The organism is Curtobacterium sp. GD1 (genome assembly GCF_020882855.1).
Lineage (GTDB): Bacteria > Actinomycetota > Actinomycetes > Actinomycetales > Microbacteriaceae > Curtobacterium.
The window spans coordinates 57,672-141,804 of sequence record NZ_JAFEVQ010000006.1; the positions used below are offsets into that span (position 1 = coordinate 57,672).

Below are 84,133 nucleotides of genomic sequence, written 5' to 3' on the forward strand. Positions count from 1 at the left end.
TGCACGACTTCGAGGACGCCGTCGTCGCGGGCTTCATCGACGTCGCTGCCCTGGGCGACCGCGTCGGCGAGAACGACATCGTGTCGGCGATGCACGCCTGGGTCGGCTCGGACCTCAGCCGCGACGAGCTGCTCGAGGCGTTCGACCGGCTCCGTTCGCTGCCGCTGTGGATGACCTCCTACGACGGGTCGCGACGAGACCTGGCGCGGCTGAAGAACCTCACCTCGCAGCTGATCGGTCGGTTCGCGCGGACGGCGACCGCGGCGACGCGGGAGTCCTACGCCTCGGGCTCCCTCGTGCGCTTCGCGGCGTCGGTCGTGACCCCGCCCGAGATCATCGGCGAGATCGCCGTGCTGAAGGGCATCGTCGCGGCGTTCGTCATGACGCAGGGCGATCGGCAGCCCGTGTACGAGGACCAGCGGCGGATCCTGACCGAGCTCCTCGACGCCCTCGCGGCGAGCGGCAGCGCCGACCTCGAGCCGGGCTTCGCGGCGGACTGGCGTGCTGCGTCCGACGACGCCGGGCGGTTGCGGGCCGTGGTCGACCAGGTGGCGAGCCTGACCGACCAGGGTGCGCTGGCGTGGCACAAACGGCTCGTGGTCGGGGACCGCGAGACGGTGCACATCCCGGTCTGACGGTCGCGCGCACGGCCACGTGCGCCGCGCCCTGGATGCGACCCGCGGCGGGGCGGCGTCGGCGGGGCGGGGCCGAGCCGCGCCTCCTGGCCGTTGTCCACAGGTCTCGTGACGGTCGGCCGACGTCGGTCGCACGAACTAGGATCGAGGGGTGGCTGGGAGGATCGCGCGGAACGACATCGACGAGGTCCGCTCGCGTGTCAACATCGCCGACGTCGTCGGCGACTACGTGACCCTGAAGTCCGCCGGGGTGGGGTCGTTGAAGGGCCTCTGCCCCTTCCACGACGAACGCTCCCCGTCGTTCCACGTCCGTCCCCAGGTCGGGCGGTACCACTGCTTCGGCTGCGGCGAGGACGGCGACGTCTTCGACTTCGTCATCAAGCAGGACCACACGACCTTCCAGGAAGCCGTCGAGCGGATGGCCGCGAAGATCGGCTTCACGCTCCACTACGAAGAGGGCGACGGCCCCCGCACCGACTACAACGCCCGCGCGCGGCTCATCGCCGCGAACGAGGCGGCGCAGCAGTTCTACACCGCGCAGCTCACGACGGCGGCGGCCGAGCCGGCCCGGCAGTTCCTCGGTGAGCGCGGGTTCGACCCCGCGGCGGCGCAGCACTTCGGCGTCGGCTTCGCCCCGAAGTCGTACGACGCACTGCGGGACCACCTGCGCGGTCGTGGGTTCTCGCTCGAGGAGATCGTCTCCGCCGGACTCGTCAGCCAGGGCGACCGGTCGCCGTACGACCGGTTCCGCGGGCGCCTCATGTGGCCGATCCGCGACGTCACCGGGGCGACGATCGGCTTCGGTGCGCGGCGGCTGCTCGAGGACGACAAGGGCCCCAAGTACCTCAACACGCCCGAGACCCCGATCTACCACAAGAGCCAGGTGCTCTACGGGCTCGACCTCGCCCGGCGGGACATCTCGAAGCAGAAGCAGGTCGTGATCGTCGAGGGGTACACCGACGTCATGGCGTGCCACCTCGCCGGCATCACCACCGCGGTCGCCACCTGTGGCACGTCGTTCGGCGTCGACCACATCAAGGTGCTCCGGCCGATGCTCGGCGACTCGGCCAGCCGCGACCTCTCGCAGCTCGGCAACATCGTCTTCACGTTCGACCCGGACGAGGCCGGGCAGCGCGCTGCCTCGCGGGCGTTCGCGGAAGAGAGCCGCTTCGCCTCGCAGACCTACGTCGCGGTCGCGCCGGGCGGCCTCGACCCGTGCGACCTCCGGCTGGCGCGGGGTGACGCCGCGGTCACGCGCCTCATCGAGACGAAGCGCCCGATGTTCGAGTTCATCATCCGTCGCCGGCTCGCCGCGCACGACATCGAGACGGCCGAGGGGCGCGTCGCCGGCCTCCGCGACGCCGCACCGGTCGTCGCGGGCATCCGCGACCGGACGCTCGCGACGGCGTACACGCGCGAGACCGCCAAGTGGCTCGGCCTCGACATCCCCGAGGTGCGTCGCGCGGTCGAGAACGCCCGGCAGCGCGCGGGCGCGTCGACGACCGACCACCGCTCAGGAGGCGCGGCTCCAGCCACGCACGCCGGCTCCGGTGGCGAGGCGGTCGCCGTCCCGGACGAGCCCGTGGCCGGGCTCCGACTCCTGCCGAGCGATCCGATCACCCGCATGGAGCGCGACGCCGTGATGGCGATGGTGCAGCAGCCCGGGCACGTCGGAGCGCCGCTCCTCGGGTTGGCGGCGGCCGCGACCTTCTCGGCGCCGATGCTGTCCGTCGTGCGGGACGCCGTCGTGGCGAACGTCGACGCGATCGGCGCGGGGGACTGGCTCGAACGGTTGCTGCAGGACGTGCCGGGGCCGTTCCGTGGCCTCGTTCAGGAGCTCGCGCTCGCACCGATCCCGGCCCGCACCGACGAGGACCTGGCCATCTACGCGCGGAGCATCGTCGTCGCGCTGGTGGAGCGGGACCTGCTCGCGCGGAAGGCATCGCTGCTCGGGCAGTTGCAGCGGGCGGACCCGAACGAGCAGGCCGATCGGCGGGCGGAGATCCAGCGGCAGCTCGTGGACATCGACGCGCAGCGGATGCGGTTGCGCGCGGACGCCGAGGCGGCGGCGAACTCGTAGGCGGGTCGCGGCGCCCACCTGGCTGCCGTGCGGTCGGGCGCCCGTGTTCGCCCGTGGCCGCCCGCGCGGGGTCGCTCGCGCGGGGTTGTTCGCCCGGGGTCGCTCGCCGAGGTCGCACGACGCGCCGCGTGCGTGTCGCCGAGGTCGCACGAGCGGTCGGTCGGTAGCGCCTGGTGCGGCACTTCGTGCGACCTCGGCCCAGGGGCCGGCCACGCGCACGAGGTGGGCCCGCGTGCGGTGGACGTGACCGGAGCGTCACCGGGGGATGCGGTGCGGACTGGTGCCGCGCCTCCAGGGTGCCGAGGTCGCACGACGCGCCGCCGGGCCGTCGCCGAGGTCCCACGAACGGCCGGCCGGCATGCTCGGGGGCGGCACTTCGCGCGACCTCGGCGCTGCCTGCCGGGCGCCCTGGCGGCCCGCCGGAATGCCGAGCGGGCGGGACGCGCCGCGTGCGGCTCGGCGAGCGGGCGGAACATGCCGCGTGCCGGGCGTGAGGGGTCCGTCTTTCGCCCGCTCGCGACCCGGCGAACCCGGCGAACCCGCCGAGCCGGCGAGCCGCCGAGCCGCCGACCCGGCGAACCCGCCGAACCGCCGCCGGCGACCGCGAGCGGGCGGAATGCGCCGGATGCCGGGCGCGAGCGGTGCTGACATCGCCCGCTCGCGCGCCGGGGCGCCGGGGCGCCGGGGCGCCGAGTCGCCGGAGCGCCTGCCGGGGCCGGCAGAGCCCCGCGTTGCAGCGCGCAACAATCCTGCGCGACGCGCTGGCCGGACACGCACGGATGATGCATCACGCGACGCGACCGTGCATTACAGCGGTGTAAACAAATCTCCCTCGGTTCGTGCAGTTCCGTGACAGGGTGATAGCAATGAGCGTTCCTGGCCGGGCACACAGTCGATCCACCTCCGGCCCAGGACCCTTGCATTCATCACCAAGAGAGGCATCGGACATGGCATCCGTGACCAAGTGGGGCAAGCGCGGCATCGCGCTCGGCGCCGGAGTGGCAGCGACGGCGCTGGTGCTCAGCGGCTGCGCGAGCAGCAGCGTGAGCGACACCGCCCTGAACGGCATCAGCATCGGGACGACCGACAAGATCACGTCGCTCGACCCGGCGGGCTCGTACGACAACGGCTCGTTCGCCGTGCAGAACCAGGTCTTCCCGTTCCTGATGAACACGCCGGTGGGCAGCCCCGACGTCGAGCCGGACATCGCGACCAAGGGCGAGTTCACGAACGACACCACGTACACGGTGACGCTCAAGAAGGGCCTGAAGTTCGCGAACGGGAACGACCTCACGTCGAGCGACGTGAAGTTCTCGTTCGAGCGCGAGCTGAAGATCAACAACGAGAACGGGCCACAGTCCCTGCTCGCCAACCTCAAGAGCATCGACACGCCGGACGACACGACGGTCGTGTTCAACCTCGACCACGCCGACCAGACCTGGCCGCAGGTGCTCTCCAGCCCCGCCGGCCCGATCGTCGACGAGCAGGTCTTCTCGGCCGACAAGCTCACGCCGGCTGCGGACATCGTCAAGGGCAAGGCGTTCGCCGGGCAGTACTCGATCAGCTCCTACAAGGAGAACGACACGATCCAGTACAAGGCGAACAAGAACTACGACGGCCTCCTGGGCAAGCCGAAGACCGACGAGGTCACGGCGAGCTACTACACCAAGGAGACCGACCTCAAGCTCGCCGTCCAGAAGGGTGACGTCGACGTCGCCTACCGCTCGCTGACGCCGACCGACATCGCCGACCTCCGCAAGGACGACAAGGTGAAGGTCACCGACGGCCCCGGCGGCGAGATCCGCTACCTGGTCTTCAACTTCAACACGCAGCCGTTCGGCGCGAAGCAGTCGGACGCCGACGAGACGAAGGCCCTGGCCGTGCGCCAGGCCGTGGCGGACGTCGTCGACCGCGAGAAGCTCGCCAAGGACGTCTACAACGACACCTACTCGCCGCTCTACTCGATGGTGCCGGACGGCCTCACGGGTGCCGCGAAGCCCTTCGAGGAGCTCTACGGCGACGGCGACGGCGGCGCGGACGTCGACAAGGCGAAGGAGACCCTGTCGAAGGCGGGCGTCACCGGCAAGGTGCAGCTCGACATCCAGTACGCACCGGACCACTACGGTTCGACGTCGGACGACGAGTACGCCGAGCTCAAAACCCAGCTCGAGAACTCCGGCCTGTTCACCGTGAACATCCAGTCGACGGTCTACACGACCTACGCACAGGAGCGCACGAAGGACGCCTACCCGGTGTACCAGCTCGGCTGGTTCCCGGACTTCTCGGACGCCGACAACTACCTGTCGCCGTTCTTCACGAAGGACAACTTCGTGCAGAACCACTACGACGACCCGACGATCCAGCAGCTCATCTCCGAGGAGCAGCAGGAGTCCGACAAGGACAAGCGCGCCGACCTCATCGAGCAGGCGCAGGAGCGTGAGGCGACGCAGATCTCGACGCTGCCGCTGCTGCAGGGCAAGTCGGTCGCCGTCGCGGCCAAGGACGTCAAGGGCCTGACCCTCGACTCCTCGTACAAGTTCCGGTACGCGACCCTCTCCAAGTAAGCCCGGTTCCGGTCCACGGGGGCGCTCTCACGAGGAGCGCCCCCGTGACCGCGTCCCCCACGGCACCGAAAGGCACCCGTCCCCGTGACCCTCAGCACCCCAGAGGCGAGCTCGGAACTGGCCACCGACCCCACCAAGCCCGAGGCACAGCGCAGTGCCAAGAGCAGCGGCGGCGGACTCGGCCGGTACGTCCTCGTCCGGTTCCTCCTCATCTTCCCGACCGTCTTCATCCTGGTGACGCTCGTGTTCTTCCTGATGCGCGTCATCGGGAACCCGATCACCGCATCGGTCGGCGGCCGACTCACGCCGTCCCAGCTGCAGGAACGCCTGCACGCCGCGGGCTACGACCGCCCGGTCTTCGTCCAGTACATCGAGTACCTCGGCAACATCGTCCGCGGCGACTTCGGCACGACGGCCACCGACAACCGGCCGATCACCGAGATCATCGTCACGTACGGCGGCGCGACCGCCGAGCTCGTCTTCTACGCGCTCATCGTCGCGCTGCTGCTCGGCATCCCGCTCGGCATGCTCGCCGCGTACATGCGCGACAAGTGGCCGGACGTCCTGTTCCGCGCGCTCGCGATCCTCACCTACGCGACGCCGGTGTTCTTCGGCGGCCTGCTGCTCAAGCTCGTCTTCTCGGTGTGGCTCGGCTGGCTCCCGCTCGGCGACCGCGCGTCCACGCGGGTGTCGCTCGTCCTCGACAACATCCAGGGCGCGACGGGCATCTACCTCATCGACGCCCTGCGCACCGGCAACGCCCAGATCATCGGGGACGTGCTGGCGCACGCCGTCCTGCCGGCACTGACCCTGGGGCTCCTCACCGCCGGCATCTTCCTGCGCCTGGTGCGCGCGAACATGATCGGGACGCTCGGTTCCGAGTACGTCGACGCGGCCCGCTCGCGCGGCGTTCGGGAGGCGCGGCTCGTCCGCACGCACGCGTTCCGTCCCGCCCTCGTGCCGATCATCACGGTGATGGGACTCCAGATCGCCATGCTCCTGGGCGGTTCCGTCCTCACCGAGACCACCTTCGGGTGGCGCGGGCTCGGTTTCGAGCTCAACCAGTACCTGTCGGCCCGCGACTTCGTCGCGGTCCAGGGCATCGTCGCGATGCTCGCGGTGATCGTCGCGGTGACGAACTTCATCGTGGACGTCGTCGCGGCCCTCATCGACCCGAGAGTGAGGTTCTAGAGATGGCTGACACCTCCCTCGTCGACCGCCACGAGCCGCTCTGGAAGCGGCTGCCCGTCGTGCTGCAGCTCCGTCGGAGCACGGGCTGGCAGCGCGCCATGCTCATCACCGGCGTGGTCATCTGCGCGCTGTACCTCCTCGTCGCGATCGCCGCGCCGCTCATCGCCCCGTACGGCTTCGGCCAGCTGCAGGGCGCCGACGGGCAGAGCTTCCCGCGCACCGGTGCACCGAGCGCCACGCACATCTGGGGCACGACCGTCGGCGGCTTCGACGTCTTCAGCCGCGTCGTCTACGGCGCCCGGACCGCGGTGCTCGTGGTCATCGTGGCCGTCGTCGTGTCGATCATCATCGGCGTCCTGCTCGGCATGGTCTCCGGTTACATCGGCGGCTGGCTCGACCGGATCCTCGTCGTCGTGGCGGACGCGATCTACGCGTTCCCGTCCCTGCTCCTCGCGATCGTGGTGTCGATCGTCATCTCCGGCGGCAACTCGAGCTACTCGGGCGGCATCATCGCCGCGGCGATCTCGATCACGGTCGTGTACGTCCCGCAGTACTTCCGGGTCGTCCGCGCCGAGGCCGTGCGGCTCAAGAACGAGGCGTTCGTCGAGTCCGCGCGGGTGATGGGCACGAACCCGTGGCGGATCATGACCCGGCACGTGCTGCGGAACTCGACGCGATCCCTCCCACTGATCCTCACGCTGAACGCGAGCGACGCGATCCTGACACTCGCGGGCCTCGGCTTCCTGGGCTTCGGCATCGGCCCGACCAGCGGCGCGGAGTGGGGCTACGACCTCAGCCGTGCGCTGTCCGACGTCGCGAGCGGCGTCTGGTGGACCGGCGTCTTCCCGGGTGTCGCGATCGTGGTGCTCGTCCTCGGCGTGACGTTCATCGGCGAGAGCCTCAACGACATCTCCGACCCGCGTCTGCGTGCGCGACGCCGGCTCAAGCAGCTGGTGTCCCGCAAGCAGACGGCCAGCACGGAAGGGGCGACCGCATGACGGACGCGACCAACCAGTCCCGCGCCTCCACGCGCCTCCAGGCCGGCGACACCACGACGGAACCGGTCGTCGTCGTCGACGACCTGACCGTCACCTTCGCGACCGACGGCGGTGCCGTCGACGCGGTCAAGGGCGTCAGCATCGACGTCCGCCCCGGCGAGGTCCTCGCCCTCGTCGGCGAGTCCGGCTCGGGCAAGTCCGTCACGGCGCGGAGCATCCTGCGCCTCATGCCGGAGACGGCGACGCTCGGCGGTGCGGTGTTCCTCGACGGCACGGACGTCGTGACGGTCGGCGCGCAGAAGCTCCGGAGCCTGCGCGGCACCGCGGGCGCGATGGTGTTCCAGGAGCCCTCCACGGCGCTGAACCCGGTCTTCACGGTCGGGTGGCAGATCGCCGAGGGGCTCCGGGCCCACGGCGGCGTCTCCGCGAAGGAGGCCCGCGCGAAGGCGATCGACTACCTCCGCCGCGTCGGCATCCCCGATCCCGAGACCCGGGTCGACCACTACCCGCACCAGTTCTCCGGCGGTCAGAAGCAGCGCGTCGTCATCGCGAGCGCGCTCGCCCTCGAACCGTCGGTGATCATCGCCGACGAGCCGACCACCGCCCTCGACGTGACGGTCCAGGCGGAGATCCTCGACCTGCTCCGCCGGTGCCGCGACGAGTTCGGCGCGGCGATCGTCATCATCACGCACAACATGGGCGTCGTCGCCGACCTGGCCGACCGCGTCGCCGTGATGTACCAGGGCGAGGTCGTCGAAGAGGCCCCGGTCGCCGAGCTGTTCGCGGCGCCGCAGGCCGACTACACGAAGCGCCTGCTCGCCGCCGTGCCCCGGCTCGAGGCGTCCACCGGGGTCGCCCGCCGTGCCGCGATCAGTGACGACGTCGAGCCGCTCGTCCGCGCACGCGGGCTCGAGATCGAGTACCCGGGCCGGCTCGGGTCGCACGCGTTCAAGGCGGTCAAGGGCGTCGACCTCGACATCCGTCCCGGCGAGGTCCTCGGCCTCGTGGGGGAGTCCGGCTCCGGCAAGACGACCATCGGCCGCGCGATCGCCGGTCTGACGAAGATCACCGGCGGCTCGCTCGAGGTGCTCGGAACCGAGATGCTCGGGTACCGCGAACGCGACTTCAAGCGGCACCGCAAGGACATCGGGTTCGTCTTCCAGGACCCGGCGACCTCGTTCAACCCGCTGCTCACGATCTCGGAGTGCGTCGCCGAGCCGCTCGTCGTGCACGGCGAGGTGTCGAGCCCGCGTGCCGCCCGGAAGCGTGTCGGCGAACTGCTCGAGGCCGTGCAGCTCCCGGCGGCCTACGGCGACCGGTACCCGCACGAGCTGTCCGGCGGCCAGCGGCAGCGTGCGTCGCTCGCACGGTCGCTCGCGCTCCGGCCGAAGCTCCTCATCGCCGACGAGCCGACGAGTGCGCTCGACGTGTCCGTCCAGGCGCGCGTGCTCGAGCTGTTCCTCGAGCTGCAGCAGGACCTCGGGTTCGCGTCGCTGTTCATCAGCCACGACCTCGCCGTGGTCGGCGCGCTCTCCGACCGGATCGCCGTGCTCTACCGCGGCGACCTGGTCGAGACGGGCACCACGGCCGAGGTCCTCGGCTCCCCGCAGCACCCGTACACGCAGCGTCTCCTGGCGTCACTCCCGGTGCCGGATCCGGCGGAACAGGCGGAGCGACGGCGTACGCTGGTGGAACTGGAGAACGCCGGGTCCTGACCCGACGCGACCACTCCCGGAGGCGCGGCTGACGTCGACGACGCACGCCGCGCCTCCTGGGCGGTCACCTCCACCGCAACACGCACGACGGTCGGTGCAGCCCGGTCCGTCGCGAACCGCCGCCAGGGGGCGGCGTGGAAGGGGACCCATGATCGCGGTCAACGGACCGGCGGTCGTCGCGGACGACGTGTCGATCGAGTACCGGAGCGGACGGGGGACGGATGCGATCCGGGCCGTCGACGGCGTGAGCCTCACGGTCCGTCAGGGGGAGATCCTGGCCGTGCTCGGCGAGTCCGGGTCCGGCAAGTCGACGTTCGCCGCGGCGATCGCCGGCCAGCTCGGCACCACCGGCGAGGGCGACGGCGCCCACCGTCGGCACATCGTCGGGGGCGAACTCACGGTGCTCGGGCAGAAGACGCGTGGGCTCCGACCGACGTCCCGCAAGCTCGAGCGGCTCAGCGGCCGCATCGGCTACCTGCCGCAGGACGGCGCGGACCGGCTCAGCCCGGACCTCACCGTCGGCGAGGCCATCGCGGAACCGATCTACGCCCGAGACCGCCGGTTCGACCGGAAAGAGGCCGGCCTCATCGTCGCCCGCCTGGTCGACGCCGTGCACCTGCCGCTCGGGGTGATGCGGCTCAACACGTGGGAGCTCTCGAGCGGGCAGCGGCAGCGCGTCGCCCTCGCGAAGGCGCTCGTGCTCGAGCCCCAGCTGCTCGTCGCCGACGAACCCGCCCGCGGCGTCGACGTGCTCGTGCGGCAGTCGGTGCTCGAGGCGCTGGCGACCCTGCAGCGGAACCGGCAGTTCTCGGCGGTCGTGGTGTCGAGCGACCTGCGCGAGGCCCGGGCACTCGCCGACCGGGTGGCGATCATGGCCGAGAGCCGGCTCGTCGGTCTCGGCACCTTCGACGAGGTCCTCGACAACCCCGTCGACCCCTACGTCAAGACGCTCGCGTCGACGGCGGCCCGTCCGGTGAAGCGTCGGCAGCCGGCGTCTGCCGCACCCCGTCGGTCCTCGGCGCCGCGTCGGCCGGTCGCCGCCGGCACCGGTCCGCGCGCGGAGCGGCAGGAGAACGCATGAGCGCGGGTACGTCGCCGTCGTCGGGGGTGCGCGGGCACCGGGCCGTGGTGACCGACGCGGGTGCCGAACTGCCGGTCGCCCCGCCGTCCGCGGGCCCGATCGCGATCCTGCCCGCCGGGGACGGCACCGCCCTCCACGAGGACGCCGTCGCCGCAGCCGGTGGGACCGTCGCTCCGCTCGGGGCGGACACCGCCGGACTCGTGTGGCTCGACCCTCGCGATCCCGCGGGACTCGCCGACGCGCTCGACGGCGCACCGTCCATCGGCTGGGTCCAGTTGCCGTTCGCCGGCGTCGACGCCTTCGCCTCGCTGATCGCCGAGCACGGCGACCGGGTGCTGTTCACCTCGGCCAAGGGCGCGTACGCCGAACCCGTCGCCGAGCACGCCCTCGCGCTGACGCTCGGGACGCTGCGGGTGCTGCAGAAGCGCGCCCGTGCGCGGTCGTGGGCGACCGAGCCCGAGGGTGTCTCGCTCTACGGCCGGAACGTGGTCGTCATCGGCGCCGGTGGCATCGCGCTGGAGTACATCCGCCTGCTCGCGCCGTTCGAGGTCTCGGTCACCGTGGTGCGCCGGTCGTCCTCGCCGGTTCCCGGGGCGGACCGGACCGTCACGACCGACCAGCTCGACGACGTCCTGCCCGATGCCGACGTGGTCATGATCGCCGCGGCGATGACCTCGGGGACCGCGAAGCTGTTCGGGCCCGCGCAGTTCGCGATCATGAAGCCGTCGGCACGGCTCGTGAACATCGCCCGCGGGGGACTGGTCGACACCGCCGCGCTCGTGGACGCCCTGCGCAGCGGTGCGATCGCGGCGGCCGGACTCGACGTCACCGACCCGGAGCCGTTGCCGGACGGACACCCGCTCTGGGACGAGCCGGGCGCGATCATCACGCCGCACCAGGCCGACACGCCGGAGATGGTGGCGCCGCTGCTGGCCGAGCGCGTGCGGGTGAACACCGTGGCGTTCCTCGGCGGGGCGGGCGAGGGCTTCGTCGGCGTGGTGGACCCGGTCGCGGGGTACTGAGCGCGGCACGCCCGGGATGCGTGGCGGATGCGCGGGGTCGCTCCCGGGTGCTGCTATGCTGTTACCCGTTGTTCGCACGACATTCGCCAGCGGACAGTGATCCTCGATAGCTCAATTGGCAGAGCAGCCGGCTGTTAACCGGCAGGTTGTTGGTTCGAGTCCAACTCGGGGAGCAGCACGGCCCTCACCTTCGGGTGGGGGCCTTTTGCGTGGCGTCGGAGCTCGCAGCGGACGCATGGCCGGAAGCTGTTAGCGTTCACAGGTGATCACCGTGCGCCGAGCCCTCGCCGCGGGCGTCGTCGCGGCCGCGGCGATCGGCCTCGTGGGGTGCACGACCGGCGCGGAGTCCGAGCCGGGCGACTCGCTCGACACCACCGCCACCTCGGGCGTCGCGGTGTCCGGCACGGCACCGATCGTCTTCGCGTTCGTCTGCGACGTGGGGACGTCGGACCGCTCCGAGACGTACACGACCTACTCCGCCGTGTGGGACGACGAGCGCACCGACTGCCGGGCGCAGCGGATCACCGGCACCGAGATGTCGACGCAGCAGCGCTCCGCGGTCGACGCCGCCGAGGGGGACGCCACGCTCGAGGAACTCGCGACCACCTGCGCGGTGCGGGGGACCGGGCCGTGGGCGGCCTCCGTCGACTCGTCGGCCGAGGCGCACGTCGCGGCCGGTCTGCTCGAGTACTGCCCGGGGCATCCGGAGACCGAGCACCTGCGGGACGCGATCGCTGCCTGGCGGGGGTGAGCCGCGCCTCCTGGGCACTCGCCTTGCATCCCCGCTGACCGGGCCGGGGCCGACGCGGTCCGCCGCCGTCAGCCCTCGGGGTGGTCGCGCCCGGGCAGCCAGGACTTGCCCGGGCCGCCCCAGCTGTTCTTCCTGATGGCCTTCGCGACCTGCTTGCCGTACGGGTGCACGAGCCGGTCCGCGTAGAGGTACCCGTCGAGGTGGTCGTACTCGTGCTGGAAGATGCGGGCGAGCCAGCCGTGGGCCTCGACCTCGAACGGCGTGCCGTGGTCGTCGACGGCACGGAGCAGCACGCCCTCGGAGCGGCGGAGCGGGAACCGTTCGCCCGGGACCGAGAGGCAGCCCTCGGACTCCTCGTCCTCGTCGAGTTCCTCCACAGCCTCGGGAACGGCGGGGGTCGTCCACAGGACGGGGTTCACCGCGACGCCGCGGTGCAGGACCTCGTCATCATCGGTCCATGAGTACACGAACAGCCGCTTGCCGACGCCGACCTGCGGGCCGGCCAGTCCGACCCCGGGTGCGAGGTCCATCGTCTCGAACATGTCGGCGACCAGCGATCGCAGGTCGTCGTCGAAGTCGGTGACCTCGGCTGCACGCTCGTGCAGGACGGGTTCGCCGGTGATGCGGATCGGGAGAACGGCCATTCACCCAGGTTATCCGGCGGGGAACGGTAGCCTCGACGCGTGACGACGGACCTCCAGCTGCCCGACGCGGTGAACCTCACGCCGTTCCAGGCGCTCATGATCCCCGTCGCGCTCATCGGGGCCGTGTTCCTCTCACTGGGGGCGCAGTTCCAGAGCCGCGGGGTGCAGCGGGTGGAAGCGCGGCTCGGTCGGCAGTCGAAGGGCCTCAGCGTCCGACACGTCGTCGGGCTGGTCTCGAGCGGCTACTGGGTGCTCGGCACGCTCATGCTCGGCATCGCCGTGGTCCTGCAGCTGGTGAGCATCACGTACGCGCCGCTCATCGTCGTGCAACCGCTCGGCGCCGTGGCCCTCGTGATCACGACCTGGTTCTCGTCGCGGTCCTCCGGGGTGCCGCTCGGCCGTCGGGCACGGCGAGCCGTCTGGACGTGCATCGTCGGCGTCGGCATCTTCGTCGGCATCGCGGCCTTCGTCGGGCACGAGAGCGCGATCACGAGCCGACAGCTCGTCACCGTGCTCGTGATCCTGGCCGTGGTGCTGGTGCTCGTGCTGGTGTCGTTCCGCCTCGTCGCGAAGCACAAGAACGCGCTGTACTACATCGTCGGCGCCGGCGTCCTCTACGGGTTCGTCGCGACGCTGGCCAAGGTCGTGCTCAACCGGTTCGTGAACGGCACGTTCGACTGGCTGACCGTGCTCGCGATCGTCGGGGTGGTCGTCGCCGCCTCGCTGGGTGGGTACTTCGTGCAGAACGCGTACTCGAGCGGCTCGGCCGACCTCGTGATCGCCGGGCTGACGGTCATCGACCCGATCGTCGCCGTCGGCATCGGGGTGATCGTCCTCGGCGAGGCCGCCGGCGCCCCGGTCTTCGCCGTCTTCGGCTTCGTCGTCGCCGCCGCGATCGCGATCACCGGGGTGTTCCTCCTCGCCAAGCACCACCCGCAAACCCGCTCCTGAGCCATCGTCCCGTGGGGGGACGGAGTCCACCGCGAGGCGGACGCGCTGCCCGAGCGGCGTGCGGTAGCGTCGTCGAACGACCAGCAATCGCCCACGAGAGGACGACGCCAGCCGTGTCAGACGACGCCACCACCGCCACCGCCGGACCGACGGGTGCGACGGGCGGTCGACGACCGCTGCGCGTCCTCATCGCAGCGGACACCTTCGCACCCGACGTCAACGGAGCCGCGACCTTCGCCGAGCAGCTCGCCGTCGGCCTCGCCGAACGCGGGCACGAGGTCCAGATCGTCGCCCCGGCGGCGAGCCGCCACTACGGCACCTTCGACGAGGAGCTCCACGGCGTGACCCTCGTCGTGCACCGCCTGAAGTCCTACAAGTGGCCGCTGCACGCGTGGCTGCGCTTCGTGTGGCCGTGGAGCGTGAAGAAGTGGACCGCCCCGATCCTCGACGCGTTCCAGCCCGACGTCCTGCACATCCAGTCGCACGTCGTCGTCGGCCGGGGCATGGTGCCCGAGGCGCACGCGCGCGGCATCCGGGTGATCGCCACGAACCACTTCATGCCCGAGAACCTCCTCGAGTACACGCCGTTCGGCAAGCGCACGGTGCCGATCGCGGTGAAGATCGCCTGGAACGACGCCGCCAAGACCTACCGGCTCGCCGACGCGATCACGACCCCGACGAACCTCGCCGCCGACTACCTGCGCCGGGCCATCGCCGGGCAGCGGGTCCTGGCGATCTCGTGCGGGATCGACGCCACCCGGTACGTCGCACGCGAGGGGCGGCCTGCGGGCAACGACATCGTCTTCGTCGGTCGGGTCGCACCCGAGAAGAACCTCGACGTCCTCGTGAAGGCCCTCGCGCTGCTGCCGTCCGAGCTCGGAGCCACGCTGACGATCGTCGGCGACGGCGAGATGATCCCGAAGCTCCGACAGCAGGCGAAGGAGCTCGGGCTCGAGGACCGCGTCCGGTTCCTCGGCTTCGTCTCGGACGAGGTCAAGCAGCAGGCGCTCACCAACTCGACCGTGTTCGCGATGCCCTCCACCGCCGAGCTGCAGAGCATCGCCTCGCTCGAGGGCATGGCCTCCGGTCTCCCCGTCGTCGCGGCGGACTCGATGGCGCTCCCGCACCTCATCGACGGCAACGGGTACCTGTTCACTCCCGGTGACGAGCACGACCTCGCGGCGAAGCTCACGGCGGTGCTGACCGCGTCGGACGAGGACTACGTCACGATGCGCGACCGCAGCCTGGCGATGATCGAGGCACACGACATCAACCGCACGCTCTCGACGTTCGAGTCGCTGTATCGTGGGGAACCGGTGGCCTGACGGTCCCCGGCACGGGGCGGTAGCCAAGCTGGTCAAGGCAGTCGGCTCATAACCGAACGATTCGCGGGTTCAAGTCCCGCCCGCCCTACATGTCAAAAGCCGACGCGGGTTCGAGCAACAGCAAGCGACCGCACCCGCCACGCGTGCACCTCCCGAGGAAGCGCGACACGCAGCAGCAACAGGACGACCACAGCCCGACGCCCAACGTGACGTTCGAGGTGACTCGTGGTGGCACCGGCGTGCGCGTGAACGCCTTCCGGATCGGCTTCATGGGTGCGCTCGGCGTGCTCGTCGCCGTCGTCGCGGGGGCGATCGTCAACGAGCTCTCCACCGTGCTCGTCTACGTCGGCGTCGCGCTGTTCCTGGCGCTCGGCATCGACCCGCTGGTGTCCTTCCTCGAACGGTTCGTGCCGCGCTGGGTGGCCATCACCGTCGTGGTCGTCGGGGTCCTCGCCGCGTTCGCCGGGGTGGTGTTCGCGGTCGTGCCGATCCTCGTGCAGCAGGCGACGAACCTCATCCAGAACTTCCCCGACATCGTGCAGGACATCTCGAGGCAGGAGTGGGTGCAGAACCTCTCCGACCAGCTGTCCGGGTCGTTCGACATCGACCACGCGTTGCAGTCCGTGCAGTCCTTCGTCGAGAACCCCGGCAACCTGCTGAGCCTCGGCGGCGGGATCCTCGCGGTCGGCAGCGGGATCCTGACCGGTCTCACGGGCGCCGTCATCGTCATCATCCTGATGCTCTACTTCCTCGCGTCGATGCGCGGCATGAAGTCGATGACCTACCGATTCGTCCCGGCGTCCCGCCGCGAGAACTTCATCGACGTCAGCGAGCAGATCACCCAGGCGGTCGGTCGCTACGTCGTCGGGCAGATCTCCCAGGCGCTCATCAACGGCATCCTCAGCCTGGTGTTCCTGCTCATCATCGGTGCTCCGCTGCCCGTGCTGCTGGCCTCGTTCGCGTTCCTCGGGTCGCTCATCCCGCTCGTGGGCACGCTCGCGTCGGCCATCGTCATCTCGCTGCTGTGCCTGTTCGCCTCGCCCGCGACGGCCCTCGCCGCCGCGATCTACTACCTCGTGTACATGCAGGTCGAGGCGTACGTGATCTCGCCGCGGATCATGTCGCGTGCCGTGCAGGTCCCCGGCGCCCTCGTCGTCATCGCAGCGGTCGCGGGCGGGACCATCGGCGGGGTGCTCGGCGCACTCGTGGCCCTGCCGGTCGCCGCGTCGGTGATCATCATCGTCCAGAAGGTCATCTACCCCCGCCAAGAGCAGTCGTGACCGCCTTCGACGAGCACGTCGCCGACCGTGATCGCTGGGCGACCAGCCCTCGGGGTCCGCTCGCGCTCGTGAACGCCCAGCGTGTCGACCACGCCCAGCCCGTGTGGCCGGTCCCGGGGCAGTGGGCACCGGCACCCGGCGGCCTGACGGTCACCGCCGACGCGGGTGACGGGGTGGTCGTCGACGGCGACCCGGTGGACGGCACCGTGCTCGTCGCCGGCGACGAGGCGGTCGTCCCGTCGGTCGTCACCTTCCCGGACGGCCTCGCCGGGTCCGTCTCCCGTGGCACGCTGCGCGTGTGGGACCCGGCGTCCGACGCGATCGCCCGCTTCGCACGCATCGCCCGGTTCGACCACTCCGCCGCGTGGGTCACGTCCGGCAGGTACGCGCCGGGTGTCCCAGGAGGCGGGGCGAGCGTCGTCGACGCAGCCGGCGATCCGCTCGAGGTCGCCGGACACGTCGAGACCACCCTGGGCGGATCGGCCGTCCGGTTGGTGGCGGTCCGCTCCGCGGCCTTCCGAGGCGCCGCGCGGCTGCAGCTCATCGTGCAGGACGCCACGAGCGCCCTGCCCGAGGACGATCCCGGCAGCACCTACTCGATGGGCCGGTTCCTGTACCTCGACGACCCCGGTGTCGCTGCCGACGTCGAGCTGGACTGGAACTTCCTCGTCCTGCCGCCGTGCGCGTTCTCGTACCAGTTCGCCTGCCCGATCCCGCCCGCCGAGAACCGGATCCCGGTGCCGGTCACCGCGGGGGAGCGGCACCCGCTCGACGCGTCGGGGCACGTCTTCCACTGACTCTGTCGCGGTGCCTGGTGTTCCCAGCGCGCAGCCTGCATAATGGGCGTGTCCGCAAGGACATCACAATCGGATATCGATGGTTCCGAAACGAGAACCTCCAGTTCAGGTCGATGGGGAAGTCGCACCTGACGAATCGGAGGAATCGTGAACGGAACGACCACCGGGGTGCTCTACGTGCACTCCTCACCACGCGCGCTCTGCCCGCACGTCGAATGGGCGGCAGGTCGCGCCATGAGCCGTGCCGTGAACTTCTCGTGGCTCGACCAGCCCGCCCAGGACGGCGCCCGTCGGACCGAGTTCACCTGGACCGGTTCCGTCGGCACGGGTGCGGCGATCGCCTCGGCCCTGCGCGGCTGGGAGCACCTCCGGTACGAGGTCACCGAGGAACCCACCTCCGAGTCGGACGGCGGCCGCTGGATGCACACGCCCGACCTCGGGGTGTTCTACGCGCAGACCGACGTCACCGGCAACATGGTCGTCCCCGAGGACCGCGTCCGCTACGCGATGGAGGTGGCGGGGAGCAACGCCCTCGAACTCCACCGCGAGCTCCGACTCGCCCTGGGTCAGGCGTGGGACGACGAACTCGAACCGTTCCGCCACGCCGCCGAGGGCAACCCGGTCGTCTGGCTGCACCGCGTCGGCTGAGTCGCGCCCGATCCTCCGTCACGAACGCCGCCCCTCGGGGCGGCGTTCGTGCGTCCGGCCGCCCGCCCGCCCGCGCCGAGTCTCGCCTCGGCGGACAGTTTCGCGCTTCCGGAGCCGCGAAACCGTCCGCGGGGCCGAGTCTCGGCGCACCGACGCGGCCACACGCCACGGGCCGCGGGCCGCGGCCGCGGGGAGCGCGCCGCGCCAGGGCCGGCCACGGGAACGACGGAGGCCCGCCCCGACGACGCGGGACGGGCCTCCAGGACCGACGGACGGACCCGACGGACCCGACGGGCCCGACGGACCGGACTCAGACGCTCCGGAACGCGACCACGGCGTTGTGCCCACCGAACCCGAACGAGTTGCTCACCGCGAGCAGATCGCCCTGCGGGAGCTCGCGCGGCGCCGTGGCGACGTCCATCACGATCTCCGGGTCCTGCTGGGTGAGGTTGATCGTCGGCGGCGCGACGCGGTTGTGCAGCGCGAGGGCCGTGAACGCGGCTTCGATCGCACCGGCACCACCGAGGAGGTGCCCCGTCGACGCCTTCGTGGCGGACACCACGACGTTGTCGAGGTGGTCGCCGAACACACGGCGCATGGCGTGGTACTCGGCGACGTCGCCCACCGGGGTCGAGGTGGCGTGCGCGTTGACGTGGACGACGTCCTCGCGCGCGGCACCGGCGTGCTCGAGCGCCTGCAGGACGGCACGGGCGGCAGCACTGCCCTCGGGGTCCGGCGCGGTGATGTGGAACGCGTCCGAGGTGATGCCGGCGCCGGCGACCTCGGCGTAGATCGTCGCGCCGCGGGCCTCGGCGTGCTCCTTGGTCTCGAGGATGAGCGCCGCGGCGCCGTCCGCGAGCACGAAGCCGTCGCGCGTGACGTCGTACGGACGCGAGGCGGTCTGGGGGGAGTCGTTGCGGCGGGAGAGCGCCTGCATCGACGCGAACGCCGCGAGGGGCAGCGGGTGCAGGGCGGCCTCGGCGCCGCCGGTGATGACGATGTCGGCCTCGCCGGTGGCGACGTGGCGGTAGGCCTCGGCGAGGGACTCGGTCGAGGACGCGCACGCCGAGAGGTAGGTGCGGGCGCCGCCGCGGGCGCCGAACTCCATCTCGATGGCGGCGGCCGGGCCGTTCGCCATGAGCATCGGGACCGTCATCGGCAGGACGCGACGGGGGCCCTTCTCGCGCAGGGTGTCCCACGCGTCGAGCAGGGTGTTGACGCCGCCGATGCCGGTGGCCCAGTCGACGATGAGGCGCTCGGGGACGACGGTCTCGGCGTCGATGCCGGCGTCGGCCCAGGCCTCGCGCGCGGCGACGAGCGACAGCTGCGACGAGGGGTCGAGGCGCTTCGACTCGGGGCGGGTGAGCTGATCGGTGAGGAACCGGCGCGCCTGGCCGGCGAACTCGACGGGGAGCTCGAGCTCGGCGTAGCGCGGGTCCTCGATGCGGGTGATGCCGGACGTGCCGGCGAGCAGCGCGTCCCACGTGTCCGGGGCGGTCGCGGCGAGGGGCGTGATCGCACCGATCCCGGTGACGACGACGGTCTTGTTGGTCATGGAACGACGTGTTCTTTCGTGAGGACGTCCGACCGCTCGTGGCGGTGCCGGACGGAGCCGGGGCGGCCCGACGAACGCCGGACCGGTGCGGCCCGACGAACGCCGGACCTGTGTGGACCGACGAGCGTCGGTCCGGTGGACGAGATGAGCGCCGCGGCCCGCGGTCGGTCCGCCGGGGCCGCGGCGCTCAGGAAGCTCGCGTCAGGCCTGGGCCTTGACGATGTAGTCGACGGCGTCGCCGACGGTCTTGAGGTTCTTGACCTCTTCGTCGGGGATCTTGACGTCGAACTTCTCTTCGGCGTTGACGACGATGGTCATCATCGAGATCGAGTCGATGTCGAGGTCGTCGGTGAACGACTTGTCGGCCGCGACGGTGTCGGTCGCGATGCCGGTCTCGTCGTTGATCAGCTCGGCCAGGCCGGCGAGGACTTCTTCGTTGGACAGGGCCATGGGGATTCTCCTTGAGGGGGTGTCGTTTGACCGTGGACCAGCCTAGGGCACGCAGCGGTCGCGCGCCCGGAGGCTCGTCGGAGGGTGGCCGCGCGGGTGCGTGGCCGGGATGGGCTAGGGGAGGACGACGACCTGGGCGCCGAAGACGAGACCGGCGCCGAAGCCGATCTGCAGGGCGAGGCCGCCGGAGAGCTCGGGGTTCTCCTCGAGCAGGCGGTGCGTGGCGAGCGGGATGCTCGCGGCGGAGGTGTTGCCGGTGGTGGTGATGTCGCGGGCGATCACGACGGACTCGGGCAGGCCGAGCTGCTTCGCGAACTCGTCGATGATGCGGATGTTCGCCTGGTGCGGCACGAACGCGGCGAGGTCGGACGGCTGGATGCCGGCGGACTCGAGCGCCTCACGGGCGACCTTGACCATCTCCCAGACGGCCCAGCGGAACACGGTCTGACCGGCCTGCCGTATCGTCGGCCGCGCGGCCCCCGCTTCCCACTCGTTGTAGGTCGAGGTCATGCCGATCGCGTCCCACTTCGACCCGTCGGAGCCCCAGATCGTCGGGGCGATCCCGGGGAAGTCGCTCGGGCCGACGATCGCCGCTCCGGCACCGTCGCCGAGCAGGAACGAGATCGAGCGGTCGGTCGGGTCGACGATGTCGCTGAGCTTCTCGGCACCGACGACCAGCACGTGGTCGGCGATGCCGGACTTCACGAACGAGTCCGCCTGGGCGATGCCGTACGCGTACCCGGCGCACGCGGCGCTGATGTCGTAGGCCGCGGCGGGCGCGGCACCGATGCGCTCGGCGAGCAGCGAGGCCATCGACGGCGTGGCGACGGTGTGGGTCACGGTGCTCACGAGCACGACGCCGATCTGGTCCGGCGTCAGGCCGGCCTTGGCGATCGCGTCGAGCGCGGCGGCTTCGGCGAGGTCGACCGCTTCGACGTCCTTGCCGGCGCGCATGCGGGTGATGATGCCGGTGCGCTGGCGGATCCACTCGTCGGAGGAGTCGATCGGCCCGACGAGGTCGTCGTTCGGCACGGCGTTCTCACCGCGGGCGGCGCCGAAGGCCAGGATGCGGGTGAACTCGTGGCCGCGACGCTGCTGCAGCAGCGGACGGGAGGCGCGGGTCGGCTCCGTCCCCTCGGTCGCGGTGGTCGGGATGGGGGCGTCGGTCATGCGGTTGCGTCTGCTTCCTGGCCCGCGCTCTGCAGCAGGTCGATCGCTGCGGGCAGGTCGTCGGGGGTCTTGATCGCGACGGTCGGCGTCCCGCGCAGACCGCGCTTCGCCAGGCCGACGAGGGCACCGGCGGGTGCGAGTTCGATGATGCCCGTGACACCGGCGGCCGCGAAGGACTCCATCACGGCGTCCCAGTGCACGGGGCTCTGGATCTGCTGGACCATGAGGTCGACGAAGCGACGACCGTCGTCGACACGGGAACCGTCGGCGTTCGTCCAGATCGGCAGCGACGGGTCCTGCACGGTCGCGGCGGCGGCGACCGGGGCGACACGCTCGACGGCGGACGCCATGTACCGGGTGTGGAACGCACCGGCCACGGCGAGGGGGATCACGCGGGCCTTCGCGGGCGGGTCGGCGGCGAGGGCGGCGATCGCGTCGGCGGGTCCGGCGACGACGGTCTGACCGCCGCCGTTGTGGTTCGCGGGGACGAGGCCGTTCGCCTCGAGCGCGGCGGCGACGGCATCGGCGTCCCCACCGAGGACGGCGGCCATCGACGTGGGCTCGAGCGCGGCGGCGTCCGCCATCGCCCGGCCGCGTTCGGCGACGAGGGCGACGGCGTCGGTCGGCTCGAGGATCCCGGCGACCCCGGCGGCGGTGAACTCGCCGACCGAGTGGCCGGCGACCCCGCCCACGAGGGCACGGCGGCCGTCGGCGAGCAGGGCGTCGGCCGTGATGAGACCGGCGGCGACGATGAGCGGCTGCGCGAGCGCCGTGTCCTTGATGGTCTCGGCGTCGGACTCCGTGCCGTGGGCGGCGAGGTCGACGCCGATGGCCTCGGACCACGCCCCCACGCGGTCACGGACGGTGGCGTCCTCGAGCCAGGGGGCGAGGAAGCCGGGGGTCTGGGAGCCCTGTCCGGGCGCGACGACGACGATCACCGGACAATCCTGCCCGTCGGCCTGCGCCGCACCCGTGTGGGCTTCCCACAGCGATGACCGCTCGACATTGTGCATTTCCTAGCGACGATGCGGCATACGACGTCGCTCACCGGCGGTGCGGGATGCGACGTCGCCCGGCGGTCGACTCGGACATGGCGCCGAGGATGAGCGCCGACTGCACGATGAGGGCGTCCCGCGCGTGCGTGGCGTCCCACCCGATGATGTCCGCCACGCGGCGGAGCCGGTAGCGCACCGTGTTCGGGTGCACGAACAGCTCGCGCGCCGTGGCCTCGAGCGACCGGCCGGTGTCGAGGTAGCACCAGAGCGTCTGCAGGAGCTCCGTCGACTGGTCCTTGAGCGGCACGTAGATGCGCTGCACGAGGGCGGACCGGGCGAGCGGGTCGCCGGCGAGGGCCCGCTCCGGGAGCAGGTCGTCGGCCAGGGCCGGACGAGGAGCACCGCGCCATGCCCGCGCGACCGCGAAGCCGGCGAGGGCACCCTTGGCACTGGTGGACGCGTCGACCACGCCGGGCACTTCGTTGCCGAGGACGAGGTGTCCCTCGCCGAACGAGGGCTCGAGCGCCTGGGCGATGGCGGTGAAGGACACCGGCTCCTCGCCTTCGGGGACGTCGTCGCGCGGCGTGGCACGGCCGATCACCACGACGAGGCGGGAGCCCTGCACGCCGATGAGCACGTCGGCGTCCATGTGCCGCGCGGTGCGACGGATCTGGTCGACCTCGAGCTGCTTCGGCGCGTTGCCGACCAGGACCGCGACCTCGCCGTGACCGTGCCAGCCGAGGGCCGCGATGCGCGACGGGAGTTCGTCGTCGTACTCGCCCGACAGGATGGAGTCGACCACGAGGGCCTCGAGCCGGGCGTCCCACAGCCCACGGGCCTCGGCCGCGCGGGCGTAGACGTCGGCGGCCGCGAAGGCGATGTCCCGCGAGTACTTGAGGATCGCCTCCTGCAGCATCTCGTCGTCCTTGGCGCGTTCCTCGACCACGGTGACGACCACGCGGATGAGCTGGAGCGTCTGCTGCAGGCTCACCGAGCGCAGGAGTTCCCGCGGCGCTGAGCCGAAGACGTCCGCCGCGGCGATCCACGGGGTCGACGCGGTGCCCTCGAGCCAGCTGATGAACGAGGTGATGCCCGCCTGGGCCACGAGCCCCACGGCGGAGCGTCGGCCCGGAGGCATCTCGCTGTACCAGGGGAGGGTGTCCTCGAGCCGCTTGATTGTGGCGGTGGAGAGTTCCCCGGACACCTGACGGAGCCAGGAGAGCGCCCGCTCGCGCGCGCTCTCCTGGCTCTCGGAGTCCGGTCGGACCGACGTCACCGGCAGATCAGCTCTCGCCGCCCGCGCTGCCCGTGGTGCCGGCGGTCACGTCGTGCAGGCGGTACTTGTCGATCGCCTGCTGGACGAGCGCGCCGTCGACCTTGCCCTGCTTCGCGAGCTGCTGCAGCGTCCGCACGACGACCGAGGGGCCGTCGATGTGGAAGAAGCGGCGCGCTGCCGGACGGGTGTCCGAGAATCCGAAGCCGTCGGCGCCGAGGGTGGCGTAGTCGGTCGGGACGAACGGGCGGATCTGCTCCTGCACGGCGTGCATGAAGTCGCTCACCGCGACGACCGGGCCCTCGGTGCCGAGCAGCCGCTCGGTCACGTACGGGGTCCGCGGCGCCTCGTTCGGGTTGAGGAAGGCGTGCTGCTCCGCGTCGAGACCGTCGCGGTACAGCTCACCCCAGCTCGTGACGCTCCAGACGTCCGCCGACACGCCCCAGTCCTCGGCGAGGAGCTGCTGCGCCTCGAGGATCCACGGGACGGCGACACCCGACGCGAGCAGCTGGGCCTTCGGGCCGTCGTGCTCGCTGCGGTTGAGCAGGTACATGCCCTTGACGATGCCGTCGACGTCGATGCCCTCGGGCTCGGCCGGCTGGACGATCGGCTCGTTGTAGACCGTCAGGTAGTACATGACGTTCGGGTCGGCGTGCTTCGCGCTGCCGTCCTCGTTCGTGCCGTACATCCGGTCGAGGCCGGCCTGGACGATGTGCCCGATCTCGTAGCCGTACGCGGGGTCGTAGGACACCACGGCCGGGTTCGTCGTCGCGAGGAGCAGCGAGTGGCCGTCGGCGTGCTGCAGGCCCTCGCCCGTGAGCGTCGTGCGACCGGCGGTGGCGCCGATCATGAACCCACGGGTCATCTGGTCGCCGGCGGCCCAGATGGCGTCGCCGGTGCGCTGGAACCCGAACATCGAGTAGAAGACGTAGACCGGGATGAGCGGCTCGCCCTGCGTCGAGTACGAGGTGCCGACCGCGGTGAACGCCGCGAGGGCGCCCGCCTCGTTGATGCCGACGTGGATGATCTGTCCCTGCGGGCTCTCCTTGTAGGCGAGGAGGAGCTCACGGTCGACCGACGTGTAGTGCTGGCCGTTCGGGTTGTAGATCTTCGCCGTCGGGAAGTACGCGTCCATGCCGAACGTGCGTGCCTCGTCGGGGATGATCGGCACCACGCGGTCGCCGAAGTCGGGGGAGCGGAGCAGGTCCTTCAGCAGTCGGGCGAACGCCATGGTGGTGGCGATCTCCTGCTTGCCGGAGCCCTTCTTGACGACCTGGTACTTCGAGTCCTCGGGGAGGGTGATCGACGTGTACTTGGTGCGACGCTCCGGCACGTACCCGCCGAGCTCACGCCGGCGCTCGTGCATGTACTGGATCGCCTCGTCGTCGTTCCCGGGGTGGTAGTACGGCGGCGTGTAGGGGTTCTCCTCGAGCTGTGCGTCCGTGATCGGGATGCGCATCTCGTCGCGGAACTGCTTGAGGTTGTCGAGCGTGAGCTTCTTCATCTGGTGCGTCGCGTTGCGCCCCTCGAAGCTCGGGCCGAGGCCGTAGCCCTTGACCGTCTTCGCGAGGATGACGGTCGGCTGGCCCTTGTGCTCGGTCGCGGCCTTGAACGCGGCGTAGACCTTGCGGTAGTCGTGCCCACCGCGCTTGAGGTTCCAGATCTGGTCGTCCGTGTAGTCCTTGACCAGCTCGAGCGCCTTCGGGTCGCGCCCGAAGAAGTTCTCGCGGACGTACGCGCCGTTCTCGGCCTTGTACGTCTGGTAGTCGCCGTCCGGCGTCTGGTTCATCAGGTTGAGGAGCGCGCCCTCGGTGTCGCGGGCGAGCAGGTCGTCCCACTCGCGGCCCCAGACGACCTTGATGACGTTCCAGCCCGCACCGCGGAAGAACGCCTCGAGCTCCTGGATGATCTTGCCGTTGCCGCGGACCGGACCGTCGAGACGCTGCAGGTTGCAGTTGATCACGAAGTTCAGGTTGTCGAGGCCGTCGTTCGCGGCGACCTGGAGCTGTCCACGCGACTCGACCTCGTCCATCTCGCCGTCGCCGAGGAACGCCCAGACCTGCTGGTCGGAGGCGTCCTTGATGCCGCGGTTGGAGAGGTACTTCGCCTGCTGCGCCTGGTAGATCGCGTTGATCGGGCCGATGCCCATCGACACGGTCGGGAACTGCCAGAAGTGCGGCATGAGGCGCGGGTGCGGGTAGGACGAGAGTCCGCCGCCGGCGTGGGACTTCTCCTGCCGGAAGCCGTCGAGCTGGTCCTCGCCGAGGCGCCCTTCCATGTAGGCGCGGGCGTACATGCCGGGGGACGCGTGCCCCTGGAAGAACACCTGGTCGCCGCCGGACGGGTGGTCCTGCGCGCGGAAGAAGTGGTTGTAGCCGACCTCGTACATGGCGGCGCTCGACGCGTAGGTCGAGATGTGGCCGCCGACCGCGATCCCGGGGCGCTGCGCGCGGTGCACGGTGATCGCGGCGTTCCACCGGATCCACCGGCGGTAGCGGCGCTCGAGCTCCTCGTCGCCCGGGAACTCGGGCTCGTTCTCCGGCGCGATGGTGTTCACGTAGTCCGTGGTCGGGACCATCGGCACACCGAGGTGCAGTTCCTTGGACCGCTTGAGCAGGCTCAGCATGATCTCGCGGCCACGCTGGTGGCCGTGGGTCTGCACCAGCCCGTCGAGGGACTCACGCCATTCGGCGGTCTCCTCCGGGTCCTGGTCGCTGCTGCCGTGGCTGTACGGGTCCTGGTCGTTCACCGTCACCCTTGACCTCGTTCGTTCTCGTGGTGGTGGACATGGCGGGCCACCGGTTGGTCGGGTCACGACCGGATGGGGCCCCGACCACTCTAGGCCCCCGCACCGACCCAGAGGCTGATGGTGACGTGTGGGTGGACAGGTGCTTGCATTCGGGTGCCGTCGGCGTACGATTGCCGATCGTGCACACGCGACCCGTGCGTGCGCGAGGACACCGGGCACACCCCACGCCCGAGGAAGAAGCAACGCACTGATGGCACTGGAGATCGGCTCGCTCGCGCCGGACTTCGAACTCCCGAACCAGTTCGGGGAGCACGTCCGCCTCAGCGACTTCCGTGGCGTCCGCCCGGTCGCGCTGGTCTTCTTCCCGCTCGCGTTCTCGTCGACCTGCACGAACGAGCTCTGCGCCCTCCAGGACAACATCGCGATGTTCCAGGACCAGCGCGTCGAGCTCGTCGGCATCTCGGTCGACTCGAAGGCGACGCTCCGGTCGTTCGCCGAATCGAACGGCTACGACTTCGAGCTCCTCGCGGACTTCTGGCCGCACGGCGCCGTCTCGAAGGAGTACGGCGTCTTCCTCGAGCACAAGGGCTTCGCCACCCGCGCGACCTTCGTGATCGACGTGCAGGGTCGCATCAAGGCCTCGATCATCTCCGAGCCGGGCGTCGCCCGTGACGTGACGGAGTACAAGGCCGCGCTCGACCGCCTGGCGGCCTGCGCCGCACCAGTCCCCGTCGGCTAGCGTTCCGAACACCTCCTGAGGCGACGCGCGACGCGTCGCAGACTGGAGGCACGGTGCACGCCGTCGACGACCGCCCACCCGCGCGGGTGGTCACCGCCGAGTCGTACGCGCCGTTCCCGGTCACCGCCGACGCCGACCGGTTCGGCCTGCAGCGCACCGTCGTCCCGACGGACGTCGGCCCGGTCGTCGTGCACCACCGACCCGGTCCCGCCGCGCTGCTCCTGCTGCACGGGGTCGCCGGGTCGTGGACCACGTGGACCCCGCTCCTGTCGGCGGCGCACGGCATCGACGACCGCGGTCTTGTGCTCGTCGACCTGCCGGGCTGGGGCGCGTCACCGGCACCGGTCGAGCCGCTCGGGGTCGACCAGGCGGCGTCGGTGCTGACCACGGTGCTCGACGCCCTCGCGGTCCCGGACGTCGACGTCGTCGGCCACTCGATGGGCGCCTTCGTCGGCATGCACCTGGCCGTCGTGGCACCCGGACGCGTGCGCTCCGTCGCGCTCGTCTCCGGCACGACCGTGGCGACCGCCGGAGCGTCCCGGCATCCCGTGCGCGGGCTCCTGACGCTCCCCGCGTTCACGCTGCTGCGGGCAGGCCTCGCGATCACCGGGGAGACGGCACGGCCGCTCCTGCGCGGACTCCGGGCGATCGGCCTCCTGCCCGTCCTCGCCGCTCCCGTCTTCTCGCACGTGCGCCGGCTCGACCCGAGCGTGCTCGAGGCGTTCGTCGACGAGCTCCGTCCGGCCGGCTTCACCGGAGCCGCTCGTGCCGCGGCCGCCTACGACCTGGACCGATGGCGCGGCGTGACGTGCCCGGTCACCGCGATCGCCGGGCGGGACGACGTGTTCGCCCGGGTGTCCGACCTCGCGGCGCTCCGTGGCCTCCTGCCCGACGTCCGGACGGTGCTGCTCGACGACTGCGGGCACTTCGCCCACGTCGAGCACCCGACCGCGGTGGCGCGCACGCTCGACCTCGTCCGGTCCGCACGTCCGTCGTAGGCTCCGGGGGTGCACCCGCCCATCGACCCCCACGACCACGGCTGGCTCGACCGTCCCGACGGCGCCCGGATCCACTGGGAGGAGTCCGGCAACCCGACCGGCCGCCCAGCGCTGTACCTGCACGGCGGCCCGGGATCCGGTCTCGGCGCCGGGGGCTACCGGCAGCGGTTCGACCCCGAGGTGTACCGGATCATCGGGCTCGACCAGCGCGGGTGCGGGCGGAGCACCCCGTGGGCGATCGACGACCTCGGGTCGCTCGACCGCAACACGACGGCGGCCCTGATCGAGGACGTCGAGGCGTTGCGGCGACACCTCGGCGTCGAGCGTTGGTTGCTGCACGGTGTCTCGTGGGGCAGCACCCTCGCGCTCGCCTACGCCCTGAAGCACCCCGAGCGCGTCACCGAGGTCGTGCTCGTCGCGGTGACCACCGGTTCCCGTCGCGAGGTCGACTGGATCACCGAGGGGGTCGGGACGGTGTTCCCGGAGGCCTGGTCACGGTTCACCGCCGACGTCCCGGCAGGCGTGCGGCCGGTCGAGCACCACGCCCGACTGCTGCGTTCGTCCGACCCCGCCGTCCGGGACGCCGCAGCCGACAGCTGGGACACGTGGGAGTCGACCCACGTCTCGCTCGACCCGGCGTGGCGCCCGGGGCAGCTGCACACCGATCCCCGGGACCGGCGCAACTTCGCCACGCTGGTCACCCACTACTGGGCGAACGACTGCTTCCTCGGTCCGGACGAGGTCCTCCGGCGCGCCGGCGAGCTCGCCGGGATCCCCGGCGTGCTCGTGCACGGGCGGCGTGACGTCAGCGGGCCGGTCATCACGCCGTGGCTGCTGCACCGGGCGTGGCCGGGCAGCCGCCTCGAGGTCGTCGAGGACGAGGGACACGGCGGGCCCACCGAGGTCGCGATCGCGCAGCGCGCCATCGACGGGTTCGCCGGCGGGTCAGGCGTGCACGGGGAACGTCGCCGCGACGCGTGACCGCACCTCGGTGAGCACGGCCTGCCGCATCACCGGGGAGAACAGCGAGTGGTCGCCGTCCGGCACCCGCACGAGTTCCACCCTGCCGGTCCGGCCACGGGTGCCCCACCGCCGGAGGGCACGCGGACCACCGAGCCGCTCGAACAGCTCGACGTCCACGGGCGACGCGATGAGCACGACGTCGGTGCCGTGCTCGACGAGCGGACGGACGTGTCCGACGACCCCGCCGACCCGGTCGCGACGGGCGACCCGGTCGCGCACCCACTCGGGTACGACGGCGTTCCACCAGCGCCGGAGCACCAGCCGCAGCGGCGACGGTTCGTCGATCGCGCGGAGGGCATCGGCGTACGCGCCCACCGCGGCCGGCTGGCGACGGTAGTCGTTCGGACTGATCTCGAGGACCATGCGCGGTGCGGCGTCCGCAGAGCGCCCCGCGAGCCACGCGCCGGCGCACATGCCGACGAGCACGAGCCGTCGGGAGTCCACGGCGAGGGCGTCGACCACCGCCTGCTGGTCGTCGATCCACTCCTGCGCGAACATCGCGGACCGCTCGTCCTCGTGGACCGCGGAGCTCTCACCGGTGCCGCTCCGGTCGACCCGGACCACCCGGGCACCGTCGCGGGCGAGGGTCCGTGCGAGGGCGACCTGGTAGTCGGACGCGCCGACGTGGTGCTCGGCGGCGCCGTTGTGCAGCACGACGACCGGGGCGTCCTCGTGCTGGCCGGAGGTGACGGTCTCGATGGCGAAGAGCCGTTCCGGGCCCATCCGGACGATGCGCTCCGACGTGCGGGCGTCCACGTCGAGGACCTCGTCGAGTGTCGGCGGCAGGACCGGCAGGGCCACCGTCGGCGCCCACGCGTCCGTCCACGCCACGACGGTGTCGACGGCGGAGCCCGGGATCCGGGCGACCATGCTCGTGCCGTCCAGGAGCTCGGCGCTCCCGGTGACCTCGGTCGTCGACACGTCGCCGAGCGCTGCGGGGGCGCTGCTGCCCGGGCGCACGAGGGCGATGGTCGGGCCGGTGCGCGCCCGGTAGGTGAGCGCGCCGAGGGCCGCCGCTTCGGTGGGGTCGACGTCCATGCCGACGAGGCTCTCGACGCCGTCGACCACGCGGTCGGCGCCGATCGTGATCGTCGCCAGTGCTCGCTGCTTCCGCATCCAGGCGCGGCCGGAGGCGGGCGCGTCCCAGAGGACCAGGCCGTCCGTGTCGGAGGCCGCGGCGGCGGCGATCGGCGCGGCGGAGGCCAGGCCGACGTACGCGATCCGCTCGACCCCGGCGTCACGCAGCACCGCTGCGGCGCGACGTGCCGACCGGACCTGCGCGTCGGGATCGCCGTCGGGTGCTGAGTCCCCACGTCCGGACGGGTCGTACCGCACCGAGGCCACGCCACGCGCCTCCAGTCGGTCCGCCAGCAGGCGGAGGGTCCGGTACGCGATGACGCCCTCCTGCCCGAGCGGCGGACAGATCACGACGCCGGCGCGCGCCGCGACGGGGAGCTGCACGGCGACGCGGAGGGCCGGGCGACCCGTCCAGCCGTGGTGGGTGCTCACAGGGCCAGGGCCGCGCGGACCGGAGCCGGCCACGCGTCGGGGTCGGTGCCGTGGGCGGCGAAGAGGGCGATCGTGATGCGCTCCAGGCCGAACGCGACGCAGGCGCTGTGCGCGACCTCGCCGTCGGCCGTGCGGATGCCGAACGAGGTGCCGAAGTGGTCCTCGTGCAGGTTCGCCGAGCCGATCGCGGTCGCCGGGTGCTCCGGGCCGTAGACGGGCGTGACGAACTCGAACTTGAGCGCCTGCTCGACCTGGTTCCGGGCGAGCATCTGCCCGACCCGTCCGAAGAACGGGTCGTTCGCGGGGACGACGTCGATCTCGAGGCCGAACGACTCGAGCAGCGCGCGCATGACCGGGATGCGGTCGTCACGGTGGTGCTGGGCCGAGCCGGGCGTGCCGATGTGCACGAACTCGTGCATGTGGAACGCCTGCAGCCGCATCGGGTCGAGCGAGGGCTCGCGCCGGAACGAGTCGCCGACGATGTCGAAGGTGCGGCCGTCCTGCGGGACGCGGTCCCCGACGAGCCCGTAGACCGGGTGGCAGACCGCCGGGGTCAGCATCAGGTCGGCCGGCTCGAGGAAGCCCTCCCACCGTTCCCCGCGCTCGCGGGCGGCGAGCAGGGCACGGTGCGTGCGGTCGTCACCGGTGAAGCCGGAGATCGACGCGGCGAGGTCCGGGAAGGACGCGATGTAGTCGGTGCGCTCGAACGCCGCGAGCGGCTCCACGGGCGGGAAGCGCAGCACCTCGGCGTCGAGGTCCTGCTGGCTGGCCACGGCCGCGGTGTCGACCGCCGTGTACACGCGCTCGAACACTCCGGTGCGGCCGTAGAGCCCCGGCGACCCGAGGTCGATGAGCACGCCGTCGGCGAGCAGCCGTGCACGCAGCGCGGCGCGGGCGGCGTCGAGGTCGGACGCGGGTGCGGACGGCGTCGTGGTCGTCGGTTCGGTGATGGTCACAGGATGGCTCCGGTCATGAGTGCCAGTGCGGCGTCGTTCTGCAGGAGACGGTCGTTGCTCACCATCACGGCGGCACCGTGCGCGTCTCGGAGGTGCCGGGCGATGCTGAGCTCCCCGGTGGCGGCGAACCCGGCGATGCCGACGATCCGCAGCGCCTGGGTGACGAGGTCGGTGACCCGCTCGGAGGAGCCGATCTTCAGCGCGTTCGCGGCCAGCGCGTACGCCGTCGACTCGAGCACCTCGGGGTCGTCGGCCACCTGGTCGAACCGGGCCGCGGCGTGCCGGACGGCGTCGGCCATGGTCTGCAGGTCGACCAGGAGCTCGGCGAGCCGGAGCGCTCCAGGAGGGGTCTGCCCGACGGCGGCGCGCGCCTGCTTGCGGACGGCCCGACGGGCACGGTCCGCCGCGTCCGCCGCGATGCCGAGCCACACCGACGCCCAGAGGACGTGCGACACGGGGAGGACGGTGCGGGCGGAGATCGTCGCGTAGTCGTCGCGGAGGACACGGTCCTCGTGCGTCTCGGTGTCGAGCAGCCAGCCGTTGCTGCACGTGCCGCGGAGCCCGAGCGTGTCCCAGGTCGAGGTCTGCGTGAGCGTGGTCTCCGCCGGCAGCGCGATGACGAGCCGCTGGTCGGACGCCGGCGCGTCGAGGTCGCGCCGGGCGGTGACGAGGATCGCGTCGGCCTCGGTCGCGTACGAGATGACCGGGGCGTCCTTGCGGAGGCGGATGCGTCCGGCGTGGTCGGGCTCGATGGCGCAGGTGCTCCGACGGGCGTCGCCGCCGATGCCGCGCTCGGTGGTGGACGACGCGACGAGGGCCCCGTCACGGACGGCCTCGATCATCGCGGTGACGCCGAGGGCCACGCCGCCGTGCCGCCAGAGCGCCATGGCCTGGCCGTGGTGCATCGCGAAGACCATGGCCGTCGCGGCGCACGCACGTCCGAGTTCGGTCGCGATGACGGAGAGCTCGGCGAGGGTCGCTCCTTCACCGCCGTGCTCCACCGGGACCGCCGCGGCGAGGAGACCGTGCTCCTTCATCGCGGCGATCGCCTCGCGCGGGGGACGGGCGTCACGATCGACCTCGTCGGCGTACCGGGCGGCGATGTCGACCACGAGGGCGGTGCGCTCGGCGAACCGGTCGACGGCGGAGACGGTCGTCCCGGCGCTCGCCGGACGCTCCTCGGTGATCACGCCGCCGTCTCCGCTGCCGTGGCGATGGACTCGATGGTGGCGAAGGTCGACCGGTGCAGCGCGGCGTCGGGGAACTCCACGTCGAGTTCGTTCTCGACCGCGAGCATCACGTTCACGGTGGCGTGCGAGGTCAGCCCGAGGGCGTAGAGGTCGGCGATCGACGCCACGTCCATGGCGTCGACGACGAGCCGTCCGTGGTCGGCGAGGGCTCGCCGGACGGCCAGTTCGGTCGTCGGGGCGACGAGTGCGACGGCGGTCGCTGCGGAGGTCGGGTCCTGGTGCATGCTGGCAACGATAAGGAGGACGGCGGCCCGGAAAGCCGCCGTGCGGGTGCGTGAAACCGCACGCGCCGCGCCGGACCTGAGTGCCCTGACAGGGAGCGACCCAGGGGGCTGCGTCAGCGCTCGGAGAGGGCGACGGCGGTGGCGATCGCCAGTCCCCGTTCGTGGGACAACGAGACCGCGATCGACGTGCAGCCGACCGCCTCGGCGAGCTCCGCCGCACGACCGGTCAGCTCGACGACGGGGGCGCCGACGGCATCGAGCACGACGGCGACGTCGGTCAGCGGGACGGCGTCCGACCGCTCCGGCCGGAGCAGTTTCAGCACGGCCTCCTTGCCGGCGAATCGGGCGGCGAGGCGCTCCGGGTCGTCCCCGGCGTCGGCGCGCTCCTGCCGGGTGAAGACCCGGGCGAGGTAGCGCTCGCCGTGCGCGGTGATCCCGGCGATCACGTCCTCGACCGCGGCGAGGTCGGTGCCGGTCCGGATCGTGGCCATGGGCCGAGCGTACGCGGGCTCGGGGAGCACTGCATTCCCCGGACGGCATGGGCGTCACCGGGCGTTCGTATGATCGACCGCAGAGACCACCGAGGGGGAACCGATGGCATCACCGTGGACGGGCATCATCGAGGACGCGCGGCACTACCCGTCGCCGCACAACTCGCAACCGATCGTCGTGCGCGTCGAGGACGACCGCACCGCGACCGTGTTCTACGACCTGCGCAGGGGGTTGCCGGCCGAGTCGTTCGGCATCCCGTTCGGCCACGTCTGCGCCGGGGTGTTCCTGGCCGGGCTCGACGTGGTCGCCCGGGCGCACGGGTTCACCGTGCAGGAACGGCTGGACCACGCCGAGATGGACTTCGGGCGGCTGGACGCCGGCGTCGGTTCCGGCGCGGCCGACGACCACCTGCACCGACTGGGCACGGTCGCGTTGCGTCCGCGCGCCGCCACGGCGGGCGACCGGGAGGCGCTGGCCCGCTTCCTCGCGCGGCGCACCTCGCGCAGGCCCTACGACGCGACCCTGGTGGACGAGTCCGTGATCCGGGCTGCGGCCGCCATCGCGTCGGCGGCCGGCCACCGCTTCCGCACCACCGCCGACCGGGCCACCGTCGACGAGATCGTCCGGGTCAACCAGGAGACCCTGTTCGACGACCTGCAGCACGACGCCGTGCACGACGAGATCCTGCACTGGCTGCGGTTCTCGAAGCGGCAGGCGGCCGAGTCCGGTGACGGGCTGTCGGCCGAGACGATGCTCATGCCCGGACCGGTGCTGCGGTTCGCGATGGAGCACCGCGGGCTCTGGGAGGCACCCGGCGTCGGCGGGGTCTTCAAACGCGTGTACCTGTCGACGATGCGCGGCGTCCGGCAGCTCGGGTGGCTCGAGGGACCGTTCTCGTCGCCGGCGGACTACGTCGAGGCCGGACGCACCTTCATGCGGATCTGGCTCGAGCTCACGGCACGGGGCGTCGCCCTGCACCCGTTCGGCACCGTGATCACGAACCCGCGGTCGCACGCCGCGTTCGTCGAGCGCGCCGGCGTCGACGAGTCCGACGGTCGGATGGCGTGGATGCTCTTCCGCTTCGGCCACAGCGCACCGCCACCGCTGGCGCACCGCCGACCCGCGGCGGCGATGACGATCGGGGGCGCCCGGTGAAGCGCGCGGCGGTGTTCTCGGTGGTCTGGGTCGTCGAGACGGTCGTGGCGCTGTTCATGCCGCGCGTCGGCACGCACAAGCTCCTGCTCACGCCGGGCATCGAGCCGCTCCGCTGGACCCTCGGACGCTGGCGTGCGTGGCGGACGGCCGAGCGGGCTGCGAAGCGGGTGCCCGCCTACGGGGCGTTCCTGGCGGAGGCGGGGCGTGCCTCCCGTCTGGACACACGCGGCGGCATCGCCGCAGCGATCTCGGGGCTGCCCGAGATGGACAAGGAGTCGTACGTCAAGCGGTGGAGCATCCCCGAGCGCTGCGTCGACGGTCGGCTGCCCCGGCGCGGTGTCGTCGTCGACGAGTCGAGCGGGTCGAGCGGCACGCCGACGAGCTGGGTGCGCGGCCCCGACGAACGGCAGGCGACCCGGCAGCTGCTGCAGCTCGGGTTCTCGCGGACGGCGAAGGACCTGCCGAAGCAGCCGTTCGTGCTCAACGCGTTCTCGCTCGGCGCCTGGGCCACCGGCATGAACGTGACGGCGTCGCTCACCGAGTCGTCGATGATCAAGTCGATCGGGCCGGACCGCGACAAGATCGTGCAGACGATGCGCGAGTTCGGCACCGACTTCACGTACATCATCTGCAGCTACCCGCCGTTCCTGAAGGCGCTGTTCGAGGACGACCGGCTCGACTGGAGCGAGTACACGATCGTCGCGGCGTTCGGCGGCGAGGGCATCAGCGAGAACATGCGCGCGCACATCGAGCAGTACGCGCAGGCCGTGCTCGGGTCGTACGGGGCGAGCGACCTCGAGATCAACCTCGGGATCGAGACGCCGTTCAGCGTGCAGCTGCGTCGGGCGATCGCGGCGTCGCCGGAGCTCTCCGCCGCGCTGACGAAGCAGGCCGAGTACGGCGTGCTGCCGATGGTGTTCCAGTTCAACCCGTTCGGCTACCTCATCGAGACGAACGAGCTCGGGGAGCTCGTCGTGACGATCACCCGGTCCGAGAACATCAGCCCCCGCATCCGGTACAACATCCACGACCGCGGGCACGTGGTGCGGATGCGCTCGCTGCGCCGGACCCTGCGCGAGCACGGGTTCGACGACCTCGCCGACGCCGCCGAGCTCGACCTGCCGCTGCTGTTCCACTACGGGCGGTCCGACCTGTCCGTCGACTACAACGGGGCGGTCGTCGCGCCGGACGTCGTGCGCGACGTGGTCTACGGCGACCCGGCGCTGCTCGAGGCCGTCGAGAACCACCGGCTGATCAGCTACGAGGACGACCGAGGTGACCGGCAGCTGCACATCGCGTTCCAGCTCGCGTCCGGCGCATCGGGGTTCGACGCCGACGGTGCTCGAGGCGCGGTGGTCGCCGAGCTGCGGCGGTTGAACAGGGACTTCTCGAACGCGATCCGGACGGCGCCGCCGGGCACGCTGCCGACCGTGGCGTTCTACCCGTACCGCACCGGACCCTTCCGCGAGGACGGCCGCAAGCTCAAGAACGAGTACGTGTGGCAGCTGCCGGCCGGTTCGGTGGACGAGTGGGACCTCGACCTGGCGTGGACCGCCCCGAAGGAGGCCTGACGTGCCGCGGAACCCTCGTGCGTGGCTGGAGCGGCTGCGGGACGGCCGCTTCGTCGACCCGGTGCCGCTCCGTGTGGCGAGCCTCGTCGCGGTGGCGGTCGGGACCGCAGCGTGCGTGGCGTTCCACACCGAACCGACGATCAGCGCGATCGCGGCCTCCGTCATCATCACGGGCGTGGTGGTGGTCGTGCCGAACCTGTGGTTCCCGTACGCCGACCGCGCGACGGCGCGACGGGTGCACGAGGTCGGTGGGCTGCCGATCCGGCTCTGGCTGCCGGTGCGGCGTTGGGCATCCGGACAGCGCGCCGTCGGGGTGCCGACGTCGCTGCCGGTGGTGTGGACGGTCGACGACGCGGGCCTGCACGGGTGGGCGCCCGAGGAACCGGAGCCGGTGTCGACCGTGCTGTGGTCGGACGTGACGTCGATCGACGTGGGCGAGTACCGGCCTCCGTGGTACCCGACGTTCACGATGTCCTGCCTCCGCCTCGAGACCGTCCACGGGCCGGTCCGACTGCGTGCCCGGTACGGCCTCGGGAGCATCGGCGGCGGCTCCGACCGGCACGACCGCCAGCTGGTTCGCGCGCTCCGGGCCGTGCACCCTCCGGAGCCGCGACCGGTCCCGCGGGGGAGCGCTGTCGGGCTACCGGGCGACTGAGGGCGCGGCGTCGCCTGACGCGGCGTCGCCGGGCGCGGCGCGGGTCAGCGGTACTGCGGCGGCCAGTCGAAGGGCGGCGGCAGGTGCGGGACCTCGCCGATCGTCGTGACGTCGAGCACGACCTCGCGGCGGTTCGTCAGCGCGATGGAGCGCGGGTCGCCGATGAACCTGCGGCCGTCGACCCACACCGTCAGCTCGCCACGGAGCCCGCCGACGTGCGCGGGGCCGAGCGAGACGCCCCACTCGTCGAAGAACTGCCCGAGCGTGAAGGTCTGCCGGGTGGGGGACTCGACGTGCAGGATGCCCGAGGTGTCGTGCGTGTGCAGCTGCGCGGCGAACCGTCGGGTGTCCGAGTGCCCGACGTTCGCCGGCACCGTCACGGGGACGTCGCCGTCGAGGATCGTCAGGTGGGTGTGCACGTGCTCGGCGAGTCGCTCGCCCCAGACGTTGCGCAGTCCGGCGTCGGCCGCGTGCTCGGCGAGGGCCGTCGGCGCGGGCCACGGGGGAGCGGACCGCGAGGTGCCGTCCGCCGGTGCCGTCCCGCCCGCGATGAGCGCCAGGACCGTGAGGGCCGCGAGCGCTGCGCCGACGGCCGCCGGCTTCACCACCGGTCGTGCACGGCGGCGCGGAACCACTCGTCGTACAGCTCGCGGACGGTCTCGTCGAGGCCCGGGACCTCGGGCAGCGAGCCCGCGCCGGCGTTCGACCGGGCCTGCTCCGGGTTGCGTGCGCCGGGGATCGCCGCGGTCACGCCGTCCTGGGCGATGATCCACGCGAGCGCGGCCTGCGGGACCGAGACACCATCGGGCAGCGATGCCGCGAAGGCCTGAGCGGCGCGCACCCCGTCCTCGAAGTCGACGCCGCTGAAGGTCTCGCCCTGGTCGAACGCCTCGCCGTGGCGGTTGTAGTTGCGGTGGTCGCCCTCGGCGAAGGACGTGTCCGCCGTGTACTTGCCGGACAGCAACCCCGATGCCAGCGGGACGCGCGCGAGGATGCCGACCCGCGCCTCCTGGGCCGCCGGCAGCACGCGGTCGAGCGGCTTCAGACGGAACGCGTTGAGGATGATCTGGACGGCGGCGACGCCGGGGCGGGCGATCGCGGTGAGGGCCTGGTCGGCGGTCTCGACGCTGACGCCGTAGGCGGCGACCGAGCCGTCGGCGACGAGCGCGTCGAGGGCGTCGTACACGGCGTCGTCGGCGACGACCTCGGTCGGCGGGCAGTGCAGCTGGACGAGGTCGAGGGTGTCCTGCCGCAGGTTCCGGCGCGAGCGGTCGACCCACTCGCGGAAGTTCGCGGCGACGTAGTTGGACGGGACCTGGTCGGCGCGACGGCCCATCTTCGTCGTGATCGTCAGCGGGACGTCGGGGTTGGCCGCCCGCCACGCGCCGATCAGCTGTTCGCTCCGGCCGTCGCCGTAGACGTCGGCGGTGTCGAACAGCGTGACGCCGGACTCGACGGACGCGTCCATGACGGCGTTCGCGTCGGCGTCGGAGACCGGGCCCCAGTCACCGCCGAACTGCCAGGTGCCGAGGCCGACGACGGACACGGGGCGGCCGGTACGGCCGAGGGTGCGACTCTGCATGACGGCGAGCGTACCCAGGTCGGTGCCGGGCGGGATCAGGTGGGGGTGGCGACGCCGCGGCCGAGCAGTCGTTTGGCGGCCCGGGCGCGGGGGATCACCCAGAGTGCGCTCCACAGGCCGAGGCCGATCCAGAGCAGGATCAGCATCGTCGTGATGACCGGTCCGTGCTGGTCCCGCATCGACCACGTCATCAGGATCCAGATCGTCGAGAGCACGATCTTGCCCCAGCCGGCGACCTCGCGCTCGGCCTGGGCCTGCACGAGGGGGATCCACTCGGCGGCCGGCACGGTCGGGGGCACCTCGCCGTCGAGCACCCAGTTGCGGACGACGACGCTCCGGTCGTACCCGCCCTCGGCGCGCCAGGAGCGGAGCTGCAGGACGACGGCGATCGCGATGCCCACCGCTGCCGCCGGGACGCCGAGGCCGACGAGGAGGGCCGGGGTCGGTTCCGTCCACGACGACGCCACGAGGACGACGAGCACGACGGCGAAGGCGGCACCGGTCGCACCGGCACCGAGCAGCCGCAGGCGGCCGGCCTCGTCGAGGACTCCGACTCCGTTCACGGGGATGACGCTACCCGGCGACGACCGGGATCTCCCGGGGCGGCCGCTGTGCATCCGGCCCGTGGGGTCCCGTGGCCGGGCAGCGGTGCGCTGGCGGCGTCGAACCACGGATCCGACATCGAACCGGGACCAGGCGGTTGTTCGATGTCGGATTCGTGGTTCGACGGGGAGCGCGGTGCCCGGGGACGCGGGTCGCGCGGGACGCGGCGCGAGCGTCAGCCCTGCGCGAGCAGCCAGCACATGCCGGCCGCGGCGAACGCCATCGCCCAGCTCACCAGGCTACCGATGAGGAAGTACTCGGCCTGGTACCCGGTCGTCTCGCGGCGGATCTCCGGGAAGCGGACGATGCCCTTGGCCGCGATCAGTGCCGCGACCACGGGGAAGGCCCCGACCAGCGAGAAACCGGCGAGCAGCAGGCGCTCGATCGGGCCGATCATGCGGCCGCCCTGCAGCAGGACCGTGCCCTCGCTGCCGTCGCCGTCCGCAGCGGTACGGGCGTCGCCACTGGGTCGTCGGGCGAACAGCCGCCACGCCGGCCCGCCCTCGACTGACTGGCTGACGGTGTCGGGGGAGAGCCCGGGCGGGAGGGCCTGGGCGACGACGACGTTGGCCGAGTCGACCAGGAACAGCGCTGCTCCGACGCCGCCGACGATCGCGGCGAGCGGGACGGCGGCGATGAACGCCGGCGCGGAACTGCGCTGCCACTCGACGACGAACCCCGACGGATCGACGGACGGGACCGTCAGCAGCAGCACGGCGAGCGCGACCGCGAGCAGGACCGACGGCCACGAGCCCGAACGGCGCCACCAGACCCGTCGCGGCGTCGTCGAGGGTCGGGCGTCGGTCGGCCGCACCGGCGTCGTCGTGGCGATCCACAGGGCGGCGAGCACGATCGCGGTGGCCACCGCCCCGACGGGGAGGCCGAGGCCCGGCACTGCGACGACGGCCACCCCGATCCACAGCAGCAGGACCACGATCACGGTCAGGATGCGGCGTGGTGCGGCGTCGGTGCCGGTCCGGGTGCGCACGACGTCGGCCGTCCCGATCAGGGCGAGGAGGACCCCGGCGAGCATCAGCGGCCCCCGTCCCCGAGGACCCGCAGGCCCTCGACCAGTGCGGCGACGCCCGACTTCTGCACGGACTGGGACACCGCCGACGGGGTGATGCCCTCGTCAGCAGCGATCTGCGCCTGGGTCCGGCCCTGGACCAGCCCGAGGGCGATCCGCCGCGCACGGGGTGTCAGGCGCGCGACGACGTGGTCGCGGCTCAGGAAGTAGGCGTTCACGAGTCGCTCCGTCGGTCCGTGGCGGTCCTCGGCGTCGTGGTACCAGGCCCGGAGGAACGCGGTCCGGCCGTCCTCGCGCCGGTGGGTCTCGTTGATGGCGTCGCGTGCGGACCACCACCCGGGGCCGTCCTGCAGGGGACCGACCGCACCCGTGCCGATCGTCTGCACCGTGCCGCGCCCGATCCCGAACCGGATCTGCACGGTCAGCGGGAGGGCGAGGATCGCGGCCGTGGTCGCGACGAGTGCGTCGCTCAGCGTGGCGTAGATCACCTGGAACTCGTCGCCGACGGTGGCGCGCAGCGGATCGACCGCCTCGACCGCTGGGGTACCGTCGAAGGCGCGCTCGACCTCGAGCTGGGCCGCTGCACGGTCGTCGAGGGTGCGGGAGTCGACGAGGTCGACGATCACCGCGATCACGGGGTCGGAGTGCACGTGTTAAGGATACGACTTCACATCGCCGAAAGTAAGCCTGTGGCTGAACATCGGGCGGGGTGTCCGACGCCGTAGACTCGACGTGAGGGCCTTTAGCTCAGCTGGTAGAGCGCCACGTTTACACCGTGGATGTCGTCGGTTCGATCCCGGCAGGGCCCACCGGAATGCAGACGCGACCGCCTGCGGGACGGGAGGCGCGGCGCGGCCCCGCACCGCGCCTCCCGTCCGCCACCTGGTGACGGTTCCCGCTCAGGAGACCTGACCGGCGCGCGCGCCGGCCCACAGGTCGACGTCCGCGATCCCGACGGAGTGCTCGTCGATGGTGCGGAGCTCCTCGTCGGTGAAGGAGGTGTTCGCCAGGGCGGCGACGTTGTCCTCGACCTGGGACACGCGCGAGGCGCCGATGACGAGCGACGTGACCCGCTCGTCGCGGAGCGCCCAGGCCAGCGCGAGCTGCGCGAGGGACTGGCCGCGTGCGGCGGCGACGTCGTTCAGGGCACGGAGGTGGGCGACCACCTCCGGTGTGATGCTCGACGCGTCGAGGGACTTGCCGGCGGCGGCGCGGGAGTCCTCCGGGACGCCGTCGAGGTACTTGCCGGTCAGGAGCCCCTGCGCCAGCGCGGTGAAGCCGATGACGCCGAAGCCGAGTTCGCTCGCGGCGTCGAGCAGCCCCTCGGTCTCGATCCAGCGGTTCAGCATCGAGTACGAGGGCTGGTGGATGAGCAGGGGCGTGCCGAGGTCGCGCAGGATCGCAGCGGCCTGGCGGCTGCGCTCGGCGTCGTACGACGAGATGCCGACGTAGAGCGCCTTGCCCTGCTGGACCGCGGTGTGCAGGGCGCCCATCGTCTCCTCGAGCGGGGTGGACGCGTCGAGGCGGTGCGAGTAGAAGACGTCCACGTAGTCGAGGCCCGTGCGCTGCAGCGACTGGTCGAGGGAGGCGAGGACGTACTTGCGGGAGCCGCCGCCCTGGCCGTAGGGGCCGGGCCACATGTCCCAGCCGGCCTTCGTCGACACGATCATCTCGTCGCGGTACGGCCGGAAGTCCTCACGCATGAGGCGCCCGAAGTTGACCTCGGCGGCACCGTAGGGCGGCCCGTAGTTGTTCGCGAGGTCGTGGTGGGTGATGCCGAGGTCGAAGGCACGGCGGCTCACGGCACGCTGCGTCTCGAAGGCGACGTCGTCGCCGAAGTTGTGCCAGTAGCCGAGCGAGAGCAGCGGCAGGTCGAGGCCGGAGTTCCCGGTACGGCGGTAGGGCATCGTGTCGTAGCGGTCGCTGCTGGCGGTGTAGGTCATGCCGTCCATCGTGGCAGGACGCGCGGACCCGTCGTTCAGGACGCGGTGATCACGTTCGGCGCGAAGCGGCACCAGTAGTCGGTGATGGGACCGTCGGACTCGCGGATGCCGACGCCGAACGACTCGCCGTCCACCACCCAGGAACCGAGGACCGGGTGGTTGTGGCCGCGTGACCCGGGGAAGTCCGGCAGCTCGTGGTACTGCTGCCACACCCGTTCGCCGCCGGTGCCGGCGCGGCGGTACTCCGAGCCGTTCGTCGTCACCGAGCCGTCCGCGCGGTGCACGGCGATGCCGTCGCCCTCGCGCCCGAACACCGGCTTCACGACGAAGTCCGTCATGCCGTTCGGGCCGTCGGCGAACGCCGGCAGCAGGTTCTCGTGGCCCGGGAACAGCCGCCAGAGCGCGACCAGCAGCAGCTTGTTCGACAGGAACATCTTCCACGCGGGCTCGTACCACCGGCCGAGGCGGCCGCGGTCGCTGACGAGGAACGCGCCGAACTCCTGGTCGCCCTCGGCGCGGTCGTCCCCGGAGACGAGGTCCTCCCACGGGTAGAGCTTGAACAGGTTCCGGATGACCGGGTACTGCGTGCCGTCCTCGTCGCCGGGCAGCGTGAAGACGCTCCGCGACGAGCCGACGGGCTCGGCGTTGCCCACGAACTGCCGGGCGACCGCGTGCCACCCGATGTCCTTCATCTCGATGCCGGTGTGCTCCCACCCGGCCTCGCCGGCGAGGTCCCGCATGTACGCGACGGTGTTCCAGTCCTCGCCGGCGGTGTCGAGGTCGGAGTGGGCGACGAAGAGCCGGCCGCCCTCCTCGGCGCGGAGCGATGCGTGGAGCAGGGTGCGCCAGCGGGCGACCATCGCCTCGTGGATGCCGTTCCACTGGTCGGTGTCGGCGGGCAGCGTCCCGTCGGCGATGCGGTCCTGCAGCCAGTGCCACTGCGTGACCGAGGCCTCGATGAGCCCGGTGGGGGTGTCGCCGTTGTACTCGAGCATCTTCGCGGGGGAGCCGTCGCCCGCGTACGCCAGGTCGAAGCGGGCGTACACGTCCGGTTCGCCCTGCTCGAGCGACCACGCGGCGAGGTCGAAGCCCTCGCGGGTGAGCCCGAGGGTGCCGAGTTCGCCGGACGCGAGGTACCGGGCTGCCTCGAGGCACATGCGGTGCAGCTCCTCGGTCTGCCGTTCGAGCGCCTCGACCTCGGGCAGCGCGAACACGTACGCCGCGCCGTCGTTCCAGTACTCGACCGCGGTGCCGTCCTCGCGCACCGACCGTGAGTAGATGAGGCCGGTCTGCTGGATCCGTCGCTGCCAGTCCGGGCGCTCGGCGAACTCGACGCGCTCCATCAGCCGCCGAACCCGCCGTGCTCGCCGGACCCGCCGAAGCCGCCCTTCGTCACCGAGCTGCCACGGGACGAGATGCCCGACTCCGCGGTCTTGCCCGACGGGAGGCTGGCGGTGCCGCCCGACACGGCGTCGCCGACGGCCGGGACCTTCGTCGAGCGGCTGCCGCTGAGCGGGAGGTAGTACCAGCCGGCGTGCCCGCCGTGGTTGTTGCAGTCGTCGTCCGGCAGGCGCTTCTGCGTCGAGTTGTCGCGGCAGATCTTCGCGTAGTCGCTGTCGACCCCGGACCCCTCCCCGCAGCCGGTCAACGACGCGGCGAGGGCTGCGACGACCCCGATCGAGACGACACGGGACGCACGACGACGAACACTCACGAACGGGAACAGTACCGGGGCGGGCGGCACCGTTCCGGCTCGACACCGCCTTCGCAGCGCGACCTGTCCGTTCGCTCAGCTCCCGCGACACCGCGTCCGCCATGCTCGGGACATGGAGTGGTGGTCGGTCGTCGTCGCGATCGTGGGCGGGTTCGTCATCGTGTGGGGCGTCGTGGTGATCGCCCTGGTGGTCGCCGCACGTCGATCTGGTGACGGCCTCCGGCTGGTCGAGGCGCTCCGGCTCGTCCCCGACGTCGTGCGGCTGGTCCGGCGGCTCGTCGCCGACCCGACGGTGCCGCGGGGTGTGCGCGTCGCCCTGGTCGCACTCCTCGGGTACCTGCTGCTGCCGATCGACCTCGTGCCGGACTTCGTGCCGGTGATCGGGTACCTCGACGACGCGATCGTCGTCGCGCTCGTGCTCCGGTTCGTCACGCGGCGGGCGGGTGCGGCGGCGGTGGACCGGCACTGGCCGGGTACGCCGGAAGGGCTGCGTGCCGTGCGCGCCGCGGTGGGCCTGTCGGGGTCGTGACCAGGCCGAGACCCGGCCGGGAACGGGCCCGGGGCCCGGGGCGTGCGCGTGGGAACGCGCGCTGGCGTGGGCGTGGGCGTGGTCCTTCGCGCAGCGCGCGCGACGGTGGTCCGATCGACCCCGTCAGTCCGACGCGGGAGCGAGTTCCTGCGCCCGTGCTGCCGGGACGCCGAGGACGAGGAGGCTGGTGGTGACCGCGGCCCGCAGATCGAGTGCATCGGCGGCACCCGCTGCATCGGCGGCACCCGCTGCACCGCCGGCATCCGCTGCACCGCCGGCATCCGCTCCGTCGCCGGCATCAGGCGCGTCCGGTGCCGTCGGGCGGCTGTCGTCGGCGATGGCGAAGACGGTCGCTGAGGCGATCTGCCCGAGGGCGATCGCCGGGAGGTGCCGCCCGAAGACCCCGTCGTCCTGACCCCGCTGGACGAGCACGGCGAGACGCCGGTCCACCGCCCCGAGCAGGGCGTGGATCTCGTCGCCCTGCTGCCCACGACGGAGCGCCAACAGCACCCGGTACCGGTGAGCGAGCGGCCAGAGGTCGGTGACGAACTGCGCCCACGCGGCGTCGGCGGGCGATCCGTCGACGTCGGCGTGCGCGAGGATGGCGCCGATCTCCGCTCCCGCTCGCTCGGCCAGCGTGCGGACGAGGTCGGTGCGGGCCGGGAAGTGCCCGTAGACGGTGCGGCGGACCACTCCGGCGGCCCGTGCGACCTCGCCCATGCCGGCATCCGGTCGCCGGCCGAGGAGTTCGCGGGCGACGTCGAGGATCCGGTTCCGTGTCTCGTCCATCGCGAGGTCGCGTGCGGATCCGGAAGCCATGCACCGATCATTGCACACTGCTGTGCAATGGGTTACGGTTCCGGTGTTCGTTGCACAACCGTGTGCAACGAACTGCCGCACACTCATCGCGAGGACCACAGACCATGACCGCATCCACCGCCGTCCGCCCGTTCCGCGTCGACGTCCCGCAGGCGGACGTGGACGACCTCCGCGCCCGTCTGGCCAGGACCCGGTGGCCCGACCCGGAGACCGTGCCGGACTGGTCCCAGGGCGTCCGGTCGGAGAACCTGCGGGCCCTCGTGCACCACTGGCTGCACGACCACGACCCCGTGCGGTTCCAGGAGCGGCTGAACCGGTCCCCGCAGTTCCGTACCGAGATCGACGGACTCGACATCCACTTCCTGCACGTCCGGTCCGCCGAACCCGGAGCGATGCCGCTCCTCCTCAGCCACGGCTGGCCGGGCTCGGTCCTGGACTTCGTCGACCTCATCGGTCCGCTGACCGACCCGGCCGCGCACGGTGGTGACCCTGCGGACGCCTTCGACGTGGTCGTGCCGTCGCTGCCCGGGTTCGGGTTCTCCGGCAAGCCGACGACCACGGGGTGGGACGCCGATCGCACGGCCACGGCGTGGGCCGAGCTGATCCGGCGACTCGGGTACACCCGGTGGGTGGCACACGGCGGGGACTGGGGATCCGTGGTGACGACCGCACTCGCGGCGGCGCGCCCGGAGGGGCTGGCGGGCATCCACCTGAACACCCCGTACGCCGTCCCCGAGACGATCCCGGACGAGCGCACGCCCGAGGAGCAGCACGCGGTCGACTCCCTCGCGCGCTACGCGGGACCGCTCGGCGGGTCGAACCACCTGCAGGGCACGAAGCCGCAGACGCCGGGGTTCGCCCTCGCGGACTCACCGGTGGGGCAAGCAGCGTGGATCTACGAGAAGTTCCAGTCGAAGACGGACAACAAGGGCCTCGCCGAGCAGGCCATCGACGTCGACGACATCCTCGACACGATATCGCTGTACTGGTTCACGAACTCCGCCGCGTCCTCCGCCCGGATCTACTGGGAGAACCGCCGCGCCACGATGGCGGGCCCGGTGCTGCACCTCCCCGTCGCCGTGACGGTGTTCCCGCGGGACATCCCGCTCCTGCCGCGCACGTGGATCGAGGCCGCCTACCCGGACCTCGTCCACTACGGCGAGGCACCGCGCGGGGGGCACTTCGCGGCACTCGAGCAGCCCGAGGTCCTCGTCGACGAGCTCCGCAGCGGGCTGCGCGGGCTGCGTCGCTGAGGACAGACCGGCCCGGACCGGGTCGGATCAGACGGTCCGGCGCGTCGCGACCGCGGCCCTCACGACCGCGGTCGCGGACGACCGGACTCCCCACACACCGCTCAGCATGCTCCGGTCGCCCCGTGGGTGCATCCTCCGGAGGGATGAAAAGCTGATGGCCACTCAGCGAGCGCTGCGGCCCTCGACCCGCACCGGGTCGGACTGGAGGCACGGTTCGGGCCCGCACCGCGCCTCCAGGCCGTCACCCGCTCGCGTTCACCGCCCCAGCTGCGCGCGCAGGTAGGGCGCGGTCCGACTCGTGGCGGACGCCGCGACCGCGGCCGGCGTGCCGGCGGCGACCACCTGCCCGCCCGCGTCCCCGCCGGCGGGACCCATGTCGATGACGTGGTCGGCCGCCGCGACGACGTCCATGCTGTGCTCGACGACCACGACCGTGTTGCCGGCGTCCGTGAGCCGCGACAGCTGCTCGGACAGCAGCTCGACGTCGGCGGGGTGGAGGCCGGTGGTCGGCTCGTCGAGCAGGTAGAGCGTGTGGCCGGACCGGGCGCGCTGCAGTTCGGTGGCGAGCTTGATGCGCTGCGCTTCGCCGCCGGACAGCTCCGGGGCGGGCTGTCCGAGTCGGAGGTAGCCGAGACCGACCTGGCGCAGCGTCTCGAGCCCGCGCGCCGCGGCCGGGAGGCCGGCGAGGAACGGTGCCGCCTCGTCGACGGTCATGCCGAGCACGTCGGCGATGCTCGCGCCGTCCCACCGGACCTCGAGCGTCTCGGCGTTGTACCGGGCACCGTGGCACTCCGGGCACGGCGCCCAGCTGCCGGGCAGGAAGAGCAGCTCGACGGAGACGGACCCCTCGCCCTGGCACACCTCGCACCGGCCGCCCGCGACGTTGAACGAGAACCGTCCGGCGCCCCAGCCGCGCTCCCGTGCGGCATCGGTGGCGGCGAAGGCCTGGCGGACGGCGTCGAACAGGCCCGTGTAGGTGGCGAGGTTCGACCGGGGCGTGCGGCCGATCGGCTTCTGGTCGACCTGGACGACCCGGGTCACGAGCGGGTGCGAGGCGCCCTCGGTGGCCAGGACGCCACCGACGAGCGAGGACTTCCCGGAGCCGCTCACCCCGGTCACCGCAGTGAGGACCCCGAGCGGGACGTCGACGTCGAGACCGTGCAGGTTGTGCAGCGTCACGTCGCGGAGCGCCAGGGTGGCGACCGGCTCCCGCGGTGTGCGGGCGGCAGGTGGGCCGGCCGGGTGGAGGAACCGCCGCGTCACCGACTCCTCGACGTGCTGGAGGCCGTCGACGGGACCGCTGTACAAGACGGTGCCGCCACCGGAGCCCGCGCCAGGCCCGACGTCGACGATCCAGTCGGCGCGGCGGACGATGCTCATGTCGTGCTCGACCACGAAGACGCTGTTGCCGCCGGCGCGGAGGTCGTCGAGCACCTGCACGAGGGACTCGGCATCGGCGGGGTGCAGACCGGCACTCGGCTCGTCGAGGACGTACACGACACCGAACAACCCGGAGCGGAGCTGCGTCGCGATCCGGAGCCGCTGCGTCTCACCGGGGGAGAGCGTCGGCGTCGACCGGTCGAGCGCGAGGTACCCGAGCCCGAGGCCGAGCAGGACGTCGAGGCGCGTGACGAGGTCACCCGCGATCGCCACGGCCACCTCGGTGTGCTCGCCCGAGGACGCACGGGATGTCGCCGCCGAGGCGTCCGTGATCGCGGCGATCGGTCGGAGCACGTCGGCGAGCGCCGTGATCGGCAGCGCGTTGAGGTCGGCGATGCTGTGCCCGCCGACCGTCACGGCGAGGGCCGCCCGGGTGAGCCCGGTGCCGCCGCACAGGCCGCACGGCCCGGACTCGACGTACTGCAGGGCCTTGGCACGCTGGGTCTCGCTCTGGGAGTCCGCGAGGGTGTGCAGCACGAACTGTCGGGCGCTCCAGAACCGACCACGGTAGGGCTTGGCGACCCGGTCGCGCTTCGGGTGCACCTCGACCACCGGCTGCTCCTCGGTGAAGAGCAGCCAGTCGCGGTCGGCGCGGGGGAGGTCCCGCCACGGCCGGTCGATGTCGTAGCCGAGCACCGCCGTCACGTCGCGGAGGTTCTTGCCCTGCCAGGCGCCGGGCCACGCGGTGATCGCGCCGTCGCGGATGCTGAGCGAGTCGTCGTGGACCGCGGACGCCTCGGTGACCTCGTGCGCGGTGCCGAGTCCGTGGCAGCGGGGGCAGGCCCCGGCGGCGGTGTTCGGCGAGAACGAGTCGGACTCGAGCCGGTCGGCTCCCGGCGGGTAGGTGCCGGCGCGGGAGAAGAGCATGCGCATCGAGTTCGACAGGGTCGTCAGCGTGCCCACGGTGGAGCGGGCACTCGGCGCACCGCGGCGCTGCTGCAGGGCGACGGCCGGGGGGAGTCCCGTGATCGACTCCACGTGCGGGGTGGACCCCTGCGCGATGAGCCGCCGGGCGTACGGCGCGACGGACTCGAGGAACCGGCGCTGCGCCTCGGCGAACACGGTGCCGAACGCGAGGCTCGACTTGCCGGAGCCGGAGACGCCGGTGAAGGCGACGATGCGGTCGCGAGGGATGTCGACGTCCACGTCCTGCAGGTTGTGCTCGCGGGCGCCGCGGACGCGGATGTACTCGTCGGGGCGGGGGTCGGGCATCCTCACGATGCTAGGCCGAGGCGGCTGGGTGCTCGGGTGCCGGTGGCGGGCGGGGACCGTCCGGTGCTGGTGGTGTGCGGGGACCGTCCGGTGCTGGTCGTGTGCCGGGAGCGTCCGGTGCTGGTGGTGGGCGGGGACCGCCCGGACGTCATCCCGACCGGCGTCGGTCCGCCGCCGCCAGTGCCCGGCGCATCCGCTCCGCGTCGCCGGCCGCCCACCCGCCGGAACTCGCCAGCGGCAACTCCGTCATGTGCCGACGCAGGTGCTCCGGGTAGTCCCGCACGACCCGGTCGGGGTCGTCCCGCACCGTGGCGTACAGCGCGGGGCCGTCCGCGTAGAACAGGTCGGCGACGACCAGCCGGCCGTCCGAGCCGCGCATCACGTTCGCCGGGTTGTCGTCGAGCGGACCCCACCACGGCTGCTCCCGGGCACCACGCGCGTGCACGGCGTCGATGTGCTCGGCGAGCGCCGCCACGTCCGGCTCCCGTGCACGGATCGACCGGTGGAAGGCCGCCCCCTCGGCCGCGGACACCGGCGCGAGGTACTCCATCACCGTGAGGTCGGACCCACCCTCGAGCACGCGGTGGTCGACCAGCACGGGGACCTGACGGGTGTGCGCCGCCACACGGTAGAGCATCGCCGAGTACGGCCCGGCGGGGTCGAACGGGCTGACCCGAGCCGCGAGTCGACCGGAGGGGGAACGGAACGCGCACGCCCAGTCCCCGGTGCCGCACGGCGTCCACCCGAGGCCCTCGAGTGTCCGGACCACCTCGGTCCACGGCATCTCGGCGGTGAGGTGCTCGTCGTACGCGTCGTCGCTGTCCACCGCCCCATCCTGCACGACCCGCCCACGGGCTTCCGCGCGCGCCGACGGTCTGGGACGATCGACGCGACACGGACGACGGCGCCCGTGCACCATCCGCGAGGAGTCCACAATGACCGTCCGACTCAACCCGTACATCGGCCTCCGCGACCAGGCCCGTGACGCGCTCGACTTCTACCACGGCGTCTTCGGCGGCGAACTCACCGTCAACACCTTCGGCGAGGCCGGGATGGCACAGGACCCCGCCGACGCCGACAAGGTCATGCACGGCCAGCTCGAGGGCGAGAACGGTCTGCTGCTCATGGCTTCCGACGCACCGACCGGCATGGAAGGTCCCGACGTCAGCAACATCTCGGTGTCCCTGAGCGGTGACGACGAGGACGCCCTCACGCGCTACTGGAACGGGCTCGCCGACGGGGCGAAGACGATCATCGAACCCCTCACGAATGCCCCGTGGGGCGACACGTTCGGCATGGTCACCGACCGCTTCGGCGTGACCTGGCTCGTCAACATCAGCGGCGCGGCGGGCTGATCGCGTCCGCCGGGGCGCTCGCCGGGATCGGCCACCGGGGGACCCAGCACCGGACGCGTGCGGCGTAGCGCCGGAAGTCGTCGCCGAACCGGTGGTCGAGGTCGGCCTCTTCGAGCGGGCGGACGACGCAGTTCCAGACGATCGACCCGGCGAGCGCGTACACGACGACCATCCACGAGGTGAGCAGGAGCCCGACGGCGACGCCCTGGGCGATCCCGGCGAGCGCCATCGGGTTGCGCACCGATCGGTACGGACCGGCGATCACGAGCCGGTTCGGCATCGCGGACGGCAGCGGGGTCCCGGCGCCCTGCGTCGACATCGCCGCGGCGGACGCGATGCCGAGCGCACTCGCGGCGACGAGTGCGACGGCTCCGGTGACGACAGCGGTGGTCAAGAAGCCGTCGGGCAGCGTCGCGTGGAGCCGCCAGCGGTGCTCGGCGGCGGCGATGACGAGCGGCAGCACCCCGAGGAAGAGCCCCCAGAAGACGGTGATCTGCAGGACGGTGCCGAGGACGTGGCGGCGGCGACCCGCGTCGGGGTCGGCGGTCCGGAACCGCAGCGGGCCGGTCGTCAGCCACTCGGTCGGGACCCGGCCGAGCACGACGAGCGCCAGGGCGAGGGCGGACCCGACGGTCGCGCCGATCATCACGATCACACCGGCACCGGCCTCGGTCGTCGCGGTGGCCCAGACGGCCAGGGCGGCCAGGACCAGCGCGGTCCACCCGGTCGTGACCACCGCGGCGGCGCGACTGCCGGCCGCTGCGAGCGCCGATGCCACGACGAAGAGCGGGACGTCGAACACCGCGACGACGACGGGGTCGAGCGAGCCGAGGGTCGCCGACCGGACCCCGGGGAGGGTGCACACCGCGATCCACCAGAGGGCCCCCGCGACCGACTGGACCGCGAAGTACCGTCGGCCCCAGGACATGCGAGCACGGTAGCAGTGCGGGATCCCGGCAGCGGACACCGCAAGAATCGCGCAACGCCCCGGTCCCCGCGTTGTCGACCGTGCTCGAGCCGACCTACCGTTCCGGCTGTGTGCGAGGACGCACACGTCCCCCTGCGAGACCTGGAGGCGGCATGTCCGCACGCACCGCATCTCCGTCCACGTTCGGCTCACGGCTGCGCGACGACGTCGTCCACGCCCGCGAGTACACGCTGTTCACGCTGCTGCTCGGGTCGCCGTTCCTACCGCGTGCGGTACGCCGGTTGATCGCGTCCGCCGCGGGCGCCGACCTCGCGTCGAGCCCCGGTCCGCTGTTCTCACTGACGGGGGACCCGAAGAACCTCGTGGTCGGCCGGGGCGTGTACTTCAACCGGAACGTCACGGTCGAGGCCGTCGCGCCGGTCCGGATCGGCGACCACACCGCGATCGGGATGCAGGTGCTCGTGATGACGAGCCACCACGAGATCGGCGACGACGGGGCGTGGAGCGAGACCGCCTCGGGCCGGTCGGTCGACATCGGCGAGCGGGTCTGGATCGGTGGGCGTGCCGTCGTGCTGCCCGGGACGGTCATCGAGGACGACGTGGTGGTCGCGGCCGGGGCGGTCGTCCGGGGGCGGCTCACCTCCCACGGGGTCTACGCCGGGGTGCCGGCGCGGCGGATCCGCGAACTCGGCGTCCCGGGCGCAGCCCCCGCACCTGCGGCCGCCGCGGCGGCGACGCCCGCGGTCCCGGCCGCAGGCGTCGCTCCGGCGGTCAGTCCTGCCGGTTGATCTGGCCCAGCCAGCGCCCGAACGACGGCTTGCGCTCGTCGTGCAGGACGGAGACCGTCGTCGCCGGCGTGCAGCTCCGCTGGACGTCGACGGCCGTGCTCTCGTGGAGGTCGTGGCTCATGGTGTGCTCCTTCGCGTTCGGTGGTGGATGAGACACCCGGGACGCCCGTTCCATTCCCGGGTGCGTGCAGCCCGTGGGCCGTGCCGGGTCAGGGCGTCACCATGCCGCCGTTCACGTTGAGGGTCTCCCCGGCGACGTAGCTCGACTCGTGCGAGGCGAGGAACACGTAGGCGGGCGCGAGTTCGGCCGGCTGCCCGGCGCGGCCCATCGGCGACTCGCTCGACCCGAACTCGGGCAGCGACTCCGGGTCGACGCCGCCGCTCGGCTGCAGGACGGTCCAGGTGGGTCCGGGCGCCACGATGTTCACCCGGATCCCACGCTCGACGAGTGCCTGCGACAGCCCCTTCGAGAGGTTGTTGATCGCGCCCTTCGACGCCGCGTAGTCGAGCCGGTCCGGAGCGGGCGCGTACGCCTCCATCGACGCCGTCGTGGTGATCGTCGACCCCGGCTGCAGGTGGGGGAGCGCAGCGCGGACCAGGCGGAACAGCCCGAACACGTTGACGTCGAACGTCGCCTCGAACTGCTCGTCGGTGAGGTCCTCGACCTCGGGCTGCCAACGCTGCTTGCCGGCCACGCTCACGAGCGCGTCGAGGCCGCCGAGTCCCGCGACGGCCTGCTCGACCAGCGTGGTCGCGTAGGACCGGTCGCGCAGGTCACCTGGTACCGCGACGGCCGTCCGGCCCGCGGCGCGGATCTGCTCGATGACGTGGTCCGCGTCGGACTGCTCCTCCGGGAGGTACGCGAGCGCGACGTCTGCACCCTCGCGGGCGAACGCGATGGCGACGGCGCCACCGATACCGGAGTCCGCGCCGGTGATCAGCGCCTTCCGACCGGCGAGCCGGCCGGTTCCCCGGTAGGTCTCCTCACCGAGGTCCGGTACCGGCCGCATGCGGCTCTGGAGGCCCGGCTCGGCTTGCGTCTGCGGCTCCGGCTGGACGTCGGGGTAGCGGGTACGCGGGTCGGCTGGCTCGTACTGGTCGCGGGGCATGGTGCGGGTCCTCTCATCGGTTCCCTCCCACAGAACCGGACGGCATCTGGACCGCCGCCCAGGAGTGCGGTGTCCGGTCAGCGCCGCGCGCGACGGCGGGGTGCGACACCGTCGCTCTTGTCGGTCGCGTGGAACGCCTCGACGAGCTGCGCGACGAGGTCCGGCTGCTCGACGACGAGGCCGTGCGTCGCCCTCGGGACGACCGCCAGCTCGCCGTCCGGCAGCGCCTCGAGCATCTGGGCGAGGTGGTCGAGCCGCACCTCGTCGTCGTCCCCGCACAGGATGAGGACCGGGACGGCGAGGCCGCCCAGCTGCGCCACCGTCACCGCGGGTTCCGCCGTGTGCAGCACCCGCGACTTGACGGTGACGACCTCCCAGTGCTCCGGAGGATCGGGGGACACCTCGGCGTAGGCGTTCGCCATGAACCGGGGCGGCACCCGACGAGGTGCACGGGACCGGCGCCGAGGGACCGCACGGTGCCGGCGAGTTCTTCGGCCATGTCCGCGAAGTGCCACGGGCCGTCGACGTCGGGAGTGCGACCGTGCCCGGCTCGGTCGACGAGCACGACACGGGCGCCACCGAACGCCTCGGCCAGCGCCGACATCGACCGGGAATCGGTGCCACCGGGGTGGAGCAGCACGATCGGGGTGCCCGGACCACCCGGGTCGGAGGTCCAGGGTTCGGTCATGCCGGAGTCTCCCACGTCGAGGACCCGGGCGTACGGTGTGCGCCATGCCGAACCAACTCAAGAAGCCGGACATGTACGAGGAGCTCCGCAAGGAGGGCAACTCGAAGGAGAAGGCCGCCCGCATCAGCAACGCCGCGGCGGCGCGGGGCGAGCACGCCGTGGCGAAGAAGGGCGGCGAGTCCGGGTCGTACGACGACTGGACCGTGGCGGACCTCAAGCGACGCGCGAAGGAGCTCGGCATCACCGGGTACTCGTCGAAGCGGAAGGCCGAGCTCGTCGAGGCGCTCCGGGAGCACTGACGGTACCGGGAGCACTGACGGCGTCTGGCACCATGGAGTCGTGAACGAGACGGGCATGCCGCGCTTCCGACGGATCTGGTCGACGGTGCAGGTGGGCGTGCTCGCCGTGGCCGTCGTGTTCTGCGTCGTGATGCTCGTGATCGGACAGGGCAAGCTCGACCGCGTGTACGCCGTGGCCGCGGTGTTCTTCGGCCTCGCCCTCATCGGGCACAGCACGTACCTGTGGCTGGTCGCGCGGAACGGCCGCGGCCGCCCCTGAGCCTCAGGCGTTCGCGAAGACGCGCACCCAGTCCACCGTCATCTGCTGCGGGAAGCGCGTCGACGCGTCGGGTGACCCGGGCCACGAGCCGCCGACGGCCACGTTGAGGACGACGAAGAACGGCTTGTCGAACACCCACGGATTCGCCCCGACGTCGGCTCGGGTCAGCGTCCGGTACGCCGTGCCGTCGACCGACCACGTGATCGAGTCCGGACGCCAGTCGACGCCGAACACGTGGAAGTCGTCGGCGAACGGAGCCCCCGTGGGGTTCGTGGACGCCGCCGAGATGCCCTGCGCGCCGGAGTACCCCGGGCCGTGCACCGTGCAGTGGACCACGGTCGGTTCGTACCCGACGTTCTCCATCACGTCGATCTCGCCGCAGGCCGGCCACCCGACCGACCCGATGTCCGCGCCGAGCATCCAGAACGCGGGCCAGATCCCCTGCCCCCGGGGGATCCGGATGCGCGCCTCGATCCGGCCGTACTGCGCCGTCGACGTGCCCTCGGTCTTCAGCCGCGCCGAGGTGAACGAACCGTCGGCCTCACGCCGGGCGGTGATCACGAGGTTGCCGGCACCGTCGAGCGCCGCGTTCCGCCGGGAGTCCGTGTAGGTCTGCAGTTCCCCGTTGCCCCACCCGCCCGCGCCGAGGTCGTACCGCCAGACCGCGCTGTTCGGCGCACTGCCTGCTGGCCCGTCGAACTCGTCCGCGGCGAGCAGGGTGCCCGCTGCCGCCACGGCCGGCGTGGAGCGGCTCGCGATGCTCGTGCCGACGATCGCGGCGGTGGTCCCGGCGATGCCGGCGGTCATGAACCGGCGACGGTCGATGCGGTCGTCCACGTCGTCCTCCTCGGGTGTGCGCGTGGGTGGTCAGGGTCGGTAGGCGATGCAGAGCACCGTGACGTCGTCGGGGTGCTCGCCGCGGTGGGCGAGCTCGGTGATCCCGTCGACGAGCTGCTGGGGGTGCGAGCGCTCGGCGACCCAGGCCTCGAAGCGGTCGAGCGCGTCGAGGTCCCCGCCGAAGAGGTCGAGCACCCCGTCGCTGACGCTCACGACGACGTCGCCGGGCTCGAGGTCGGTCGTCTCGCTCGACCACGAGGTCCCGACGCCGATCGGCAGGTGCCCGGACCGCAGTGACCGGACTGCGCCGTCGGCACGACGGAGCAGGCTCAACCCGTGGCCGGCGTCGACCCAGCGGGCGTGGCCGTCGCGGTCGATCCGCACGTGGAAGCACGTCGTGAACTGTGCGCTCTCGACGTCGGACGTCCCGGTCGCCAGGCCGGCGGCCGCTCGACGGACCGCCGTGGCCGCGTCCGGTTCGTCGACGGTGCTGCGCACGAGGGACCGGACCGCGGCGGCGATCATGCCGGCGCCGACGCCCTTGCCCATCACGTCGCCGAGCGTGAAGGCCGCGCCGTCCGGTGTCGGGAACCAGTCGTAGAAGTCGCCGCCGACGGTCCGTGCCGGGATGCACACCCCGAGTGCGTGGAGTTCCGGTGGGAGTCCCTCCGTGGACGCGGGCAGCAGGGACTGCTGGACGAGGGCGGCCCGGTCGATCTCACCCTCGGCCACGCGACGACGACGTTGCGCGGTGCTGAGCCGGACGTCCGCCTGCCGGGCGAGCTCGTTGGTCACCGCCGCCGTCGCGCCGTACACGACGACCGCGAAGGCGAGCCGGACGAGTTCGCTCGGACGCGGTTCGGTGGGTTCCAGCACGTACGGCAGCAGCAGCGTGGCGCAGGTCCCGAGCAGCGGGTACAGCACGTGGCGCCGACCCGGGCTCGCCGCCATCCAGATCACCGGCAGGACGACGACGGCGAGGAACACCGAACGGGTGTCGCCCGTGCCGTACCGGAGCAGTCCGATCGCGATGAAGTCGATTGCCGGGACGACCAGCTCGGCGCGGGCGGCGCCCGGCCAGCGCGCCATGACAGCTGCCGCCAGCAGTCCGCCGAGGGCGAGTGCCACGCCGGTCCACATCCGCGGCGCGTCGGTGACCGGGAGCCAGGGCGTGAGTGTGCTGGTCACCGCGGCGGCCACCACGAGGGCGGCGACGACGGACTGCTTCGCCAGGGGCGCCCACGAGGCGCGGAGCCCGACGAGCGCGATGGGCCCGGTGTCCTCCCGTGCGGTCACGGTCCAGGTCCTGGGGGTCGCGGTCGAGCCGGCCGTGCTGGTCATCGGGTCGAGTCAAGCCCCTCCGGCCCGGCGGGGCAAGCCCGTGCCCGGGTCACCCGAAGTGGAAGGCGAACGGCGCGAGCAACCCCGCGACCCAGACGAGCACCATCACGAGGGCGCCGATCGCGATGAACCGCCGGCGCCGTCGGAGCCGCGGACTCGGTTCGTCGCCCCACATCTGTGCGCGGACGAGGACCCGGTTCGCCTGCTCGACGACCTTGCGCACCTCGGGATCGTCGAGTTCCAGCACGCCGTCGCGGGCGTGCTGGGCGATGACGGTCGCCTCGTCGACGGTGAGGTCGTCCTTGCGCATGGGCCCATCGTGGCAGGCGGCCCGCGTCAGCGCACCCCGTCGCGCGTCACGGCCACCCGGAGCGGCAGGCCCGCGGCGAGCGCCGCGACACGCGGATCGCGCAGGGCACGCCCTCCGACCGTCGGCAGGTCGAGGTACCCACGGCTGACCGTGTGCCGGAGCGCACCGGTCGGCACGGGTCCGTCGCCGGTGCGCATGCGCCACGCCTGCGGTCGGCGGCGCAGGAGCTCGGCGTCGGTTGCGGTGTCGGGGTCGGCGACGAGGCGCGCCCAGACCTCGTCCTCGGTGCTCCGGGCGAGGTCGGCCGGCGACAGCGCACCGCGGTCGAGCAGCCGCCCGACGAGGTCGCGGAGCACGGTCACGGGCACGAGGTTCGCCGCGGAGCGCTGCGCGAGTGCCTCGCGGATGGCCAGGTCGGCCAGCTCGAGGGCGTCGTCCGGATCCGCGTCGACCGTCCCGCCGACGAGCCGCAGGCGACCGAGCAGCACGTGCGGCGGCGTCTGCGTCCGTCCGTGCGCCTGGCCGCTCCGGAGGAACGAGTCCAGGTGGTCGAGCTTCAGCCCGCCCGGGACCGACGTCAGCACCGACGGCACGCGGCCCTCGTCGACCGCGATGACCTGGTCGGCGTCGATACCAGGGACCTCGTCCGCGAGGCGCCGGATCGCGGTTCGTCCGAGGGAGTGGTGCTCGAGGCCGCCCAGACCCTCCAACGTGTGGCTGAACGGCAGGTGCCCGACGTCGTGCAGGAGTGCGGTCGTGCGGGCGAGGTGGTCGTCCGGGGCGAAGGCGGCGACGAGCGCGAGCACCCCGAGGGAGTGTTCGAGCCGCGAGTACGACTGGGTCGTCGTGAGCGCGGCACCGCCGGCGTGGGCGACGAACGCGAGCCGTCGCACCGTCCAGGTCTCGAGCAGTCGTCGTTCGAGCGGGGTGAGCCGCACCTCCACCCGCCAGAGCGGATCGAACCAGACCCCGTCGATCCCGAGCGTGTCCACCGCGTCCCCGTGCACCGTTCCCCCTCGTCGCCTGCCCCTCGACGCTACCGGACCCGCCGTGCTGCACGTGCCCTGTGCGGGGACGGAGCCGCGACCGCGTACCAAGGACCCATGGCACATCGGTTCCGCGGGAAGATCGTCGTCGTCACCGGAGCATCGAGCGGGATCGGCAGGGCCGCCGCGCACGAGTTCGCACGGCAGGGCGCGACGCTCGTGCTGGCCGCCCGCAGCCACGACTCGCTCGAGGCCGCCGCCGCCGAGTGCCGGGCGCTCGGGGCCGAGGCCGTGGCGATCCCCACGGACGTCGCCGACGAGCACGCCGTCCGCGACCTCGTCGCGACCACCACGACCCGCTTCGGACGGATCGACGTCTTCGTGGGGAACGCCGCCCTGTTCGTCTACGGCCTCTTCGAGCAGACCCCGACCGAGGCCTTCAAGCGCGTCGTCGACACGAACCTGTACGGCCACCTGCACGCGATCACCGCGCTGCTCCCGCACTGGAAGCAGCGGGGCGAGGGCACCTACGTCCTCGTCGGCTCGATCCAGTCGCTGCTGTCCGCGCCGTACCAGTCCGCCTACGTGACGAGCAAGCACGCGGCCCTCGGCCTGGTCGACGTCCTGGGCGACGAGTTCGCCGGCACGGGCATCCGCTTCGCCGCGCTCCTGCCGTCGACCATCGACACGCCGATCTACCAGAACGGCGCCAACTACACCGGCACGACCTCGCACCCGCTGCCGCCGACGGTGTCCGTCGAGCGTGCCGGCCGCGCGGTCGTCCGCACGGCACTGCACCCCAAGCGCTACCGGTTCGTCGGCCGGATCCAGGCGTCGCTCGTGCCGTTGCAGTACGTCTTCCCCGGGCTGTTCCACAAGATCACTAAGCCGATGGTGCAGACGTTCGCGCTCCGCGGCAGGGGAGCGCCGACCGACGGCAACCTCTGGACCCCGGCCGACGCCGGCAACGCGACGAACGGCGGCTGGGTCGCGAAGCGTCGCCGCGTGACCCGGCCGCTGGCCTGGGCGGGCGTGGCTGCGGTCGTGGGCGCCGTGCTGCTCGGACGCGCCCGCCGGTGACCGGAGCGGCCGTGTCCGACCGCTAACCTGCTGCTCGCGAGCGCGTCGGGTGCTCGCGGATCGGGGGACCGCATGGCCGACGCAGGACCGGCGACACGGGTCGAGGTCGACACCGAGGACGCTGCCCGGGCACGTGCACGGTCGCACCGCGCGGGCTCGAAGGCGGGCAGCGGACCCTGGACAACCGTGCTCGTCACCGCGTGGATCGTGCTCGTCGTCGCCTTCGTCGCGATCTCGGTGTTCGAGAACGCCTTCCGGGACCGGGCGGTCGGCGCCTCGTTCCTCATCGCATCGGCGTGGACACTCCCGCCGCTGCTCGTCGTGCACGGCATCCACGCCGCCGTCGTCCGTCCCGTTGGTCGGCGCGCCCGCCGTCGTGACGCCCCCTTCGACCGCGCCGCGGCCCGGGTGGTCGCCGAATCGCGTGCGGCGGGGTTCCCGGACCTCGACGTCGCCGCCCTGGTCCGGATGCTCCGATCGGCGGACAACGGCCCTGACCCGGGCACCGGCGAGCGTGGGATGCCCGACTGGCCACTCCTCCGCTGGGAACTGCCGCTCGCGCCGCCACAGCCCGGTCGGTTCGTCGTCGCCGAGCGCAGGAGCGGACCCGAGCGCGGGAGCGGACCGGAACGCACCGTGCTGACGCTGGTCGAGCATCGGACCGAGCGCCCAGTTCCCCGGACCGCGCCGTCGGTCGCTCATGCACGACCGGTCGACGAGCACCTCGGCACGATCGTGCTCGGGGCGTACCGACCGGACGCGCCGGCCCCGTTCACTGCCTCGCGCATCGGCGGTGCCCCCGCGGTGCCCGAGGGATGGGAGTGGCCGCTGTGCGCCCACCACGACGAACCGATGCAGTTCACCGCCCAGATCGAACACCGGGAGACGCTCGTCAGCGTGTTCGTGTGTCAGTTCGACCCGGGGACGTGTGCCTCGTGGGAGCCCGACAGCGGCGCGAACGCGGCGTTCGTGTTCTCCCTCCGAGGGCTGCACCTCGCGGCCGGACCCGTCTCACCGCACGGCGATCCCGACGACCCGGAGCCGGCGTCCCCACCGCTCCTCGCCGACGCGATGCTCCTCCGGCACGTGCCGGTGCCGATGGTCCACGACGACGAGGACCCCGACCGAGTGCTCGCGGCCGCCGCCGCCGAGGGGGTCCTCGTCGCGGGCCAGTACGGCGGCGTGCCGGAGTGGATCCAGGACGACGAGACCCCCGCGGGCACCGAGTTCGTCGCCTCGATCGAACCGGGTCCGCTCGGGTTCGACCTCGGCGACGCCGGCCGGGCGTACGTCTTCAGCGACGGCGCGCGGGCGTCGGTGCTCTGGCAGACCTCCTGAGCTCCGACGTCGCTCTCGGGGAGACGCGACCGCCTGCGGGCCCGGAGGCGCGGGTCGGGCCCGCACCGCGCCTCCAGGCCGTCCCGTGCGAGCGTCCGCACACCGTGACAGGCCGTGCGGGCCGCACCGAGCGCGGAACCTCGAACGCTGCGACCGCTAGAAGAGCGTCGCGCTCGCCCGGCGCGCGCCCTCGCCGAGGGACTCGAGCTTCGCGGCGGCGATCTGCGGGTGGATGCGGCCGCCGAGGCCGCAGTCGGTGCCGGCGATGACGCGCTCCCGGCCGACGACCGAGGCGAACCGCTCGATGCGCTGCGCGACGAGGTCCGGGTGCTCGACGACGTTCGTGGCGTGGCCGACCACGCCGGGCACGATGACCTTGCCGTCCGGCAGCGCGACGTCCTGCCAGACCGTCCACTCGTGCTCGTGGCGGGCGTTCGCCGCCTCGAACGAGTACGCGCCGGCGTCGATGTCGAGCATGAGGTCGACGATGTGGCGGAGCTCGATGTCGGTCGTGTGCGGGCCGTGCCACGAGCCCCAGCAGAGGTGGAAGCGCACCCGCGAGGTGTCGAGGCCGCGCAGCGCGTGGTTGAGCGCCTCGACCCGGATGCGGGTGAAGGCGCGGTAGTCCTCGATGCTCGGCTCCGGGTTGATCTGGTCCCAGTTCTCGGCGATCGAGGGGTCGTCGATCTGCAGGACGAGGCCGGCGTCGAGGATGATCCGGTACTCCTCGCGCAGGGCGTCGGCCCAGGCCCAGATGTGCTCCTCGTCGGTGGCGTAGTACTCGTTCGCGACCCGCGCGGCGGACCCGGGGGAGAGCGCCGTGATGAAGCCGTTCGCGGCGCCGGCCGCCTCGACGGCGTGCCGGAGGTTGGCGGCGTCCGTCCGGGCTGCCTCGTGCCCGGTGTACGCGATCGGGCCGGTCGTCGTCGGGAACGCGGTGGCGTTCTTGCCCGTGCCGATGCCCGAGCCCGGGTCGGTGTAGGCCTCGCGGAAGATCGTCCAGTCGCGGCGGTCCGGGAAGCTCGTGAGCCGGACGTGTCCGGGCTCGGAGCGGACCGGCTCCTGCGTGAAGATGTCCTCCTCGGTCAGGCTGAGGCCGCTGACGCGCTGGAACGAGTACCCCCACCACGCGCCGTAGTCGACGCTGTTCGACATCGCCTTGCCGAACTCGCCGTCGCCGGGCTGCGTGATGCCGAGGGCGGTCTGGCGGGCGACGACGTCGTCGACCGCGGCGCTCGTGAGCGCACGGACCTCGTCGGTGGTCTCCAGCGTGAAGCCGTCGGCGGCGAGGGGCCGGGCGGCGTTCGCGGCGATGAGCTCCGGCGTGCGGGGCAACGAGCCGGCGGTGGTGGCCTGGACGTGGTCGGTGTTCTCGAAGGACATGCTGCCCAATCTGGCACGGGGGCCCCGCAAGCGGTCCGACTCGGGAGAATGGGACACCGTGCCCCGTCCCACCACCCGCATCCCGCTCAACACCCTCGCCGTCCCGTTCGGCCTCGCCGGCTTCGCCGAGACCTGGTCGTACGCCGCCCCCGTCCTCGACCTGCCGGCCGTCCTCCCGCAGGTCTTCTGGGGCATCGCCGCCGTCGCCTGGACCTGGCTGCTCGCCGCGCACGCCGTCCGCGGGGTCCGGGTGCGCGCGCACGACCGGCTCGTCGACCAACTGCGGCACCCCGCGCAGGGTCCGCTCGCGGCCCTGGTCCCGGCGACCGCGATGCTGCTCGGGGTGGACCTCGCGCACGGCTGGCCGGACGGCGGGAGGGTGCTCGTGCTCGTCGCCGTGGCGGTCGCCGCCGGGTTCGCCGCCTGGCTCCTCGCGACGTGGTTCGAGGGTCGGCTCGCCCTCGAGTCGGTGCACGGCGGCTACCTCCTGCCGACCGTCGCAGCGGCGCTCGTCGGCTCGGTCGCCACGCACGAGGTCGGGCTCACCTGGCTCTCCTGGGCCTGCTTCGGTGTCGGCGTGTTCTTCTGGGTCGTGATGACCGGGCTGCTGCTCATCCGGCTGTCCTTCCGCCCCGCGCTGCCCGCACCGCTCGTGCCGACGATGGCGATCCTCGTGGCACCGCCGTCGGTCGCCACGGTCGCGGTGTTCGCGCTGACGGACGACGTGCTCACGGTCCCGGTGCAGGCGATCACCGGGCTCGGCGTGCTGCTCGTCGCGGTGCAGGTCGCCCTGCTGCCGCGGTACGCGCGGCTGCCCTTCTCGCTCGGGTTCTGGTCGTTCGTGTTCCCGGCGGCGGCGGTCGCGACGGCCGCGATCGAGTGGTTGCGGGTGCTCGACGTGCGGTGGGCGTGGATCCCCACCGCGGGGGTGCTCGCCCTGCTCTCGGTGCTGGTCGCGGTCGTCGGGTCGCGGTCGATCGCGCTGGCCGTGCGGCACCTGCTGCCCCAGGCGGAGGGCGTCCTGCAGGCCGCCGACGACGAGGACGCCGAGCCGGGCCCCGTGACGGGCGCGACCCGGACGGTCTGAACGCGACCACGGTTCGGGAGGCGCGGTGCGCGTCCGACGCGCACCGCGCCTCCCGAGCCGGTCGCGCGCACCGCGTGACGTCCGGAGACGACGTGCGTCGTCACCCGGCCGTGACACGACGTACCGTCGTGGCATGACCACGACGACGCCGACCGCAGCCGACTTCCGCTCCGAGTGGGCCGCGTGGCACGACGCCCACGAGTCGGCCCGGGCGAGTGCGCACGGCTTCCTCGCGATCACGAGCATCCGGTGGCTGACGGGCACGCCGGAGCGCTTCGAGGACGCGCCCGGGGAGTGGTCGACCTCGGAGGCGGGACCGGTCGTCACCCTCGACGACGGCGAGTCGATCGAGGTCGACGGCGTCGCGGTGACGGGTACGCACCGGTTCGGTCCGCTGCCCGAGCGGTCGAGCACGACCATCGCGTGGCAGGACGGCGACGAGCGGGTCCTCATCGAGGTCGCCCGGCGTGGCGGCAGTGACGTCCTCCGACCGCGGCACCCCTCGAACCCGACGCGGACCGGGTACACCGGGACGCCGTCGTACTCGCCGGACCCGTCGTTCGCGGTCCCGGCGCACTTCGAGCCGTTCGACACGCCGCGCTCGGTGACCGTCGGGTCGGTCGTCGACGGGCTGCAGCACGTGTACGAGGCGCCGGGCGTGCTGACGTTCGACCTCGACGGGCCGCGGTCGCTCCTGGCGTTCAACGGGTACGGCGACGGGCTCCTGGTGCTGTTCACCGACCGGACGAGCGGCGTGACGACCTACGCGGCCAACCGGAGCCTGGACGTCCCGGCGCCGGACGCGTCGGGCGCGACGACGATCGACTTCAACCGGGCGACGAACCTGCCGTGCGCGTACACGCCGCACGCGACGTGCCCGTTGCCGCCGGCGGAGAACCGGCTCGACGTCGCGGTGGAGGCGGGGGAGCAGCTGCCGGCGTGACGCGGCGGCGCGGCGGCGCGGCGGCGCGGCGGCGCGGCGCGGGGTGCAAGGCGCGCGGTGTTCGACACCGCACCACCGGATCGACGCGCGGAACGTCGCACCATGCACGTGCATCGGATGCGCGGGCATCGTCCGACACTCCACCAGGTGATCGACGGGTGCGATGTCGCAGCATGCACACGCACCCGCGGGCGACGCCCGGCTCAGGGCACCTCGACGCGGGCCCAACCACTCGTCGCCCGCCACGTGCCCGGGTCGAACGAGAACACGCTGCCCATCCCCGGCTGGTCGAGCGCACGGGTGACCGGCACGCCCCGCAGGTCGGCGAGCAGCAGCGCCCCGACCGCACCGTGCGACACGATCGTGACGTCGCCGGCGTCGGTCAGCGCCCGCACGGCACGGACGATGCGGTCCCGAGCGTCGACGGCGCGCTCCCACCCGCGCACCGAGTCCTCCGGCGTGGCGAAGAACGCGTCGACGACCCCGTCGAACTCCACGGGCGGCAGGTAGCCCGTCGTGCTCCGGTCGATCTCGCCGAGCGCGGGGTCCGTCGAGGGCACGAGCCCCACGGCCTCCGCGAGGATCGCCGCCGTGTCGACCGCCTTCTGCTCGGTGCTCGACACGATCCGCTGGACCCCGGGATGCCAGGCGACGGCCGCGGCTCCGGCAGCGCGGGCACGCCCGTCGGGGGAGAGCCCCCACGACTCGATCGGCCTCGCGGGGTCGACGACCACCTCGGCGTGGGTCAGGAAGAACGACGGCACGATGTCACTCCAGGTCGTCGGCGGCCGACGGGTCGACGACGCGCACACCGTCGACCTCGCCGATCCGGGCGATGAGCAGGGACCCCTCGGCACGGCCGGCGACGTCGATCCGGACCGCGGTGGCGTCGACCCGGTCGGTGTCCTGCCGCACGAGCCGGGCGACCCGCCACCCGCCGGCCGTCGCGAGGGCGAGCACGTCCGGCAGCACCCCGCGGCCGGCGTCGTAGACCACGTCGAGCGTCATCGACTGCTCGGCGGAGCGGGACAGCGCCCGGACGATCGCGGTGTAGCCGAACACGACGACGAAGTGCAGGGCCGTGACGACGAGTGCGAGCAGCCAGAGGCCAGCACCGGCGGCCATGCCGATCGCCGCGGTCTCCCACACCGCGGCGGCCGTGGTGAGGCCCCGGACGGCTCCGCGTCGGGTGAGGATCAGCCCGGCGCCGAGGAACCCGACCCCGGAGACGATCTGCGCCGCGACGCGCGAGGGGTCGAGCACGACGTGGTCCGGCACCAGGACGTCGCTGAACCCGTACTTGCTCACGAGCAGCATGAGGGCCGACGCGGTCCCGACGATCGCCTGCGTGCGGATGCCGGCGCTCTTCGACCGGAGCTGCCGCTCGAGACCGATGAGCGACGCGAGGGCGAACGCGAGCAGGACCTCGCCGATCTGGACCCACCCCTGTCCGGCGAGGGGCTCCGTGAGCTGTTGGATCGTCACGCCGACCGACGATACGCCGGCACCCGGCGGACGGGAGGCGCGGTGCGGGCCCGACCCGCGCCTCCCGTCCGTCAGCGGGTCGCCGTAGGGTGAGCGCGTGGAGTTCCCGGGGGAGGCGGCCGACGCGCGCGACGCGTCGACCTCTCCGGGGTCACCCCGGGGCACGCAGGACCAGCAGGACGACACGCCCCGAGCGGGACGGCGCGCTCCGCGCGCGACGCCGCACGGAGGCACCGACGGGTCCCCCGGGAACCCCACGCCCCTGACCGTCGTCGCCGGTGCCCTCGCCGACGCGTTCCTGACCGCGGAGCACTGGGGACCGGACGACCTGACCGCCGCCGGCTGGGCGGTGGTCGGCGTCGAGCGTGCCTACGTCGGGCTCGCGGTCGCGGCGGCCCTCGCGGCACACCCGCGACCACCGGTCGACGCACCGCGACAGCTCGCGGCGGTGCTCGAGGCGTCGCCGCGCCTCGCCGAGCTGCACCGCGCACGCGAGGCGCGCCGACCGGTCCGGGTCGTCGCGCGCCGGGCGACCGCGGTCCGGGCGCGTCCGGAGACCGCGAGCCGACTGCTCGTCGACACGCTGCCCGAGCTCGCGCGCGAGCTCGACCTCACCGTCGGGCGGCTGCTCTGGCTCGCGGACACCCGCTCGTGGAACCGGCGACCGGGGCCGTCGAGCCCGCTCCACCACCACCGCTGCGAGTGGATCCGTCGACCCGGACGCACGCCGCGGCTGCTCGAGAAGCCGATGGACATGCTCCGCCGGACGCAGCGGACGATCCTCGACGAGCTCCTCACCGCGCTGCCGGTGCACGACGCGGCGCACGGCTTCGTCGGCGGTCGGAGCGTCGTGACCGGAGCCGCGGCGCACACCGGGCGGCAGATCGTCGTCACGGCCGACCTGACGTCCTTCTTCGCGAGCGTCACCGCGCCCACCGTGTACGGGGTCTTCCGCGCGGCGGGCTTCGCGGAGCCGCTCGCACACGTCCTCACCGGGGTGTGCACGCACCGGGTGCCGGTGCACGTCCTCAGCGCGATGCCGGACGGCGGCAGCCCCGAGGAACGGCAGGCGCTGCGCGCGATGCTCCGCGAAGCGCACCTGCCGCAGGGCGCCCCGACGTCACCGGCACTGGCGAACACCGCACTCCGGCACCTGGACGCACGGCTCGCGGGGTGGGCGGCCTCGGTCGGCGCGGTCTACACGCGGTACGCCGACGACCTGACGTTCAGCGGTGACGAGCGGCTCGCGGCACGACCGGACGCGTTCCTCCGCGGGGTCGACCGGATCGTCACGGAGCAGGGACTCCGGCTGAACCCGTCGAAGACCCGGGTGCGGCGACGGGGCACGCGGCAGTCGGTCACCGGGGTCGTCGTCAACGACCGGACGTCGCCCGGTCGGCGCGAGGTCGACCGGCTGCACGCGATCCTGCACAACGCCGCCGAGCACGGTCCGGCGTCGCAGAACCGTGCTGGGCACCCCGACTTCCGGGCGCACCTGCTCGGGCGGATCGGGTGGGTCGAGCAGGTCCACCCCGGACGCGCACGGCGCCTGCACGAGGAGTTCGCCCGCATCACGTGGTGATCCCGGGCCGTCCCCGTGCGGGTGTGACGCCGGGTTGCAGCGGGCACGGGTACGACGCCCGACCGCCGGTAGCGTGCCGCCATGTGCCCGAGTGAGATCCCGGCCGACGCCCGCTACGAGGAACTGATCGCGCCGCTGCGACCGGTGATCGAGCGGATCGCCCTCGACGCCCGGGAGCGGGAACGCGAGGAACGGCTCGCCACCGACCAGCTCGGGTGGCTCGTCGACGCCGGGTTCGCGCGCTGGCGCACTCCGGTCGCGTGGGGCGGGATCGGGGCCCGACTGTCGGACGTGTTCCGGGCGGTCGCCGAGATCGCCGAGGTCGACCCGAACCTCGCGCACGTGTGGCGGAACCACTTCTCGTTCATCGAGGACCGGGTGCACGCCGAGGGGAGCGCCTCCGACCGGGCGATCGTCGAACGACTCGGTGGCGGGGAGTTCGTCGGCGGTGGGTGGAGCGAGACGCCGAACCCGGCCGGAGCGGACATCAGCACGCGGCTCACCCCGGACCCGGACGGCGGCTGGCGCGTCACCGGCCGGAAGTTCTACTCGACGGGGAGCATCTACGCCCGGTGGATCACGGTGCTGGCGCTCGACGACGCCGGAGCACGGTTCGTCGCCCTCGTGGACGCCCGCGACCCGGGCGTGCGGATCGGGGACGACTGGGACGGGTTCGGCCAGCGGATCACCGGCAGCGGGAGCGTGACGTACACCGACGTGCACGTGCCCGACGAGCGGGTCCTGCCGTACGCGACGCGCTACCCGTACCAGGAGCAGTACTACCAGACGGTGATGCACGCGATCCTCGTCGGCATCGGGCGTGCGGCCCTCCGCGAGGGGATCGAAGCGCTGCGCTCCCGGCAGCGCGGGCACCACAACGGCACGACCACGGACCCGACCGCCGACCCCGAGCTGCTCAGCACGATCGGCACCGTCGCGGCCCGGGTGTACGCCGCCGACGCCGCGTTCACCGCGAGCCTCGGACCGGTGGACGCCGCCGTCGACCGCCACACCGGACTCCGTGCGGCCGGGGCGGACCCCTCGACGGACCCGGTGCTGCGCGCCGCGCTCGAGCGGAGCTGGATCGCGGTCGCCCAGGCGCAGACGGTGGTCACCGACGCCGTGCTCGACGCGACGACGCTCGTGTTCGACGCCCTCGGGTCGAGCGGCACCTTCCGCTCCCTGGGGCTCGACCGGCACTGGCGGAACGCCCGGACCCTGGCCTCGCACAACCCGCGCGTGCACAAGCGGCGCATCGTCGGGGACCTGCTCGTGAACGGCGCCAGCCCGCTCGACCGCGTGTAACCCGCCGTCACGAGGCGCAACCGGACGACACCTGCACCCGCCGGGGCCGCGCTGCCCCGTACGGTCGTCGGCAACGGCCCGCCACGGACGCTGGGGAGGCGACGGTGGCGGGCCGCTCTGCACGCGTACGGAGGGACCACCGTGACCGAGACACCCGCACCGACCATCGTCGCCGTGCCGGACGGCGACCTCGCCGCCGCCGTCGCCCGACCCGGTGGGATCGCCCGCCTCGCCGACCGGATCCGTGCCTCGGGCGCCGCGGTCGTCGCGATCGGCACCGACCGCTTCGACGCCGAACGCGGTCGTGGCCACCGGCTCGACCCGACCACCGCGGCGCTCGCCCTCGGCCGTGCCCTGCCCACGCACGGGCTGCTCGTCGCCGCGGCCCCGACCCGGGAGCACCCGTACAACGTCGCCCGCCGGGTGCTGTCCCTCGACCACGTCCTGGACGCCCGGGTCGGACTCGTCGTCGGAGCGCGGGACCACGGCCTCCCGGCGACGGGGGAGCAGCACGACCCGGCCGAGTTCGCCGAGGTGGTGCGCGGCCTCTGGCGGACGTGGCCGCTCGACAGCATCGTCGGCGACCGCGCAGCCGGCCGGTTCGCCGACACGACCCGGATCATCCCGCTCGACCACGACGGCGGGCCGGACGGGTACCGGGTCCGGGGGCCGTTGACGACGCCGTCGAGCCGGCAGGGCGAGCCCGTCCTCGCGGTCTGGCACGACGTCGCACACGAGGGTGCCGACCTGGTGCTCGGCGGAGCCGCGCGCCCGCTCGTCCCGTTGCCGGGCGGGGCCGGTGCGTCCGAGCCGAGCCGCGCCTCCCGGACCCCGACCGGCCCCGGTGCCCACCGGCGGACGCTGCGTGACCTGCTCGGTCTGCCGGTCCCCGCGCCGGTCGGCGCATGAGCGCCGACACCGACGCCGGGCTCGTCCTCGGCGTCAACCTGCAGGGCTTCGGCCAGCGACCGGCGGCCTGGCGGACCCAGGACGTCGAGCCGACCGACCTGCTCACCGCCGGGTTCTGGGAGGACCTCGGCCGGACCGCCGAACGCGGGCTGCTGGACATGGTGTTCTTCGCGGACCACCCCGCGCTCGGCGACCCGAACGTCCGCGCGTACGGGCTGCTCGAGCCGTTCGTGGCGCTCGGGGCGATCGCCGACGCGACCACGCACCTCGGACTCGTCGGGACGGCGTCGACGACCTACAACGACCCGGTCGACCTCGCCGAGCGGCTCCTGTCCCTCGACACGGTCTCCGGCGGCCGCGTGGCGTGGAACGCCGTGACGACCTACGACCGGTCGGTGTCGGCGAACTTCGGCGTCGCGACGAACCCGGAGCGACCCGAGCGGTACGCCCGTGCCGGCGAGGTCGTCGACCTCGTGCAGGCGCTCTGGCGGTCCGCCGCCACCGGGGTGCCCGTCGACCACCACGGCGAGTTCACCGAGTTCGCGGGAGCGATCACCGTCCCGCCGTCGGCGCAGGGACACCCGGTGGTGTTCCAGGCCGGGGGATCGCCGCACGGACGGGACCTCGCCGCACGCGTCGCCGAGGGCGTGTTCGCCGTCGAGCTGACACCCGAGCCCGCCCGGGAGCACTACCGCGCCGTCAAGCAGGCGGCCCGGACGTACGGCCGGCGTGCGGCGGACGTGGCGATCGTCCCGGGGCTGTCGCTCGTGCTCGGCAGCACCGAGGCCGAGGCGCAGCGGCGGTTCGACGAGCTCGAGGCCCTCGCCCCGGACGGCTACTCCCTGCGGGCGCTCGGGACGCACCTCGACGCCGACCTCACCGACCTCGACCCGGACGCGCCGGTCCCCGCGGCGATCCTCGACCGCGAGGTGGACCCCGTCACCTACGGCCCCTCGCTCGGGTACCACGAGACCGTCGTGCGCTGGGTCCGCGCGCACAACACGTCCCTGCGGGAGGTCCTGCGCGGCTTCGGCGGGTACGGCGCCCGGATCGTCGTCGGCACCCCGGAGCAGGCCGCCGACACCATCGAGGAGTGGTACCGGACCGGGGCCGCCGACGGTTTCAACCTCATGATCGACGAGTTCCCGCGCGGCCTCGAGACCGTGGTCGACCAGCTTGTGCCGATCCTGCAGCGGCGCGGTGTGTTCCACCGCGAGTACGAGGACGTCACGTTGCGCGGGCGGCTCGGTGCGCGGGCGCGCGAGCTGTAGGGCGCCCACCGCGTGACGCCGTGTGACGTGGCGACCAGGCCCGCCGCGTCACACGGGGCAACGCCCGGTCACGCTCCGCAACACCCGTCGTGCCCGGGCCTGGTCGGTCATAGCGTCGCCACCATGACCGACTACCTCGACCGCGAGCACGACAAGACCTTCACGAAGGTCTACAAGCAGCAGACCCCGGACATCCTCTCGGCCTTCGTGCAGTTCGACGAGTCGGTGTTCCGGGCCGAGGGTCGCGAGATCCCGCTGAAGTACCGGGAGCTCATCGCACTGGCGGTCGGCATCACCACGCAGTGCGTCTACTGCATCGACGGCCACAGCCAGCGCGCGGTCACGGCCGGCGCGAACGAGGCCGAGCTCGCCGAGGCCGCCTGGGTCGCCACGGCTATCCGCGCCGGCGGCGGGTTCGCCCACGGCCGCCTCGGCTTCAAGTTCGGCGCCGACGCCGCGGCTCCCTCCGACTCCGCGACCTCCGCGTCGCACCAGCACTGACCACCGACCACACCCGACGGAAGCGCACCCCATGCCCGACCGCATCACCCTCGTCACCGCCCTGCAGGGCGCCGGCTGGCACCCCGCCGCCTGGCGCACCGCCGGCCCCGCGGCGCAGCGCCTCACCAGCCTCCGGCACTGGCGCGACGTCGTCGTGGAGCAGGACCGCCTCGGCGTCGACGCCGTCACGATCGAGGACTCCTTCACCGCCGGTCCGGTGGACGCGGCGGGCGACCTCGACACCACGACCGTCGTCGGCCGCCTCGACGCCCTCCTCGTCGCGAACGCGGTCGCCCCCGCGACCCGCGCGCTCGGTCTGGTACCGACCGTCTCGGTGACGCACACCGAACCGTTCCACGTCGCCACGGGCCTCCAGACCCTCGACCACGTCTCGCAGGGGCGAGCCGGGTGGCGGATCCAGGTGAGCCCGACGCCCCGCGAGGCAGCGCTCTTCGGGCGCCGTCCCGGCGGCGACGAGGCGTCCGTCCTCTTCGACGAGGCGCGGGAGGTCGCCGAGGTCGTGTCGCGACTCTGGGACAGCTGGGACGACGACGCGATCATCCGCGACGTGACCACCGGCCGGTTCATCGACCGCGACCGCATCCACAACGCCGCGTTCGCGGGGTCCTTCGTCTCGGTCCACGGCGCGTCGATCGTGCCGCGGTCGCCGCAGGGCCGTCCGCCGGTCTTCTCGCTGGCGCACCGCGCCGACGCGGCTGCGTTCGCCGTGGACGCTGCGGACGTCGTGCTCGTCACGCCCGGGTACGACGGACGGGAGGCGCGGGACCTGCTTGACGAGGTCCGTCACCTCGAGCAGGTGGCCGGCTCGGACGTCCGTCGTCCGGTCCTCGCCGACCTCGCGGTGCTCATCGGGTCGTCGTCGGCCGCCGCCGCCGACGCGCTGGCCTCGCTCGACACGGCTGCCGGTGCCCCGTACGCGTCGACGTCCGACACGTCCGTGCTGGCGACGACCGTGCCCGAGCTCGTGACGCTCATCGGGGACCTGCGGGACCTCGGGTTCGCCGGTGTCCGGCTCCGCCCGCTGCGCATCCCGCTCGACTCCACGGCGATCGCCCGCGAGCTCGTCCCCGCGCTCGTCACGGCCGGCCTCCGAGCCGACGTGGCCTCGCGTCCCACCGCCGACCTGCGCACGCGGCTCGGCATCGCCCCGGCGGTCAGCCGGTACGCGTCCGCATCCGCCCCCGTGGAGGTCCCAGCATGAGCGCCAAGCGTCAGGTCCACCTCGCCGCCCACTTCCCGGGCGTCAACAACACCACGATCTGGAGCGACGACCGGGCCGAGAGCCAGATCGCGTTCTCGTCGTTCGAGCACTTCGCCCGGAACGCCGAGCGCGGGCTGTTCGACTACCTGTTCCTCGCCGAGGGCCTGCGGCTCCGCGAGCGGAAGGGGCGCATCCACGACCTCGACGTCGTCGGGCGCCCGAACACGCTCGCGGTCCTCGCCGCCCTCGCCGGGGTCACCGAGCACATCGGGCTCGTCGGCACGCTGCAGACCACGTTCAACGAGCCGCTCGAACTCGCGAAGCAGCTCGCGACGCTCGACCACCTCACCGACGGACGCGCCGGCTGGAACGTCGTGACCAGCTCGGACGCGTTCCACGGCGCGAACTTCCGTCGTGGCGGGTTCCTGGACCACGCCGACCGGTACACGCGGGCGGCGGAGTTCATCGAGCTGTCCCGCGAGCTCTGGGACTCGTGGGAGTCCGACGCCGTCGTGGCCTCGGCCGTGTTCGCCGACCGCTCCCGGATCCGCGACGTCGACCACCACGGGCCGCAGTTCGACGTGACCGGGACGTTCCCGGTGCCCCGGAGCCCGCAGGGGCACCCGGTGGTCGTGCAGGCCGGCGACTCCGACGAAGGGCGCGACCTCGCCGCGGCGCACGCCGAGGTGATCTTCTCGCTGCACACCGAGTTCGAGGACGCGAAGTCCTACTACGACGACGTCACGGCGCGCCTCGAGCGCGTCGGCCGCTCGAAGGACGAGCTGCACATCCTGCCCGCGTCGACCTTCGTCCTCGGAGACACCGCCGCGGACGCCGCCGAGCGGGCCCGGGCGATCCAGCGTGCCCAGGTCAGCCCGGCCACGGCGATCGCGTTCCTCGAGCAGGTGTGGAACCGCGACCTGTCCGGGTACGACGTGGACGGCCCGCTGCCCGACGTCGAGCCGGACCTCGAGGGCGCCGCGATCACCCGCGGCCGCGCACGGCACACCCGCGACGTGCCGGCGCTCGTGCGGTCGTGGCGCGACCGCGCCGAGGCCGAGCACCTGTCCATCCGCGAGCTCGTCATCGCGGTGTCGACGCGCGGCGGGTTCGTCGGGACGCCCTCGCACATCGCGGCCGAGATCGACCGGTACGTCCAGGAACGCGCGACGGACGGCTTCGTCGTGGTCCCGCACACCAACCCGTACGGCCTCGACGAGTTCGTCGACACGGTCGTCCCGCTGCTGCAGGAGCGCGGCGTGTACCGGGAGTCCTACACCGAGGGCGCGACGCTCCGCGAGACGCTCGGTCTGCCCGGGACCATCCGGGACCGCCGGGGGGTGCTCGCGTGACGGTGCGCAGCCTGTCGATCCTCGTGCCGGGGAACTTCGCGGACGACGCACCCGTCGACGGCCTCGAGGCCACGCTCGACCTCTTCGCGACGGCGGAGCGGCTCGGCGTCGACGGCGCCTGGGTCCGGCACCGTCACCTCGAGCACGGCATCGGGTCGGCGGCGGTGTTCCTCGCCGCGGCCTCGCAGCGCACGAGCGCGATCGAGCTCGGGGTCGCCGTCGTGCCGATCGGGTGGGAGAGCCCGTTCCGCCTCGCCGAGGACTTCTCGCTCGCCGACGTCCTGTCGCACGGGCGGGTCCAGGTCGGGCTGTCGACCAGCGCCCCGCACGAGGACATCCTCGGCGACCTGGTGTTCGACGGCGACTGGCGCTCCTTCGACCGCGGCTACGAGCGGGTCACCCGCTTCGTCGACAACCTGCGCGGGGACTTCCTCGGCGGCGACGACACCGTCATCCAGAGCCCGGGCAACGTCCAGCGCCCGCGGCTGCAGCCGTACGCACCGGGGCTCGTCGACCGGGTCTGGTACGGCGGGGGATCGCTCCGGTCGGCCGCCTTCGCGGGCAGCGCCGGGCTCAACCTGCTCATCGGCAACCTCACCTCGGGCGAGGGCACGGACGACTACGGCACCGCTCAGCGGAACCAGCTCGCCGCCTACCGCGTCGCGCTCCCGTCCGGCCGGACACCCCGCGTCGCCTGGGGACGATGCGTCGTCCCCACGGACTCGGCCGACCGCGTCTCGCGCGAGCGCTACCGGACCTGGTACGAGTCGCGCCTCGCCCGGCAGAGGGCACCGCAGGGTCCCCGGCGCACCCTGTTCTCGGCGGACCTCGTGGGATCGGCCGAGCAGATCGTCGAGCAGCTCGTCCACGACGCCACGCTCGCCGAGGTCGACGAGTTCCGCATCGAGCTGCCGTACGAGTTCGCCGGCGACGAGTACGAGCAGATCGTCTCGGACGTCGTGTCGAGGGTCGCGCCGGCCCTCGGGTGGGCACCAGCGCGGACGGTGGTGGCGGCGTGACCCGGTACGTGCTCTCGCGCATCGGGGAGGCGGTGCTCGTGCTCTGGGCGGCGTGGACGATCTCCTTCTTCGTCCTCTACGTCCTGCCGAGCGACCCCGCCCGGATCATGCTCGGTCCTGACGCCACCGACGTGACGCAGGCGCAGCTCGACGTCCTCCGCCACCAGTACGGACTCGACCAGCCCGTGCTCGTGCAGTACTCCCAGCACCTCGGTTCGCTGCTCACGGGCGACCTCGGCCGCTCGATCGGCGTCGGACGACCCGTCACCGAGGTCATCGGCGAGGCCGTCGGTCCCACCGCGCAGATCGCCGTCGTCGGCCTGCTGCTCGCGATCGTGCTCGGCGGCGGGCTCGCGGTCCTCGCCACGTGGACCCGCAACCGCGCCCTCGGGCAGTTCCTGCTGCAGCTGCCGCCGGTCGGTGTCGCCGTCCCGGGCTTCTGGTTCGCCCTGCTGCTCGTGCAGTGGTTCTCGTTCGGCCTGCACGTGTTCCCGGCGTTCGGCGGCGAGGGACCGTCGTCGGTCGTCCTCCCCGCGATCACCCTGGCGCTGCCGACCGGCGCGACGATCGCCCAGCTGCTGTCGAAGTCCCTGGTCGCGACGCTCCGTGAGCCGTACGTCGACACCGCCTACGCCAAGGGCGCCGGACGCTGGCGCGTGCAGTTCCGGCACGCGCTGAAGAACGCCGCGCTGCCAGCCCTCACCGTGACCGGCCTCATCGTCGGACAGCTGTTCTCCGGCACCGTCGTCACCGAGACGGTGTTCTCCCGCCCGGGCCTCGGCCGCGTCACCGCGACCGCCGTGCAGGGGCAGGACATCCCCGTGGTCCAGGGCATCGTGCTCGTCGCCGCGGCGATCTTCGTCGTCGCGAACCTCGTCGTCGACCTCGTGTACCCGCTCCTCGACCCGCGTGTCGTCCTGGCCGGGAGCCGCCGGAAGCTCCGGGAGCAGGACGGCCCGACACCGGGCGGCGGCACGGGCGACGCCGCGGGCCCCGGCACCACCGTCCCGACACCCCAGGGAGTCCCCGCATGACCGAGACCACGCAGCTCGCGATCGGCCGTCCCGCGTCGCTCGTCTCCGACCGCGTCCCCGGCGGCGCGACCGCACTCCGGGGCGTCGTCGCCCGGCCGACCCTCACGCTCGCCGTGCTCTGGCTCGCCCTGGTCGTCGTCGCCGCGCTGCTCCCCGGCGCCCTGACCCACCTCGACCCGCTCGCCGCGGAACCCGCCGTGAAGCTCACCGCGCCCGACGCCGCACACTGGTTCGGCACCGACCAGCTCGGCCGCGACCTGTACGCCCGCGTCGTGCACGGCACGGCGCTCACCCTGCAGGCGGCGATCCTCGCGATCCTCATCGGGCTCGTCGGCGGCTCGGTCGTCGGGCTCCTCGCCGGGTTCGTCGGCGGGGTGGTCGACACCGTGCTCATGCGCGTCGCGGACGTCCTGCTCGCCATCCCGAGCCTGCTGCTGTCGCTGACGATCGTCACCGTCCTGGGCTTCGGCACCGTGAACGTCGCGGTGGCGGTCGGCGTCGCGAGCATCGCCACCATCGCCCGGATCATGCGCTCCGAGGTCGTCCGGGTCCGCACCGCCCCGTACGTCGAGGCGGCCACGGCGAACGGGAACCGCTGGTGGCGGGTGCTGCTCGTGCACGTGCTGCCGAACGCGGCCGGCCCCGTGCTCGTCCTCGCCGCGCTCGAGTTCGGCACCGCGATCCTCGCCGTCTCCAGCCTGAGTTTCCTCGGCTACGGCGCCCAGCCGCCGGCACCGGAGTGGGGCTCGCTCGTCTCGACCGGCCGCGACCTGATCGCCACCTCGTGGTGGCTGACGACCATCCCCGGTCTCGTCATCGCGGTCACGGTGCTCGCCGGCAACCGCGTCGCCCGGGCACTCGACACCGAACGGCGGGCGGTCCGATGAGCCTCCTCAGCATCCGCGACCTCACGGTCGCGTACGGCCACGGCCGGCACGCGCGGACGGCGCTGCACGGCGTCTCCCTCGACGTCGGTCGCGGCGAGCGCGTCGCGATCGTCGGCGAGTCCGGTTCGGGCAAGTCGACGACGGCGCACGCGGTCCTCCGGCTCCTGCCCGCAGCGGCCGAGCTGACGGGAGGCACGGTGCGGCTCTCCGGGACCGCCGCCGGTTCCGCGGACCTCGACCTGGTCACCGCGTCCGACGCCGAGGTCCGTCGTGTCCGCGGCGTCCGGATCGGCTTCGTCCCGCAGGACCCGACCGTCTCGCTCAACCCCGTCACGCGCATCGGTCGGCAGGTCGCCGAGGTGCTCGAGATCCACGGGATCGCGACCGGGGCCGACGCCCGCCAGCGCGCCGTGGAGGAGCTCCGTCGCGCCGGGATCGACCGTCCGGAGCTGCGCGCGGAGCAGTACCCGCACGAACTCTCCGGCGGCATGCGGCAGCGGGTGCTCATCGCCATCGCGCTGATCGGCGACCCGGAGCTCCTCGTCGCCGACGAGCCCACGAGCGCCCTCGACGTCACCGTGCAGCGGACGATCCTCGACCACCTCGACCGACTCGTCGCCGACCGGGGGACGAGCGTCCTCTTCATCACGCACGACCTCGGGGTCGCCGCGGACCGGGCGGACCGGATCGTCGTGATGTCCGAGGGACGGATCGTCGAGCAGGGCACCCCCGCCGAGGTGCTCGGCGCTCCCCGCGAGGCGTACACCCGCGCGCTCATCGCCGCGGCGCCCAGTCTCGACGACGTGACCGTGTCCGTGGGGGCCGACCCGCGCCTCCCGTCCGGCAGTGACGACCCGCTCGTCGTCGCGACGGGCCTGCGGAAGTCCTTCGCCCGCGTGGCCGCCGTCGACGGCGTCGACGTGACCGTCCCGCGCGGCCGCACCCTCGCGCTGGTGGGGGAGTCCGGGTCCGGGAAGTCGACCACGGCGCGCCTCGTGCTCGGTCTCGAGCGCGCCGACGCGGGCACCGTCCGGTTCGACGGCGACGACGTGACCGCTGCCCGCGGTGCGGCGCTGCGGGCGTACCGGCGCCGCGCGCAGATCGTGCAGCAGAACCCGTACGCGGCCCTGCACCCGCGGCTGTCCGTCGGGTCGATCATCGCCGACCCGCTCGCGGCGTTCGGGATCGGCACCCGGCGGTCACGTGCGGCCCGTGCGGCGGAGCTGCTCGACCTCGTGGCCCTGCCGGCATCGACGGCAGGGCGGCGACCGTCGGAGCTGTCGGGCGGTCAGCGGCAGCGCGTCGCCATCGCCCGGGCGCTCGCGCTCGACCCGTCGTTCGTCGTCCTGGACGAACCGGTCTCGGCACTCGACGTGTCCGTCCAGGCGCAGATCCTCGACCTGCTCGCGTCGCTGCAGGAGACGCTCGCCGTCTCGTACCTGTTCATCTCGCACGACCTCGCCGTCGTCCGCCGCATCGCCTACGAGGTGTCCGTCCTCCGGGGCGGGCGTGTGGTCGAGCACGGCGCTGCCGCCGAGGTCCTCCACCACCCGCAGCACGAGTACACCCGTGCCCTGCTCGACGCGATCCCCGGACGATCCCGGCGCGTCGCACCCCTCACCCCCTCCGAAGGAGTCTCATGACCATCCACCGCACCCCGATCCGTCTGGTGGCCGCGATCGCGGCCGGCACCGCGGCGGCCCTGGTGATGGCCGGCTGCTCGTCGGGCGGCACCGCGTCGTCGTCCTCGTCGAAGCCCGTCGACGGCGGCTCGCTGACCTACGCGATCGCCAACGACCCGATCACGCTCAACCCGACCGGGACCGGCGCCGGCAACGACACCCTCGCCATCACCCGGCAGCTCGTCGACTCGCTGCTCTGGCAGGACCCGTCGGACGGCTCGCTGAAGCCCTGGCTGGCGACGAAGTACTCGGCGAACGCCGACGCGACCGCGTTCACGTTCGACCTGCGCTCCGGTGTGACGTTCTCCGACGGGTCGGCCTTCGACGCCACCGCCGTGAAGGACACCTTCGACGACATCGCGAAGGCCGGGGCGTCCAGCACCGCCGCCGCGTACTTCTCGGGGTACCGGGAGACGAAGGTCGTCGACGACGACACCGTCGAGGTCGACTTCACGACGCCGAACGCCGCGTTCCCGAACGCCACCGCGTCGGTCGCGCTCGGCATCGTCGCGCCGAAGACCACCGAGACGCCGTTCGAGGACCGGGCCGACGGCACGGCCGTCATCGGGACGGGGCCGTTCACGCTGTCGTCGTACACGAAGAACACCTCCACCGTCCTGACGAAGCGCAAGGACTACGACTGGGGCCCGGCCGCGCGGTCGAACACCGGCGCGGCGCACCTGTCGAAGGTGACGTTCCAGGTCGTCCCTGAGGCGAGCGTCCGCACCGGCAGCCTGCAGTCCGGCCAGCTCGACGCGATCAGCAGCGTGCAGCCGAGCGACGTCGACACGCTCAAGTCGCAGTACGAGCTCGTGACCCGCGCCAACCCCGGGCAGGTGTTCGGGCTCACGTTCAACCAGAAGCGCCCGCTCGTGTCCGACCTCGTCGTCCGCAGGGCGATCGCGCAGGCCGTCGACCCGAAGACCGTCCGGGACACGTCCCTGAACGACCTGTTCGAGGTCGCGACGTCGGTGCTCGGCTCGACCACCCCCGGGTACACCGACACCTCCTCGGCGATCTCGTACGACCCGGCCGCGGCCGAGCAGGCGCTCGACGAGGCCGGGTGGAAGACCGGCTCCGACGGCATCCGCGCGAAGGACGGCCGGAAGCTGCAGCTCAAGCTCATCTGGATCACGAACTTCGGGCCGAACCAGACCTCGCTCGAACTCATCCAGCAGGAGCTCCGGAAGGTCGGCGTCGGCCTGACCCTCGAGAGCGGCACCGTCCCGCAGTACCTCGCCAACACCACGAGCGGGGACTGGGACCTCGCGTGGGACAACAGCTCCCGCGCCGACGGTGACGTCCTCCGCTCGAAGTTCTCGAGCGACGGCGCCCAGTCGATCGGCGCCGCCGACGGCACGCTCGACGCCCTGTTCACGAAGGAGCTCTCGCAGTCGTCCGCCACCGAGCGTGCGGCCACGTTCGCGGCGATCCAGGAACGGATCGCGTCGCAGGTGGACTTCGTCCCCGTGCACGAGCTCACCAGCATCATCGCCACCACGAAGGACGTGCACGGCATCGCGTTCGGCGCGGACACCCGCCTCGACCAGCTCACCGGCGCCTGGACGGACGCAGCATGACCGCCGTCCCCCTGTCCGTCCTCGACCTCGTCCCGGTCAGCGCCGGGTCCACCGCCGCGCAGGCGCTGCACCGCACGATCGACCTCGCGCAGCACGCCGAGCGTGCCGGGTACGCCCGGTACTGGCTCGCCGAGCACCACCTCAACCCGGGTGTCGCCGGCAGCGCACCGAACATCGTGATCGGGGCCGTGGCCGCCGCGACCTCGACGATCCGCGTCGGCAGCGCGGCGACGCTGGTCGGCAACGTCCGCGGACTGCAGATCGCCGAGACCTTCGGCACGCTCGCCGCGCTGTACGGGCCGCGGATCGACCTCGGTCTCGGCCGGTCCGGTGCCCCCGCACCCGGTGCTCCGAAGCCGCCGTCGCTCGCCCCGCGCGAGGACGAGGTCGTCGACGGGCTGCTCATCCCGGCACCGTTCGACTTCCGGATCGCCCCGCGCAGCCGGTTCGCGCTGCAGGGCGAGCTGCTCGGTCGCGTGCCGGGCGACGTCGACCGGTTCGAGGGCGAACTCGACCTGATCCGGGCGCTGTTCGCCGGGACCTGGTCGCACGACGGCGCGGTCGTCGAGGCGCCGCCCGCCGCCGGACACCCCGTCGAACTCTGGATCCACGGCTCCACCGGGGGTGCGAGCGCACGGGCGGCCGGCGCGCTCGGCCTGCCCTACGGCGCGAACTACCACACGTCGCCGGGCACGGTGCTGGCGTCGGTCGAGGCGTACCGCGACGCGTTCCGCCCCGGCGTGCTCGACGCGCCGCACGTCATCGTGTCGGCGGACGTCGTCGTCGGCCGGGACACCGACGAGGCGTCCGGACTCGCCCTCGGCTACGGCCAGTGGGTGCACTCGATCCGCTCCGGCGTCGGGGCGATCGAGTACCCGACGCCCGAGTGGGCCCGGGAGCACCCGTTGGACGACGCTGCGGCGGCCTCGGTCGCGGACCGCATCGCCACGCGGTTCGTCGGCGATGCGGTCACGGTCGCGGACCAGCTCGAGACGCTCCGCCGTGCCACCGGGGCGGACGAGCTCCTCGTCACGACGATCACGCACGACCACGACGCGCGGGTGCGCTCCTACGAGCTGCTCGCGGCCGAGTGGGCGCGGCGTGCCGAGCAGGCGGTGCCGGCCGCGGTCTGAGACGTGGCCGGCCGACGGACGGGAGGCGCGGTGCCAGCTGGCACCGCGCCTCCCGTCCGTCGTGTGCGCGCGTCCCGCGCGTGCCGGGTCAGCCGGCGTCGAGCGGCAGGCCCTCCGGGTTGAGCTCGGACTGCTTCACGGCCTCGTTCGACAGGTTGTAGGCCGTGAGCCACTTGGCGTACGTGCCGTCGTCGATGAGCTCGTCGATGGCCTCCTGGACCGGCTTCGCGAGCCCGTCGCCCTTCTTGGTGGTCGCCGCGATGAGCCCCTGCAGGTCGGCGCCGGCACCCGAGTACGTGCCCGCGGTCGTCGTCGCCTTCGCCGTCCCCGCGTTCTGCTTGTTCTGGTAGGCGATCGTCGGGTTCGGGCCGAGGTAGCCGTCGACCTTGCCGGACTGCACGGCGAGGAGCTTCGCGTTCGCGTCCGGGTAGTACTTCACAGTGATGGTCTTGCCCTGCTTCGCGAGGTCGGCCTTCCACCCGAGCAGGATCTTCTCCTGGTTCGTGCCGGAGTCGGTGGCGATCGTCTTGCCGGCGAGCACGGAGGGGTCCCCGTCGAACCGCAGGGAGCTGCCCTCCTTCACCTGCAACGCGAGGTTGTCCTGGCGGTACGAGGCGAAGTCGTACTTCTCCTTGCGTTGCTCCGTCACGGTGATGTTCGACAGGCCGACGTCGACCGACCCGCCGTCGATGCCGACGAACAGGTTGTCCCACGTGGCGTTCTTGACCTGGGGCTCGAGGCCGAGCTTCGCCGCGACGAGACGGCCGAGGTCGGGCTCGGAGCCGGTCAGCGTCTTCTGGTCGTCGCCGGTGAAGGCGAGCGGCGGGTACCCGGACGGCAGGGCCCCGATGCCGATGACGAGCCTGCCGGACTGCTTGACGTCGGCGGGGAGCTCGTCGTGGAGCTTCGAGTCCTCCTGCACGGAGACCTTCGTCTCGGTCGCGGCGCCGTTCGAGGCGGCGCCGATCGTGACGGTGCCGTCGTCCGAGCCGGTGCCGGTGCCGGCGCTGGCGTTCGCGGCGCAGCCGGCGAGGGCGACGACGACGCCGGCGGCGAGGACGAGGGCGCCGGCGCGGTGCCGCCAGCGTGAGGGGGTGATCGGGGACATGGTTCTCCAGGGGTCGGGTCGGGTCGGAACGGGTGGGGAGTTCAGCGGACGCGGGACAGGAAGTCGCGCGTGCGGGGGTGCTGCGGGTCGTCGATGAGCCGCGCGGGCGGGCCCTGCTCGACGATGCGGCCGTGGTCGAGGAAGACGACGTGGTCGGCGACCTCGCGGGCGAAGGCGACCTCGTGCGTGACGATGACGAGCGTCGTGCCGGACTCGGCGAGGTCCGCGATCACGCCGAGCACCTCGCCGACCAGTTCGGGGTCGAGGGCGGAGGTCGGTTCGTCCAGCAGGACCACCGAGGGCTCGAGCGCCAGCGCCCGGGCGATCGCCACGCGCTGCTGCTGCCCGCCGGAGAGCTGGCGCGGGCGGGTGGCTCCGCGGTCGCCGAGGCCGACGCGTTCGAGCAGCGTCTGGGCCCGGGCCTTCGCGGTGGCGGCGGGGACACCGGAGGCGATCGGTCCCTCGGCCACGTTCTCGAGCGCGGTGAGGTGCGGGAACAGGTTGAAGTGCTGGAACACGAACCCGATCCGGGAGCGCTGCCGCAGGATCAGGCGCTCGGGCAGCTCCTTGTAGCGGGGGACCCCGTCGCGGCCGGTCCGCACCCGGACGCCGATGGTCTCGCCGCCGACGGTGACGACACCGCGGTCGAGGGGTTCGAGGTGGTTGATCGCCCGCAGCAGCGTGGACTTGCCGGACCCGGACGGGCCGAGGATCACGGTGACGCTCCCGGACGGCAGTGACAGGTCGACGCCGTCGATGACGACGTTCTCGCCGAAGGCCTTCACGGCGCCGTGGATGCCGATGGTGGCGCTCATCAGATGGCCTTCCCGTCGTTCTTGCCGCGCTCGGGACCGCGGCGCACCACGGACCGGAGCCGCTGGAACGGCGTCGGCGGGAGGGCACGGACCGAGCCGCGCGCCGTCCATCGCTCGACGTCGTACTGCACGATCGACACCGCACTCGTGAGCGCGAGGTACCAGATCGTCGCCACGACGAGCAGCGGGATGATGTCCGTCGGGTACGTGCTCGACAGGTTCTGCACCACGCCGAACAGGTCGAGGAGCGACACGTAGAACAGCAGCGAGGACGCCTTGAGCAGGCCGACGATCTGGTTGACGAAGGCCGGCACGATCGAGCGGAGCGCCTGCGGCAGGATCACCCGCACGAACTGGCGGCGGCGGGGGAGCCCGAGGGCCTGCGCGGCCTCGTGCTGGCCGTGGTCGACGGCGAGCACGCCGGCGCGGACGATCTCCGACGCGTAGGCGATCTCGCTGAGGCTCAGCCCGATGACGCCGATCGCCAGGTCGCCGAGGACGTTCGCGGTCGGGACCTCGAACTGCGGTCCGAACGGGACGCCGATGCCGATGGTCGGGTACAGCGACCCGAGGTTGTAGAGGAAGACGAGCACCAGGATGAGCGGCACCGAACGGAACAGCCACACGTAGCCCCAGGCGAGCCCGGACAGCACCGGGTTGCGCGAGAGCCGGCCGATCGCCACGACGATGCCGCCGGCGAAGCTGATCACCGCGCTCAGTGCCGTCGCGACGAGGGTGAGCTGCAGGCCGGTCAGGATCGCCGGGCTGAACAGCCACTTGCCGACCGCCGGCCAGCCCCACTGCTCGTTGGTGAAGAGCGTCTCGACGAAGTTCAGGAGGACCACGAGGACGACCGCCGCGGCGATCCAGCGCAGCGGGTGGCGCAGCGGGACGACGGGGCGGTCGAGCGCTGCGCGGCCGGCGGCGTCGATGGTCGCGTCGGTCGTGCTTCCGGCCGTGCTTCCGGTCGGAGTTCCGGCGGGGCTTCCGGTCGGGCGCTCCGTGTCGGTGGTCTGGGTCATGTCGCGACCGTAGGAGGTGCGCCGAGGCGCGACAACGCCGCGCGAAACACATCGGCACGGGAGGGAACCCGGCGTCACACGCGGGGATCGGATGACGCTCTGTGACGCGGGACGGCGGCTATCGTGACCCCCATGACCGCACACCGCGTGACCGCACCGGAGCCCCCGGCCGACGGCAGCAAGCCGAAGGGGCCGGCGTCGTACTTCCCGAGCATCGAGAAGACCTACGGGCGTCCGGTGCAGGAGTGGCTCGACCTCGTCGCGGACCGGCTCGACGGCCAGAAGCACATGGAGGTCGTCGCCTGGCTCAAGACCGAGCACGGCATGGGACACGGGCACGCGAACGCCCTCGTCGGCTACGTGCGGAACGCCCTCGCCGACTGATCCCCTCGCCGTGGCGGTTGTCGGTGGTGCTGCCTAGCGTGACAGCGTGGCCGAACCCGTCGACGCGTGGTGGCGCCGCCGACAGTGGTCGCGCGGCGTGGCGGTTCCGTACGCCGTGGGGGAGTTCCGTGCCGAGTGGTCCTCGTACCCGGTGCTCGTCCGGCAGTACCACCCCGAGTGGAACCACGGCGTCGTCCTCAGCCAGGTGCCACCAGCTGCCGAGGTCCTGCTGACGTGGGAGTGCGACGTCGGGCACGTCTTCGTCGCGACCCCGGGTGAGCAGCGTTCCCGTCCGGGGCGGGAACGACGCCGGTCGGTCTGGTGCCCCGAGTGCGCCGTCCAGGCCCAGCCCCAGCGCTGGCCCGTGCTGCCCTCCGACTGGCCGTCCGCGGTGCCGGTCCCGCAGCGGGTCGTCCGCGTCACCGGTCGGCAGACGCTGCCCGCAGCCCCGGCTCGAGGGACCCCGGCCGGTGCTGTGGCGTCGACGCGGTCCCGTGCTCGTCGCCCGGAACCCGGTGCACCCCGCCGGCCCCGGCCCCCGGC

General features: G+C 72.7%; 83 protein-coding genes, 3 tRNA genes and 1 pseudogene (1 of these 87 running past the window's edge). 49 read left to right on the forward strand and 38 right to left on the reverse strand.

Annotated elements, in window-relative coordinates:
• From JSX79_RS04795 to JSX79_RS04840, 11 genes and pseudogenes are all read left to right on the forward strand, one after another.
• On the forward strand, positions 1 to 635 hold the end of the coding sequence (locus JSX79_RS04795) for a deoxyguanosinetriphosphate triphosphohydrolase (protein WP_071294833.1). The gene continues 655 nt to the left of window position 1, outside the view; the window shows 635 of its 1,290 coding nt (coding positions 656–1,290); its start codon lies off the left edge, out of view; the stop codon is at positions 633 to 635.
• A gap of 151 nt (positions 636 to 786) precedes the next feature.
• Positions 787 to 2,715, forward strand: a complete 1,929-nt coding sequence (gene dnaG / locus JSX79_RS04800; RefSeq protein WP_229085307.1) for a DNA primase — start codon at positions 787 to 789, stop codon at positions 2,713 to 2,715.
• A gap of 947 nt (positions 2,716 to 3,662) precedes the next feature.
• Positions 3,663 to 5,279, forward strand: a complete 1,617-nt coding sequence (locus JSX79_RS04805) for an ABC transporter substrate-binding protein (RefSeq protein WP_229085308.1) — start codon at positions 3,663 to 3,665, stop codon at positions 5,277 to 5,279.
• A 243-nt stretch (positions 5,280 to 5,522) separates the two neighbouring features.
• A pseudogene (locus JSX79_RS18840) lies at positions 5,523 to 5,621 on the forward strand (hypothetical protein); the annotation flags it as partial.
• 183 nt (positions 5,622 to 5,804) lie between these two features.
• Entirely contained in the window at positions 5,805 to 6,470 is a 666-nt protein-coding gene (locus JSX79_RS18845; RefSeq protein ID WP_374115159.1) for an ABC transporter permease, read from the forward strand.
• A gap of 2 nt (positions 6,471 to 6,472) precedes the next feature.
• Positions 6,473 to 7,468, forward strand: coding sequence for an ABC transporter permease (locus tag JSX79_RS04815; protein WP_070418711.1), 996 nt, complete (start codon positions 6,473 to 6,475; stop codon positions 7,466 to 7,468).
• Entirely contained in the window at positions 7,465 to 9,183 is a 1,719-nt protein-coding gene (locus JSX79_RS04820; RefSeq protein ID WP_229085309.1) for an ABC transporter ATP-binding protein, read from the forward strand. The genes JSX79_RS04815 and JSX79_RS04820 overlap by 4 nt, the downstream gene beginning before the upstream one ends.
• Positions 9,184 to 9,331: 148 nt before the next feature.
• The gene (locus JSX79_RS04825) at positions 9,332 to 10,264 is read left to right on the forward strand and encodes an ATP-binding cassette domain-containing protein (protein WP_070418712.1); all 933 of its coding nucleotides are present in this window, start codon (positions 9,332 to 9,334) and stop codon (positions 10,262 to 10,264) included.
• A complete protein-coding gene (locus JSX79_RS04830; protein WP_229085310.1) occupies positions 10,261 to 11,286 on the forward strand; it encodes a D-isomer specific 2-hydroxyacid dehydrogenase family protein in 1,026 nt (341 codons plus the stop codon). The genes JSX79_RS04825 and JSX79_RS04830 overlap by 4 nt, the downstream gene beginning before the upstream one ends.
• Positions 11,287 to 11,386: 100 nt before the next feature.
• Positions 11,387 to 11,459, forward strand: a tRNA-Asn gene (locus JSX79_RS04835).
• 89 nt (positions 11,460 to 11,548) lie between these two features.
• Positions 11,549 to 12,037, forward strand: a complete 489-nt coding sequence (locus JSX79_RS04840; RefSeq protein ID WP_070418713.1) for a hypothetical protein — start codon at positions 11,549 to 11,551, stop codon at positions 12,035 to 12,037.
• A 68-nt stretch (positions 12,038 to 12,105) separates the two neighbouring features.
• On the opposite strand, the gene def is transcribed toward JSX79_RS04840, so the two are convergent.
• Complete coding sequence (gene def / locus JSX79_RS04845; protein ID WP_229085311.1) at positions 12,106 to 12,681, reverse strand: peptide deformylase; 576 nt, start codon at positions 12,679 to 12,681, stop codon at positions 12,106 to 12,108.
• A 39-nt stretch (positions 12,682 to 12,720) separates the two neighbouring features.
• On the opposite strand from def, the gene JSX79_RS04850 reads away from it, so the two are divergent.
• The 6 genes from JSX79_RS04850 to JSX79_RS04875 all read left to right on the forward strand — a co-directional run bounded on the left by JSX79_RS04850 (position 12,721) and on the right by JSX79_RS04875 (position 17,682).
• Complete coding sequence (locus tag JSX79_RS04850; protein WP_175473624.1) at positions 12,721 to 13,632, forward strand: DMT family transporter; 912 nt, start codon at positions 12,721 to 12,723, stop codon at positions 13,630 to 13,632.
• A gap of 113 nt (positions 13,633 to 13,745) precedes the next feature.
• Complete coding sequence (locus JSX79_RS04855; protein ID WP_071294838.1) at positions 13,746 to 14,957, forward strand: glycosyltransferase; 1,212 nt, start codon at positions 13,746 to 13,748, stop codon at positions 14,955 to 14,957.
• A 13-nt stretch (positions 14,958 to 14,970) separates the two neighbouring features.
• Positions 14,971 to 15,045: transfer RNA gene (locus tag JSX79_RS04860), tRNA-Ile, on the forward strand.
• Positions 15,046 to 15,100: 55 nt separating this feature from the next.
• The gene (locus tag JSX79_RS04865; RefSeq protein WP_229085312.1) at positions 15,101 to 16,237 is read left to right on the forward strand and encodes an AI-2E family transporter; all 1,137 of its coding nucleotides are present in this window, start codon (positions 15,101 to 15,103) and stop codon (positions 16,235 to 16,237) included.
• A complete protein-coding gene (locus JSX79_RS18595) occupies positions 16,234 to 17,034 on the forward strand; it encodes a DUF1684 domain-containing protein (RefSeq protein ID WP_229085313.1) in 801 nt (266 codons plus the stop codon). The genes JSX79_RS04865 and JSX79_RS18595 overlap by 4 nt, the downstream gene beginning before the upstream one ends.
• A gap of 147 nt (positions 17,035 to 17,181) precedes the next feature.
• Entirely contained in the window at positions 17,182 to 17,682 is a 501-nt protein-coding gene (locus tag JSX79_RS04875) for a DUF3145 domain-containing protein (protein WP_071294840.1), read from the forward strand.
• Positions 17,683 to 17,992: 310 nt separating this feature from the next.
• Here the strand turns inward: JSX79_RS04875 and JSX79_RS04880 are convergent, their stop codons facing one another.
• The 6 genes from JSX79_RS04880 to aceE form a co-directional block, all read right to left on the reverse strand.
• Complete coding sequence (locus JSX79_RS04880) at positions 17,993 to 19,237, reverse strand: beta-ketoacyl synthase (RefSeq protein ID WP_070418717.1); 1,245 nt, start codon at positions 19,235 to 19,237, stop codon at positions 17,993 to 17,995.
• Between the two features lie 201 nt (positions 19,238 to 19,438).
• On the reverse strand, positions 19,439 to 19,687 hold the full coding sequence (locus JSX79_RS04885; RefSeq protein WP_022903951.1) for an acyl carrier protein: 249 nt from the start codon (positions 19,685 to 19,687) through the stop codon (positions 19,439 to 19,441).
• A 114-nt stretch (positions 19,688 to 19,801) separates the two neighbouring features.
• A complete protein-coding gene (locus JSX79_RS04890) occupies positions 19,802 to 20,857 on the reverse strand; it encodes a beta-ketoacyl-ACP synthase III (RefSeq protein ID WP_070418718.1) in 1,056 nt (351 codons plus the stop codon).
• On the reverse strand, positions 20,854 to 21,795 hold the full coding sequence (locus tag JSX79_RS04895; protein WP_070418719.1) for an ACP S-malonyltransferase: 942 nt from the start codon (positions 21,793 to 21,795) through the stop codon (positions 20,854 to 20,856). Before JSX79_RS04895 ends, JSX79_RS04890 begins: the two co-directional genes overlap by 4 nt.
• 106 nt (positions 21,796 to 21,901) lie before the next feature.
• A complete protein-coding gene (locus JSX79_RS04900) occupies positions 21,902 to 23,128 on the reverse strand; it encodes a CdaR family transcriptional regulator (protein ID WP_070418720.1) in 1,227 nt (408 codons plus the stop codon).
• A 7-nt stretch (positions 23,129 to 23,135) separates the two neighbouring features.
• Positions 23,136 to 25,880, reverse strand: a complete 2,745-nt coding sequence (aceE, locus tag JSX79_RS04905; protein WP_070418721.1) for a pyruvate dehydrogenase (acetyl-transferring), homodimeric type — start codon at positions 25,878 to 25,880, stop codon at positions 23,136 to 23,138.
• 244 nt (positions 25,881 to 26,124) lie between these two features.
• On the opposite strand from aceE, the gene JSX79_RS04910 reads away from it, so the two are divergent.
• From JSX79_RS04910 to pip, 3 genes are read left to right on the forward strand one after another with little or no spacing between them, the layout of a single operon-like run.
• Entirely contained in the window at positions 26,125 to 26,613 is a 489-nt protein-coding gene (locus JSX79_RS04910; protein WP_070418722.1) for a peroxiredoxin, read from the forward strand.
• Between the two features lie 53 nt (positions 26,614 to 26,666).
• Entirely contained in the window at positions 26,667 to 27,611 is a 945-nt protein-coding gene (locus JSX79_RS04915) for an alpha/beta fold hydrolase (RefSeq protein ID WP_229085314.1), read from the forward strand.
• A gap of 9 nt (positions 27,612 to 27,620) precedes the next feature.
• Positions 27,621 to 28,592, forward strand: a complete 972-nt coding sequence (gene pip, locus JSX79_RS04920; RefSeq protein ID WP_071294841.1) for a prolyl aminopeptidase — start codon at positions 27,621 to 27,623, stop codon at positions 28,590 to 28,592.
• Here pip and JSX79_RS18600 read toward each other — a convergent pair.
• From JSX79_RS18600 to JSX79_RS04945, 5 genes are all read right to left on the reverse strand, one after another.
• Complete coding sequence (locus JSX79_RS18600) at positions 28,557 to 30,143, reverse strand: alpha/beta hydrolase (protein WP_229085315.1); 1,587 nt, start codon at positions 30,141 to 30,143, stop codon at positions 28,557 to 28,559. The genes pip and JSX79_RS18600 overlap by 36 nt on opposite strands.
• Positions 30,140 to 31,099, reverse strand: coding sequence for an amino acid--[acyl-carrier-protein] ligase (locus tag JSX79_RS04930; protein ID WP_229085316.1), 960 nt, complete (start codon positions 31,097 to 31,099; stop codon positions 30,140 to 30,142). The genes JSX79_RS18600 and JSX79_RS04930 overlap by 4 nt, the downstream gene beginning before the upstream one ends.
• A complete protein-coding gene (locus JSX79_RS04935) occupies positions 31,096 to 32,289 on the reverse strand; it encodes an acyl-CoA dehydrogenase family protein (RefSeq protein WP_229085317.1) in 1,194 nt (397 codons plus the stop codon). Before JSX79_RS04935 ends, JSX79_RS04930 begins: the two co-directional genes overlap by 4 nt.
• Positions 32,286 to 32,573, reverse strand: coding sequence for an acyl carrier protein (locus JSX79_RS04940; protein ID WP_071294843.1), 288 nt, complete (start codon positions 32,571 to 32,573; stop codon positions 32,286 to 32,288). Before JSX79_RS04940 ends, JSX79_RS04935 begins: the two co-directional genes overlap by 4 nt.
• A gap of 113 nt (positions 32,574 to 32,686) precedes the next feature.
• Complete coding sequence (locus JSX79_RS04945; RefSeq protein ID WP_229085318.1) at positions 32,687 to 33,064, reverse strand: holo-ACP synthase; 378 nt, start codon at positions 33,062 to 33,064, stop codon at positions 32,687 to 32,689.
• A 103-nt stretch (positions 33,065 to 33,167) separates the two neighbouring features.
• On the opposite strand from JSX79_RS04945, the gene JSX79_RS04950 reads away from it, so the two are divergent.
• Genes JSX79_RS04950 through JSX79_RS04960 form a run of 3 tightly spaced genes read left to right on the forward strand, consistent with a single transcriptional unit; the run spans position 33,168 to position 36,446 of the window.
• Positions 33,168 to 34,220: a hypothetical protein gene (locus JSX79_RS04950; protein ID WP_229085319.1), complete on the forward strand. Its 1,053-nt coding sequence runs from the start codon at positions 33,168 to 33,170 to the stop codon at positions 34,218 to 34,220.
• Positions 34,217 to 35,791 carry a phenylacetate--CoA ligase family protein gene (locus tag JSX79_RS04955; protein ID WP_229085320.1) on the forward strand — a complete coding sequence of 525 codons (1,575 nt, stop codon included), beginning with the start codon at positions 34,217 to 34,219 and terminating at the stop codon, positions 35,789 to 35,791. Before JSX79_RS04950 ends, JSX79_RS04955 begins: the two co-directional genes overlap by 4 nt.
• Position 35,792: 1 nt before the next feature.
• Positions 35,793 to 36,446: a hypothetical protein gene (locus JSX79_RS04960; RefSeq protein ID WP_229085321.1), complete on the forward strand. Its 654-nt coding sequence runs from the start codon at positions 35,793 to 35,795 to the stop codon at positions 36,444 to 36,446.
• A 44-nt stretch (positions 36,447 to 36,490) separates the two neighbouring features.
• Here the strand turns inward: JSX79_RS04960 and JSX79_RS04965 are convergent, their stop codons facing one another.
• The 5 genes from JSX79_RS04965 to JSX79_RS04985 all read right to left on the reverse strand — a co-directional run bounded on the left by JSX79_RS04965 (position 36,491) and on the right by JSX79_RS04985 (position 40,308).
• Complete coding sequence (locus JSX79_RS04965) at positions 36,491 to 37,051, reverse strand: hypothetical protein (RefSeq protein WP_229085322.1); 561 nt, start codon at positions 37,049 to 37,051, stop codon at positions 36,491 to 36,493.
• Positions 37,048 to 38,028: an aldo/keto reductase gene (locus JSX79_RS04970; RefSeq protein WP_229085323.1), complete on the reverse strand. Its 981-nt coding sequence runs from the start codon at positions 38,026 to 38,028 to the stop codon at positions 37,048 to 37,050. Before JSX79_RS04970 ends, JSX79_RS04965 begins: the two co-directional genes overlap by 4 nt.
• Before the next feature lie 35 nt (positions 38,029 to 38,063).
• The gene (locus JSX79_RS04975; protein ID WP_071301907.1) at positions 38,064 to 38,591 is read right to left on the reverse strand and encodes a hypothetical protein; all 528 of its coding nucleotides are present in this window, start codon (positions 38,589 to 38,591) and stop codon (positions 38,064 to 38,066) included.
• A gap of 215 nt (positions 38,592 to 38,806) precedes the next feature.
• Positions 38,807 to 39,664, reverse strand: coding sequence for a hypothetical protein (locus JSX79_RS04980; protein ID WP_229085324.1), 858 nt, complete (start codon positions 39,662 to 39,664; stop codon positions 38,807 to 38,809).
• Positions 39,664 to 40,308, reverse strand: a complete 645-nt coding sequence (locus JSX79_RS04985) for a SatD family protein (RefSeq protein WP_229085325.1) — start codon at positions 40,306 to 40,308, stop codon at positions 39,664 to 39,666. The genes JSX79_RS04980 and JSX79_RS04985 overlap by 1 nt, the downstream gene beginning before the upstream one ends.
• Positions 40,309 to 40,394: 86 nt before the next feature.
• Between JSX79_RS04985 and JSX79_RS04990 the strand changes: the two genes are divergently transcribed.
• A tRNA-Val gene (locus JSX79_RS04990) sits at positions 40,395 to 40,467 on the forward strand.
• Positions 40,468 to 40,557: 90 nt separating this feature from the next.
• Here the strand turns inward: JSX79_RS04990 and mgrA are convergent.
• The 3 genes from mgrA to JSX79_RS05005 are packed head-to-tail and all read right to left on the reverse strand — an operon-like array spanning position 40,558 to position 43,315.
• Positions 40,558 to 41,601, reverse strand: coding sequence for an L-glyceraldehyde 3-phosphate reductase (gene mgrA / locus JSX79_RS04995; RefSeq protein ID WP_071301990.1), 1,044 nt, complete (start codon positions 41,599 to 41,601; stop codon positions 40,558 to 40,560).
• A gap of 35 nt (positions 41,602 to 41,636) precedes the next feature.
• Entirely contained in the window at positions 41,637 to 42,944 is a 1,308-nt protein-coding gene (locus JSX79_RS05000; protein WP_229085326.1) for a glutathionylspermidine synthase family protein, read from the reverse strand.
• On the reverse strand, positions 42,944 to 43,315 hold the full coding sequence (locus JSX79_RS05005; protein ID WP_229085327.1) for a tRNA-dihydrouridine synthase: 372 nt from the start codon (positions 43,313 to 43,315) through the stop codon (positions 42,944 to 42,946). The genes JSX79_RS05000 and JSX79_RS05005 overlap by 1 nt, the downstream gene beginning before the upstream one ends.
• 112 nt (positions 43,316 to 43,427) lie before the next feature.
• Between JSX79_RS05005 and JSX79_RS05010 the strand changes: the two genes are divergently transcribed.
• Complete coding sequence (locus JSX79_RS05010) at positions 43,428 to 43,844, forward strand: YkvA family protein (RefSeq protein WP_229085328.1); 417 nt, start codon at positions 43,428 to 43,430, stop codon at positions 43,842 to 43,844.
• A gap of 123 nt (positions 43,845 to 43,967) precedes the next feature.
• On the opposite strand, the gene JSX79_RS05015 is transcribed toward JSX79_RS05010, so the two are convergent.
• Positions 43,968 to 44,663 carry a TetR/AcrR family transcriptional regulator gene (locus JSX79_RS05015; protein ID WP_229085329.1) on the reverse strand — a complete coding sequence of 232 codons (696 nt, stop codon included), beginning with the start codon at positions 44,661 to 44,663 and terminating at the stop codon, positions 43,968 to 43,970.
• A 104-nt stretch (positions 44,664 to 44,767) separates the two neighbouring features.
• On the opposite strand from JSX79_RS05015, the gene JSX79_RS05020 reads away from it, so the two are divergent.
• Positions 44,768 to 45,916, forward strand: a complete 1,149-nt coding sequence (locus JSX79_RS05020) for an epoxide hydrolase family protein (protein WP_229085330.1) — start codon at positions 44,768 to 44,770, stop codon at positions 45,914 to 45,916.
• Positions 45,917 to 46,171: 255 nt separating this feature from the next.
• On the opposite strand, the gene JSX79_RS05025 is transcribed toward JSX79_RS05020, so the two are convergent.
• Both JSX79_RS05025 and JSX79_RS05030 read right to left on the reverse strand, forming a co-directional pair.
• Positions 46,172 to 48,568 carry an excinuclease ABC subunit UvrA gene (locus JSX79_RS05025; RefSeq protein WP_229085331.1) on the reverse strand — a complete coding sequence of 799 codons (2,397 nt, stop codon included), beginning with the start codon at positions 48,566 to 48,568 and terminating at the stop codon, positions 46,172 to 46,174.
• 148 nt (positions 48,569 to 48,716) lie between these two features.
• Positions 48,717 to 49,394: a hypothetical protein gene (locus JSX79_RS05030; RefSeq protein WP_229085332.1), complete on the reverse strand. Its 678-nt coding sequence runs from the start codon at positions 49,392 to 49,394 to the stop codon at positions 48,717 to 48,719.
• Between the two features lie 109 nt (positions 49,395 to 49,503).
• Here JSX79_RS05030 and JSX79_RS05035 point away from each other — a divergent pair, with 109 nt between their 5' ends.
• Positions 49,504 to 49,923 (forward strand): VOC family protein, encoded by a 420-nt coding sequence (locus JSX79_RS05035; protein WP_229085333.1) that lies wholly within the window; start codon positions 49,504 to 49,506, stop codon positions 49,921 to 49,923.
• On the opposite strand, the gene JSX79_RS05040 is transcribed toward JSX79_RS05035, so the two are convergent.
• Positions 49,904 to 50,851, reverse strand: coding sequence for an isoprenylcysteine carboxylmethyltransferase family protein (locus JSX79_RS05040; RefSeq protein WP_229085334.1), 948 nt, complete (start codon positions 50,849 to 50,851; stop codon positions 49,904 to 49,906). The two genes, JSX79_RS05035 and JSX79_RS05040, sit on opposite strands and share 20 nt — an antisense overlap.
• Positions 50,852 to 51,003: 152 nt before the next feature.
• On the opposite strand from JSX79_RS05040, the gene JSX79_RS05045 reads away from it, so the two are divergent.
• Entirely contained in the window at positions 51,004 to 51,639 is a 636-nt protein-coding gene (locus JSX79_RS05045; protein ID WP_229085335.1) for a DapH/DapD/GlmU-related protein, read from the forward strand.
• Here JSX79_RS05045 and JSX79_RS05050 read toward each other — a convergent pair.
• The 4 genes from JSX79_RS05050 to JSX79_RS05065 all read right to left on the reverse strand — a co-directional run bounded on the left by JSX79_RS05050 (position 51,623) and on the right by JSX79_RS05065 (position 53,436).
• Positions 51,623 to 51,760 carry a hypothetical protein gene (locus JSX79_RS05050; RefSeq protein ID WP_156794898.1) on the reverse strand — a complete coding sequence of 46 codons (138 nt, stop codon included), beginning with the start codon at positions 51,758 to 51,760 and terminating at the stop codon, positions 51,623 to 51,625. The two genes, JSX79_RS05045 and JSX79_RS05050, sit on opposite strands and share 17 nt — an antisense overlap.
• Positions 51,761 to 51,848: 88 nt before the next feature.
• A complete protein-coding gene (locus JSX79_RS05055; protein WP_229085336.1) occupies positions 51,849 to 52,748 on the reverse strand; it encodes an SDR family oxidoreductase in 900 nt (299 codons plus the stop codon).
• A 77-nt stretch (positions 52,749 to 52,825) separates the two neighbouring features.
• Entirely contained in the window at positions 52,826 to 53,170 is a 345-nt protein-coding gene (locus tag JSX79_RS05060; RefSeq protein WP_229085363.1) for an alpha/beta fold hydrolase, read from the reverse strand.
• Positions 53,071 to 53,436, reverse strand: a complete 366-nt coding sequence (locus JSX79_RS05065) for an alpha/beta hydrolase (RefSeq protein ID WP_308061336.1) — start codon at positions 53,434 to 53,436, stop codon at positions 53,071 to 53,073. Before JSX79_RS05065 ends, JSX79_RS05060 begins: the two co-directional genes overlap by 100 nt.
• A 44-nt stretch (positions 53,437 to 53,480) precedes the next feature.
• Here JSX79_RS05065 and JSX79_RS05070 point away from each other — a divergent pair, with 44 nt between their 5' ends.
• Together JSX79_RS05070 and JSX79_RS05075 are read left to right on the forward strand one after the other, a co-directional pair.
• Positions 53,481 to 53,735, forward strand: a complete 255-nt coding sequence (locus JSX79_RS05070) for a Rho termination factor N-terminal domain-containing protein (protein WP_071294860.1) — start codon at positions 53,481 to 53,483, stop codon at positions 53,733 to 53,735.
• A gap of 40 nt (positions 53,736 to 53,775) precedes the next feature.
• Complete coding sequence (locus JSX79_RS05075; protein ID WP_071294861.1) at positions 53,776 to 53,994, forward strand: hypothetical protein; 219 nt, start codon at positions 53,776 to 53,778, stop codon at positions 53,992 to 53,994.
• 3 nt (positions 53,995 to 53,997) lie between these two features.
• Here JSX79_RS05075 and JSX79_RS05080 read toward each other — a convergent pair whose 3' ends face one another.
• From JSX79_RS05080 to JSX79_RS05095, 4 genes are read right to left on the reverse strand one after another with little or no spacing between them, the layout of a single operon-like run.
• Positions 53,998 to 54,831 carry a family 16 glycosylhydrolase gene (locus JSX79_RS05080; protein WP_229085337.1) on the reverse strand — a complete coding sequence of 278 codons (834 nt, stop codon included), beginning with the start codon at positions 54,829 to 54,831 and terminating at the stop codon, positions 53,998 to 54,000.
• Between the two features lie 30 nt (positions 54,832 to 54,861).
• Positions 54,862 to 56,172 (reverse strand): PP2C family protein-serine/threonine phosphatase, encoded by a 1,311-nt coding sequence (locus JSX79_RS05085; RefSeq protein ID WP_229085338.1) that lies wholly within the window; start codon positions 56,170 to 56,172, stop codon positions 54,862 to 54,864.
• Between the two features lie 49 nt (positions 56,173 to 56,221).
• On the reverse strand, positions 56,222 to 56,482 hold the full coding sequence (locus JSX79_RS05090; protein WP_092387509.1) for a hypothetical protein: 261 nt from the start codon (positions 56,480 to 56,482) through the stop codon (positions 56,222 to 56,224).
• Between the two features lie 26 nt (positions 56,483 to 56,508).
• Entirely contained in the window at positions 56,509 to 57,489 is a 981-nt protein-coding gene (locus JSX79_RS05095; RefSeq protein WP_229085339.1) for an HD domain-containing protein, read from the reverse strand.
• Between the two features lie 96 nt (positions 57,490 to 57,585).
• Between JSX79_RS05095 and JSX79_RS05100 the strand changes: the two genes are divergently transcribed.
• Together JSX79_RS05100 and JSX79_RS05105 are read left to right on the forward strand one after the other, a co-directional pair.
• Positions 57,586 to 58,548 carry an SDR family oxidoreductase gene (locus JSX79_RS05100; protein WP_229085340.1) on the forward strand — a complete coding sequence of 321 codons (963 nt, stop codon included), beginning with the start codon at positions 57,586 to 57,588 and terminating at the stop codon, positions 58,546 to 58,548.
• Positions 58,549 to 58,620: 72 nt separating this feature from the next.
• Complete coding sequence (locus tag JSX79_RS05105) at positions 58,621 to 59,886, forward strand: DUF1963 domain-containing protein (RefSeq protein WP_229085341.1); 1,266 nt, start codon at positions 58,621 to 58,623, stop codon at positions 59,884 to 59,886.
• Between the two features lie 156 nt (positions 59,887 to 60,042).
• On the opposite strand, the gene JSX79_RS05110 is transcribed toward JSX79_RS05105, so the two are convergent.
• The gene (locus JSX79_RS05110) at positions 60,043 to 61,269 is read right to left on the reverse strand and encodes a cobalamin-independent methionine synthase II family protein (RefSeq protein WP_229085342.1); all 1,227 of its coding nucleotides are present in this window, start codon (positions 61,267 to 61,269) and stop codon (positions 60,043 to 60,045) included.
• Between the two features lie 58 nt (positions 61,270 to 61,327).
• On the opposite strand from JSX79_RS05110, the gene JSX79_RS05115 reads away from it, so the two are divergent.
• Positions 61,328 to 62,356: a transporter gene (locus tag JSX79_RS05115; protein ID WP_229085343.1), complete on the forward strand. Its 1,029-nt coding sequence runs from the start codon at positions 61,328 to 61,330 to the stop codon at positions 62,354 to 62,356.
• Positions 62,357 to 62,489: 133 nt separating this feature from the next.
• Positions 62,490 to 63,299: a DUF1684 domain-containing protein gene (locus JSX79_RS05120; RefSeq protein ID WP_229085344.1), complete on the forward strand. Its 810-nt coding sequence runs from the start codon at positions 62,490 to 62,492 to the stop codon at positions 63,297 to 63,299.
• A gap of 203 nt (positions 63,300 to 63,502) precedes the next feature.
• Here JSX79_RS05120 and JSX79_RS05125 read toward each other — a convergent pair whose 3' ends face one another.
• Positions 63,503 to 64,063, reverse strand: a complete 561-nt coding sequence (locus JSX79_RS05125; RefSeq protein ID WP_229085345.1) for a histidine phosphatase family protein — start codon at positions 64,061 to 64,063, stop codon at positions 63,503 to 63,505.
• A gap of 4 nt (positions 64,064 to 64,067) precedes the next feature.
• Positions 64,068 to 64,784 carry an MgtC/SapB family protein gene (locus tag JSX79_RS05130; RefSeq protein ID WP_083295328.1) on the reverse strand — a complete coding sequence of 239 codons (717 nt, stop codon included), beginning with the start codon at positions 64,782 to 64,784 and terminating at the stop codon, positions 64,068 to 64,070.
• A gap of 97 nt (positions 64,785 to 64,881) precedes the next feature.
• Here JSX79_RS05130 and JSX79_RS18605 point away from each other — a divergent pair, with 97 nt between their 5' ends.
• The 13 genes from JSX79_RS18605 to JSX79_RS05195 all read left to right on the forward strand — a co-directional run bounded on the left by JSX79_RS18605 (position 64,882) and on the right by JSX79_RS05195 (position 80,261).
• Complete coding sequence (locus JSX79_RS18605; RefSeq protein WP_229085346.1) at positions 64,882 to 66,366, forward strand: reverse transcriptase family protein; 1,485 nt, start codon at positions 64,882 to 64,884, stop codon at positions 66,364 to 66,366.
• 81 nt (positions 66,367 to 66,447) lie between these two features.
• Positions 66,448 to 67,671, forward strand: a complete 1,224-nt coding sequence (locus tag JSX79_RS05140; protein WP_229085347.1) for an acyl-CoA dehydrogenase family protein — start codon at positions 66,448 to 66,450, stop codon at positions 67,669 to 67,671.
• 141 nt (positions 67,672 to 67,812) lie between these two features.
• Positions 67,813 to 68,580, forward strand: coding sequence for an LLM class flavin-dependent oxidoreductase (locus JSX79_RS05145; RefSeq protein WP_071301927.1), 768 nt, complete (start codon positions 67,813 to 67,815; stop codon positions 68,578 to 68,580).
• Positions 68,577 to 69,851 carry an LLM class flavin-dependent oxidoreductase gene (locus JSX79_RS05150; RefSeq protein ID WP_229085348.1) on the forward strand — a complete coding sequence of 425 codons (1,275 nt, stop codon included), beginning with the start codon at positions 68,577 to 68,579 and terminating at the stop codon, positions 69,849 to 69,851. The genes JSX79_RS05145 and JSX79_RS05150 overlap by 4 nt, the downstream gene beginning before the upstream one ends.
• Before the next feature lie 123 nt (positions 69,852 to 69,974).
• Entirely contained in the window at positions 69,975 to 70,352 is a 378-nt protein-coding gene (locus JSX79_RS05155; protein WP_070418756.1) for a carboxymuconolactone decarboxylase family protein, read from the forward strand.
• Between the two features lie 31 nt (positions 70,353 to 70,383).
• A complete protein-coding gene (locus JSX79_RS05160; RefSeq protein ID WP_229085349.1) occupies positions 70,384 to 71,574 on the forward strand; it encodes an LLM class flavin-dependent oxidoreductase in 1,191 nt (396 codons plus the stop codon).
• On the forward strand, positions 71,571 to 72,926 hold the full coding sequence (locus tag JSX79_RS05165) for an NtaA/DmoA family FMN-dependent monooxygenase (RefSeq protein WP_229085350.1): 1,356 nt from the start codon (positions 71,571 to 71,573) through the stop codon (positions 72,924 to 72,926). The genes JSX79_RS05160 and JSX79_RS05165 overlap by 4 nt, the downstream gene beginning before the upstream one ends.
• Positions 72,923 to 73,945, forward strand: a complete 1,023-nt coding sequence (locus tag JSX79_RS05170) for an LLM class flavin-dependent oxidoreductase (protein WP_229085351.1) — start codon at positions 72,923 to 72,925, stop codon at positions 73,943 to 73,945. Before JSX79_RS05165 ends, JSX79_RS05170 begins: the two co-directional genes overlap by 4 nt.
• The gene (locus JSX79_RS05175; protein ID WP_229085352.1) at positions 73,942 to 74,979 is read left to right on the forward strand and encodes an ABC transporter permease; all 1,038 of its coding nucleotides are present in this window, start codon (positions 73,942 to 73,944) and stop codon (positions 74,977 to 74,979) included. Before JSX79_RS05170 ends, JSX79_RS05175 begins: the two co-directional genes overlap by 4 nt.
• Positions 74,976 to 75,866 (forward strand): ABC transporter permease, encoded by an 891-nt coding sequence (locus JSX79_RS05180; protein ID WP_229085353.1) that lies wholly within the window; start codon positions 74,976 to 74,978, stop codon positions 75,864 to 75,866. Before JSX79_RS05175 ends, JSX79_RS05180 begins: the two co-directional genes overlap by 4 nt.
• Complete coding sequence (locus JSX79_RS05185) at positions 75,863 to 77,509, forward strand: ABC transporter ATP-binding protein (protein WP_229085354.1); 1,647 nt, start codon at positions 75,863 to 75,865, stop codon at positions 77,507 to 77,509. The genes JSX79_RS05180 and JSX79_RS05185 overlap by 4 nt, the downstream gene beginning before the upstream one ends.
• Positions 77,506 to 79,128 carry an ABC transporter substrate-binding protein gene (locus JSX79_RS05190; RefSeq protein ID WP_229085355.1) on the forward strand — a complete coding sequence of 541 codons (1,623 nt, stop codon included), beginning with the start codon at positions 77,506 to 77,508 and terminating at the stop codon, positions 79,126 to 79,128. Before JSX79_RS05185 ends, JSX79_RS05190 begins: the two co-directional genes overlap by 4 nt.
• Complete coding sequence (locus tag JSX79_RS05195) at positions 79,125 to 80,261, forward strand: LLM class flavin-dependent oxidoreductase (protein WP_229085356.1); 1,137 nt, start codon at positions 79,125 to 79,127, stop codon at positions 80,259 to 80,261. Before JSX79_RS05190 ends, JSX79_RS05195 begins: the two co-directional genes overlap by 4 nt.
• Positions 80,262 to 80,349: 88 nt before the next feature.
• Here JSX79_RS05195 and JSX79_RS05200 read toward each other — a convergent pair whose 3' ends face one another.
• From JSX79_RS05200 to JSX79_RS05210, 3 genes are read right to left on the reverse strand one after another with little or no spacing between them, the layout of a single operon-like run.
• A complete protein-coding gene (locus JSX79_RS05200; protein ID WP_229085357.1) occupies positions 80,350 to 81,369 on the reverse strand; it encodes a transporter substrate-binding domain-containing protein in 1,020 nt (339 codons plus the stop codon).
• A gap of 41 nt (positions 81,370 to 81,410) precedes the next feature.
• A complete protein-coding gene (locus JSX79_RS05205; RefSeq protein WP_229085358.1) occupies positions 81,411 to 82,184 on the reverse strand; it encodes an amino acid ABC transporter ATP-binding protein in 774 nt (257 codons plus the stop codon).
• Positions 82,184 to 83,206 (reverse strand): amino acid ABC transporter permease, encoded by a 1,023-nt coding sequence (locus JSX79_RS05210; protein WP_229085359.1) that lies wholly within the window; start codon positions 83,204 to 83,206, stop codon positions 82,184 to 82,186. The genes JSX79_RS05205 and JSX79_RS05210 overlap by 1 nt, the downstream gene beginning before the upstream one ends.
• 132 nt (positions 83,207 to 83,338) lie before the next feature.
• Between JSX79_RS05210 and JSX79_RS05215 the strand changes: the two genes are divergently transcribed.
• Complete coding sequence (locus tag JSX79_RS05215; protein ID WP_071295979.1) at positions 83,339 to 83,590, forward strand: DUF4287 domain-containing protein; 252 nt, start codon at positions 83,339 to 83,341, stop codon at positions 83,588 to 83,590.
• A gap of 46 nt (positions 83,591 to 83,636) precedes the next feature.
• Positions 83,637 to 84,133: zinc-ribbon domain-containing protein (locus JSX79_RS05220; protein WP_374474891.1), on the forward strand; the 497-nt coding region annotated here is incomplete at its 3' end.

Excerpts from the sequence above, each read along its gene's own strand:
- JSX79_RS04805 (WP_229085308.1), top strand. The coding sequence starts at position 3,663 with ATGGCATCCGTGACCAAGTGGGGCAAGCGCGGCATCGCGCTCGGCGCC.
- JSX79_RS18845 (WP_374115159.1), top strand. The coding sequence starts at position 5,805 with ATGCTCGCCGCGTACATGCGCGACAAGTGGCCGGACGTCCTGTTCCGC.
- JSX79_RS04815 (WP_070418711.1), top strand. The coding sequence starts at position 6,473 with ATGGCTGACACCTCCCTCGTCGACCGCCACGAGCCGCTCTGGAAGCGG.
- JSX79_RS04820 (WP_229085309.1), top strand. The coding sequence starts at position 7,465 with ATGACGGACGCGACCAACCAGTCCCGCGCCTCCACGCGCCTCCAGGCC.
- JSX79_RS04825 (WP_070418712.1), top strand. The coding sequence starts at position 9,332 with ATGATCGCGGTCAACGGACCGGCGGTCGTCGCGGACGACGTGTCGATC.
- JSX79_RS04830 (WP_229085310.1), top strand. The coding sequence starts at position 10,261 with ATGAGCGCGGGTACGTCGCCGTCGTCGGGGGTGCGCGGGCACCGGGCC.
- def (WP_229085311.1), bottom strand. The coding sequence starts at position 12,681 with ATGGCCGTTCTCCCGATCCGCATCACCGGCGAACCCGTCCTGCACGAG.
- JSX79_RS04880 (WP_070418717.1), bottom strand. The coding sequence starts at position 19,237 with ATGACCAACAAGACCGTCGTCGTCACCGGGATCGGTGCGATCACGCCC.
- JSX79_RS04885 (WP_022903951.1), bottom strand. The coding sequence starts at position 19,687 with ATGGCCCTGTCCAACGAAGAAGTCCTCGCCGGCCTGGCCGAGCTGATC.
- JSX79_RS04890 (WP_070418718.1), bottom strand. The coding sequence starts at position 20,857 with ATGACCGACGCCCCCATCCCGACCACCGCGACCGAGGGGACGGAGCCG.
- JSX79_RS04910 (WP_070418722.1), top strand. The coding sequence starts at position 26,125 with ATGGCACTGGAGATCGGCTCGCTCGCGCCGGACTTCGAACTCCCGAAC.
- JSX79_RS04940 (WP_071294843.1), bottom strand. The coding sequence starts at position 32,573 with ATGCACCAGGACCCGACCTCCGCAGCGACCGCCGTCGCACTCGTCGCC.
- JSX79_RS04945 (WP_229085318.1), bottom strand. The coding sequence starts at position 33,064 with ATGGCCACGATCCGGACCGGCACCGACCTCGCCGCGGTCGAGGACGTG.
- JSX79_RS04950 (WP_229085319.1), top strand. The coding sequence starts at position 33,168 with ATGGCATCACCGTGGACGGGCATCATCGAGGACGCGCGGCACTACCCG.
- JSX79_RS04970 (WP_229085323.1), bottom strand. The coding sequence starts at position 38,028 with ATGCAGAGTCGCACCCTCGGCCGTACCGGCCGCCCCGTGTCCGTCGTC.
- JSX79_RS04980 (WP_229085324.1), bottom strand. The coding sequence starts at position 39,664 with ATGCTCGCCGGGGTCCTCCTCGCCCTGATCGGGACGGCCGACGTCGTG.
- mgrA (WP_071301990.1), bottom strand. The coding sequence starts at position 41,601 with ATGACCTACACCGCCAGCAGCGACCGCTACGACACGATGCCCTACCGC.
- JSX79_RS05000 (WP_229085326.1), bottom strand. The coding sequence starts at position 42,944 with ATGGAGCGCGTCGAGTTCGCCGAGCGCCCGGACTGGCAGCGACGGATC.
- JSX79_RS05010 (WP_229085328.1), top strand. The coding sequence starts at position 43,428 with ATGGAGTGGTGGTCGGTCGTCGTCGCGATCGTGGGCGGGTTCGTCATC.
- JSX79_RS05015 (WP_229085329.1), bottom strand. The coding sequence starts at position 44,663 with ATGGCTTCCGGATCCGCACGCGACCTCGCGATGGACGAGACACGGAAC.
- JSX79_RS05020 (WP_229085330.1), top strand. The coding sequence starts at position 44,768 with ATGACCGCATCCACCGCCGTCCGCCCGTTCCGCGTCGACGTCCCGCAG.
- JSX79_RS05025 (WP_229085331.1), bottom strand. The coding sequence starts at position 48,568 with ATGCCCGACCCCCGCCCCGACGAGTACATCCGCGTCCGCGGCGCCCGC.
- JSX79_RS05035 (WP_229085333.1), top strand. The coding sequence starts at position 49,504 with ATGACCGTCCGACTCAACCCGTACATCGGCCTCCGCGACCAGGCCCGT.
- JSX79_RS05040 (WP_229085334.1), bottom strand. The coding sequence starts at position 50,851 with ATGTCCTGGGGCCGACGGTACTTCGCGGTCCAGTCGGTCGCGGGGGCC.
- JSX79_RS05045 (WP_229085335.1), top strand. The coding sequence starts at position 51,004 with ATGTCCGCACGCACCGCATCTCCGTCCACGTTCGGCTCACGGCTGCGC.
- JSX79_RS05050 (WP_156794898.1), bottom strand. The coding sequence starts at position 51,760 with ATGAGCCACGACCTCCACGAGAGCACGGCCGTCGACGTCCAGCGGAGC.
- JSX79_RS05055 (WP_229085336.1), bottom strand. The coding sequence starts at position 52,748 with ATGCCCCGCGACCAGTACGAGCCAGCCGACCCGCGTACCCGCTACCCC.
- JSX79_RS05060 (WP_229085363.1), bottom strand. The coding sequence starts at position 53,170 with ATGGCGAACGCCTACGCCGAGGTGTCCCCCGATCCTCCGGAGCACTGG.
- JSX79_RS05065 (WP_308061336.1), bottom strand. The coding sequence starts at position 53,436 with ATGACCGAACCCTGGACCTCCGACCCGGGTGGTCCGGGCACCCCGATC.
- JSX79_RS05070 (WP_071294860.1), top strand. The coding sequence starts at position 53,481 with ATGCCGAACCAACTCAAGAAGCCGGACATGTACGAGGAGCTCCGCAAG.
- JSX79_RS05085 (WP_229085338.1), bottom strand. The coding sequence starts at position 56,172 with ATGACCAGCACGGCCGGCTCGACCGCGACCCCCAGGACCTGGACCGTG.
- JSX79_RS05090 (WP_092387509.1), bottom strand. The coding sequence starts at position 56,482 with ATGCGCAAGGACGACCTCACCGTCGACGAGGCGACCGTCATCGCCCAG.
- JSX79_RS05100 (WP_229085340.1), top strand. The coding sequence starts at position 57,586 with ATGGCACATCGGTTCCGCGGGAAGATCGTCGTCGTCACCGGAGCATCG.
- JSX79_RS05105 (WP_229085341.1), top strand. The coding sequence starts at position 58,621 with ATGGCCGACGCAGGACCGGCGACACGGGTCGAGGTCGACACCGAGGAC.
- JSX79_RS05110 (WP_229085342.1), bottom strand. The coding sequence starts at position 61,269 with ATGTCCTTCGAGAACACCGACCACGTCCAGGCCACCACCGCCGGCTCG.
- JSX79_RS05120 (WP_229085344.1), top strand. The coding sequence starts at position 62,490 with ATGACCACGACGACGCCGACCGCAGCCGACTTCCGCTCCGAGTGGGCC.
- JSX79_RS05140 (WP_229085347.1), top strand. The coding sequence starts at position 66,448 with ATGTGCCCGAGTGAGATCCCGGCCGACGCCCGCTACGAGGAACTGATC.
- JSX79_RS05150 (WP_229085348.1), top strand. The coding sequence starts at position 68,577 with ATGAGCGCCGACACCGACGCCGGGCTCGTCCTCGGCGTCAACCTGCAG.
- JSX79_RS05155 (WP_070418756.1), top strand. The coding sequence starts at position 69,975 with ATGACCGACTACCTCGACCGCGAGCACGACAAGACCTTCACGAAGGTC.
- JSX79_RS05160 (WP_229085349.1), top strand. The coding sequence starts at position 70,384 with ATGCCCGACCGCATCACCCTCGTCACCGCCCTGCAGGGCGCCGGCTGG.
- JSX79_RS05165 (WP_229085350.1), top strand. The coding sequence starts at position 71,571 with ATGAGCGCCAAGCGTCAGGTCCACCTCGCCGCCCACTTCCCGGGCGTC.
- JSX79_RS05180 (WP_229085353.1), top strand. The coding sequence starts at position 74,976 with ATGACCGAGACCACGCAGCTCGCGATCGGCCGTCCCGCGTCGCTCGTC.
- JSX79_RS05185 (WP_229085354.1), top strand. The coding sequence starts at position 75,863 with ATGAGCCTCCTCAGCATCCGCGACCTCACGGTCGCGTACGGCCACGGC.
- JSX79_RS05190 (WP_229085355.1), top strand. The coding sequence starts at position 77,506 with ATGACCATCCACCGCACCCCGATCCGTCTGGTGGCCGCGATCGCGGCC.
- JSX79_RS05195 (WP_229085356.1), top strand. The coding sequence starts at position 79,125 with ATGACCGCCGTCCCCCTGTCCGTCCTCGACCTCGTCCCGGTCAGCGCC.
- JSX79_RS05200 (WP_229085357.1), bottom strand. The coding sequence starts at position 81,369 with ATGTCCCCGATCACCCCCTCACGCTGGCGGCACCGCGCCGGCGCCCTC.
- JSX79_RS05205 (WP_229085358.1), bottom strand. The coding sequence starts at position 82,184 with ATGAGCGCCACCATCGGCATCCACGGCGCCGTGAAGGCCTTCGGCGAG.
- JSX79_RS05210 (WP_229085359.1), bottom strand. The coding sequence starts at position 83,206 with ATGACCCAGACCACCGACACGGAGCGCCCGACCGGAAGCCCCGCCGGA.
- JSX79_RS05215 (WP_071295979.1), top strand. The coding sequence starts at position 83,339 with ATGACCGCACACCGCGTGACCGCACCGGAGCCCCCGGCCGACGGCAGC.